Source organism: Pseudomonas kairouanensis, assembly GCF_004682055.1.
Lineage (GTDB): Bacteria > Pseudomonadota > Gammaproteobacteria > Pseudomonadales > Pseudomonadaceae > Aquipseudomonas > Aquipseudomonas kairouanensis.
Map to the genome: position 1 here is coordinate 1 of NZ_QUZU01000007.1, position 115,343 is coordinate 115,343.

Genomic DNA, 115,343 nt, shown 5'->3' on the forward strand with positions numbered 1-115,343 from the left:
GGCGGTGGGTCAGTCACCTAAGATGTCGACTGGCCCGCCGCCTTCGCGAGCAAGCCCGCTCCCACATTTGTTCTGTGTGGTGTCAGGCACCAAACACATCTTTCAGAAACCCCGGCGCGATATAGCGCTGGTAGTGGGCCTCGGACAAAATAAAAAACTCACGATCAACCGCATCACGCAAATCCGGCAAGGCCCACTCACGAAACTCCGGCAACAACACCATGCCATACGCCTCCAGATTGGAAATCACCCGCGCGCCCCGGGCAATCAACTGATACGCCCAGCAATATTCTGACTGGTGCGGCACAAAGCGAATCTTGCGCTGTTCCAACTGGCCACGCAGCATCTTGGGGTCGAAAACCTCGACTTTACCGGCCATCACCTGCACCAACAGCTGTTCAAGGCGCAGCCACACCGCACGTTTTTCTTCTTCGTTGTAGCCGTTCCACTGGATCACCTCGTGGTGGAAACGCTTGCAGCCACGGCACACGAGGTCGCCGTAGACCGTGGAGCACAGGCCTACGCAGGGGGTCTTGATGGTTTGGTTGGACATGGGCAACAGCACACAAATCAGCGAAACAATGCGCCATGTTAGCCCTTTGTCTAACCTTGATCACCCTGCAAACTTACCAAGGCAACTTACCTTTAGAAATTTTTTGCCGTAGAATCATCCGGCCTTGTAAGGCGCCAATAATCCGCTGGAAGCTGTTTTCAAAGCGTCACGAGCACAGTCGTTCCTTCAGAACGGTGTTGGCGATGGTCAATGACTCGGTAGGTCAATGCCCTCGCCAACCCTCATCAGCTCCGTTCTGCAGGCGTAAAACTTTGAAAGCAGCTTCTGTGAGGAATGCCGGCAGCGCTGGCTTTGCGGCCCAAAAAGCCCCCGAGCGCATGCGTGCCGTTCATTTCTGGATGAGCGTCCCGTGGGACCACTGATGAGGGTAATAACTGTGCTTGAAGCCTACCGCAAACATATCGAAGAGCGTGCAGCCCTGGGTATCGTTCCCCAGCCGCTTAACGCCGAACAAACCGCAGGCCTGGTCGAGCTGCTGAAGGCCCCCCCGGCTGGCGAAGAAGAATTCCTCGTTGACCTGATCACCAACCGTATTCCACCAGGCGTTGACGAAGCTGCCTACGTCAAGGCCGGTTTCCTGTCTGCCCTGGCCAAGGGCGAAGCCACTTCCCCCCTGATCGACAAGAAACGCGCTGTTGAACTGCTTGGCACCATGCAAGGCGGCTACAACATCGTGACCCTGGTCGAGCTGCTGGACGACGCCGAGCTGGCACCGGTTGCTGCCGCTCAGCTCAAGCACACCCTGCTGATGTTCGATGCGTTCCACGACGTGGCCGAAAAAGCCAAGAACGGCAACGAGCACGCCAAAGCCGTGATCCAGTCCTGGGCCGACGGCGAGTGGTTCAAGAACCGCCCGACCCTGGCCGACAAGATCAGCCTGCGCGTATTCAAGGTTACCGGCGAAACCAACACCGACGACCTCTCCCCTGCACCTGATGCCTGGTCCCGTCCCGACATCCCGCTGCACGCCCTGGCCATGCTGAAAATGGCTCGCGAAGGCATCGTGCCGGACGAGCAAGGCAAGACCGGCCCGATGAAGCAGATCGAAGAGATGCGCGGCCAAGGCTTCCCGATCGCCTACGTGGGTGACGTGGTCGGTACCGGTTCGTCCCGTAAGTCGGCGACCAACTCCGTACTGTGGTTCTTCGGCGACGACGTACCTTACGTGCCGAACAAGCGCGCTGGCGGCTTCTGCTTCGGCAGCAAGATCGCTCCAATCTTCTACAACACCATGGAAGATGCTGGCGCACTGCCAATCGAATTCGACGTCACCAACATGAACATGGGCGACGTGATCGACCTGTACCCGCATGCTGGCAAAGTCTGCAAACACGATTCCGACGAAGTCATCACCACCTTCGAAATGAAGACCCCGGTGCTGTTGGACGAAGTTCGCGCCGGCGGCCGTATCCCGCTGATCATCGGTCGCGGCCTGACCGACAAGGCCCGTGCCGAACTGGGCCTGGGCCCAACCGACCTGTTCAAGCTGCCTGAAGCACCTGTCGATACCGGCAAGGGCTACACCCTGGCACAGAAGATGGTCGGCAAGGCGTGCGGCCTGCCAGAAGGCAAAGGCGTTCGTCCTGGCACCTACTGCGAACCGAAGATGACCACCGTGGGCTCCCAGGACACCACCGGTCCAATGACCCGTGATGAACTCAAAGACCTGGCGTGCCTGGGCTTCTCGACCGACCTGGTGATGCAGTCCTTCTGCCACACCGCGGCTTACCCCAAGCCGATCGACGTGACCACCCACCACACCCTGCCTGACTTCATCATGACCCGTGGCGGTGTATCGCTGCGTCCAGGCGACGGCATCATCCACAGCTGGCTGAACCGCATGCTGCTGCCGGACACCGTGGGTACCGGTGGTGACTCCCACACCCGTTTCCCGATGGGCATCTCGTTCCCGGCCGGTTCTGGCCTGGTGGCGTTTGCCGCAGCCACTGGCGTAATGCCACTGGACATGCCGGAATCGATCCTGGTGCGCTTCAAAGGCAAGATGAAGCCTGGCATCACCCTGCGTGACCTGGTTCATGCCATTCCTTACTACGCGATCCAATCGGGTCTGCTGACTGTAGAGAAAAAAGGCAAGAAGAACGCCTTCTCCGGCCGCATCCTGGAGATCGAAGGCCTGAACGACCTGACGCTGGAACAAGCGTTCGAGCTGTCCGACGCCTCGGCCGAACGTTCGGCCGCCGGTTGCACCATCAAGCTGTCCAAAGACTCCGTCACCGAGTACCTGAACTCCAACATCACCCTGCTGCGCTGGATGATCGGTGAAGGCTACGGCGACGCACGTACCCTGGAACGTCGCGCCCAAGCGATGGAAGCCTGGGTCAAGAACCCAGAGTTGATGGAAGCCGATGCCGACGCCGAATACGCCGAAATCATCGAGATCGACCTGTCGGAAATCAACGAGCCAATCCTCTGCGCGCCAAACGACCCGGACGATGCCCGTCTGCTGTCGAGCGTTGCCGGTGAGAAGATCGACGAAGTGTTCATCGGTTCGTGCATGACCAACATCGGTCACTTCCGCGCTGCCGGTAAACTGCTGGAACAGGTCAAGGGTCAGCTGCCTACCCGTCTGTGGCTGTCGCCGCCGACCAAGATGGACGCTCACCAACTGACCGAAGAAGGCTACTACGGCATCTACGGCAAAGCTGGCGCACGCATGGAAATGCCGGGCTGCTCGCTGTGCATGGGTAACCAGGCGCGGGTAGAGCCGAATTCGACCGTTGTGTCGACTTCGACCCGTAACTTCCCGAACCGTCTGGGTGACGGCGCTAACGTCTACCTGGCCTCGGCCGAGCTGGCGGCAGTTGCCTCCACCCTGGGTCGCTTGCCGACTGTCGAAGAGTACATGGGCTACGCAGCGAAACTGGACACCATGGCCAGCGACGTCTACCGCTACCTGAACTTCGACCAGATCGCCGAGTTCCGCAAGATCGCAGCAAGCGCCAACATCCCGGTGATTCAAGCCTAAGGTGTTGATGCAATAAAAACGCCGCGTATCGCAAGATACGCGGCGTTTTTTTATGCCTGGAATACAGTATTAGCAACACAACAAAACGAATGTGGGAGGGGGCTTGCTCCCGATAGCATTGGATCAGTCAGCACTACTGTGACTGATACACCGCCATCGGGAGCAAGCCCCCTCCCACATTTAGAACCGCGCAGCCCGAACGACTGTACTACGACTCAAGGAATCAGCGAATACACCACCGCCGTAATCGCCACCAGGCCTACCGCCGTAACGAACACATTGGAAGCCTGCCCACGGTACTTGGCCATAGCCGGCACTTTGCGAATCGCGTACATCGGCATCAGGAACAGAATCGACGCAATCACCGGGCCACCCAGGGCTTCGATCATACCCAGGATGCTTGGGTTGAGCGTGGCAACGATCCAGCACACCACCAGCATGAATGCGGCGGTCATACGGTCCAGCGTCTTCGGCGCCGGACGGCGACCGGTCTTGAGCACCAGGCCCTTGAGGCCTTCGCTGGCGCCGATGTAGTGGCCCAGGAACGACTTGGCAATCGCCACGAACGCAATCAACGGCGCGGCAAAGGCGATCGTCGGGTTGTCGAAGTGGTTGGCCAGGTACGACAGGATCGACAGGTTCTGCGCCTTGGCTTCGGCCAGTTGCGCCGGCGACAGGGTCAGCACGCAGCTGAACACGAAGAACAGCACCATCACCACCATCAGCAGGTGCGCGCGGGACAGGATCTGCGAACTGCGCTCATCGGCGTTGGCACCGTACTGGCGCTTCTGGTCAACCGCAAAGGCCGAGATGATCGGTGAATGGTTGAACGAGAACACCATCACCGGAATCGCCAGCCACAGGGTGCTGAGCAACGCGGACGGCGCCGGTACTACGCTGGCGGTGCTGAGGATGCCGCCATTCCAATGGGGAATCAGGTACACGGCCAGGAACAGCAAGGCCACGATAAACGGATACACCATCAGGCTCATGGCCTTGACGATCACCTGCTCACCGCAGCGCACCACGGCCAACAGGCCGAGAATCAGCACAAATGCCAACAACGCCCGTGGCGGCGGCATGATGTGCAGTTGATGCTCCATAAAGCTGCTGACCGTGTTGGTCAGCGCCACGCTATAGATCAGCAGGATCGGGAAGATCGCGAAGAAGTACAGCAAGGTGATCAGTGCACCGGCCTTGAGGCCGAAGTGCTCTTCGACCACATCGGTAATATCCGACCCTTCACGACCGGACAGCACGAACCGGGTCAAGCCACGGTGGGCAAAGAACGTCATCGGGAACGCCAGCACCGCCAGGATCAGCAGCGGCCAGAAGCCCCCCAGGCCAGCGTTGATGGGCAAAAACAAAGTACCGGCGCCGATGGCGGTGCCAAACAGGCCCAGCATCCAGGTGGTGTCCTGGCGGCTCCAGCTTGTGAGCGTTGCAGGTGTCGTTGCATAGCGTTCGTCGACGCTATTGGCCTGATCATTCATCCGGTGGGATCTCCGCATTTACACGGCCAGGACGAGTCAGAAATACCTGACAGGCAGCGCCCTGGACATAGAAGGGGCGCGATTGTCCGGGATTCTTGTGAATAAGCAAAGACTTAGCTGAGGAACGGTGGCGTGGCGCATCGACGCGCGGAGTTTAATTTAGACACATTTGTTGACAACATAGCCCCGCGCTTAGCATGATCGGCCCATGAACTTTATTCAGCACCAACTCACCCGTACCACCACCACGACCGCTTTTGGCGGGTCGCGCGGTGGCTGTGGGTGCTTGAGCTAGACACTTCACAGATTCAACCCAAGGCCCCGCCAGCAATGGACGGGGCCTTTTTATTGCGCCGTCCGCCAGGCAACTACAAGGAGCAACACCATGGCTGACGCCCTGCTGATCATCGATATGCAAACTGGCCTCTACGACGGCCCGGAAAAGCCCTACGCCCGCGAACGCTTGCTAGACAACATCAATCAGTTGATTCAACGCGCCCGCAAGGCCAACGCCCCCATCTTCGTCGCCCAACACACCGGCCCGGCAGGCTCGCCCATTGCAGCGGGTAGCCCGCTGTGGAAGGTGTGTCACGGGCTGGAGGTCGACGAGTCTCACGATCGCCTGTTCAACAAGACTCGCCCCAGCTGTTTTCTCGGTACAGATCTTGCGCAGCAACTCAACGCCGCACAGGTCAAAGAACTGGTGATCGTGGGCATGAAAACCCAGTTCTGCATCGACACCACTTGCCGCGTGGCGGTAGAACTGGGCTTTCGCGTGGTGCTACCGGAAGACGGCCATAGTTGCATGGACACCCCGGCGCTGAAGGCCGAGGCGATTATCGAGCATCACAATGCAACGCTGGCCGGGGCGTTTGCAAAACGAGTAAAAACGTACGAAGTCGAGTTTTAAGTCTGTAGATACTGTAGGAGCGAGCTTGCTCGCGAAGAACTCACAGGCACTGCGGGTATCCAGGTTTCCCGCGTTATCGTTGACGTTTTTTCGCGAGCAAGCTCGCTCCTACGGTAAACATTCCCACATACTGCCCCCCTCCAACCCTTCAGGAAGAGCCTGCCGATGTCCACCACCGTTCTGGTCCTAGTTGAAACCATCAACGAATACCTGCAAATCATCGAAAGCAATGACTTCCACGTCATTCTGGCGCCCACGCCAACCGAACGTGCCCAGGCCATCAAGACCCACGGTGGGCAGATCAAGGCCGTACTGACCCGTGGGCCGCTGGGTTTGTACGCCGAAGAGATCGCCGCCCTGCCACTGCTTGAGATCATCTGCGTGATCGGCGCCGGCTACGAGCATGTGGACCTGCAGGCCGCCAGCAACCGTGGGATCGTGGTCACCAACGGTGCCGGGGTAAACGCACCGTCGGTGGCGGATCACGCCATGGCGTTGCTGCTGTCACTGGTGCGCGGCATTCCCCAGACCGACGCCGCCGTGCGCCGCAGCGAGTGGCCGAAAGTCATGCGCCCTTCCCTGGGTGGCAAACAACTGGGTATCCTGGGCCTTGGCGCCGTAGGTCTGGAGATCGCCAAGCGCGCGGCCCTGGGGTTTGGCATGGAGATCAGCTACCACAATCGCCAACCCCGGGATGATGTGGACTACACCTACTGCGCCACGGCCGTGGAACTGGCACGGACTTCGGACTTCCTGATCCTGGCCACCCCCGGCGGCGCCAGCACTCGCCATCTGATCGACCGCCATGCCTTGGATGCATTGGGCCCCAATGGCTACCTGGTAAATATCGGCCGTGGCAGCGTGGTGGTCACCGACGACCTGGTGGCGGCCCTTGAGCAACGGCGTATCGGTGGGGCCGCCCTGGACGTCTTCGACGATGAACCCAAGGTACCCGACGCCCTCAAGCGCCTGAGCAATACCGTGCTCACCTCCCATGTGGCCGGCCTTTCACCGGAGGCCGCCCACGACACCGTGCAGCGCGTGGCCGACAATCTGCTGGAGTACTTCGCCGGGCGTCCCGTGCTCACCCCGGTCGCCCTGCCCGCGGCCGTAAAATGACCGATCAGGCACGCTGATCATCATCCAACACGCTAACCTATTAAGCCGCCCCGACCTTGTCGCTGGGCGGCTGTGCGCATTAGATTAGGAAATAGTCCAAGGCCTTAAGAATAAGCAGAAGGGATAAGCATGGCGCTGAACGACCAATCGACCCAGATTCGCCCAGGCGAAGAACTTGATGCCAGCCTGATCGATCCCTACCTCAAGGCCCATATCCCGGGCTTGAGTGGCACGCCGACCATCAGCCAGTTCCCCGGTGGCGCGTCCAACCTGACTTACCTGCTGGAGTACCCCGGCCAGGAATTCGTCCTGCGCCGCCCGCCTTTTGGCCACAAGGCCAAGTCTGCCCATGACATGGGCCGCGAGTACCGCATTCTCAACCAGCTCAAGGACGGTTTCCCGTATTGCCCCAAGGCTTATGTGCATTGCACCGACGAGTCGGTGATTGGCGCCGAGTTCTATGTAATGGAGCGGGTCAACGGCATTATTCTGCGCTCGGACTTGCCGCCGGAACTGGGTCTGGACGCGACCAAGACCGAAGCCCTGTGCAAGAGCTTTATCGATAAGTTCGTCGAACTCCATCAGGTGGACTACACCGCCTGCGGCCTGGCCGACCTGGGCAAGCCCGAAGGCTACGTAGCGCGTCAGATCCGTGGCTGGAGCGACCGCTACGAAAAAGCCCTGACCCCCGACGCCCCACGCTGGGAGGCCGTACGTGCCTGGCTCAACGACAAGATGCCAGCCGACCACCCCACTTCCAGCATCGTGCACAACGACTACCGCTTCGATAACGTGATTCTCGACCCGCACAACCCGATGCAGATCATCGGCGTACTGGACTGGGAACTGACCACCCTGGGCGACCCACTGATGGACCTGGGCAATACCCTCGCCTATTGGATCGAAGCAGCCGACCCGGCGCCTGTGCAACTGATGCGCCGCCAGCCCAGCAACGCCCCCGGCATGCTGACCCGGCGCGAGTTTGTCGATTACTACGCCGAGCGCTCCGGCATCCAGATCGACAATTTCGACTTCTACTACACCTACGGCCTGTTCCGCCTGGCCGGCATCGTGCAGCAGATCTACTACCGTTTCTTCCACGGCCAGACCCAGGACAAACGCTTTGCGCAGTTCATCCAGATGAACAAGCTGCTGGAGCAGATGAGCCTGAATGTCATCGGCAAATCCGCGCTCTGATCGCCCATAACAAGGAACTCCCATGTCCAAGACCCATCTGTTCGACCTCGACGGCAAGATCGCTTTCGTTTCCGGCGCCAGCCGTGGCATCGGCGAGGCCATCGCCAAGTTGCTGGCCCAGCAAGGCGCCCATGTGATCGTGTCCAGCCGCAAGCTCGAAGGGTGCCAGCACGTCGCCGACGCGATCATCGCCGACGGCGGCAAGGCCACGGCCATTGCCTGCCATATCGGCGAAATGGAGCAGATCACCCAGGTGTTCGCCGGCATCCGCGAGCAGTTCGGTCGCCTGGATATCCTGGTTAACAACGCCGCCACCAACCCGCAGTTCTGCAACGTGCTGGACACCGACCTGGGTGCATTCCAGAAGACCGTGGATGTGAACATTCGCGGCTATTTCTTCATGTCGGTGGAAGCCGGCAAGCTGATGCGCGAAAACGGCGGTGGCAGCATCATCAACGTGGCGTCGATCAACGGCATTTCGCCGGGCATCTTCCAGGGCATCTACTCGGTGACCAAGGCCGCGGTGATCAACATGACCAAGGTGTTCGCCAAGGAATGTGCCGAGTTCGGCATCCGCTGCAACGCCCTGCTGCCCGGCCTCACCGACACCAAGTTCGCCTCGGCGCTGGTCAAGAACGACGCGATCCTGAAAATGGCCCTGGCGCAAATCCCCCTCAAGCGCGTTGCCGACCCGAGCGAGATGGCCGGTGCGGTGTTGTTCCTGGCCAGTGATGCGTCCAGCTACACCACGGGTGTGTCGCTGAATGTGGATGGGGGGTTCCTGTCCTGACCTGAAACTGCCGCCCCGCACAAAGGGGCGGCACGCTTTACAGGCGCACCGGCCTCATATCGACCAAAAACAGCAACAGCCGCCCCTCTGGCGTGGTCGCGCCGATCACCTTGAACAGTCGATTATCCCGCATGGCCTGCTGCACCCGCCTGCCCGCCTCGCTGCGTCCAGCCTCGGTGCGCAACGTAAAGTTGATCCAACCGTCCTCCATCTGGAAGTCCGGGTTGACCCGCGCCATGTTCACATTGGAAAAACGGCCACTGCGGGATGTTGAGACGTGCTTGACCTCCAGCAAATACACCGCGTCCGTTGGGCCCTCGAACACCAGATCAAAACCGCTCTGCCCGCCGCGGTAGTTGCCTCCTGGAATGATCCGGTAGCCCTCACTGGCCAGGAAAACCCGATACAACTGCTCATTCTTTGCCCCGCGCGTCGGATCACGCTTGTCCAGCGCCCGCCACTCATTGAGCAGCACATCCAGCTCAGGTGTGCGTGAGCGCACCGGGTAATGAAGCTGATCACTGGCCGCCACGGCATTGATGTTGAACCCACCTTCGCGCGTAGAACTCACCAGCCCCATGCCCTGAAATGCATCGAACTGGGGCAGCCCAACGTGCAGCGTCTGGGCGTTGGCCTTGGCGGCGACAGCAGCACGCAGAGTGTCGTAGGGGTAGCCATGCTGCCAGATATGCGCGTCGATCAGCCGCCCCTGCTCCAGCGCCGGTGCGCTGCTGATGGAGGGGGTATTGAAGGCAATGAGCTGACGTGCGTACTGGCGCAGGTAGCAGTAGGTGTTTCGATTACTTTCCGACATGCCCCCGACGGCCATAGAGCCACCGTCTGGGGTATAACCCAGCAGGCGCCGCGCATCACGAATGATGTCGGTGATAGCGTCGATCCGTAGTTCCGGAACCCAGGCGCCGATTCTACTGCCGGTTTCGATATAGATGTCGGGTAAGCCGGTACTCGTGTCAGCACACACCGTTCGCATGCTTCTAACCGAGTCGAAACCACTACGGCACACCGAACCGTCGAGCAGCAGGTAGCTGCGCAACATTTCGCCATGGATCTGGATCACTGCATTTTCTTCGATTTTCCCGCAGAACTTGCGGTTGCCCTGCGCATCGATTTTCTCAACATCAGATTTAGGCAACCCCGCCTGGTCAAAACAATAATCACCCGACGGGGTCGAAAAACAGCGCTTGCCGGCAATCGAAGGCGTTGCGTGCCCAGCGGGGCCGTGCACCTGGTAGTCCGCCAGCGCCCACCGGAGGTCGAGGCGCCCGGTCACCCGCACGGACGGCAACGGCACCGACGCTGTGCTGAGGGACGTGCCGGGCGCCAATCGGCTCCACGTCGAAGAACCCGGCACCGGGTGTAACACAGGACCGCTGGCGTGCAGCGCATGGGGCAGGCGCTCACGGTAATCGCCGGTGGCGGCATCGTAGACCGCGAGGATCGTCTCGTTGCTGTCCAGGTTCAGGTAAGTACGTTGATTGTACGTACGCACCCCGGTGGTCGAAGGCTCGCCCAGCGCGGCACTCTGTGGAACCAGTACCGCAACCGGAGCCGTCGGGGCAAAATCAGGCAGCTCAAGCAGGCTTGGCACCTGCGCCTGCACCAGCGCCTCGCTGCCTTCAGACCGAGGCGAGGAAGGAATGCCAACGGCTCGCGGATGCGGCACGGCAAAATCCCGAGAGGTATCCCCTGTGGGCGTACGCCGGGCAGGGGTGGATGTGTCGGCAGAAGACGACTTGGGTGGTTTGTTCATAGCGTTGCAGGCCTCATCACCAATTGTGCAGGGGTCACTACGCGTGCAGGGTCAGACTCCAGCCCCCAGCAATCGCCCAGCACGTCGTAAAAAATCACTGATTGCTCGTCACCGGCCAAGCCCAGGCCGATCACCCGCAGCGTGCGTACCATCAGCGAAAGGAACTGGCGCAAGCGTTGCAAATGCGCCCAGGCAGCGGCAACGGTGGTGCAAAAATGCAGGTTCAGTTGCGACGGGTACACGCTGGCCAAGTCCTGGCGCACTGCGTAGACATCCCCGTCGCTGGTATGGATGCTCACGCGCTCCAGCGGGATATCCGGGTCGGTGCTGTCGGGAAGGTGCAGCGTCAAGTCTCCCAAGGTCAATGTCGTCCCCTTGAGGCTGATCTGCCCGTGTTCGAGGGGCTCCGTACGCACTTGCCAGGAAGAGGCATCGGTGGTCTTGGACAAGGCCCCAGGTGTCGACAGATAGAGGGTTGCCCTGGGGCTTGTGATGACTTCATACGTCGAGGAGCGCCCCAGCAGCACGTAGTCCTGCCGGTGGGGTGGCGCAGGAATCACAACCTTTTGCGGCAGCGACTGCAAATGCACGCCTTTGCCAACCGGTGGCCGCACGAACGGATACACCCCAGCCCGAAGCAACAATGCGACGCGCCCATCCAGGGTCTTCAAGCCGGGTTCAGCGCGATCCTGCAGATAGTGTTGTGGCACTGGGTCAAGCCGATAAGACACGCCATCGCGCAGAATCAGCACAAACCGGCAATCGAGTTTCAAGCGGTTGGCCATGATGCTGGAGGCGACATTGGTACGCGTCCCAGTTCTATCGCTGGCATAGTCCTGTACGACTAGGCGGCTACCGTCGCAAAAGCCAAGGGTCAGGGCCACGCGCCCATACGTCAGTTCATCGAAATTTCCGAGCCGTCGGCACGTCACGTGATAACGCGCCTGCACATGGACCAACTCCGACGCGTCATAGTCCAGGTACAACGTACACGCCGTGACATCGCCTTTGAGCGGCACGCGCACGGTTTTCTGCGCCGGTCCGCGCAGGATGAAGCAGCGACTGGCCTGGCCGGAAGGCACCACAAACTCCCCCTCGCCCAGCAGGTTTCGCAGCTCGGGGCCGTCACGCGGGCCGTGCAAGGCGACCGTTACCGCGCTGGCATCCTGTTCAGCCAACTCAGCCGCCAGCACCGGCACCAAGGTGTAGCCGTCTGCCGTGATGAAACGCAGACGGTTGTTTCTCAACACCCGTTTGCCAGACTCACGTGTGTACACGCCCTCAATCTTGATTTCACGCTCAGCCAGCTCACCGTCTTCACCCCGTCGTGACAGGATGATCAGGGCGCAATCGCGAATACTCCAGGCGGCAATGGCAGCCGCCTCCCAACGCATTTCGACCAGGCTGTCTTCGTGCCAATCCTGCTCCTGCAAGGTGACCGTGCCGCGATTGCTGGCAATCACATAACGGTCCTTGCCCGCGCCGCCATCCACCCAGGCGTATGTACCCTGCACCAACAAAATATCGTCGCCGAGGCCGCCCTCGACCCGGTCGTTTTCGCCCTGGGCGATCAAGATATTGGCGGCGGCCGAACCCTTGACCTGGCTGGCCACGCCTGCTGGTGTCGAGACGTTTACGATGGCCTCCACAACCATCGCCTGCCCGGCATCATCCAATCTGGTCACACTGCCTTTTTCCAGGTCGATCCCATAGCCCTGGGTGTCCTCGGGATACTGGCTGGTGTTCAGCAGGTGCAGCGTATTGTTGCCCTCCCCGCCGCGCAGCGTACTGGCAGGTTTTTCACTCGACTTGGCGCTAAAGGTGCCCGCAGGAATATCAAACAGGAACTGATCGTCGCGCGTGCCGCCGGTCAATTGCTTATGGCCCTCGCCGTACGCAAAGAAATTCGGCAGGTTGCCCACGCCCTTTACATCGTCGTTTCCGCCCCCCAACCGCCAGAGAACGCCCGCATCCGCAGAAGCCTGGCCCTTCACTACACCGGGTAACTCATCAACAGTCAGCGAAGACGCATCGATAACGTCGTCCGCATCACTGACACCCAGCTGCGTGGTATCAACGTACGGCAACTCCCCCAGCGCCTCGTGCCATTGGTGCTTCCAACCCAGGGCAGGGATCAAGCGAACCACGTAGGCACCATTGACCACGGCCTGCACCGTGCCCTTGAGCGCCCCCTTCAGCCAAGCCTCGGCCTGAGACGTCAGCTGCATGGCGTAGGTCTTGTCCATCTTGGCCACGACGTAGCGGTCGTGAACGTCCTTATCCAGTGCCTTGCCGAGAAACGTGAACCACCCCGCCCGCAGTCGCTCATGCGTACTCAGTTCGATGTAATCATCTATCTCGTCCACCTGGCGCGCCGCGCCATAAATCTGCGCACCCACAATCAGCACCACGGCGGCAGCGATACCCAAGGGGCCGGTATAGCTGAACCCCGCCAGGGCAGCGATGCCCAGCACTACACCCAAGGTGGCACTGGCGATACTGAAACCGGCGCTGACGTAATGATCCAAGGCTTCTTTGCCGCTGGTTTTTATCGCTTGCTTGAGCGAAGTGACGGCATTGCTGATGTCGAACGGCAATGTCAGGGCCAAGGCAAACAACCCTGCCCCCCGACGCAACAATTGGCCCGCCGAACTGACGGTGAAGCCTCTGAGCAGCCGGGCACCGTTACCCAGCATCCGTGTGCCCAGTGACTCCAGCGCGATTTCCAGTGCGCCAGCGGTCAGTTCCGCGAGCAGTTCAGAACCGGTCTCCAGCACCTGCTCGATATCACCCTGCTGGATCGCCTCGACCAACGCATTGATCGCGCTGTAGTACCCATAGAGTTGCAGCCCATACGCCACAGTCGACAGGCCCCGACTTTTTGCGACGTCCGCCCAGGGTGGCACGCCCTCAAGGCGGGCTGTCTGGGTTAGGTTGATGCGCTGGACCGCGTTAAGCAGGCTGTCGAGCTTTCGCCAGGAGCCTTTGAGCGCCTCATTCGGCATCGACTGCATCAAGGGCGGCGCTTGCAGCGAACGCAGGCTGGCAAATTCAAACAGCAGGTTGGCGCTGCTGTCGCTGAGCGTAGGATGAAGGCCGAGAAATTGCTTGAGCGCGGCCTCGGGGAAGCGGATCGAATCGATCAGCGTCTGATCGGCTTCGCGCCCTTTGAGGTGATGGGGACTGACGGGCATGCCCTGTACGCGCGCGCCCATCTCAGCCAATGTGGTGCGATTGATCTTCAGCTCGCCTACCACCAATGGCCCCAGGTGGGCATCCAGGCTGGCGTGTGTCTGTGTTGTGGTCATGCGTGCGGTTCCCTCTGCCATGCCATTGAAGGGCACAGGGTGGTTTAGAAGGGACCGGGTGCAGCGGTAGATAAGCCTATGCCGGCGGCAAGTCGATTTTGAAGCGCACGCGTGTGCGCGTAACCTTGGTACAGACCCAAGCCCCGGAAAACCCCATGGAACTGCACATCGTTATCACCGGCCGCAAGGACCTGGCCGCCCAGCTTTATCAGCAGTTGCGCGAAGCTATCGCCTCTGGGCGCCTGGCCGCTGGCGCCCAACTGCCGCCCAGCCGCCTGCTTGCCGAGCAATTGGGCGTATCGCGCAAAACTGTATCGGACACCTACGCCACCCTGACCTACGAAGGCTTGCTGGTGGGCAAGACCGGCAGTGGCACCTTCGTCAACGCGTGGGCACCTCAGCCTGGCCGCGTGCAAACCGCCACCGACCTGGCCTGCGCCGCGAGCCTCGCGCAGTGGGCGGCGCTGCCCTCGCCCATGCGTCATCCGACCCGCGACAGCACCTTGCGTTATGAATTTATCGGCGGCGCGACGTCGCGCAATCAATTCCCCCAGGATGAATGGCGTCGTTGCACCCAGGACGCCCTGCGGCGTATCGCGCAAAACAGTGGGTTCTACAGCCAGCCCGAAGGTTTGCCGGAGTTGCGCAGTGCCATCGCCGGCCACGTCGCATTCTCCCGAGGAGTCAAATGCCGTGACAGCGATATCGTGGTCACCAACGGCGCCCAGCAAGCCCTGGACCTGATCGCCCGCGTGGTCCTGGAGCCGGGCACCGTTGTGGCCATGGAAGACCCCGGCTACAGCCCCGCACGCCAATTATTCATGGCCATGGGCGCCAGCGTCGCCAGCGTGCCAGTCGATGAATACGGCATTCAGGCCGACCAGATTCCTGACGGCACGCGGCTGATTTATGTAACGCCCTCCCACCAATTCCCCCTCGGCATGCCCATGAGCATGCCGCGCCGCGAAGCCTTGCTGGCCCGCGCATTCGAGTTGGGGGCGATCATCATCGAGGACGACTACGACAGCGAATTCCGCTACTCAGGTCGGCCCACCGACTCCCTGCAAAGCATGGACACGCGTGGCGTGGTGACCTATGTCGGTACGTTTTCCAAGACCCTGTTGCCCGAGCTGCGCCTGGGCTATGCGGTATTGCCGCCAGCCATTTATGGTGCGGTACTCAAGGCCAAGCAACTCACCGACCAGCACAGCTCCACCCTGGCGCAATGGGCGCTGGCCAAGTTCATCAGCGAAGGTTACCTGCTCAAGCACATCCGCCGCTGCCACACGGTGTACGCCGGGCGGCGCGAGCGCATCTTGAAGCGGTTGGCGGGCGACTTGTCGCCGTGGTTCGAAACCATACCGACGGTCGCCGGATTCCACATGGCTGCACTGTGCAAAGTGCCGGTCGATATCCCACTGCTGATCGCCCAGGCACGCGAGGTGGAGGTGGGGTTGTATCCGCTGGATGTGTTCTTCCATGACGCGCCGGTGCGCTCGGGCCTGATCCTTGGTTTTGGCGCTATCGAGTCCCTGGACATCGACCCGGCGCTGGACAAGGTGCGCGACATTCTCCAACAGATTGGCTAGGGCATTTTCCGCCGGATTGGACATTGGTCACCTGCTCCCACGGGCGTAGGGTGACCAGGTCTCGAACTACTCGGAAACTTCGCCATGAAACGACTGCTCGCTGCCTCCCTGATGCTTGCCTCCCTCAGCGCCTTTGCCCACGAACCGGTGTACAACCAGGAATCGATCAAGGTGCTGCAAGAGCACGCCCTGACCAATGTGCCCGGCAAGAAAACCATCATGCTGACCGTGGACTACGCGCCTGGGCAAGCCACCGTACCCCATAGCCATACCGGGACCGCCGTGGCTTACGTGCTGGAGGGCTCGATCACTTCGCGGGTCAATGATGAAAAGGCCAAGACCTACAAGGTCGGCGAGTCGTTCTACGAACCGGCCGGTTCCCGGCACTTTGAATCGAGCAATGCCAGCCAGACCAAACCAGCCAAACTGCTGGTGGTGATAGTGCTGGATGACAAGGCTGAGGTACTGACGCCCCTGCCACAATAACCCGCCACGCAACAGGGCAAATGTGGGAGCGGGCTTGCTCGCGAAAGCGGTGGTTCAGTCACAGATGTACTGACTGAATGACCGCATTCGCGAGCAAGCCCGCTCCCACAGTTTGACCTGTGTTCAAACCGAGGTTCAGGGGCGTTTGAACTGGCGCCGCAGCGCTTCAATCTGCGGCCGACACGCGCAGCCTTCCAGATGATCATTGACCATCCCCATCGCCTGCATCAGCGCATACATCGTGGTTGGCCCCACATAGGTCCAGCCACGTTTCTTGAGGGCTTTGGATAGCCGCACCGAGGCCGGTGACGTTGGATTACCGGTCCAGTAAGCCATATCCACAACGTTGGGCCGTTCGTCTTCAGTGGGCTCAAACGCCCATACCCAACGCGCCAACGAGCCGGTCTCATCCACCAACTCACACGCTCGGCGCGCATTGTTGATTGCCGACACGATTTTCGCCCGATTGCGCACAATGCCCGCATCCTGCATCAACCGCTCGATATCCGCCTCGCCGTACTGCGCGACCCGCCGAAAATCAAAGCCCTCGAACGCCACCCGGAACTGCTCACGCTTGCGCAGGATGGTGATCCACGCCATGCCCGCCTGGAAGCCTTCGAGGCAAATCTTCTCGTACAACTGGATGTCATCAGCCACCGGCACGCCCCATTCATGGTCGTGGTAGTGCGGGTATTGCGGCGCAGCCGTACGCCAGGTGCAGTATGTAAGCCCTGTTGCGTCGGTGGTCAGCCCTGGTTTGTCCATCCATCACCTCATATGCCGAGCGGCGGATGATAAGCGAAAAATTTTTGAGCCCCCAACCGCTCAAGCACCGCCCTCGCCGACCAACTGGTCATACCGGGTCTGGTCAACCACCTATTTTTTACTTGTGATTTCAAAAAAGCCCGGCGTAGACTGGCCCCGCACTGGACTTACCGGTAAGACCACAACAATTAAGCCCTGGAACCACCAGGGCACCGAATAGAGATCCCTCCCATGCTCAGATGGTGCTCGCGTTCGATTTTCCTGCAAGTCGTGATTGGCCTGATGCTCGGCGTCATCTGCGGCCTGGCCCTTCCCGAATTCTCCACACAACTCAAACCCCTGGGTGACGGCTTTATCAAGCTGATCAAGATGCTGATCGGCCTGATCGTGTTCTGCGTGGTGGTCAGCGGCATTTCCGGTGCCGGCGACCTGAAAAAGGTCGGGCGCATCGGCCTCAAGTCGGTGATCTACTTTGAGATCCTCACTACCGTCGCCCTGGTGATCGGGCTGGTGATGGCGTTCAGCACTGGCATCGGCACCGGCGCCAATATCCACCTCGAACAGCTGTCGTCGGCGGGCCTCAATGAATTGGCCGACAAGGGCCAGCACATCCGTGGCACCAGCCAGTTCCTGATGGACCTGATCCCTAACTCGGTGATCGGCGCCTTTGCCGACAACAACGTGCTGCAAGTGCTGCTGTTCTCGGTGCTGTTCGGCAGCGCGCTGAACCTGGTGGGCGAAGCCGCTTCCGGCATCTCGCGGCTGATCAACGAACTGAGTCATGTGATCTTTCGCATCATGGGCATGATCGTGCGCCTGGCGCCCATCGGCGTGTTTGGCGCAATCGCCTTCACCACCAGCACCTACGGCCTGGACTCGCTGCAACACCTGGGCAGCCTGGTGGGGTTGTTCTACCTGACCTGCTTCGCCTTCGTCGGGCTGATTCTGGGCCTGGTGATGCGCCTGTCGGGCCTGCGCATGTTGCCGTTGCTCAAGTACCTGCGCGAAGAACTGCTGATCGTGATGGGCACCGCTTCGTCCGACGCCGTGCTGCCACAGATCATGCGTAAGCTTGAACACCTGGGGATCGGCAGCTCCACCGTGGGCCTGGTGATTCCAACCGGGTATTCGTTCAACCTCGACGGTTTCTCCATCTACCTGACCCTGGCCATTGTGTTTATCGCCAATGCCACGGGTACGCCGCTGTCGATGACCGACCTGATGACCATCCTGCTGGTCTCGCTGATCACCTCCAAGGGCGCCCACGGCATTCCGGGCTCGGCGCTGGTGATTTTGGCGGCGACACTCACGGCAATCCCGGCCATCCCGGTGGTGGGCCTGGTGCTGGTGCTGGCGGTGGATTGGTTCATGGGTATTGGTCGCGCACTGACTAACCTGATCGGCAACTGCGTGGCCACCGTGGCGATTGCCCGTTGGGAAAAAGACATCGACATCCAGCGCGCCAACAAGGTGCTCGACGGCCAGCAAGGCTATGCCTTCCAGGCCAAGAAAGCGGTGTTGCCGGCGCATCAGGAGTTCTAACAGATTTCATGAGCGACGCAGGTCCAAATGTGGGAGCGGGCTTGCTTGCGAATACGGTGTGTCAGTCACAGGTAATTCATCTGAGCCACCGCTTTCGCGAGCAAGCCCGCTCCCACATTGGACCGTCGCCAATTTCACTCGTGTGTTTGCAACTTAAAGGAGGCGTAGACGTGATCAGCACCTCAACCGTCGTCAATTCAGTGGTAGAAAAACTGCGCGCCGCGTTAGCGCGGGGCCAGTGGCGCCGGGGCGAAATGCTCCCCGGCCAGCGCGAACTGGCCGAACAGATGGGCATCAGCCGCCCAAGCCTGCGTGAAGCGGTGATCGTGCTCGAAACCCTGGGCCTTGTACGCTCCATGCCCGGCAAAGGCGTGGTGGTGCTGGAAACCAGCGTAAACGAGCCACAATCGGCCGACGCCGTGGCCGACGCCAGCCTGGAAGACATCCTGCAACTGCGCTACACCCTCGAACCTTTCATCGTCGGCCTGGTGGCCCAGTCCATCAGCAGCAAGGAAGTCGGCCAACTGCGCCTGACCCTCATGGACATGCGCGAAGCCCTCGACGCCGAAGACGCCGAGGCGGGCATGAATGCCTATATCGACTTCCACGAAGAACTGTTCGCCCTCACCTCCAACCCGATCTTTCAGAACGTGGTGCAACAGACCAGCAACGCCCTCAAGCAGAGCGCCCAAGTGCTGCGCAACTCGCCGGAACACCTGGCCGAACGCCTGCGGGAAAACGAGGCGGTGGTGCGCGCCATCCGCAACAAGAACAGCGCCCTGGCCAGTGCCGAAATGCGCCGGCACATCCTTCAGGAAGGCCTGCGCATGGGCATTCGCTTGAACATCCCGGACGACCATCTGGGCAGCTGATTAATTGGAGACTGGCCATGACCGCTTACGCGTTGCAACGCGACCCTATCTTCCCTGCCCTGCGCTTGATTGCCGGCAAAAAACCGTCGGTGGATGACATCTACCCGCGCCTGTTCGATGCCATCCTCGAACAACGTATCGCCCCGGCCAGTCGTTTTACCGAAGAGAGCCTGGGGGAAACCTTCGGTGTCAGCCGCAGCGTGATCCGTCGGGTACTGGCCAAACTGTCCCATCAGCAAGTGGTGATCCTGCGCCCCAACCAACGCGCCCAAGTGGCGGCGCCGGACGCTCAACAAACCCGGCAGATCCTCGAAGCCCGGCGCCTCACCGAAATTACCGTGGTGCAACTGGCCTGCGTACATGCCACGCCCACACAAGTACGCCAGCTGCGTGAGCTGATTGCCCGCGAACGTGAATGCATTGAAAAGGATCAACGTGGACCGGCGATTCGCCTTTCCGGCGAGTTCCACCTGCAATTGGCGGCCATGGCGCGTAACGCCCCCCTGGCGCAATTCCTGAACAGCCTGGTCCCCCTGACCTCACTGATCATTGCCCAATTTGAGACGAAAGCCTGCACCTACTGCGCGTGGCATGAGCATGTGGCGATTGTGGATGCGGTGGAGCAACGGGATGCCACCACCGCCGTAGCGCTGATGACCCAACACCTGGATCACCTGGAATCCAAATTACTCAAACACCACTGATCTCCAGATAGACGCAGAACCAAATGTGGGAGGGGGCTTGCTCCCGATAGCGGTGAATCAGTCAGCATCTGCTTGACTGACCCACCGCTATCGGGCGCAAGCCCCCTCCCACAATGGTTTACCGCAGAATCAAACCGGTTACAGCACCGACTGACCACTCAACGCCAGGTCCAGCAACTCACGGTTAGCCACCGCGTACATGGCGTAGTCCGTACCGACCGCTGCACGGATTTCCACCATCATCGCCACCCAACGATCGGCCATGTCCTTGTGCTGCTCAAGCCACAGGGCCACGCGGGCTTCCATGTCTTGTGGCGCGTCGGCCATTTGCAGAACCGAAATGGTGATCGCCCGTTGCTGCCAGTCCACATCGTCGCGGAACGCTTCGCGGGCCTGGGCTTGCCAGTTGTTGGCCACCGGCAGATCGCTGATCTGCTGCAGGTACCACGGCAAGTCCAGGGCGCTGCCCACGGCGAAGTAGGCCTTGGCCACTTCGGCGGCGTCGTGCCCGGTGACGTCAGCGGCTTCGATGATCGGCAGCAAGGTGTACAGGTGAGTCGTACCGGCAACCATGCGCGCCAACAGCTCCGGCACACCGGCTTCGGTGTATTTGCCGTAGCGGTTCTGCCAGCCTTCGCGGGTCGGGCCTTCCAGCAGTTCGTCGAGCTTGAGGCCCAACGCGGCCAGGTGCGGACCGAAGTGCGCGGTGTCGCGGCCAGCGTCCTGCTCGTTGCGACGGCTACGCAAGAACCAGCGCGTAGCACGGCGGCCCAGGCGCATCAGCTCGTCCATCAGCTCCAGTTGCACGTCAGCCGAAACCTGGTGGTCCAGGGCTTCGATCTGGCGGAACCAGTGCGGGAGGTGGAAGATGTCACGCACGATCACATAGGCACCCGCCACGTTCGCCGGGCTCATGCCGGTGGACTCCTTGAGCCTTTGAACGAAGGTGATGCCCATGTGGTTGACCAGGTCGTTGGCGATCTGGGTGCTGACGATCTCGCGCTTCAAGCGGTGGCGACGCATAGCCTCGCCAAACTTGGCCACCAGGCTCGGCGGGAACGCGGTCTCCATGTCACGGGTGAGGTAGTCGTCATCCGGCACCAGGGACTTGAGCAACGCTTCCTTGAGGTCGATCTTGCTGTAGGAGATCAGCACCGACAGTTCCGCACGGGTCAGGCCCTTGCCATTCGCGGCGCGCTCGGTGAGCTGCTCCTCGGTCGGCAGGTACTCGATGGCGCGGTCCAGCTTGCCACGGCCTTCCAGGTCGCTCATCAGGCGCTTGTACTCGGCGGCACGCTCGTAGGCACGGCGCGCAGCCAGGGACAGGGCCTGGGTTTGCTTGTAGTTGTTGCCCAATACCAGGTTGCCGACTTCGTCGGTCATGCTCGCCAGCAACTGGTTGCGTTGCTTGTCGGTCATGTCACCGGCCTGCACCACTTCGTTGAGCAGGATCTTGATGTTCACTTCGTGGTCGGAGCAGTCCACACCACCGGCGTTGTCGATAAAGTCGGTGTTGGAGCCGCCGCCATTGAGGCCGAATTCCACACGCCCCAGTTGGGTCATGCCCAGGTTACCGCCCTCGCCCACCACCTTGCAGCGCAGCTCGTTGCCGTTGACGCGCAGTGCGTCGTTGGCCTTGTCGCCCACATCGGCATGGCTTTCGGTACTGGCCTTGACGTAGGTACCGATACCGCCGTTCCACAACAGGTCCACCGGCGCCTTGAGCAAGGCGTTCAGCAGTTCGGTCGGGGTCAGCTTGTCGGCCGAGATGTCGAAGCGTTCTTTCATCTGTGGCGAGATGGCGATGCTTTTCGCGCTGCGCGAGAAGATACCGCCGCCTTCGGACATGATGCTGGTGTCGTAGTCGGTCCAGGCCGAACGCGGCAGCTCGAACATGCGCTGGCGCTCGACGAAGCTGGTGGCCGGGTTCGGGTTCGGGTCGATAAAGATATGCAGGTGGTTGAAGGCCGCGACCAGTTGCAGCTTGTCGGACATCAACAGGCCGTTACCGAACACGTCACCGGCCATGTCGCCGACGCCCACCACGGTGATGCTGTCTTCCTGCACATTGATGCCGCGCTCACGGAAGTGACGCTGCACACCCACCCACGCGCCCTTGGCGGTGATGCCCATTTTCTTGTGGTCATAACCGGCCGAGCCGCCGGAGGCGAACGCATCACCGAGCCAGAAGCCGTAGTCGATGGCAATGCCGTTGGCGATATCGGAGAAGGTCGCAGTGCCCTTGTCCGCTGCCACCACCAGGTACGGGTCATCGTCGTCATGGCGCACGACGTTGGCCGGTGGCACCAGGGCGCCGTCTTTCAGGTTGTCGGTGATGTCCAACAGGCCGGAAATGAAGATGCGATAGCAGGCGATGCCCTCGGCCGCGATCTCGTCACGGGTGCCGCCCAATGGCAGGCGACGCGGCAGGAAGCCGCCCTTGGCGCCCACCGGCACGATCACCGAGTTCTTAACTTGCTGGGCTTTTACCAGGCCGAGCACTTCGGTACGGAAGTCTTCTTCACGGTCGGACCAGCGCAGGCCGCCGCGAGCGACGTTGCCGAAGCGCAGGTGCACGCCTTCAACCCGTGGCGAGTACACAAAGATTTCAAACTTCGGCACCGGCTTGGGCAGCTCAGGGATCGCACGCGGGTCGAACTTGAAGCTGAAGTACGACTTGTTCTGGCCGTTGGCGTCGGTCTGGTAGAAGTTGGTGCGCAAGGTGGCCTTGATCAGATCCAGGTAGCGACGCAGGATGCGGTCTTCGTTGAGCACCTGAACATCGTCCAGGGCCGTGAGGATCGCTTGTTCCAGGCGTTGCTGCTTGTCTTCCAGGTCGTCCGCGGTGAGCTTGCGCGCCAAGTAGAAGCGGGTCTTGAACAACCGGGTCAACTCGCGGGCGATGTCGGTGTGGTTGTTCAGGGTGCTGGCGATGTAACCCAGGTCGAAGCCCAGGCGGATCTGCTTGAGGTAACGGGCGTACGCACGCAGCAGGGCCACGTCGCGCCACGGCAGGCCGGCAGTCAGCACCAGGCGGTTGAACGCATCGTTCTCGGCATCGCCGTGCACGATATGTACGAACGCATCCTGCAGGGTGTCGTTGAGCTGCTGGATATCCAGGTTCACGCCTTCGGCGGCGATGAACGCAAAGTCATGGATCCAGAACTCGCGGCCATTGGCGTGACGCAGGCGGTACGGGAACTCCCCCAGCACGCGCAGGCCCAGGTTTTCCAGGATCGGCAGCACGTCCGACAGCGCCAGCGGAGTGTCGGCGTGGTAGAGCTTGCAATGCAGCTCGCGCTGACCGGACACCTGGCCCAGCGGCTGGTAGAAACTCATCACCAGCGGGTTGGCTTCAGTGAGGCTGAGCAGGTGCTGCATATCGACCACGGCCGAATGCGCGGCGAAACGCTCGCGATAACCTGCCGGGAAACCCTTGGGGAAGTCCGCCAGCACGTTGGTGCCCTGGGCTTCGCCGAAGCTTTCCACCACCAGGCTGGAGTAGTCGTCCTGCCAGCTGCGGCAGGCCTGCACCACTTCTTTTTCCAGTTGCAGCGGGTCGATGTCGAGGCGGTTCTTCGGGTCAACCCGCAAAATCAGTTGAACACGGGCCAGCACGGATTCGGAGAAGAAGGTCCAGAACTCGCAGTCCGAAGCTTTCAGGCGATCCATCAATACTTGCTGGATTTTCTGGCGCACTTCGGTGGAATAGATATCACGCGGCACGTAGGCCAGGCAGTAGCAGAAACGACCGTACGGGTCTTTGCGCAGGAACACGCGGATCTTGTTGCGCTCCTGGATCTGCACGATGGACATCACGGTGCTGAACAGCTCGTCCACCGGGGTCTGGAACAGGTCGTCGCGTGGCAGCACTTCAACAACCTGGGCAAGCTCCTTGCCCAGGTGAGCCTTGGGCTGGAAGCCCGAGCGCCGTTCGATTTCCGCAACCTTGCGGCGGATGTAAGGGATGACGCGCACGCTTTCGCCGTACACCGAGGAGGTGTAGAGCCCCATGAAGCGGTGCTCCTTGATGACCTTGCCGTCGGCGCTGATCTCACGGATCGACACATAGTCCGGGTAGGCTGGGCGGTGCACGCGGCTTGGGTGCGCGGCCTTGGCGAACGACAACACGGTCGGTTCACGCAGGTAGGCGACGGCATAGTCCTCGATGCGCAGGTCGTCGGCGGTGAGGCCGGCGCGCAGCAGCTTGGTCAGACCGAGGAAGGAACTGGCGTCATATTCAATATGACCGCCATCTGCCTCGTCACGTACCACGAACTCTTCGTAGCCGAGGAAGGTGAAGTGGTTGCCCACCAGCCATTCCAGGAAGTTCTTGATCTCGGCTTTTTCTTCGCCGTCGATGGCGAACTGGCTGGCATCGATACCGGCCAGCAGGTCCTGGACCTTGGCTTTCATCGGCTCAAAGTCAGCCACGGCCACGCGCACTTCGCCCAATACCTGCTCAAGCTCTTTGCTCAGCACGTTCAGTTCGGCGGCGTTGGCGCAACGGTCGATTTCCAGGTACATCAGCGATTCTTGCTGGATGCCTTCGCCCTGGGTGCCTTTTGGCAGGATTTCCAGCAACTCGCCCTTGGCGCCACGGCGTACGCTGAGCACGGTGGTTTGCAGGGTGTGGATGCTGTAGCCGCGACGGTTCAGCTCGGTACGCACCGAGTCCACCAGGAACGGCAGGTCATGGTGCAACACTTCGACCGCGGTGTGGGTCGATTGCCAGCCATGACGTTCGTAATCGGGGTTGTACACCCGTACTTGCGGTTGGGTGTGGTCAAAGCGCTCAAGCAGGCGCCACGCAGAGAGGGTGCAACCGGCCAGGTCGGAAAGGCGACGCTGGGTCAGTTCGTCCAGGGAAATGATGCCGAAGAATTGTTCAGCGAACAGCGCCACTTGTGGCAGTGCCTGTTCACTGATGTGCTGCGCCAGTGCCGCTTGCAGTTGATGCTGGAAGTCGGCCTTGCTGGCTGCGGTGAAGAACGCCATCTGTGGTACTCCGCTTGGGCTTGTTATTGATGAAAGCGTCGCGTGTTATCCCCTTGCGGGGAGACCGTCTGCTCTGTTCGCACGTTAACCATAGCGAATCAAAGCGACAGGTGGGTGAAGCTGCACAAGACAACGGGGTCACATACAACTTCCACCGGATGCGCACCTGGCCAGATGACGGTACGACGGGCAGGTCAGGCGCCTGGCCCATGCACATCCGTTGCGCAGCTTAACGAGTGTGGGAAGACAGCTGCTTGCGGTGCTGCGACATATTCGGTCATCGGTACGCAGGGGTGGGGTTGCGACTTGGGCAACCTGTTAGTCACAACAGAAAACACGACCAAAACCTCGCAAAAATGTTCCAGGAGTGACTGATCCATTCAAAAACGTCACGACGTGATGTATTGGGGCTCCTAGCATCGAATACGATGACCTTATAAAACCTAGCCGCACCAAGAAAATTCGGAAGCGGCCTGGTGACAGAAAGAATCAGCTTGTATAGCTCAAGAACACTAAAGCAAACATTTTGATTCCGTTTTTACTCTTCGTCTTACCCACCATAACCCCATAAACAAATCATTGGCACCTTAAACGAAATATATACATCCAGATAGGATATTTCCTACTAAACCATCGGAAGCAAAATACCGGCAAACAATTGAAATGAGAAAAACACGGTGCTACTACTTTACTCACTCGCGAAATTCATCGCGGGTGGATCGCCGATTAAAATAGTAAGGCGTTCCCAATCCCAAAACGAGGTGTTCGAAATGGGCAGAAAACGCTCTGAAATCACAGTACCTACATTCGAAGGTCTGACCCAAGCCATGAGTGGAACAGAAGGATTTCTGGCAACAGAAATAAACTTCTTTGCCTCACTCACTCAGTAAACACACCTGCTCGACAAGAGCACTTTATAAAATGTCGAAAGTTCTTCTTTCGACATTTTAAAGAAGGCATCCCCATGTCCGAACGCGAACTCCCTACAGATGCAGCCATAAGAAGAATAAGGTCCATCATTCACTCATTGGATCTTAAAGTCATCACTCAACTGGAACCCCGTACAAAATTCGTTGCCACCGCATCACTTCTTGACAAGAACGGAAACTTGGTGGAGTTCGGCTCTGGAAAAGGTCCAGACGCACTGGTCGGCGCTTTAGCTGAAAGCATTGAACACTACTGTACTTTTCACGAAACCTCACATAGCAAGACAATAAGACAACGAGGCAACTTCATTGCCGCTCAGGGCGCCGCGCAAAATGATGGGTTATTATCAAGCCTGACTGATGACACAAACGAATTTGACTGCTTCAAATTGACAACACTTGACAAAAAAGAAGATCTTTTTGTTCCTAGAAAAATACTTCACCCACATAGTGGAGCACTTTGCTCGGTACCTCAAACCACTCCCTCTCACTTTCTGGACCGTTACTCGTCCAACTCAGGTATTGCCTTTGGCTGCACAGAAGCAGAAGCTTTACTACATGGCACGCTCGAAGTTATCGAAAGACACATTCTTTCGCGCTTATTCATGAGCCTATGCTCTATCGGTGACGCTTTCTCTATGCACACCGCATCAGAACCACTCATTGAAGACGCACTACTCCACGACCCCGCTTTAATACAGGCAGCAAAAAAATTAAAAATCATAATTATCAATGATTTTTTCAATGTATTTTTCGCGATGGCATTTCCAACGATAGGCCCTGGTGATATGCATCTTTCCGCGATCGGCTCAGGGTGCTCTTTAGATATAAAGATCGCGGTACAGCGTGCGATTTCTGAGCAACTGCAAGCTGAATTTCTCTACGGACCCGATGAGGAAATAAGCGATAAAAAAGCACTAGAACTCATATCAAGCCTGGGGAATTTACGACCCCTCATTGATTTTCACACTATAAAAACCCTGCATTCACCCGTCCCTAACGTCCCAGTCACAGAGGGCCTACTCACCGTACAACAACAACTCAAAATCCTGCACCACAGCATGACCAACGCGAATATGAAAATATATAACAGGGTCATCTCTCGCTTTGGAGAGTCCGCTGTGACACAGATTTATATTCCTGGACTTGAAAGATTTAATATGATTCGAAACGGCTGCTGGGTAGTACCTCAACACATACTACTCAACAAATATAAATCAACTCTTCCAACTTCACGACTATGCTAACACTCATAAAAAAAGCGTTTACAAACCACGCTAAACTATTAATCGCCACCGTCGTGACAACGATTGCGCTTAAACTGCTAGTGCTCGCACCGCCGTTACTTCTAGGCAGATTGGTCGACACCCTGAGTTCAAACGCAAGTTTTTCCAAAACAACACTGTTAAGTCTTGTCGCCGCGTTCATTCTAGCGGGATGCGTTCAAACCATCGCCAACCCACTACAGACTTACCTGTTATCCCGATTAGTACAACGCATCTTAATGGAAGCGTCTATTGGCTGGATTGGTCAACTGCTGAGAAAAGAATTTGATATCTTCAATTCGTGGCGCATCGGACATTTCATAAAATCAGTCGAACGCGGGCTAACCGCTCATGAAAAGCTGTTAACTTTCTTTATCACTACCGCGCTGCCCCTCTGCTTGGAATTCCTGGTCACCGCAGGTGCATTCCTTATGATGGGTGGCGTAGAAATCTTTCTGATCTTGAATGGTCTAGCCGTCTCATATGCCTTAGTGACCTACCACATCATTCGCTGGCGCAGAAAGCATCTGGATGCTGTCAACGCACAAGAAGACGAGCTGAGCGGGATTCTCTTTAATACATTGAATGCAGGGAAAACCATAAAACTGGAAAACGCCGAGCATTCAGCATGCCATCCATTAAATCTCGCTTTCAAACACTATGCAGACACAGCAATCACCGTCGCCAGATCAGGTGGCTACTTGAGTGGTGCAAAGATTTTTTTCCTCAGCCTTTCGACCGGCGCCCTGCTCGGCTGGGGCGTATTCGATCAATTGTCGGTGACCCCAAGTATTAGTGTTGGGCAACTGGTCGCGATTTTCTCCATTGCCAGTAGTTATTTAATCAATATTACAACGCTGATCGATGGCTATCGCGCATTGGACCAGTTCCTGGCCGACCAGCGTAGGCTCAAATATTTACTGCAGTCACCAAACTTTAATGCGAAGGAACGAAACGCAACGCTACCGACTCGATCAAATTTCACGTTGACACTGGGCCCTTGCTCACTCATGGATAATGATGCGCACCGAATCACTGTTGGCAAAACGCTGGCATTCACTCAACACCAATCTGTGGCGATCACGGGGCCAAGTGGCTCCGGGAAATCAACATTATTAGAGCTTCTCGCGGGCCTCAATCAGCAGCTGAGAAGTCAGCTGTACATCAACGACCTTGCAGTATCAGCTCTAGACGCTCGTATTCATTTAAATTGCCTAAGATACTGCCCTCAATCCCCACAATTTCTAGAAGGCATCTTCGATCACTCAGTGTTATTCGGGACCGACAGGTCAGAAGATTTACAACTGGCAATAAGAACCTTGAATCTGGAAACGCTGATTGCTAGCCGCAGTCTGAGCGAAAAAGCTGGCAACGTTTCAGGAGGCGAAGCTAAGCGACTGTCATTGCTCCGACTGATTAACAGACCGGGGAACTTTAATTTATTCGATGAACCCAGCGCTTCCATTGAACAAACCCTGGCAGGCCCGGTCTGGGACCTGTTGTTTAAAATATTCGCTAACCGAGGTTTGATCTGCGTGACCCATGACTTACGCAACCTAGAACGCTTTGATCGCGTCATCGTGATGCAAGAAGGCAAGATTGTTGATGATGGTCCGTGGCATGTGCTTGTTGGAAAACCGGCAATCAAAGCACTGTTAGAAGTGCTTCAACCTAAAGAGTAACACCAGCACAAAATTCGCCGTAATGGCACAATCCCCCGCACTACGCCCTACCCCAGACAGGATTGCCCCATGCTGCAACTGAAAACCGACGCCCTGATGGCAACCCCGTGCGACGACGAAGAAGACAACATGGCGATGCTCTGCTGCCACGGCAAGAACGGCGAGATGTTCATGCTCACCCGTTACCCGGATGAAGACGAAGTGGAGCTGACCTGGGATTACGAGCCGTCGACCCTGGACGGGCTCAAAGTCACCTTGAGCACTACCACGTTGCTGGTTGAGCTCGCTGCCGGGGATGCCGACGCGCTGGGCGGCAAGGACCAGCTGGAAATCAGCCACACCACTGCTGCATCAGATTTGGCCGAAGTGGAAGAAACCCTGCAAAACATTCTCAAGGGCACCGGCACCTTCACCCGGATCTAAAGGCACCGCTGACCCCATGTGGGAGGGGGCTTGCCCCCGATGTCGGCGGGTCAGTCACAGATGAATTGACTGTACCACCGCCATCGGGAGCAAGCCCCCTCCCACATTGCCGGTGCTCGCAACAGCAAGTCCTGCTGCAAGCATTCCTGCACTCCACACAAAAACCCTACAAGTTTCGCCAAAAATACCCGTTACGCCGTTAGTCGCCACCCCCCTCGATGCATTAAAGTAGACGCCCCAGCCCGGCGCCTGACCCAAACCGCCCGCGCTCATCTTTCCAGGAACCGTCATCGATGGAACATCGTGAAGCGCTGCTTGCGCTGCGAACCTTTCTTTCTACGCAGATTCTCGGCCAGGAAAAACTCATCGATCGCCTGCTGATCGCCCTGCTCGCCGACGGCCATATGTTGGTAGAAGGCGCGCCGGGCCTGGCCAAGACCAAGGCCATCAAAGAGCTGGCCGAAGGCATCGAAGCGCAGTTCCATCGCATCCAGTTCACCCCCGACCTGCTGCCCGCCGACATCACCGGCACCGAGATCTATCGCCCTGAAACCGGCAGCTTCGTGTTCCAGCAGGGCCCGATCTTCCACAACCTGGTACTGGCGGACGAAATCAACCGTGCCCCGGCCAAGGTGCAATCGGCGCTGCTCGAAGCCATGGCCGAGCGCCAGGTCAGCGTCGGGCGCAGCACCTACGAGCTGTCGCCGCTGTTTTTGGTGATGGCCACGCAAAATCCCATCGAGCAGGAAGGCACCTACCCGCTGCCCGAAGCCCAACTCGACCGCTTCCTGATGCATGTAAAAATCGGTTTCCCGGACGCCGCCGTCGAGCGGCGCATCCTGCAACAGGCCCGTGGCGAAGCCCTTAACGGCGAAACCAAGCCCGAACGCCGGGTCAGCCAGCAAGCCATCTTCGCCGCCCGCAAGGAAATCCTCGGCCTGTACATGGCTGACGCGGTGGAGGAATACCTGGTGCAGCTGGTGATGGCCACCCGCACGCCGGCCAAGTTCGACCCGGAAATGGCCGAGTGGATCGCCTACGGCGCCAGCCCACGCGGCTCCATTGCCCTGGACCGCTGCGCCCGCGCCCATGCCTGGCTGGCCGGGCGCGACTTCGTCAGCCCGGAGGATATCCAGGCGGTGCTGTTCGACGTGCTGCGCCATCGCATCATCCTGTCGTTCGAGGCCGAAGCCGCCGGCATCGACCAGGACCGCGTGGTGCAACGCATTCTCGACGTCGTTGCCGTCGCTTGAAACCCATGAACGCAGGCGATGGCATCCGCGTCACCCTCAGCGAATTGATCGAGATGCGCCATCGCGTGCGTGAAGTGCAGCTATTTTCCACGCCGAGCCAGCGCAGCCCGCTGATCGGCCTGCACCACTCCAAACTGCGCGGGCGCGGCGTGGACTTTGACCAGGTGCGCGTGTACCAGGCCGGTGACGATGTGCGCACCATCGACTGGCGGGTGACGGCCCGTACCCAGGAACCCCACACCAAACTCTTCCATGAAGAACGGGAACGGCCGATCTTCATCATGGTGGAACAAAGCTGTCGCTTGTTTTTCGGCTCGGGGCAAATGTTCAAGTCGGTGCTGGCCGCCCAAGCCGCCAGCCTGATCGGTTGGGCGGCCCTGGGGCATAACGACCGCGTTGGCGGCCTGGTGTTCGGCGACAACGAGCACTACGAAATCAAACCCCGGCGCAGCAAGCAAAGCCTGCTGCAATTGCTCAACCGCCTGGTGCGCGTCAACCAGAGCCTGAACACCGAAAGCCGCCCCGAAGCCGATGCCTTGGGCATGGCCCTGCGCCGTGGCCGTGAAGTGCTGCGCCCCGGCAGCCTGGTGATTGTGATCTGCGACGAGCGTGCGCTGAGCGAAGGCGCCGAGCAACAGTTGAGCCTGCTGTCACGCCACTGCGACCTGCTGCTGCTTCCGATCTCCGACCCCCTTGACCACGCCCTGCCCGCCGCCGGGCTGCTGCGTTTCACCGAACGCGGGGCGCAGTTGGAACTCGACACGCTCAACTACGATTTGCGTCAGGCCTACAAGGCCCAGGCCGAAGCCCGCATCGCCCGCTGGGAACTGCTGGCGCAAAAGCTCCGTGTGTTGCTGATGCCCCTGAGCACCCAGAGCGAAATGGTCGAGCAACTGCGCGAATACCTCAACCCGCAACGCCCGGTCAAAAAGCAATGAGCAGCCTCGACCAACTGCAACCGCTGATCGCCCCGCCGGCCATCGGCTTCTGGCCCCCCGCGCCAGGTTGGTGGCTGCTGTTGGTGCTGATCCCGCTGTTGGGCTGGGGCTTGTGGTCGCTGCGTCGATTCTTGCCCGCTCGCCGCCCGGTGGCGCGCGCCGAACTCCCGCTGGACCCGTTGCGCATCGCCGCCCTGGCGGAACTGGCGTTGATGCCCAAGCCCTATGACGGCGCGCCCGCCGGTGCCTGGCTGCAACAACTCAACGGCCTGCTCAAGCGCCTGTGCCGCAACGACTACCCCTACAGCCAGAGCCACACCCTCAACGGTCGCAAATGGCTGGCGTTTCTCGACAACCGCTGCCCGGCGGCCGGTCTCACCCGCTGGATGGTGCTGGTAGAGGGCGCCTACAAACCCGAATGCAAACTCGACGACAAGGCCATTGCCGGGCTGACGCAAGCGGTCGACACCTGGATTCGCAAACATGTTTGAGTTCGCCTGGCCGTGGATCTTCGCCCTGCTGCCCCTGCCCTGGCTGATGCGCCTGGTACTGCCGGTGGCCGACAGCGGCGAGCCAGCGCTTAAAGTCAGCTACCTCAGTGACCTTGAAGGCCTGGCCCGCCGCCGCGCCCGCGTCAACCTGCCGGGCTGGCGCCAGCAAGCCCCGTTCGTGGTGCTGTGGCTGTTGCTGCTGACCGCCGCCGCCCGCCCGGAATGGCTCGGTGAACCCTTGCCGATTGCCGCCAGTGGCCGCGATTTGCTGGTGGCGGTGGACGTGTCCGGCTCCATGGACTTTCCCGATATGCATTGGCAGGACGATGACGTCAGCCGCCTGAGCCTGGTGCAACACCTGCTCGGCAACTTCCTCGAAAGCCGCGAAGGTGACCGTGTGGGCCTGATCCTGTTCGGCAGCCAGGCCTACCTGCAAGCACCACTGACCTTTGACCGTCGCACCGTCCGCGCCTGGCTGGACGAAGCGCACATCGGCATCGCCGGCAAGAACACCGCCATCGGCGATGCCATCGGCCTGGCCCTCAAGCGCCTGCGCCAACGTCCCGCACAAAGCCGCGTGCTGATCGTGGTCACCGACGGCGCCAACAACGCCGGGCAGATCGATCCACTGACCGCCGCACGCCTGGCCGCCGAAGAAGGCGTGAAGATCTACCCCATCGGCATCGGCGCCGACCCTGAGCAAACCGGCTCCCTGGGCATCCTCGGCGTCAACCCGAGCCTGGACCTGGACGAGCCGGCACTCAAGGCAATTGCCGAAGCCACCGGCGGCCAATATTTCCGTGCCCGCGACGGCGAAGAGCTGCAAACCATCAAGGACACCCTCGACAAACTGGAGCCCGTGGAGCAGCAACCCACCCAGGCACGCCCGGCCCAGGCGCTGTACAGCGCGCCGCTGGCCTTGGCATTGGTGCTGAGCATGCTGCTGGTGATCCAGGAGCGCTGGCCCAATAACGCCCTGCAACGGCTGTTCAACAAACTCACAAGCAAGGGGATCTTCCTGCAACAGCATCCGGAATGGCGTGAGCGCCTCAAGCGCCTGCGTTTGCGGAGGCGTCGATGATCGACCTGTGGCCGCACTGGTTCCGCCCCTGGTGGCTGTTGCTGCTGCCCCTGCTCGGCTGGTTGTTGTGGCAGCTGTGGCATCGACAAAAGCGCGCCGGGCGTTGGCAGGTGATCTTGCCGCCGGCCTTCCATGCCGTATTGCTCAGTGGCGGCAACGGCCGCGAAAGCAAATCGCCGTGGGTGGTACTGGGCCTCGCCTGGCTGTTGGCGGTGCTGGCGCTGCTGGGGCCGAGTTGGCAGCGGGTTGAGCAGTCCAGTCAAAAGCCATCCGACCCGTTGGTGGTGCTGCTGGAGTTGACCCCGGAAATGCTCGCCACCGACAGCCCGCCCAATCGCCTGGAGCAGGCGCGACGCAAGCTGTATGACTTGCTGCAGGCGCGTAGCGACGCGCAAACCGCCATTGTCGTGTACGCCGGCAGCGCCCACACGCTGGTGCCGCTTTCCGACGACCTGGCCACCAGCCGCAACCTGCTGGAAGCCCTGCGCCCGTCCCTGATGCCCGAGCCCGGCCATCGCGCTGACCTGGCAGTGGAAAAGGCGCTGTACCTGCTCAAACAAGGCGGCCTGGGCCAAGGCCGCCTGCTGCTGATCGGCTCGTCGCTGTCCAAGCAGGAACGCCAAGGCATTCGCCTGCTGCTGCAAAGTGCGCAGGCGCCGACCCTGTCGATCCTTGGCATCGGCAGCCGCGAAGGCACGCCGGTGACGCAGGAAAGCGGCGAGTTCCTCAAGGACGAACAAGGCGCGATCCTGGTACCGCGCCTGGACAGCCCCACACTCAAGGCCTTCGCCAGCGAAATGGGCGGCCGCTACCGTGCCGCGCGCCTGGACGACAAGGACCTGCGCCAACTCGGGGTGATGGACACGCCCCAAGCGCTGCGCAACGACGGGCAACTGCTGCACCTCGACACCTGGGCCGACCAGGGGTACTGGCTGCTGCTGCCCCTGTTGCTGCTGGCGGCCTGCGCCGGACGACGCGGCTGGTTGTTCTGCCTGCCCTTGTTGTTTCTGGTCGCACCCCAACCCAGCTACGCCTTCAGCATGCAAGACCTGTGGCTGCGCCCGGACCAACAGGGCCAGTACCTGCTCAAGAAAAAACGCCCAGCCGAAGCCGCCGAACACTTCCAGGACCCGCAGTGGCAAGGCGTGGCGCTGTATGAAGCCGGCAACTACGCCGAGGCCATCAAGCGTTTTGCCGAGAGTGACAGCGCCTACGCCCACTACAATCGGGGCAATGCATTGGCCAAATCCGGTGAGCTGGAAGCCGCCATCGACGCCTACGAGCAGGCCCTTGAAGCTCAGCCCGATCTGCAACCGGCCTTGAAAAACAAAGCGCTGGTAGAAGCCTTGCTGCAGGAGCAGGCCGAACCCGACACCCAAACGCCTGCAAAAAACGAAGATGACGAAACCGCCCAACCCGGCCAAACTGCGCAACCGGGCGCCAGCGGGCAAACCGGCACGGGCGGTGAACAATCATCCCAGGGCCAGGGTGAGGCGGGTAACGGCGACACCCAGACCGGCGCCACACCACACGCCGGCGGCAACGAAGTACCGGGCAGCGAGCTGGGGGACGAGCAAACCACCACCCCACCGTTGCGCCCCAGCGACGCCAGCCTCGACGGTGAACACCGCCAGGCCCTGGAACAGTGGCTGCGGGAGATCCCGGACAACCCCGGTGAACTGCTGCGCCGCAAATTCTGGTACGAACAGCAACAACATCAGGACAAGACTCGATGAGCCGCCGCACCTCCCTATTGCTTCTGCTCGCGTTGTCGGCAAGCCATGCCCAGGCGGCCAACCTGGTGGCCAGCGTCGACCGCAGCCGCCTCAATTCCGGAGAAACGGTGGAACTGACGGTGGAGTCCAGCGACGTCACCCAGTTCGGCAAGCCCGATCTGTCACCCCTGGATGCGCAGTTCGAAGTCAGTGGCACCCGCCAGCTCAACCAGCTCACGACCCTGGGCGGTGACAACCACGCCACCACCCGCTGGATCATTACCCTGCTGCCCAAGCAAAACGGCACCGTGATCATCCCGCCCCTGCAAGTGGGCGACTACAAGACCCAACCCATCAGCCTGACCGTGGTGGAAACCTCAAGCCAAGACACCAATGCCGAACTCGCGCCGGTGTTTGTCGAAGCCACCCTCGACCAGACCAGCGTCTACGTACAGGCCCAGGCGTTGTTGACCGTGCGTGTCTACCACTCGGTCTCGCTGTATGACGACAGCAGCCTCACCCCGCTGCAGATTGCCGATGCGCGGGTCGAACAACTGGGCGAATCGCGCACCTACGAGAAGGTCATCAACAGCATCCGCCATGGCGTGATCGAAACCCGCTACGCAATCTACCCACAACACAGCGGCACCCTGGACATTCCCGCGCAAACCTTCAGCGCCACGCTGGTGGAGTCGCGACCGCCCCAGGAAAACACGCTGCAAGGCACCAAGCCGGGCAAGTTGATCCATGTGAGTTCGGCGCAGTTGCCGTTGACGGTCAAGCCAAAACCGGTGCTGTACCCCGCCGAAGCCCCCTGGTTACCGGCGCGCAGCCTGACCCTCACGGAAAGCTGGAACCCGGAGCCTGAGCATGTGCAGGTCGGCGACTCGCTGACCCGCAGCCTCACGGTCAAGGCCGAGGGCCTCTCCAGCGCCCAGCTGCCCGCCCTGCCCAGTGTCGAAATCAACGGCTTGCGGCGCTACCCGGACCAGCCCGTGCTGGGCAACCAGACCAACGACCGCGGCCTGATCGGCAGCCGTGAAGACCGCGAAGCCCTGGTACCCACCCGTGCCGGTGACGTGGAACTGCCCGTCATCGAAGTGGTGTGGTGGAACACCCACGAAGACCATCTGGAGCGCACCACCCTGCCCGCGCGTACCCTGCAAGTGGCAACCAACCCCAGCCTGGTGGTGGACACCCCCGCCACGCCGACCGTGATCACCGCCCCCGATGACAACCACCTGTGGCTGTGGCAACTGAGCACCCTGCTTCTCGCCTGCACCACACTGTTGGGCTTTGGCCTCTGGTGGCGTGCACGCTGGCAACCGGCCGTTTCCCGCGCCGCACAAACCGGCCCGAGCCCGCGCACCCTGCTGGACGACCTCAAGCGCGCGACCCAGGCCAACGACCCCCAGGCCACCCGCCAAGCCCTCGACGCCTGGGCGCGACAACAGCCGGAAACCCTGGCGGACATGGCGGCTCGGTACATTCCCTTGTCCGATGCACTGGATGGCTTGAACGGCGCGCTCTACAGCGAAAGCGGCCAATACTGGCTCGGTGAAGATCTGTGGCGTGCGGTCAAATCCATTCCGATGGCCGAACGCGAGCTGGACCCTGCGACCGATACCACCAGCTTGCCGCCGCTGTATCCCAAGTAATCCGATTTCTGCGAACACCACAAAACCCTGTGGGAGAGGGCTTGCTCCCGATCGCGGTGGGTCAGTTATAAATTTACTTGCTGACACACCGCTATCGGGAGCACGCCCCCTCCCACACTTGATCGGTGTCGCCTGGGGCTATGTGTGTCCATTCCGGGTAAACTCCCCTCCTTTTCCTATTCTCCACGGAGTTCGCCTTGCGTCTGTTTCACACCTCCGACTGGCACCTTGGGCAAAACCTGCACGGCCAGGAGCGCGACTACGAACACGCCTGCTTCCTTCACTGGCTGCTGGGCCAGTTAAAGGCCCACGCCCCGGATGCGTTGCTCATCGCCGGCGATATCTTCGACACGGTCAACCCGCCACTCAAGGCCCAGGAGCGGCTGTATGACTTCATCATCAGCGCCCACGAACAAAACCCCAAACTGACCATCGTGATGATCGCCGGTAACCACGACTCCGGCTCGCGCATCGAACTGCCTGCGCCGTTGATGCGCCGTCTGCAAACCCATGCCCTGGGTCGGGTGCTGTGGCTGGATGACGGCCAGCTGGACGCCGAGCGCCTGCTGATCCCGCTGCCGGATGCCAAGGGCAAGGTCGCCGGCTGGTGCCTGGCGCTGCCTTTCTTGCGCCCGGCAGAAGTCACCGGTGCGCAGTTGGGCGACGACTACCTGCGGGGCATCGGCCAGGTGCATGAACAACTGATCGCCGCCGCCAATGCCAAGCGCAAAAAAGGCCAGGCGCTGATCGCCATCAGCCACGCCCATATGGCCGGGGGTTCGGTGTCGCAAGACTCCGAGCGCAGCCTGATCATCGGCAATGCCGAGGCGCTCCCCGCCAGCCTGTTCGACAGAACGGTCGCCTATGTTGCCCTCGGCCATTTGCACAAGCCGCAAAAGGTCAATGGCGAGGAGCGCATTCGCTACAGCGGCTCGCCGATTCCGCTGTCGTTTTCCGAGATCGGCTACAAGCATCAGGTGCTGGACGTGACGTTCCAGGGCGAAAGGCTGGTGGGTATCGAACCGCTGCTGATTCCGCGCTCGGTCGACCTGCAACGCCTGGAAGCCGCCCCCCTGGCGGAGATCCTCAAGGCCCTGGCCGAGTTGCCGGATGTCGACCTGCTGGCCGAAACCCAACGCCACCCCTGGCTGGAAGTACGTGTACGCCTGGACGAACCCCAGCCCGACCTGCGCCAGCAGATCGAAGCCGCCCTGCAAGGCAAGGCCGTGCGGCTGGTGCGTATCGCGGCCGAATACGCAGGCGTTGGCCGTCGTGAAGACGACAGCGACGACCCTCTGATCGAACTCGACCAGCTCACCCCGCAAGAGTTGTTCAGCCGCGCCTGGCAGGACAGCTACGGCAGTGAAGTGGATGAACAGACCTTGAAGGACTTCGCCGTACTACTCCAGGAAGTGCAACAGGAGGACGAACAGCCATGAAGATCCTCGCCATCCGTTTGAAAAACCTGGCCTCACTGGCCGGCCCGTTCGAGATCGACTTCACCGCCGAGCCCCTGGCCAGTGCTGGGCTGTTCGCCATCACCGGCCCGACCGGCGCAGGTAAAAGCACCTTGCTCGACGCCCTGTGCCTGGCGCTGTTTGGCGCCGTGCCGCGCCTGGGCGATACCGGCCAGGCCAAGATGCCCGATGCCGACAGCGACATTTCCATTGGCGACCCACGCACCTTGCTGCGCCGTGGCACCGGCGGCGGTTATGCCGAAGTGGATTTTGTGGGTGTCAGCGGCCGTCGCTACCGTGCGCGCTGGGAAGCCAACCGCGCTCGCGACAAGGCCAGCGGCAAGTTGCAAAACAGCCGCCAGAGCCTGATTGACCTGGACAGCGAGCAACTGCTCGCCAGCCAGAAAACCGAATACAAGACCCAGCTGGAGCTGGCCCTGGGCCTGAACTTCGAGCAATTCACCCGTGCCGTTCTGCTGGCCCAAAGTGAGTTCAGCGCCTTCCTCAAGGCCAACGACAACGAGCGCAGCGAACTGCTGGAAAAGCTCACCGACACCGCGCTTTACACCCAACTGGGCCGTCGTGCTTTCGACAAGGCCAAGGACGCCAAGGACGCCCACAAACAGCTGCAAGACCAAGCCACCGGCGTCGTGCCCCTGGCGCCCGAAGCCCGTGCTGAACTGGATGAACAGTTCAACCAGGCCCAGCAGCAACTCAAGACCCAACAGGCCCAACTCAAGCAACTGGAATTGCAGCACACCTGGCTCAAAGAGTTGCGCGAATGGCAGGCGCTTCAACTCAGCGCCACCGAACAGCTCCAGCGCGCCCAGGCCGATTGGGCCAGCCAAGAGGCGCAGCGCCAGGACTTGAACCGCCTGGACCAGTTGGCGCCGCAACGTCATCTGTTCGCCCGCCAGGCAGAACTCGGCCAGCTGTTGTCGCCGTTGGCCACACAGATTCAACATCACATCGAACAGCAAGCGGCGTTGAACACCCGCCAGGAACAGGCGCAACACCAGCAGGCCACGGCACACGCGGCCCTCGCAGACGCCCTGAAAAACCAGGGCGACGCCGTGCCTTTGCTGCGCCAGGCCTTCGAAGCGCAAAGCACCCTCGCCCACTTGACCAAGGACCTGGCCAAGCGCGTTGAAGAACAGCAGCAACACCAAAGCGCCTGCACCGAAGGCCAGGCGCTGCTCAACGGCTTGCTGGACAAGCAATCCCAGGTTGCCGAACGCCTGCAACGCCTGGCGGCCGGCCTTGAGCGCAGCGCCGCCCTCGCCCCCTTGAGCGATGCCTGGACGGTTTACCGAGAGCGCCTGCAACAGCTGATGTTGATCGGCAACCGCCTGAACAAAGGCCAGGCCGAACTGCCGCAGTTGGAGCAACGCGCCACCACCGCCGCCGAACGCTTCAGCCAACAGCGCGAAGCCCTGGACCTGCTGTACCAGGAAGCAGGCGCCGAACCCCATGCGGTCGCCGAACAGATCCAACTGCTGGCCAGCCTGCTGCAAGACAATCGCAAGCAGCAACGCGCCTTTGAAGACCTGACGCGCCTATGGGACAACCAGCAGCAATTGGATCAACAGGCGACGGCGCTCACGCAAAAACTCGCCGACGCCCAGTTGCAACGCGAACAACTGAACAAAACCGGCCTGCAAACCAAGGCCGAGCTGACTGTTGCCGAGCAAACGTTAGCTGTGACCAAACAGTTGCTCGAACGCCAACGCCTGGCCCGCAGCGCCAGCGTCGAAGAGTTGCGCGAACAGCTGCAAGACGACCAGCCGTGCCCGGTGTGTGGCAGCCACGAGCATCCGTACCACCAGCCCGAAGCCCTGCTGCAAAGTCTCGGCCGTCATGACGACAACGAAGAGGCTGCGGCGCAAAAAGCCGTCGATACCCTCAAGGAAAAACTCACCGAACTGCGTGAAGCAGTCGGCGGGTTGATTGCCAAGCAGAAAGGGTATCTGGAACAGCAGGACCACCTGGCAACCCAGCAGCAAGCCCTGGCCCCCAGCCTGGACGCGCACCCGTTGTCGGCCTCGTTGTTCAACCAGGAGGCAGCCAAGCGCAGCGACTGGCTGGCGCAACAGTTGGGCCAGTTGACCCAAAGCATCACCCAGGATGAACAACGCCAGGGCGCCCTGCTCAACCTGCAACAAAACGCCGGGCGTTTGCAGCAACAACTGCAAGCCGCCCAGGACGCCAGCCAGCAAGCGCGACAATTGCTGGTAGACCAGCAGCGCGAGCTGTCCAGCGACCGCGAGCGCCTGGACGAAGAGCTCAACGCCTTTGCCAGCCTATTGCCTGCCGACACCCTGGATGGCTTGCGCAGCGAACCCGCCGCAACCTTCATGCACCTTGACCAACAGGTCAGCGAGCGTCTTGAGCAGCTGGGCCACCAACGCGATGAACTGGCCGAACAACAGGAACGCCAGCAAGCCATCGAGAAACAGCAGACCCACCAGCAACATCGTCAGCAGCAACTGGATGCCTTGCTCGTGCAGGTCAGCGAACTGGCAGGCCAGCAACAGGCGGCCCAGGCAACACTCAATGCACTGCTGGGCGCGCACACCAGCGCCGAACACTGGCAACAGCAATTGGAACTGGCCGTTGTGCAGTCTCGCCAGAGCGAGACCGATGCCAACCAGCAACTGCAAGACACCCGCAATGCGCTGGTCCAACTGGCCGCCGACCTCAAGGCCCAGCACGAACGCCAACACGCGCTGCACGCCGAACAACACAACCTCGACACCCGCATCAACGAGTGGCGCGCCCTGCATCCGGAATTGGACGACGGCGGCCTCACCCGCTTGCTGGCGTTCGATGACGCACAGGTCAATGCACTGCGCCTGCTGTTGCAGCACAGCGAGAAAGCCGTCGAACAAGCCAAGGTTTTGCTGCAAGAACGCGAGCAGCGCCTCGCCGAGCACCAGGCCCTGCACAACGGCAACCTGGCCGCCGAAGAACTGGACAGCACCCTGGCCGCCCTCAACCAGCAACTGGCCGAGGGCGAGAAACAGGTTGCTGAACTGCGCGCGCGCCAGTCCGAGGACCAGCGCCGCCAGGACGCCAACCACTCCCTGGCCCTCACCACCGCCAAAGCCTATGAAGAATGGCAACGCTGGGCCCGCCTTGAAGCCTTGATCGGCTCGGCCAGCGGCGACAAATTCCGCAAGATCGCCCAGGCCTACAACCTCGACCTGCTGGTGCACCACGCCAACGTGCAACTGCGCCAACTGGTGCGCCGCTACCGCCTCAAGCGCGGCGGCAGCATGCTGGGCCTATTGGTGCTCGATACGGAAATGGGCGATGATCTGCGCTCGGTGCATTCGCTGTCCGGCGGCGAGACGTTTTTGGTGTCGCTGGCACTGGCCTTGGGGTTGGCGTCGATGGCGTCCAGCACCTTGAAGATCGAGTCGCTGTTTATCGACGAAGGTTTTGGCAGCCTAGACCCCGAATCCCTGCAACTGGCCATGGATGCCCTGGACGGTTTGCAGGCCCAAGGCCGCAAGGTAGCGGTGATTTCCCACGTACAGGAAATGCATGAACGCATCCCGGTGCAGATCCAGGTCAAGCGCCAGGGCAATGGCTTGAGCACCCTGGAGGTTCAGTGAGCGCGGCGCTGCTGTATTCGTTCCGCCGCTGCCCGTATGCGATGCGGGCACGGCTTGCGCTGCGTTACTCAGGGGTCTGCGTGCAGATCGTCGAGGTCAGCCTCAAGGCTAAGCCGGCCGAGATGCTGGCGCTGTCGCCCAAGGGCACGGTGCCGGTATTGAGCGTCGATGGGCAGGTGATCGAGGAAAGCCTGCAGATCATGCAATGGGCCTTGGCGCAGCACGATCCTGACAACTGGTTGCTACAGGGTGATCCGCAGGTCTTGGCGTTGATCACCGAGAACGATCAGGACTTCAAACATCACTTGAATCGATACAAGTACGCCGAGCGCTACCCGGAACAGCCGATGGAGCACTATCGGGCCCAAGGCGAGGTGTTCTTGCAGAAGTTGGAGGGGTTGTTGGCCGAGCGGGATTACCTGCTGGCAAACCACCTGACCCTGGCGGATGCTGCACTGGCGCCATTTGTGCGCCAGTTTGCCCATGTGGATCGAGTGTGGTTTGCCGGTACGTCGTATAAACGGTTGCAGGCTTGGTTGCAGCGTTTTCTGGAGTCACCGCTGTTTGTGGCGGTAATGGCAAAGCCCTGAACTCATTGAGTTCAAGATCAGTGTTGGACCTTGTGATCCAACGCCGCATAGAAGTTGGCACTCTGTTGCAGGTATTTTTGGGTGTAGGCACTGGTGCTGGATTTTTTACCGGCAACGTCCACGCTCGCAGCAGCAGGCAGGGCCACAGTGGCGGATACAGCGGAAGCGGCGATGATGGAGAAGAGATTCAAATTCATGTCGGTAACCCTTGTGTTCGTTTGGTTGAGTGGCCGGGGAAGGCCTTGGAACCAAACTTACGCCCGCGGGCTAAACCTTAGAAATGCTTTGAAACAGTAGCCGCTATTAACAGAATTAATAGAAAGGGTCAGGCCCCGCCGTGCGGGGCCTGTGGCTTATTGACGCACCAGGAACTTGAGGTCGCTGGGGGCATCGATGGCCAGTTTCTGCACGGTTTTGCCGAGCAAACCGGTCTTGGGGTCACGTTCGACCACCACGATTTCGTTGCTTTTCTGGTTGGCAATCAGCAAAAACCTGCCGCTCGGGTCCAGGCTGAACTCACGCGGGTGGTCACCCTCGACGCTACGACGCTGCAGTTCCTTGAGGTGCGCGGTAGCCGGGTCGATGCTGAACACCACCATCTGGTTGGCGGAGCCACGGTTGCTCACGTACAGGAATTTGCCATCGCTGGAGGCATGCAGCGCCGCGCCAGCCTTGTCGGACACCGGCTGGCCGGCAGCGAAGTCCACCAGTTGGGTCTGGCTGAGCGTGCCGTCGTTGTAGTCATACACTGCCACCTGGGCACTCATCTCGGTGGTCAGCCAGGCATGCTTGCCATCTTTGCTGAACAACAGGTGCCGTGGGCCGCTGCCAGGAGGCAGCTGCACCGACGCCGGGTTGGCCGCCGTCAAGGGCAGTTCGTGATTGGCCTTGGGGTCGTAGCGATAGGCAAACACCTTGTCCGCCCCCAGGTCCTGTACGAACACGTACTTGCCATCGGGCGATGGCACCACCGAGTGCACATGGTTGGACGCCTGGCGCTCCGGGTTAACGCGACTGGCCGGGTGTGCACTCAATTGCACCGGTGGCGACAGTTTGCCCGTTGGGTCTACCGGCAAAACTGCCAGGCTGCCGCCCGGATCTTCCAACACCGAATAGTTGGCGACGAACAGGTAACGTCCGTCAGCGGCCAGGCTGGAATGGGTCGGCTCGTTGCCCAGGCTCTGTACCTGGTTGATCAGGGTGAGTTGGTGATTCTGCGGGTCGATGCTGTAGCTGCTGACACGGCCAACGGCATCTTTCTGACCGGGGCCATTCTCATTGACCACAAACAGGTGCTTCTGGTCCTTGGAAACGGTCAGCCACGACGGGTTGGCCGCCTTGGCTGCCAGCACAGGCTGGCCCTGGAACTGGCCGGTACGGCTATCGAATTGCAGGCGGTAGATCCCTTCGCTGGTGCCGGCGGTGTAGCTGCCCACCAACAGTTCATAGGTGTCTACCGGGGCGGCCTGTACCGACATGGCGCCGACACTGCCGGCCATGAGCAGGGGCCAGAATTTACGCATCATCATCCGCTTCGTCCTCATCGTTGTTGTTGTCGCCTTTGATGGCGCTGAGGCAAACCAGGCGGTGTTCACCGTCTTCGTTACTCAGCAGCCAGCTCTGCAAGCTGTCATCAAAGGTGGCGGCATTGAGTTGTTCTGGACTGAACTTCCAACGCTTGAGTTCCCGACCGTCCATGCTTTCGATCAGCAGTTGCTGGTCAAAAGTGAAGTCGAAGGCGTGCAGCCCGTTGATGATCAGCATGTCGCTGTCGTTAAGGGCGGTGCTCAGGTTGGGTGATGCATCGGTCATGATGTGAAGTCACTGCGGGGGAAAAGACACATGATAGGTCAATTCCCCCGCCGTGCCTTGCGGCAATGGTCTAATCGATCAATGGGCGAACAGTGAGTTGCCCTTCTGCCCGGCCAGTTTTTCAGGCTTGATCAAGAACCGCGCCAGCGCCGGCAGCAGCCACAGCGCGCCGAACATGTTCCACAGCAGCATGAAGGTCAACATCAGCCCCATGTCAGCCTGGAACTTGATGGCCGAGAAGATCCAGGTGCACACGCCAATGGCCAGGCACAAACCGGTGAACAGCACGGCTTTACCGGTGGACTTGAGGGTCTGGTAATACGCCTCTTGCAGCGGCAAGCCGGCGCGCAGGAAGCTTTCCAGGCGGCTGTAGATGTAGATGCCGTAGTCCACGCCAATGCCCACGCCCAACGCCACCACCGGCAAGGTCGCAACCTTCACGCCAATGCCCATGAACGCCATCAGCGCGTTGCCCAGCACCGAAGTCAGCACCAGCGGCAGCACGATGCACAGGGTCGCCGCCCAGGAACGGAAGGTGATCATGCACATGGTCGCCACGCACAGGTACACCAGGATCAGGATGGTCAGTTCCGATTCCTTGATCACCTCGTTGGTGGCCGCCTCGATCCCGGCGTTGCCGGCCGCGAGGATGAACTCCAGGCCATCGCTGTTGTTTTCCTTGGCGAAGTCCTGCACCGCATGCACCGCGCGGTCGAGGGTTTCGGCCTTGTGGTCATTGAGGAACACCAGCACCGGCGCCAGCGAGCAGTTGTTGTTATACAAGCCATCGGCACGGGCGATGGAGTTGTTGAGCACATCCGGGTTACGCGACAGGGTTTCCCATTTCAGGTTGCCCTCGTTCATGCCCTTGATCATCTGCTTGGACACAGTCACCAACGAGATCGCCGACTGCACGCCCTCGGTGTTCTGCATCTTCCACATCAACTGGTCGATGGGCGCCATGGCTTCATAGCGCGAGCAGCCTTCGGCCTTGGTCTTGACCATCACCACCAGCACATCGGAACTGGTGGAGTAGTTGCTGATGATGAAGTTGTTGTCCTTGTTGTAGCGCGAGTCCGGACGCAGTTCCGGCGCGCCCTGGTCGAGGTCGCCGATCTTGAGGTTCTGGCTGTACCAGAGGCCGCCACCGAAGGCCACCAGGGCCAGGGCAATGGAAATCGGTGCGACTTTCGGGCTGGCAAAATTCGACAGCAGGCGCCAGAACGAATGTTCGCGGTTCGCGTCTTTCTTGCTCTTTTCGATGGCGCGCTTGCTGATGCCCACATAGGAGATTGCTACCGGCAGCAGGATCAGGTTGGTGAACACGATCACCGCCACCCCGATGGAGGCGCCGATGGCCAGTTCGCGGATCACGCCGATGTCGATGATCAACAGGGTGATGAACCCCACCGCATCCGCCAGGATCGCGATCATGCCGGGCAGGAACAGTTGGCGGAACGTGCGGCGCGCCGCTGTCAGCGCGTTATCGGCCTCGCTGGATTGCAGCGCGATACCGTTGATTTTCTGCACACCGTGGGAAATACCAATGGCAAAAATCAGGAACGGTACCAGCATCGAATACGGGTCCAGGCCGAAGCCGAAGAAGTGCATCAGCCCCAATTGCCAGATCACCGCTACCAGCGTGGTGCTCAACACCGCAACGGTACTGCGCAGGCAGTGGGTGAACCACAGCAGCAGGATCAGGGTAATGACGAACGCGATGCCAAAGAACATCACCACCATTACCAGGCCATCGATCAGATCGCCGACCTTCTTGGCGAAACCGACAATGTGAATCTTGACGTTGGGGTTCTGCGCTTCGAACTTGTCGCGGATCTTGTCTTCCAGCTCATGGGAAAACTTGCGGTAGTCCAGGGCCAGCAACTTGCCCTGGTCTTGCGGGTCCGGGTAGGACTCCAACAGTGGGATATCAACGATGCTGGACTTGAAGTCGTTGGACACCAAACGCCCGACCTGCCCGGACTTGAGCACGTTGTTGCGCAACAGGTCGAGGCTTTGTGCCGAGCCGTTGTAGCTTTGCGGGATCACTTCGCCGCCGGCAAAGCCTTCTTCGGTCACTTCGGTCCAGCGTACGCTGGGGCTCCACAGGGACTTGAGGCCCGAGCGATCAACGCCGGAGATGTAGAACACCTCGTCGTTGATCTGGCGCAGGGTCTCCATGTATTCCTTGGTGAAGATGTCACCGTCCTTGGCCTCCACCGAGATGCGCACGGTGTTGCCCAGGTTGGCCAGGTCATTGCGGTGCTCCATCATCTTTTCGATGAAGGGGTGCTTGAGGGGAATCATCTTTTCAAAGCTGGTGGACGGGCGAATCAAGGTCGCCTGCCAGAACAGGAAAATACTCACCAGCAGGCAGATCACGATGACTGCCGGGCGGTTGTTGAAGATCAGGCGCTCAAGAAAGGTCGCTTTATCGTTGTGATGACTGCTCATTCTTTGCCCGCCTTCTTATTGTTTTGTCGGTTCGGCGCCGGCTGGGGTGGCAACCCGCACGCCACCCTGCCCGGCCAGGATCAAGTTGCCGTTGCCCGCCGCCGTCACGGACGAAAGCGAAATACGATCCGGGCGGTTGAACACGCTGAACGTCACGCCGTCGTCATGGCTGACCACCACACTGCCGCCATTGCCCACCACGACGATGGAGCCGTCATCCAGCAAACTGGCGCCGGACAAACCAAACTCCAGCGCTCCCCGCGCGGCGTTCAGTTCGACCTGCTCCCAGGTACTGCCAAAGTCCGTGGAACGGTACAGGTTGCCCCGCAAGCCATAGGCCAACAGGGTTTGCGGCTGCGCGGTGCCGATCACGCCAAACAGCGAGCCCTCGTAGGGGCCTTCGAGTTTTTCCCAGGTCTGGCCGTCGTCGCTGGAGCGGAACATGCTGCCCTGCTCGCCAACAATAAACAGGCCGGCGTCCTTGATATGCGCGATGGCGTTGAGGTGGTACTGGTCTTCGTTGTCGAGGCGATCGCTGACGTCGTTCCAGGTGTTGCCGCCGTCGGTGGTTTCGATCAGCGCACCGTAGGCGCCGACGGCCAGGCCATGGTTGGCGTCGTTGAACCAGATATCGAGCAACGGGGCTTCGCGCTTGAGGTCCTGGAACTGTTGGGTCCAGGTCGCGCCGCCGTCGGCGCTGGCGAGGATCTGTGCGTCATGGCCCACCGCCCAGCCGTGTTTGTCATCGACGAAATACACCGCCGTGAGCAGTTGCCGGGTGGGTACTTTGGCCTGGACCCAGGTCGCGCCCTGGTCATCGGAATAGAGGACATGCCCGCGATCACCAACCGCCACCAGGCGTTTGCCGGCGTGGACCACATCGATCATCAGGCCTTTGGCGGCCTTGGGGGATTCAATTGCAAACGGGGTATCGCTGGCGGCCTGGACAGTTGTCGGCAACGCGACAGCCCCAAACAGCGAGAGCGCTGCGGCCAGCATCGCAACCTTGCGTGCGGCGCGTGGGGGGCAAACAACCCGCCCCATGACAGGCTCACTCATAGACCTTTCTCCTATTTATTATTGTTAGGGCCCTGAAACCTGCAATCTAGAGCGCCTGGAGACATCAGCGGCCATCCTACGGGGCTTTCGAATCGTCTGACAATCGGCGCTACGTTATCTTTTGTTAACTGAGGCCTTTTCCTTCGGGCATGAATATAGCTGCATTCGTCTGGGTGATCGCCGACGCATCAATGAATTTTTATTCCATCTATTGAATTATGGGAATTTTTATTCCATTAATAGCGCCTCTCACAACAATAATGCAAAGGACCACGGCTATGCGTGAACTTGGAATCGGCTTAATCGGCACAGGCTTCATGGGCCGCGCCCATGCCTTGGCGTTCAACAACGCCCGTGCGGTATTTGAACTGCCGGTACACCTCAAGCTGGCCGCCCTGGCCGACGCCGACACCGAGCGCGCCCAGCGCTGCGCCAGGGATTGGGGTTTTGCCCAGGCCCATGGCGACTGGCAGGCGCTGATCAACGACCCCAACGTGGACGTGGTCGCTATTACCACCCCCAACCATTTGCACTTTCCCATGGCCATGGCGGCGATCGCCGCAGGCAAGGCGGTGTACTGCGAAAAACCCCTGGCGGTCAGCCTCGAACAAGCCGACGCCATGCGCCGCGCCGCCAGCGCCGCCGGGGTGGTGACCCGCGTTGGCTACAACTACCAGCACAACCCGATGATCGTGCTGGCCAAGCAGATGATCGCTAGCGGCGAGCTGGGCGAGATCATCAGCTTCCAGGGCGAGTTCAGCGAAGACTTCATGGCTGACCCGGCGTCGCCGTGGTCATGGCGCTGCGAGGTGGAACACGCCGGCGGCGCCCTGGCCGACCTGGGCAGCCACTTGCTGTCGATGGCCCGTTACCTGGTGGGGGATGTGGTCAGCGTGTGTGCCGACACCCAGACCGTCCACGCCCAACGCCCGGCAGTCAAAGGCAGCAGCGAGCGTAAAGTCATCGCGGTGGATGACCAGGTGCATGCCCTGCTGCGCTTCGCCAACGGCGCGCGTGGCACCGTGAGCAGCAGCTGGCTCAAGCATGGCTACAAGAATCACCTGAGTTTTGAAATCAGCGGGACTAAAGGCACCTTGGCGTTTGATCAGGAGCGCTTGAATGAATTGCAACTGTGCCGCATTGGCCAGGATGGATTCCAGCGCGTGCTCGCCGGCCCCGCCCTGCCCGGCTATGCGGCGTTCAGCCCGGCGGCGGGGCATCAGTTGGGGTACAACGAGTTGAAGACGTTGGAGGTGCAGGAGTTGATTTTAGCGCTGGCGGGCCAGGGTGAGGATGGCACTGACTTTGAGGCCGCGTGGGCGGTGGAGCAGTTGGCGACCGCGATTCGCGTGGCGGCCAAGGAAGAGCGTTGGGTCACCGTTGAAGACGTCTGAAGCCAAACACTGAACCCATAACCTGCTAATACAGTCACGCCAGCTTCCACAATTGATTGCATTCCAAGTCTGTCTAGTCCTGAAATAGGTTTACACCTGTTTCACCCAACGCCCGATGCATCGCATCGGGCGTTTTGTATTTCAAAGACTGATGCGGACGCTCGCTGTTGTAGATCGATATCGACTCACTCACCATCTTCTTCGCCTGCGTTAAGTCGTGTGGTCGCTCAAGCAGAAGCTCTGTCTACAAGATCCCATTGACCCGCTCTGCCAAAGCATTTTGGTAGCAGTCATAGCCGTCCGTTATCGAACATCGGATGCCGTGTTTCGCGTGCAGTTCCTGGCACATTCCCGAGCAATACTGGCTGCCTTTGTCCGAGTGATGAACCAGTGGCTGCGCGGTTTGACGCTGACTCACGGCTCGACGCAAGGCCTGCACTACCGAGTCGGCATGCAGACTCTCATGGACGTGGTAACCCACTATCTTTCGCGAAAAAGCATCCGTCACAAGGCTCCGATAGGCCACACCTTCCTGAGTGGGCAGATAGGTGATGTCAGCTACCCAGACTTGTTCGGGGCCGGTTTGAACAACCTGATCAGGACCCGGTTTGAGTAGGTTCGAATGGCGCCGAAAGCGATGATGGCTGTCAGTCGTCTTGTGATACGCCCACTTACGGGCCACCAGTAAACGCCTTTCGCGCAGGATCGAAAACAGCCGATCTCGCCCGACTTGCAGCTCAAGTTGAGGCTGGCAATGCACTAAGTGGTGCAGCTTTCGGGTACCCAGACACGGCTGACGCTGACGTTTTTGCTGAACGAAGTCGGCCACTTTCTGATCCAGAACCAGACGAGTTGCATCGACGCGATTGCGTTTGTAGTAAGCCTGTCGGCTTATCCCAATGAACTGACAAGCCCTGCTGATACTCAGGTTCTGGATTCGTTTTTGAGCGAGGACTTGCCGGAACGCTTTTTTACGACAGAGAAACCATAGTCATTTTTCAAGACATCCACGACCGCCTCGAAAAACTGCGCTTTCTGATTGGACAGCGCCAACTGTTCTTCAAGTTCTTTGATGCGTTGCTCTGGCGCTAGTGGTCGATTTTTCTCGGGCATAGACCCCATCCTCGGCGATCCAATGTACGTGCCAGGGCTCCAATCTTGCCGACCATGCTTGCGTAACCACGTCAGAACGGTCGTCTTGCCTTGGATACCGTAGCGCTCCTGAGCCTCCTTATAACTCAGCTCGCCTTTTTCGACCTGATCGACGACCGACAATTTAAAAGTCAGCGTGTAGTCTCGCTGACTATGCCTTTTTCCTGATTCTATTACGTCCTCCTGAAAAACAGATCAGAGGGTGTAAACCTTATTCAGGACGGGACAGTCGAGAATAAAAAAGGCGATTTTTCAAGGATCGCCTTTTTTCATTGCGCTGTTTCGCTCAGCGTCGGCGGCATGCCTTCACGCCATTACCTCTAAACGCCTGTAAAGCCGGAATCCATTAGTCAGTGTTGGTACTCAGCGGTAGTTGACGGTATGACTGGAGATCGGAGAACTCGGCAGCTTCATTTATTATGCGCGAGAAGCATTAAGGCAGATAACTTTCTTACAGAAAACTCCGAACCTATTGCTTAGATATGTAGATTTGTAACATTGATACAATATGAAACAAAGACTTGATGGTTTCACCACCTTACAAACTATAAAAAAGCTCAGCATTCTCCTACGCGAAAATGAGTTTCACCTAATAATTGTCAACTACTAAGCAAGGATCTAGAACATGGAGTTCGACGTAATCGTGGTAGGTGCGGGAGCTATTGGCGGCTCTATTGCGTATGAACTTAGTTCACGGGGTTTAAATGTCTGTAGGGTCGGTGAGACTGACCGTATCAACGCAGCATCCAAGGCAGCTGGTGCAATGAACGGCTGTTTTGGTGAGATCACCAGCGGACTACTGGCTAGCGACTATGGCCGACTCAAGTTAGAAATGGATCGACAAGCGCGGGAGCTTTGGCCCGACTGGGCCGAGCGCTTGGCCGATGCATCGGGCATTCGCACCTCACTGTTCACCGCTGTCGGTACGCATGTCGTTCTCAACAGTGCTGGAATGGATGAGGTCGATACTGTCAACTACGAAACCATCGAGCGCAGTCTTCAAGAGTATGGGGAACCGTTCGAGACGATGGATCCAAGAACGATAGAATGGCTGGCTCCAAACCACTTGGTACGCCCACTGCGGGGTATGTTCATCCCCAACGAACATTCCGTGAGCTCCCATTTGCTGCTGGAAAAACTTGACGCCGCCCTACTCGCTACAAGTGGCACCTTAATAAATGAAAATGCCAGTCGGGTATTGTCCGAGGGCGGAGTCGCAACCGGGGTCGAACTGCACAGCGGCGAACGGCTCTGGGGGAAAAGAATTGTCGTGGCGGCCGGCGTTCAATCGCTGGAGCTACTCAGTGAATTCGACAGCGTAGTAAAGAAAATTCCTCCTCTTTTCAGCGGGTATGGCGTCTCTATTCTGGTAAAACTGCCAGATGGAATGGCGTTACCCAAGTCGGTGATCCGCACACCTAATCGTGCGTTTGCCTGCGGCCTGCATTGCGTGCCGCGCGGTGACGGTGTGCTGTATCTGGGCGCAACCAATATCCTTTCGGAACGGCCTAAAAATCACGCGTTGATCTCAGATGTACAGTTTCTGCTCGACTGCGCCGTCGACCAGTTGAACATTGATCTACACAGTGCCGAAATTATCTCGATTCAGGTGGGCAACCGTCCGATTTCGGCTGACGGATTTCCACTGATCGGGGAATGTGGCATGCAGGAACTGTGGTTAGCAACCGGTACCTACCGTGATGGCTTGCACCAATCACCTTTGCTGGCGGCCTATATCGCTGATTGTTTGACAGACGGTAAGAGTACCGACCTGGACTTGAGGGCATTCAATCCAGTGCGCGCTCCGCTTATTGGGTTAGCGCGTGAGCTGACGGTCGGCGAAACCGTCAAGCAAATGTTTGCTACCGGCTATGAATATCGCTGGGACGTAAAACCTTATTGGTTGCCCATTCTCGATAAAGGACTATCAACTAATTACCAACAACTGATCAATGAGCTGCACCCCTCGTTTACTCCCCCTCCGGAACTAATCGCCTTTTCTTATCTGTACGAATCCATGCGAGTGAAACTGACGCAGTATTATAAGGAGTGGTCATGACGCTGGGTAAATATGAACTAGAAGCTATCGCCATAGCCCGCGCCTCGCTAAAAGCGGCAGGTGTCTGGGATCCGGACGGAGACCTGAGTAGCCTAGTCGACAGGTTTATCGCACGCGCAGACAAACAACGCGCGCTAGATGAATTCAAACTAGCAGTGAGCGAACGCTGCAATCGTATTCCACTAGGATATATCCTTGGCACCGTAGAGTTTGATGAGTTGCCGCTGGTAATTGGTAGCGGTGTGTTTATCCCTCGCCCTCACAGTACTGTTATTCATAAATGGTTGGACGGCATCGAACTGGCAAAAGGAACACATGTTTTAGACCTTTGCGCTGGCAGCGGCGCGATCGGGCTGGCAATTGCTAGACGCAGACCAGACCTCAAAGTCACCTGTGTTGAATTTGAAGAAGTCGCTGTCAACTACCTCAAGCGCAATATAGCCCGGTTGTTAACTAAAAACGTACATATAAAAGCGCTACAGGCGGATATTCGCGACAGCGAAGCATTTGTCCGCTTCGGCCACCAAGTGGGTCTGATTGTCGCCAACCCGCCTTACGTTCCCCGACAAACTCAGTTGCAGCCCGAATGGGGCGACCATCATCCCACCACGGCCGTCTACTCGGGGGCCGACGGCCTAGACCTTACACGCCAGATCACAGCCTTGGCGATCACATTGCTGACACCTGATGGATGGCTAGTTATCGAACATGGCGAAGATCAGGCACACGCCATTCGTGCGTTGTTCGAGCGACACCAACTGACTGACGTCCGGACTGTCATCGACCGCCAGGCATCCGATACCACCGGTATCTCAGTAATGACCGTTGGCCGCTTATCGAATAATGTTCAAACATAGGAGTTTTGCGCAATGGATGCACCAACCAAACAAGACTGGATGACAATCCGACGTGACAATACCACCAGCGCGTTAGAGATCGCCTATGAGGAGGGTCTCACCGGTTTTACCGTCGTAAACCGTGAAGACAAACGTATCACCTTGAAGGAAGGGGGCACGTTCACCGAGTTCGTATCCTGTTCGTATATGGGCCTGGAGACCCATCCCGCATTAATCGAGGCCGCGCACCAGGCCCTAAAAACCAAGGGCCTGCACCTGTCCTCGTCACGCAGTGCTATGCACCCAGTTTATTTGCCGCAACTCGAATCTCTGCTCAGCGAGATTTACAGAGGATGCGGGGTGAGTGTTTTCACCTCGACCAGCAGCGTGCACCTTGGAGTGCTGCCGCTGCTGGGAAGCAATTCGCTCAAGGGCTACCCAATCAGAAAGCGTGCGCACTGGTTGATGGACAAAACTGCTCACGCATCGATGCAGGTACTGCGAGGCATTTTGCAGCAGTTCGGCGAAATATCCCGTGTTCAATCGACCGATCCGGAGTCGATGAGCGCCGCATTGAAAAACTGCGCTGAACGTCAGGAGACACCGATTCTGCTGATCGACGGTATCGGCTCAATGAGCGGCTTGGTTCCTATCGCGCAGCTCTCTCACCAACTGGAAAAAGCCGGAGGATACCTCTATGTGGATGATGCTCATGGCATATCTATCACTGGGCATCATGGCGCAGGTTACGCCCTTGCGGCTGTAGACAGCCAACTGCCGCACCACATGCTTCTGGCCGGCTCTCTCTCCAAAGCATTCGGCGGAGCTGGCGGGTTTGTGGTTGTGAGCGACCCGCGAGATATCCCGTCAATACAGACGCTGGCCAACCCGCAGGTTTTCGGCCATTCCATCATGGTGCCGATGCTTGCGGCTAACGTTGCAGCAGCGAAGATTCATCTGAGCGACGAGATTGATAGCCTACAAAAACGCCTTTGGGACAACGTACGCCTGTTTGATTCCCTGACGCACAATCGCCTGCTCAACGCTGGCATTCAATCGCCAGTTAGGGGTGTACTTTTCGACACAGAAGAAGACGGTTTGCAAGCATGCCGGATTCTACGGGCCAACGGCATCCTGATGTTCCCTGTTTTTTATCCGATCATCGCTAAAGGGAAAGCCATGCTGCGTTTTGCATTCTCGGCTGCCCATACCGAACTAGACATCAAGCAATTAGCGGACTCCCTGAACGTAGTCACCCGTACAGGCTTATGGAAATCGCACACGGCCATTACCTGACGCTTCTGGCATCGGCAACCATGGCACACGGCACACTAATCAAAGGAGTGAACATGACACAAAGCAAGCAGAGTTCTCGGACGGCTCCATCTACCATCTTGCAACCTATGCGTGAACACCTGGATCAGATCAACAATCATCTGGTCGACCTGCTTTGCGAACGTATGAACGTGTGCATGGATATCGCTGAACTCAAGGCGGTACATGATATACCGATGATGCAGCCACAACGCATTGTTCAAGTATTTGATCAACTCAAGAATAAGTCGGTGAGCGTTGGTTTGAGGTCCGAGTACGTCGAGTCGATTTTCAGGCTAATCATTGAAGAAACCTGCGTCCAGGAAGATCATTTGATACAGCAACGCCGGACTCAGGAGAAGAACTCATGAAAATACTGTTAATTGATAACTTCGATTCTTTTACTCAGAACATTGCGCAGTATCTGTACGAGGTCACGGGTGTATGCGTTGACATCGTCACTAATACTTTAGCCTACGAGGACCTGCAGATTGAACAATACGATGCCGTTGTCCTTTCACCAGGCCCAGGTCATCCGGGTGAATATCTGGACTTCGGCGTATGCGGAAAAGTTGTTCTCCAATCCCCCGTCCCCTTGCTTGGTATTTGCCTAGGACATCAGGGCATTGCCCAATTTCTTGGCGGAACAATTGGGCACGCACCAGAGCCGGTACACGGGTACCGCAGCAGGATTACGAATTCTGGCAACGGCTTGTTTCGTGACCTGCCAGAACAGTTTGAAGTGGTTCGCTACCACTCACTGATGTGTACACATCTTCCTCAGGAACTACGCTGCACCGCGTGGACGGAGGAAGGCGTAGTCATGGCAATCGAACACAGTAGTCGTCCTATTTGGGGTGTCCAATTTCATCCTGAGTCCATTGACTCCGAGTATGGACATGCCCTGCTGAGCAATTTCATCCGCATGGCACTCGAACACAATGGCAGCCATTGCTCGCGGGCGCTGGAGAACCCTGTCGGTTTTCCAGTGGTGAAAGAGCACTATGTAGCCGTAGGCGGTACACTCAATATGCAATTGGCATATCGTATCCATCCTCCATGCGATCCATTGGCTTTATTCACACAACTCTACGCCAATGATCACCATAGTTTCTGGCTCGACAGCGAAAAATCGGAAAGACCCAACGCCCGCTACTCGATAATGGGTAGTGGTCAGGCACAAGGCTCTATCCGCCTAGCGTATGACGTCAACAGTGAAAGCCTCACACTTGAGGGTCCCGAAGGCAACAGGACTCTGACGGGTGACTTCTTCTCTCTGCTCGGTCAAATCATGGAATCGGTACACGTGGCGGTACCGCAGTATCTGCCTTTTGAATTCAAGGGCGGTTTCGTCGGTTATATGGGTTATGAACTTAAGGCCCTGACAGGTGGGCAAAAGGTCTATCGCTCCGATCATCCAGACGCCGCTTTTATATTCGCTCCGCATTTCTTCGTCTTCGACCACCATGACCATATTGTTTATGAATGCCTGATAAGCGCGGCTGGCCAAGCTCCGCAGTGGCCGTGCTTGTCGGCCTCGGTACCGGTGACGCAAAAAGCCAAAGCTGAACTTCGTTTCGTTCCGGGCGCAGTGGATGGACTCAAACTGTCACTCGAGGACACACCCGAGAATTACATCCTCAAGGTCAAGCAGTCACTGCAATACATCACCGATGGTGAATCTTACGAAATATGCCTGACCAACCGAGCGCGGATGAGCTATAGCGGTGCGCCACTTGCGGCCTATCGAAGAATGCGCGAAGCGAGCCCTGTGCCTTATGGCGCATTCCTTTGTTTCGATAGTTTTTCTGTACTGAGCGCCTCACCCGAGACCTTTCTGAGGATTGACGAAGGAGGTCTGATCGAGTCTCGACCGATTAAGGGCACTCGTGCACGTAGCAAGGACGCATCGGAAGATCAGCGCTTACATGACGAATTGGAAGCGTCAACCAAGGACCGCGCTGAGAACCTGATGATTGTCGATCTGGTACGTCACGACTTGAACCGTGTTTGCCGTGCAGGCAGCGTATATGTGCCACATATTTTCGCGGTAGAAAGCTTTACCTCGGTGCACCAACTGGTCTCTACGATACGTGGACATTTACGCAGCGACATCTCGACTATCGAAGCGATCAGGGCTTGCTTCCCTGGAGGGTCAATGACCGGCGCCCCCAAAAAACGCACGATGGAAATTATCGACGGACTGGAGACCTGCGCACGCGGTGTTTATTCAGGAGCGCTTGGGTGGATCTCGTTCAGCGGCAGTGCGGAATTAAGCATCGTCATCCGTACGGCCGTGTTGCACAAACAGCAGGCTGTGTTCGGCATCGGTGGTGCGATCGTCGCGCACTCCGATCCACAAGAAGAGCTTGAAGAGACCCTAATCAAAGCCAGCGTGCCCTATTACAGTTTTTGCACTGAGGGCGAAAAATGAATAACAACACAGTAGTCGTGCTGGGCGGTGCCGGCCTCATCGGCTCGCTGATCAGCCGTATTCTCAAACAATACGGATATTGCGTACGCGTCGTGGATCGCCACCCTGCGGAGTTTGAGTGCGAATATCACGAAATTGATGTGACACAGCCCTTCAGCAACACCGGTGCTGTGTTCCGCGATGCTATGGCAGTAGTTTTCGCCTTACCTGAAAATGTCGCGGTCTGTGCAGTTCCCTGGGTCACTGCTTATCTTTCCACAGGAGTGGTATTCATACCTACCTGCTCGGTACAGGGACCTATCTACAAGGCGATAAGGGCAGTAGCGCCGGATCAAAAAATTGTCGGCGTCAACCCAATGTTTTCACCCAAGTTGTCCGTTCAGGGGCGCACGGTGGCGGTCTGTGTGGAAAATATGGAGGCAGCACAATCCTTCATCGAACGACACTTGCTGGACGCAGGGATGAAGATCCGTCGAATGACGCCAACAGCCCATGACGAATTAATGGCGCTGTGCCAGACATTGCCTCATGCAGCCATTCTCGGTTTCGGCATGGCCCTGGCCAAATCCTCCATAGACCTAGACCTAGTGGCGGAAGTCATGCCGCCTCCGATGCGAACCATGATGGCCCTGCTTTCGCGAATACTGGTCAACGCACCTGAAGTTTATTGGGACATTCAGCTGGAAAATGATCACGCCAGCTCTCAACGCGAAGCGCTAGTTAAAGGTCTGGAGCAACTCCAGGAAAACGTCACCAAACAGGATTACGAGCGTTTTAAAGACGACTTACAGACCGTTTCAAAGACTTTAGGCAAACAGTTGAATACTGGTGCTGTGGACTGCCAGCATCTGTTTTCCCTATTGAATTGAGAATAGACCTTGTCAGCGGATGATTACGGCAGTCCATCGCACAACCACCGATTCACACCCCATGAAATTTCTTGATAAGGAGTCGGTGATGTCACCAACGGCTGGCTATTTAAAACAGCAACCATACACCAAGCGGTGGTTGGCTCTAGCGATATTGATGCTACCTGTTCTGTTAGTTACCGTGGACAATACGGTATTGGGTTTTGCCCTGCCAAAAATCGCTGAGGCCCTGCATCCCAGCGCCAGCCAGCAATTGTGGATGATAGACGCCTATTCGTTGGCGCTGGCCGGATTGCTTATCTCCATGGGTAGCCTGGGTGATCGAAAAGGTCATCGAAAACTACTGCTAATCGGCTCATTGGGGTTTACCGTTGTATCCTTCATGACGGCCTACTCCAGCAGTGCCACACAGCTGATCGCCGGACGCGCCTTCATGGGCGTTTTCGGGGCCATGCTGATGCCTTCAACTTTGGCGTTGATCCGATCGATCTTCGAAGACAGGGAAGAGCGGCGTCTAGCCGTAGCTATTTGGGCGACAACGTTGACAGTCGGTTCAGCACTTGGACCGTTGTTCGGCGGCATACTGCTGGAGTTCTTCAGATGGGGATCGATCTTTCTGCTGGCAGTTCCCGTGCTGATACCGTTATTGATCCTCGGACCAATGCTGTTACCCGAGTCTGAGCCAGATACGTCGGGGCCAATGGATGCCATCAGTATTTTTCAATCCGTGGTGGCACTCGGTGCTCTGGTTTATAGCATCAAGCACGTCGCCAGTGACGGTCCAGATGCCTTGGTACTGGCAGGCTTAAGCATTGCTTTCGTTATCGGTAGCCAATTCGTACGCCGTCAACTGCGCCTGCCGACGCCGCTGATGGACCTGAGCCTGTTTCGCAACAAGACATTCAGCGGGGCGGTGGCCATCAACCTGATGAGCTTGGCCTTTCTGATTGGCTTTGTATTTTTTTCCACTCAATTCCTACAAATTGTCCTACGCATATCCCCTCTTAAAGCCAGCCTGGCGTTGATACCGGGTCAGATCATGGCGATTGCTATCGGCATCCTGATAGTGCCCGTCGCCCAGCGAGTTTCGATTAATATCCTGATTCCGGTACTGCTAGTCTTTACTGCTGCGGCCTTTTTGCTGGTCGCAAGCCTCGGCAGCAGCCTGATAGTGTTGGTAGTGGCGTTTGCGTTGCTGAACATCGGAGTAGGCGCCATCGCCACGGTATCTAACGACGTGATTCTGTCCGCAGCCCCTCCCGCTAAATCCGGAGCGGCATCCGCCATCAGCGAGACCGCCTATGAAGTGGGCGTCGTGTGTGGAACCACCGTACTCGGCGGCCTTGTCACTGCGTACTACCGCGGCTTGCTGCAGTTACCGGACTTCCTGACATCGCTGCAAATGCACCTAGCCAGCGAAACATTGGCAGGTGCCTACGCAGTATCAGCAACAATGGCAGGAGATCAGGCTAATGAGGTGATGCGCAGCGCTACGCTAGCATTTGAGGGAGGAACCAATTTAATGGCTTGGGTAACCTTCATCTTGGCTATACTGGCAATTTTCATCGCTAGACGCACGTTGACTCCTCAAGCGCCGCCCCTTTAGTTCAAGGTTCGATATTCAATGCCTATCTGACAAATGTGTACAAGCGGGCTTACTCGCGAATGCGATGGTTCAGCCAGCTTATCTGTAGCTGACACACCGCTTTCGCGAGCAAGCCCGCTCCCACATTTGGATCACCGATGACTAAAGATCAGCGCAAGGCCCGGCGCAGGACTTTACCCACCGTGGTCTTGGGCAACTCCTCAGTCCGAAACTCTACATACCTGGGCACCTTGTACCCCGTCAGATATTCCCGGCAATGCGCCAGAATCTGCTCCTGGGTCAGGTTCGGGTCTTTGCGTACCACGATGATCTTGACCTTCTCGCCCGTTACCCCGTCCTCCACACCAATGGCCGCCACTTCTCCAACCCCAGAATGCATCGCCACCACGTCTTCGATCTCATTGGGGTACACGTTGAAACCCGACACCAGAATCATGTCCTTCTTGCGATCCACCAGGCGGATATACCCGCGTTCATCCATCACCCCGATGTCCCCGGTGGACAGCCATCCCTCGGCATCCAGCACCTCGGCCGTCGCGTCAGGACGTTTCCAGTAACCCTGCATCACTTGTGGGCCGCGCACTTGCAGTTCGCCCTGCTCGCCAATTTCGGCCAGCTCGCCGTCTTCACGCACAAAGCGCACCCAGGTGGACGGCAAGGGCACGCCGATGCTGCCGGTGAATTCCATCTCGCGCATGCGCGCAATGTTGATCGGGCTGATGCTCACCACCGGCGAACACTCGGTCAGGCCATAGCCTTCGATGATCGGCAGCCCGGTGACTTCCTGCCAGCGCTTGGCCACCGCCGTGTGCGTCGCCATGCCGCCAGCGATCACCATGCGCAGGTCGGAGAAGTCCCGCGCGCAGAACTCCTTGTTTTCCAACAAGCCATTGAACAGCGTATTGACCCCGGCAATCCCGTTGAAGCGCTCTTTACGCAGGATCATCTGCACCCGCTTCACGTCCCGTGGGTTGGCAATCAGTATGTTGCGCCCGCCCAGGCACATGAACATCAGGCAGTTCACCGTCAGGGAAAAGATGTGGTACAGCGGCAGCAGGGTGACGTTGGTTTCCTGCTTGTCCTGGTCCAGTTGGTCACCCACCCAGGCCTTGGCTTGCAGCAGGTTGGCGATGATATTGCGATGGCTGAGCATCACGCCCTTGGCGTCGCCTGTGGTGCCGCCGGTGTATTGCAAAAAGGCCAGGTCATCCAGGTGCATGTCCACCGGAAAGTGGTTGAGCCCGCGCCCCTCTTTCAGCGTCTGGTTGAACCTGACCGAGCCGCGCAGGTTGAAGCTGGGTACCTGCTTTTGCACACGGCGCAGGATGAAGTTCATCGCTGCGCCCTTGAAGGTGCCGAGCAAGTCGCCGATGGCCGCCACCACCACGCGCTTGACGCTGCTGCCGGTGATGACTTTTTCCAGGGTGTGAGCGAAGTTTTCGAAGATCACCACGGTCTCGGCACCGCTGTCTTTGAGCAAGTGCTTGAGCTCGTGGGCGGTGTACAACGGGTTGACATTGACCACCACCGCGCCCGCCAGGATCGTGCCCAACAGGCAGATCGGGTACTGCAAGCAGTTGGGCATCATCAGTGCCACCCGGTCGCCCTTCTTCACGCCCTGCCCTTGCAGCCAGGCGGCGAAGGCATAGCCCTGCACCTGCCAGTCGGCATAGGTCATTTCGGTGCCGATGCTGACGTAGGCCACCCGCTCGTGGAATTTTTCCAGGTGCTCCAGGAACACTTCACGCAGCGACGGGTAGTCTTCGATACCGGCATCGATGTCCGCCGGCACGCCAGGCAGGTAAGCGTTCAACCAGATCCGTTCGGTTTGTTCCAGGCTTACAGCGTTCATGGCAGTCTCCTTGTTGTTGTTTTTGATAGAGCTACTTTTCGACGATGGCGGTAATACCCAGCCCGCCTGCCGCGCAGATCGAGATCAGGCCACGCCCGCCGCCGTTCTCATGGATGATCTTGGCCAATGCCGCCAATTGCCGGCCACCCGTGGCGGCGAACGGGTGACCGCAGCCCAGCGAGCCGCCGTTGACGTTCATCTTGGCACGGTCGATGGGTCCCAATGGCGCATCCAGGCCCAGCCGCTCGCGGCAGTAATCGGCGTCTTCCCAAGCCTTGAGGGTGCACAGCACCTGGGCGGCAAAGGCTTCGTGAATTTCGAAAAAATCAAAGTCCTCAAAACTCAGGCCTTCGCGCTGGAGCATGCGCGGCACGGCGTAGGCCGGGGCCATCAGCAGGCCCTCGGTGCCATCGACAAAATTCACCGCAGCGGTTTCGCCGGTTCGCAAATAAGCCAGCACTGGCCAACCGTTGGCGGCGGCCCATTCTTCACTGGCCAACAGCACCACCGAGGCGCCATCGGTCAGGGGGGTGGAGTTGCCCGCCGTAAGGGTGCCGTTCTGGCGGTCGTAGGCCGGGGACAAGCTGGCGAGTTTTTCCAGGCTGGCGTCGGCACGCAGGTTATTGTCACGGGCCAGGCCGCGATGGGGGCTGATCAGGTCGTCGAAGAAGCCGCGTTTGTAGGCAGCATCCAGCCGCTTATGACTGGTAAGGGTCAACTCGTCCTGGGCCAGGCGTTTGATCTGCCAGCGCTTGGCCATTTCTTCACAATGCTCGCCCATGGACAGGCCGGTACGCGGCTCGCCATTGCGCGGCAACAACGGCTTGAAGAACATCTGTGGACGTACCTTGAGCAGAGTCTTGAGCTTGTCGCCCAGGCCCTTGGCGCGGTTGGCCGCCAGCAAGGTGTGACGCAAGGTTTCGTTGATGCCGATGGGGGCGTCCGAGGTGGTATCGGCACCGCCGGCAATGCCCACCTCGATCTGGCCCAGGGCAATCTTGTTGGCCACCAGCAACGCCGCTTCCAGCCCGGTGCCACAGGCCTGCTGCACATCGTAGGCCGGTGTGTCCGGGGACAAGGTGGTCGACAACAACGACTCTCGCGCCAGGTTGAAGTCCCGCGAGTGCTTGATCACCGCACCGGCGGCAAACTCCCCCAGGCGTTGACCGTGCAGGTTGTAGCGGTCCACCAGGCCTTGCAGCGCGGCCACCAGCAAATCCTGGTTACTGTCGTGGGCGTACACCGTGTTGGAGCGGGCAAACGGGATGCGGTTGCCGCCGATAATCGCCACGCGGCGTACCGGGGCTGGGTTGAAGCTGTAGTCACTCATCGGCCGTTCTCATTCCAGATAAAAAGCCCGCGCATATGGGGTTTGTCGCCGGCAAAATTGCGCACTTCGAACTCGCGGCGCGGGCCGCTGGCGGGGTGGTTCCACAGGGCGACCTGGCCGGGCAGGAAGACCGGCAGCTTGAAGTCGCAATGGGCCTCGGCCTGCTCCAACCCACCGGGCGGTTGCTGGGCGGCGAGCGCACGGCCGAGGGTCCACATGCCGTGGGCGATGGCGCGGCGAAAGCCAAAGATCTTCGCGCCAATCACCGAGGTATGGATCGGGTTGAAATCCCCCGACACCTTGGCAAAACGGCGGCCCAGGTCGGCGGGCAACACCCAGCGCTGGGTACGCAGCAGGCCGTCTTCCTGCAACGGCAAGGCGCTGCCCCACGGCTCGCCGACCGGGTCTTTGACGTCGCGGCGCAGGTACAGGCTGTCGCTCTCCCACACCAGGGTGTCGGCGCCATAGGCACGGGTGGCGATGCTCAGCGCCTGGCCCTTGGGGTGCGCCACCCAGCACTCGCAATACACCTCCAGGCGCAGGGCCTGACCTTCGTGCAACCGCTGATGCTGACGAATGCGATTGGCCAAATGCACCATGCCGCTGGCCGGGTACGGAAAACTCGGGCGCGTCAGCAACATCAGGTGCAGCGGGAATGCCAGCACATGGGGGTAGGACAACGGCACGCCCTGTTCGCGACGAAAACCGCAGGCGCGGCCGTAGGCGGCGATCCCAGCGGCGGACAGTTCTGCCGCCGAGCGCACCAGCCGCTCCTTGGGCAGCACTGGCGGCCCTTCCAACTTGGGCTTGCGCAAGGCGCGCACACCGTCCAGCAACAGCTGCCCCCGCGAGGGCGGCGGGTCGATAATCTGCGTCACGTAGTCCATGACTCAAGCTCCCAGCAGGCTTTGCCCGCACACACGTACGGTTTGGCCATTCACCCCGCCGGACGCGGGGTGCGCCAGCCAGGCAATGGTCTCGGCCACGTCGATCGGTTGCCCGCCCTGGGACAGGGAGTTCATGCGCCGCCCCGCTTCGCGAATCATCAGCGGGATTTTCGCGGTCATCTGGGTCTCGATAAACCCTGGCGCCACCGCGTTGACCGTCACCTGCTGCTCTGCCGCACGCGGTGCCAGGCCTTGCACCAGGCCAATCACCCCAGCCTTGGAGGTGGCGTAGTTGCTTTGCCCCAGGTTGCCGGCGATGCCGGAAATCGATGACACACACACGATGCGCCCACCGGGGTTCAGGCCCTGGCTTTCCAGCAAGGCGTTGCTCAGTTGCCACGGTGCTTCCAGGTTGACTGCCAGCACACTGCGCCAGGCGGCCTCGGTCATCTTGGCGATGGTCTTGTCACGGGTGATCCCGGCGTTGTGCACCACCACATCGAAGGCGCCGTACTGGCTGACGTGGGCTTGCAGCTGCGCGGCGGCATCCGCTGCGGTGATGTCCAGGGGCAGGGCCGAACCGCCGACACTGGCGGCGGCCTGTTCAAGACTTTGCTGGGCCTGAGGCACGTCTACGCACACCACATGGGCACCGTCGCGCGCCAGCACCTGGGCAATTGCCAGGCCGATGCCACGGGAGGCGCCGGTGACCAGCGCGCGGCGCCCAGTGAACGGTTTGTCCCAGTTGACGGCGACATGGCCATCCACCGGTTTTTCCAGGCGCACCACCTGCCCGGACACATAGGCCGAACGGCGCGACAGGAAGAAACGCAAGCTGCTGTCCAGCGCGTCTTCGGCCCCCGGTGCAACGTAGATCAATTGCACGGTGATCGCCCGGCGCAGTTCCTTGGCCAGCGAACGCACCAAACCTTCGAGGGCGCGCTGGGCGATGGCCTGGGGCAGGTCCTGGCAATGTTCCGGCGCAATACCGAGCACCACCACGCGGCCATGTTGGCCGAGGCGCTTGGCGTTGGCGTGGAAGAACACATACAGCTCATCCAGCTGTTGCAGATCGGCCACGCCAGTGGCGTCAAACACCGCGCCCTGCACCTTGACCGTGGATGGTGCCTTGAGGCTCGCCGGGGTGGCGATGACGGTGTCAGTCGCTTGGAATACCTGCTGCACCTGCGCAACCAGGCGCCCTGCCCCGGCCAGGATTACCGGGTTGGCCAGGCTTTGCTGGCCACTGCGATGGCGTTGCAACGGCAAAGGTTGGGGCAAGCCGATGGCCTGGGCCAGGCGGCGGCCCCAGGGGGAATTGACAAAAGATAGGTAGCTGTCACTCATAGAAGCACTCACAACACTGTATTGACCTGTAAACCCAATCCCGGTGGGAGCGGGCTTGCTCGCGAATGCGGTGGGTCAGCGATGAATCAGTTGCCTGACACACCGCTTTCGCGAGCAAACCCGCTCCCACATTGACCGTGTGTTGTCTAGTTAACCGAGGCGTTCTCGTTTTGGCCGTTACGGCGTTTTGCCGCTGGCTCCAACGCCTGCTTGCGCTGCTGCAACGCCTCCAGCAAGCCAAAGTCCTGCGGGAAGTCGTCCACCTGGATGCCGTGGTCGGCGTATTCCACATATCGGCCCAGCAAGGCGTCTTCGTCTTCGCTGATCAGGTCCAGCGCGCGCGCCTTGACGCGCCATGGGGTAAAGGCGGCGGAAGAAATAGGCATGGGTTCGATCAGGCCTTGCTTGACGGCCGGCTTGAGCCGCGCCTCAATCAACTCCACTTGCGGCAGCAAACGGAAGCCGAGTTCGCCATAGGCCAGCTTGTCGATTTCAGGGCGTGGGATGTAGGAATTGCCCAACAGGCGGTCGCGGGTTTCGCCGGGGATTTGCACCACATCGGCCACTTGGGCCAGCAAGCGATCCGATGGCTTGTGCTGCGGGATGCCGAACGGAAACGTCAGGCCACGCACCACCGCCGCTGCTGCTTTCGAAGGGTAGTTATCGAGCACTTCGGCCAGGGCTTCATGGGCCCGCAGCAAGGCGTCCTGGGCGGCCCAGTGCACCAGCGGCAGGTCGCCCTGGGGCCGGCCGTCATCCTCGAAGCGCTTGAGCACGCAGGACAGAATGTAAAGCTGCGACAGAATATCCCCCAGGCGCCCGGTGATACTTTCCTTGCGCTTGAGGGCACCGCCCAACACGCCCATGGAAATATCCGAGATCAACGCCAAGACCACCGACAGACGATTGGCCTGGCGGTAGTAGGACGCCAGCGCCGGGTCGGTTTTGCCGGGTACGGAAATCAGCCGCCCACCGGTCAGCGCATGCACTGCGGCCCGTACGGTGTTGGCCAGCACAAAGCTGATATGGCCGAACATCGCACTGTCGAAGGCCTCCAGCGCCTTGCGCCGGTCCGGGTTGTGCGCCGCTTCCATTTCACGGAATACGTAAGGATGGCAACGGATCAGGCCCTGGCCAAAGATGATCAGGCAGCGGGTCATGATGTTGGCGCCCTCCACCGTAATGGCGATGGGGCTTTGCTGGTAGGCGCGGGCCAGGAAGTTGTTGGGGCCCATGCAAATGCCCTTGCCGGCGACGATGTCCATGCCGTCGTTAACGATGATCCGCGCACGCTCGGTGACGTGGTATTTGGCAATGGCCGAAATCACCGAGGGTTTCTCACCGGCATCCAGGGACGCCACCGAGACCTTGCGCACTGCATCGCAGGCATACAAGTGCCCAGCCATGCGTGCCAGGGGCGCCTGCACCCCTTCGAACTTGCCGATGGGCAGGCCGAACTGCTTGCGCATCGCCGCATAGGCGGTGGTACCGCGCACCGCCACCTTAGCCAGACCGACGTTGGACGATGGCAGGGAAATCGCCCGCCCTGCCGCCAGGCATTCCATCAGCATGCGCCAGCCGTTACCGACTTGTTCGCGGCCGCCGATCACCCACTCCAGCGGGATAAACACGTCTTTACCGGTCGTAGGACCGTTCTGGAACACCGCGTTGAGTGGCCAGTGACGACGGCCACTGTTCACCCCTGGATGGGAGGTGGGAATCAATGCGCAGGTAATCCCCAAGGAACCCGCCGGGCCGAGCAAACCTTCGGGGTCTTCGGCTCGAAACGCCAGGCCGAGCACCGTGGCAATCGGCCCAAGGGTGATATAGCGCTTGTCCCAGGTTACGCGAAAGCCCAGCACTTCCTGGCCTTCGTGGGTGCCTTTGCTGACGATGCCCAGGTCCGGAATGGCCCCGGCATCGGAGCCGGCATACGGGCTGGTCAGGGCAAAACACGGGATGTCTTCACCCCGCGCCAGACGCGGCAGGTAGTAGTTGCGCTGGGCATCGGTGCCGTAATGCAGCAGCAGTTCGGCCGGGCCCAGGGAGTTGGGCACCATCACCGAAATCGCCGCCGCCGAGCAGCGCGTCGACAGCTTCATCACCACCTGGGAATGCGCGTAGTGGGAGAAGCCTTTGCCGCCGTACTGCTTGGGAATGATCATGCCGAGGAAACCGGCCTCCTTGGTGTACTGCCAACCTTCGGGGGACATGTCCTGCCAGACCTGGGTGGTTTCCCAGTCGTTGGCGATGTCGCAGAGGGTTTCCACTTCGTTGTCCAGGAAGGCTTGTTCCTCGGCGCTGAGGCTGGCCGGTGCCGCTTGCAGCAGGCGTTGCCAGTCGGGCTTGCCGCTGAACAGCTCGGCGTCCCACCACACGGTGCCAGACTCGATGGCTGCCCGCTCGGTGTCGGACATCGCCGGCATGATCGTGCGAAACAGGCCCAAAGCCTTGCCCGTCAACAGTGCGCGGCGCAGGGGTTTGATTGTCATGAGCAACGCTGGCGCGATCACCAGCACGGCTGCAACGGTGATGCCGAAGGCGGCGACCACGCTAAACAGGTAACCCGCCGCCAGCCACACCAGGCCAACGCCCAGCCACAGGCTGGCAGCGGCTTGTCGATACGCCAGGGCAATCGCTGCTGCGAAACCCGCCAATAACCAGATAACCATGGGGATACCTCTACTCGATTCAGGGTACGGCTTGGGTGCGGCAGGCCCATGGGGCCTGCGGCGTAAAGCCACACTACAAACTTGGGAAGCTAAATTCAAATTTTGTTTTGAAATTTTTATTTAATGCTTTGGCGAAAAAATAGCGGCTGACCACGTCAGCCTTTCCAGTCCCTGTGCACACACAGTTGAGCCGTGCCATGAGGATGAACCGCAGGTTCAGGGTAACAAGATGCGCTTGATGCCCCGCTCCATCATCCCCGGCTGATCGTCAGAAGGCGTAGGTGGCCGACAGGCTCACTACATCGCCTGAAGACTCTGCCTTGCCATTGAGGGATGCCCCCCCAAGACGATCGACGTTTTGGGTTTTCAGTTTGACCTCCTGCACGAACTGGTGGGAGTAAGCCGCGTCCAGACTCAAGCCCTTGATGGCCTTGACCTCATACCCGGCGCCAAAGGACAGGAACGTGCGGTCACCGTCCGGGATCCGTGGGTCACGGGTGGAGTTGCGCGTGGGCGTCTGGTCCAGTGCCACACCGGCGCGCAGGGTCAGTTCATCGGTGACGCGATAGTCGCCGCCGAGGGAGTACATCCAGGTGTTCTTGTAGTTGTAGGGAATGGAGACGACGGTCATGTCGCCAGACTTGAGCGTCAGGTCCTTGAAGGATGACCACTCGGTCCACGTCACGCTCGCACCCAGGGTGAAGCGATCGTTGAACTGGTGCACCCAGTCGAGCCCGGCGGTTGCTGGGATGTCCAGGTTGACACTGGCGTGGGCGCCGTTTGGATACAGCTCGAGTCCCGGATAGGCGGTATTCACCAATGTACCGCTACCCCCAAATGGGCTCGGCGTCGTCATCAGTGCATAGGAAAACTGATCCGAATACATGTTGTATTTGCCAGTCATCTTGTTCTTGATCTTGGCGTGGTAGTTCAAACCCAGCGTGTCTTGATCCGTGGGTTTCCAAACGACCCCGGTAAACCAGCCTGCCGATATATTGTCGACCTTGACTCGTATCAGATTACTACCTACACCGGACGGAAAAGTGATGCCCCCAAGGATGGAATCGGATACGGCTGCCGCTGACAACAAGTCAACGTTCTGACTGACGAAACCTTTACTGTGCTGAACGATTACGCCACCACCGATGGAGAACTGATCGTTGACTTTGAACGACAAAGAGCCGGTCAACCCGACGGTTTCGATTTTGGTATCCACTGCAAAGTCGCGCAGCTTGGAGTCTTGATCCCATGTCGAGCGCATGCCTTGGGGCACGACCTGGCTCAGGCCAAAGGCAAATCGGTCGCCCAGCGGCATCACCATAAAGCCCGTGGGTAGCCAAGCCGTGAAACCGCCTTGACCGCCATCATTGTTATTTACGGTTGTTGCCGAAAGGTCAGGAAAACCATCGGCGCCAATAGGCGTGTTAGAAACGGGATTGCCTTGATAGTCATAGGCATCCCCCTTGTACTTGATCTTGATGCGCGCGTAATCGACCGTGAATTGCGCGACGTTATGCTCAACGAACGCCATGGCCGCCGGGTTGTTGTATGCAGAACTTGGGTCGTTCTTAAATAGCGACCCGCCCGCGAATGCCCTGCCCCAGCCGGGTGCGCCATACGTGGGTGTAGAAAACCCACCGGCTTGTGCAGGGGCCGCCACCATCATCCCCCCCATCAATGCCAGCCCCAGAAGAACCTGTGCCTGTTGTTTCTTATTATTCATACCGCACTCCTTAGTATTGACTTACTGAGCCGGCACCCGCCGGATCGTCTTACGGCTCTCGGAACTAACATTACCCGGTAGAACAACACTTAGTTCTACCGCCCAACCGGTGAACGTCACGTTTCCAACGCCCGTCTTCATGGAACGATAATTAAAGGAAACGCTGTAAAGTTAAGTGAAACCACAGTGCAATTACCGGCAAGCCATTGATTGGAAGCCGTCGCATTAAAACCACCGGCGCCGTTGGACATGTGGACATTAATGGAACTTGGACCGCAATTTGTCGCCGGAAAAAGTATCGACCCCGACACGCGATAGTCCACACGGGTCAACACTGCTGTTGTTGCACTTGTGGGTGTCAACACCCAAGGCAGACTGCCCATTTGGGCCTGGCTGCATAAAGCACTCGTGCCTGAGAGGTTCACCGAGTTTATGTCTAGCGCAGAACCATCAGGACGTCCCGTTGCAAACAGCTGAATGCCGCACGTTACTTCTGCCCCCCATGAAGCGGGAGACTTCATGGTGATTGTCGCGTTTGCTGACGAACTGAACCCCAGCCCAACAGGTGAAAAGGTCGCCGCATTGACCTGTGATACCGTCCCACAACACAACATGATTAAAACTGTGGATACGAGGGCATTTGAAATTTTCATTGTCTGCCTCTCTCTTTATCGCAACGCTTAATTGACTGCCATGGGTATAACGGTGTTCGCAACACTTCAAACAAGCGCCTCACGTGAGGCGCTTGCCTTGCCGTCGGTGATCAGCCGGTGCGCAATAACACGATCAAGGAATGATCGTCACACCCGGAACCGTGACCGTCAGGCTTTGGATGGTGCAGTTCTGGTTGCCACTGCCCGTGGTGTGACCGGTCAGCGGTTGGTTGGTGATGGTGAGTTTGTTGGTGGCGTTGTCATAGGTGCCGGTGAGCGTGTCCGGGCCGCAGTCGGTGGCCGGGAACAACAGGCTACGGGCGATGGTGTAGCCCACGTTGGTCACTGAACCGGTGGTCAGGCTGGTGGCACTCAGTACCCAGCCTGGGCTAGGAATGTTTTTCAACGTAGGCAGCGCACACAGGCCGCCGCCGGTCAGTGAAGCGCTGGTGATCGTTGCAACGCCGCCAGCGATGGTGCCGGAGAAGTTGATCCCGCACGTCACGGCAGCGCCGAAAGAGGATGGCGACAACACCGTAATGCTGCCACCGGTGGTGGTGAACGAACCATTTGGCGAAATACTGACAGCACTTGCCATCGAAGCAGCACCCATGCAAACAACCAAAGCAGATAACGACACGAGGGTTTTTAAGCTTTTCATTGTTGTTCCTCACATGTTATGGCGAATTCATTTCGCCGGGGGTAATGGCCATGAACGAGAGGTCACGGTGAAACAAGCGGAACTTCCCTTTCCAGCCAAATTTCAATTCGACTGCCGCACTTACAAATGACGTTTATTCAACAACTTTGAAGTTTGGCGGCATCTTGATCGACACCGTCTTGATCTTGCAGTCTTCGCCAATGGGTACATTGGCCGCTTCCAACTTACCGGTGGCGTTATCCCACGTACCGTCGGCCGTAGAAGGCCCGCACTTGCCCCCCAGGCCGAAGGCATGCACGTCCACGCTGATCTTCGACATGGAGCCGCTCTTGGTGTCCTTGGCCACCAGGACCCACGGCAAATTGATCGCTTCCACCCGGCTGCACTTGAGGCCGCCATCGAATTCGACTTTGTCGACATTCACCGACGACCCATCAGCCGCCACCTTGCCGGCGACCTTGATGGTGCAATCGGCGCTGATCAGCGCGCCCTTGGAAAAGCTGATGGGGCCTTGGGCCGTAAAGGCACTGCCAGCCGGTTCGATGCGCGCGGCCTGGGCCTGGTGATAGGCAATCAGGCCCAGTGCGGCCAGTACGACATGGGTGGTGAACTTGGCAGGTGTTTGCATGGTGTACGTCCTTCCCTTGAAATTATTTTTGTTCGGGTCAAACAACTTTCTTGCAACTTTTCGGGCAAAGCAGGGGCGACAGCAACCTGCGCGATACACAGATCCCGAGCGCCTTACTGACTGCTTAGTGGGTGTTAGAACGGCTTGGCACTGTTGCTGTACTTCTCCAGGTACTTCAAACGCTGTGACGGTTGAAGATTGGTCAAGGTGATATCACCGGCATAGTGATTCAGCACGCGATGGTCCATTCGGCGTCGCCACAAGTACGGTACATACGCCCAGACAATCATGCTCGCGTAACCGTAGGGCAGTTGCGGTGATTCATCGAAGTGGCGCAGCGACTGATAACTGCGGGTGGGGTTGGCATGGTGGTCGGAGTGCCGTTGCAATTGGAACAGGAAGATATTGGTCACAATCCGGTTACTGTTCCACGAATGCCGTGGCGAACAACGTTCATATCGACCGTTGGGCAACTTCTGGCGTTTAAGGCCGTAGTGTTCGACATAGTTCACCACTTCCAGCAGCGAGAAGCCGTAGATGCCCTGGATGATCAGGAACGGGATCACCGCCGCTCCCAACCAGGCGATCATCGCCCCCCACAGCACCACGCTGTACATCCAGGCGCTGAGTACACCGTTGTGCCAATGCCAAGCCGGCAGGCCCAGCTTGCGCAGACGTTCGCGCTCCAGGTTCCACGCCGAGCGGGCACTGAACCACACCGAGCGTGGCAGGAAGGCCCAGAAGCTTTCACCCAGGCGCGAACTGGCCGGGTCTTCCGGCGTGGCGACCCGTACGTGATGGCCACGGTTGTGTTCGGTGTAGAAGTGCCCGTAGAAGGTCGGTGCCAGGGTGACCTTGGCCAAAAACACTTCAAGCGGGTTGGGTTTGTGGCCCAGTTCATGGGCGGTATTGATAGCAATGCCCGTGGCCGCGCCGGTGGACATGGCCATGCCCAGGTAGGTGAACCAGCTCGGCTCGCCGTGCACTTGAGTGCGGGCAGTGACATAGCTGGCCGCATGGGACAGCCAACTGGACGGATCTAGATGGGTTGCCGCTTGCAACAAGCCACCCTGGATAATCCATTCGATGCCGCCGGCGGCGAGCCAACCGGTGATGACCACCGAGGCGATCACGAACAGCACGCCGGTGTAGACGATCCACCGATAGTAGCGCTGGGATTCGAGGTGGCTGACGGCGGATTCAGGTGGGTTGCTGACATCCTCACCCAGCAGGCCGTCGATCAGTGGGATCAGGCCGAAGATCACCAGCACGCCCACCCACCATAACTGCTGGATGCCGGTGACGATGGCGAGGGAGCCAGACAACAGAGGCGTGGCCAACGGCAGGATGCCCAGCCACCACAGATGACGCTTGCCGTCGGTCCAAACGCTCGGCGCTGCCAGGGTCTGGTTCATGGCAGCCTCCGATCGAGGCACGTTGGCAGGGGTGCGGCAAACAGGTTCGAGGAGCGTTGAGTGCTCCAGGAAATCAACCATGCGATAAAAGACGTTTTTTTCATTTTTATTCGCTCTTAGGCATTTCAAAAATCATTTCAAAATAAACATTGAAATATTTTTTTAAAGAAATAACGCGGAATCGATAGGTCGTCAACTACTTTTTTGAACCCTTTTAAACATGACCAGGCAGTCGTTTTTCTGCACTTTGGGTCAGCTGTCTAGGGCAGGCATTTGCGACGATCCGAGCCGCACTCAACAGCACGATTATTTATTCGCCAGGGCCAAGGGTGCCTGCGAGTTCGTCGCGTCTTGCGGGGCGCGTGTGCGCTTGGCCAACTGCAGCACCGCCTCCACCACCCGCGCTGTGGCGGTGATGGGTAACATATGGCCACGCCCCTCCACCAACTGCAGCTTGAGGCCCGGCACCTTGTCGGCAAGGGCCTGGCCGTGTCGACGGAAGTCCAGCACCTTGTCCTTTGCGCCGTAGATAAGGGCGATGGGCACGGTCAATTGCGAGTAGCGCTTGACCATGCCCGGCAGCTCGTCGTTGACCAACGCAATCTCGCTGGACGCCGCATAGAAATTATCGGGGCGCATGCCCAGCATTCCGCCGCCACGGGTCGCGAAATCGTCGGGGGCCTGGTCTGGGGCAAATACGCCTTTGACCACCGCGCCACTGGTGAGCATGCCGATGGGGATGGTCAGGGTGTGGGCCACCCATCGCCGCAGCCAGGCCGGGCGTACGGCCAACGACCAGAACACCAATGGCAACGTGGGTTGGGGATGGGTCAAGGGCGCGACCAGGATCAATCCGGAAACCGCCTCGGGATGGTCCAACGCCAATGCCAGGGAAATCGCGCCGCCAAGGGAATGCCCCAGCACCAGGGGTTTGTCCAGGTCGAGGGTTTTGATCAACGCCAGGATTTGCCGGGCCTGGGCCGGCAAGTCGGCCGGCGTGCCTTTATGGCGAGTGGAATAACCCGAGCCCGGCCGATCAAGGGTGATCACCCGAAAATGCTCGGCCAACTGCCCGGACAAGGCATAGGTCAGGTTGCGGCTGCTGCCCATCAGCCCGTGGATCATCACCAGCGGTGGGCCCTTTCCCTCTTCTACATAGTGGAAGCGCTCGCCGTTGACTTCAACGAAGCGCCCCTTGATCGGTACCGCCGCTTCAATACGCCGAGTCATCCGCGCACTGAACCCCCACAGCAACGCACTTACGCCTACCAATGTGGCGCCAGCGGCAATCCATTCGACAGCCATAGTTCGGTCCTCTGCTTCCCTGCTGCTGACAGCCCGACCGGTATTGGTACAAGCCTCAGCTACCGTTAACGCTCTGATCCTTAACTGCGTGCGCAAGGTGCTGTCCGTCGGACAAATCGCACATGAGGAGCCAGTGACTAGCGTAGGCGATATTTTCAGGTAGATTATTTAAAATCTTTTTTAAAATAATTAATTCATTTTTCCTTTGCAATGGTGTTCTATCTAAAAGACAAAACAAAAACAGGAGCACGGGAATCCGCCTATGAATGCCCACAGTGATCTAATCGACATCGCCATCATCGGCTCAGGCTTTGCGGGCCTGTGCATGGCCATCAAGCTCAAGGAGGCCGGGCTCACCGACTTCTTTATCGCCGAACAGGCCGACAGCCTCGGCGGCACATGGCGAGACAACCACTACCCCGGCTGCGCCTGCGATGTGCAGTCCCATGTGTACTCGTTCTCCTTTGCGCCCAACCCCGACTGGACCCGCCAATTCGCGCAGCAAGGAGAAATCCGCGCCTACCTGGAGCGGTGCGCCGAGCGCTTCAAGCTGGCGCCCTACCTGCGTTTCGGTATGGGCCTGGTGCGGGCGGTGTTCGATGAGGTGCAGCAACGCTGGCAACTGACGTTCAGCAATGGCCGCCAGGTCAGCGCACGGGTGTTGGTCTCGGGGATGGGCGGTTTGTCGCGTCCGGCATTACCGGATATTCCTGGCCTCGACAGCTTCAAGGGTGAGCGCTTCCACTCTCAACAGTGGAATCACAGCTATTCCCTCAAGGGTAAACGGGTGGCGGTGATCGGTACCGGCGCCAGTGCCATTCAGTTCGTGCCGCAGATCGCCCCGCAGGTGGCCCATTTGGACCTGTTCCAACGCACGCCACCGTGGATCATGCCCAAGCCCGACCGGGCGATTTCGCCGGCCGAGCGCTGGTTGTTCAAGCATCTGCCCTTCACGCAGCGCCTGGTGCGTGCGGCGTTTTATTGGGCATTGGAAGGCCGCGTGGTGGGCTTTGCCCTGCACCCGCGGCTGATGAAAATGGTGCAGAAAATCGCCCAGCGCCACCTGCATAAACAAGTGGCGCGCCCTTCCCTGCGCAAGACCCTGACGCCCAACTACACCATCGGCTGCAAGCGCGTGTTGATCTCCAATGACTACTATCCAGCGCTGGCCCGCAGCAATGTCGAGGTGGTCACCAACCCCGTGCTGCGTGTCGAAGCCGATGGCGTGGTCACCGCCGACGGCATCAAGCACCCCGCCGACTGCCTGATCTTCGGCACCGGTTTCCAGGCTACCGACCCCCTGCCCCGTGATTGCATCATCGGCCGTGGCGGTGCGGACCTGATGGACACCTGGCACGACGGCGCCCACGCCTATAAAGGCACCACCGTGCCCGGTTATCCCAACCTGTTCCTGATCGTCGGGCCCAACACAGGCCTGGGGCACAACTCGATGATCCTGATGATCGAAGCCCAGGTCACTTACATCCTTGACGCGCTCAAGCAAATGCAGCGCCATGGCATCGCGACCGTTGACGTCAAGCCGGCCGTGGAAAGCGCCTACAACCAGCACCTGCAAGCCAGGCTCAAGCGCACCATCTGGAACACCGGCGGCTGCCAGAGCTGGTACCTGGACCCCCGCACTGGCAAGAACACCACCCTGTGGCCCGGCTCCACCTGGCGCTTCAAACAGGTCACCCGGCAGTTTGCGCTCAAGGATTACGTGAGCCACCTGTTGCCGCTCAATGCGCCTGCCCAGCCAATCACGACGCCCCTCTCCCCTGCAGAAGGCAGCCTGTCATGAAGTCATTCAACGGCCGCGTGGCGGCAATCACCGGCGCGGCATCCGGTATGGGGCGCGCCTTGGCCCTGGCCTTGGCGCGGGAGGGTTGCCACCTGGCGCTGGCGGACACCAACAGCCAAGGCCTGGACGAGACCCTGGCGCTGATCAAGACCTCCACTCTGTCACCGGTGAAGGTCACCACCCAGGTGCTGGATGTTGCCGACCGCCAGGCCATGGACGACTGGGCTGAACGCTGCCTGGTCGACCATGGCCAGATCAACCTGGTGTTCAACAATGCCGGGGTGGCGTTGTCGAGCACGGTGGAGGGCGTGAACTATGCCGACCTGGAATGGATTGTCGGGATCAATTTCTGGGGGGTGGTCCATGGCACCAAGGCCTTCCTGCCCTACCTGAAAGCCTGCGGCGAGGGCCATGTGATCAACACCTCCAGCGTGTTCGGCCTGTTCGCCCAACCGGGCATGAGTGGCTACAACGCCACCAAGTTTGCCGTACGCGGGTTTACCGAGTCCTTGCGCCAGGAACTGGATATGCAGCGCTGCGGCGTGTCGGCGACCTGTGTGCACCCCGGCGGCATCCGTACCGATATCTGCCGCAGCAGCCGTATTGACGCGAACATGACCGGCTTCCTGATTCACAGCGAGCAGCAGGCCCGCGCCGACTTCGAAAAGCTGTTTATCACCGGTGCCGACCAGGCGGCCAAAGTCATCTTGCAGGGCGTGCGCAAAAACAAACGCCGCGTGCTGATCGGCCGCGACGCGTATTTCCTCGACCTGCTTGCCCGGTGCCTGCCGGCCGCCTATCAAGCGCTTGTGGTGTTCGCCAGCAAACGCATGGCGCCCAAGCCACGCAGGCCGGTGTTTGAACCCAACGACGAGCCCCGTCTCTGAACAGGAGCACGCACTATGCTGCCTATCCGTCGCGATATCCGTTTTGCCCTGCCCGCCGAGCGCATCACCAACTGGCATGAACAGGGCCCGTTCATCACGCACTTTTTCAACGCGTTGTCGCTGCTGTTTCCCCAGGGCGAATTGTTTTTCATGGACAGCGTGCGGCACTACCGCCAGCACATCGACGACCCCGAGTTGAAAAAGCAAATCCAGGGTTTTATCGGCCAGGAGGCCATGCACAGCCGCGAACATGTGGCCTACAACGATCTGTTGCAAGCCGCCGGGCTGCCGGCGCACACCCTGGATCGGCGGCTCAAGTTCATTCTCGACCTGCAAAAAAAACACTTCGCGCCGTCGTTCAACCTGGCGATTACCATCGCCCTGGAGCACTACACGGCGATGCTGGCAGAGATCCTGCTGAGCGACCCGTCGCGCTTTGGCGACTCACTCAAGGGCTACCAACAGATGTGGTACTGGCACGCCCTGGAAGAAACCGAACACAAGGCCGTCGCCTTTGATGTGTGGAACACGGTGATCAAGCCGGGGCCCAAGCGCTATCTGCTGCGCACCGGGACCATGCTGACCACCACGGTGTTCTTCTGGCTGGTGGTGCTGGACTTTCACCTGCGCCTGCTGATCGCAGACCGCAAGGCGGTGGGCTTCTGGAAAGGCTGGTGGCGCATGCTCAAGTTTCTGTATGGGCCCAAGGGGGTGTTCCCACGGATGCTGCGGCCATGGCTGCACTACTTCAAACCGGGTTTTCACCCGTGGGACCACGACAATCGCGCACGCCTGGCGCGCATCGACACCTTGGTGGACGAGATCGAACAGACGCGGCGTGGTTATGATCCTGCCTAGGATTCAGCCAACGCGGCGCGCTCGCGCACAAAGCCTTGCAACTGATCGCCCGGCAGCGCCTTGCTGAAATACCAGCCCTGGATAATCAACTCGGCCCCCGTATTCAGAAAAGCCAACTGCTCGGCGGTTTCCACGCCCTCCACCACGACACCGAGGTTAAGCGCCTCGCAAAATCGCAGCATGCCGGTGAGCACCTGGGCGCCCTTGGGGTCGTGCTGGGCCACCACGAAACTGCGGTCGATCTTGATGAAATCCACCGGGAACTGGTGCAGGTAACTCAAGGCCGAAAACCCGGTGCCAAAATCATCGATATAGACCTTGGCGCCAATGGCCTGCAGCTTCTGGATAGTCTGGCGCGTGGCCTGGATATCGCTGACCAGGGCGTCCTCGGTAATTTCCACCGACACCTGCCCATGGGCCTGGGCCAGGATCTGCACCAGGCGTTCGCCCAAGGCCGCATCAGTGAGGGTTGCACTGGAAATATTGATGGTCATCGGCAGCACAAAGCCGAGTTTTTGCCATTTCTGGTACTGGCGAACCGCCTGGGAGGCAACCCACACATCCACATCGGGCATCAATCGCGCTTGGGCCAGCCACTGCAGGAACTCCCATGGCGAATGCACCGTGCCCTGGGCATCGCGGGCGCGCATCAGCGCTTCGCAACCGGTGCACAGGCCGGTGCGGGTCGAGACCTGGGGCTGGAATTCGAGGTAGAACTCGTAGTCGCTGATCTGCTGGATCCGGCTTAATTCACTGGCCTGGCGTGCCAGCGCTTTATGGGAGGTGAGCACAGGGTCCAGTTCCCGCAACCGGCCCTTTTCTTCCAGGCCACGAAAGGTCATGTCCAGGGACTTGAGGTACACCGTACCGCCCTCGGCGGTCTGGCGATGGATCGCACGCACATAGGGCGCGTACACCAGGGTGCCCAGGCCCAACAGCACAACCTGCAGCACCACCGCGGCCATGTCGCCATGGGTGCTCAGGTAGGCATTGAGCAGCACCGGCGCGGTGAACGGCACACTGGCCACTGCCGGCGACACCCAGCCCAGCAGCACCACGGTGAGCGCGAGCATGGTATTGATCGCTGGCACCAGCAAAAACGGTATGAACAGGCGTGGGTTAAGGATGATCGGCAAGCCGAACAGCAACACCTCACTGACATTGAACAGCGACAGCGGCAGGCTCGCGATCGCCAACAGGCGCATGGATTGGCTCTTGGAAAACAGCAGGATCGCTATCAACAGGCACAACGCACCGCCCGAACCGCCGATGAACGCAAAGCTGCCCAAAAGGCCGCTGTTCAACACATATTTGATCGGCTCACCGGCCGCCAGCGCCGCGCTGTTCAACACCACCGCCTGATCCAGCACATTAAACAACGGCTGCATGGCATACACACCGTGGATGCCAAAAAACCACAGCAATGAGTTCATCAGGGTTACAAACAGGCCACTGCCATAGGGCGACTCCAGCGCATCGAGCACCTGCGGCCCCTGCAGTTGTGCCACATAGGGCACCTGCAGCAGCAATGACAACACCATCACCAACGCCAGGGCCGTAATGGCCCCCGGCACCACCATATTGATGGTTCCCCGCAGGTTGTGCCCTACCAGTTCCTCGTTGACCAGCCGCGTCCAACGATAACGGTGCAGCCAGGCAATGGCCGGCACGTTGAGCAGCGGAGAAGCGATGGCGATGAACAGAACGAAGGTGGCTGAAGCCCTGGGGTATTCACGCAGGATAAACGTGGCCACCACCACATGGGCCAGGCACAGGAACGCTACCGGCAATTGAGGTAAGCGATGCTGGATCGCCAGCATGTAACCGATGGACGCGGCGACCAACAGCGGGATGACCGAACTGATCTGGTTATGCAGCCCGGCGAGGAACGCCACCACTTGCGGATCGAAACCCAGCACCCGGGCGCACTCGGACAGAATCAGGAAACCCGCCGACACCAGCAGGCATGGCAGGATCCATAGCAACCCTTCGCGGATCGCACGCAACGATTCGGTACTGGCCAGGGCGGCCAGCCGTTGGGTAAAGAAAAGCTTGAACAGCGTTTGCGCCATGACCCATCCCTCTGCCCACGCCTGCCCCCTGGAAGACAGGGTCGCAAACACCGGAGCTAACGCTACACGGCATGGCACCGTGAGCGAAAGCCTTTTGCCAGCCTTGCGGGTGTTTTTTCCGTAATGGCAGCCGGGCATTCGCTTCAATGGGTACTATCACTGCCGGCCCTCACTCACTTGATCAGGAGCACCCCCTTGTCCTCACCTGGCGAAAACCACCAACGCGCGCTGGATAGATTCCTCGCCGAGCACCCTGAAGTGGCCACACAACTGGCGAACTTGAACCCGCTGGCCGCGCAGGCCAAGGGCGAAACCCTAGAGCAGTACCGTGCCGAACGCCTGCACGAGGCCTTCGAAGCGCAAGCCGAGCGCCTGGGCCTGTTTGCCTGGGAACTGACCCTCAAGCTGACCACCGACACCGTCGAAGCCTATGAAACCCAGCGCCTTGAAGTACACAAGGAGGTTGCGCAGATGGCTGGCCTCAGTTGGGCTGACTACTGCCAACTGCATGACTTGCCGGGCTGAGCTCGCATCACACAAACCAATGTCGGCGCCGGTTCGCCAGGGCCTCGCGCAACCCGTCAACACCGACACTGCGGTGCTCAGGGTCCATGGCCAGGGCTGCACGCAGCGCCGACCAGCACTGGCGAGGCAACTGCCGGGGCCGGGCCAACAGTTGATCGCACAGCCGCAGGCTCAGGCGTTTTCCCTGGGCCAATTCGTACACAACACAGGCGGCGCCGTACAGATCGGTGCGCGTAGACAGGCAACCACTCGCCAACAATTCCGGCGCGGCGTACGCCGGTGTCCAGGCGTTGAGCCGGCTACGGCTCAAGCCCGGAAGCCCGTCCGCCCACTGGGCTTGAGCGTGGCCCAGGCCAAAATCGAACAGGCGCACCCCCTGCTCGCCCAACATCACATTCGCGGGTTTCACATCCCCATGCAGTACGCCTTGCCGATGGCTGCAGGCCAGTGCATCCAGCAGTTGCAGGGCAATGGGCTGCAACTCTGGCCAAGGCAGGCCATTTGGGCACTCCACCAGCAGCCGGTCCAGGGTCAGGCCCTGCATCAGTTCCATGGTGAAAAACGCCAGCTGATGCGCGGTATCCACCTCAAACGAAAACGCCCGCACCACATGGGCGTGCAGAACGCTGCGGGTCAGGGCGAATTCGCTGTAGAGCAACACATGGGCGTCGGGCGACCCGCAAAACGCCTCGCCCAACAGCTTCACCGCCACATGGGAATTGGGCTCACCGAAGGCCTCATGCAACAGGTCACGGGCGCGATACACCACGCCCATGCCGCCGGAGCCCAGTAACCGTTCAAGCTGATAGCGCCCGCCCAGCAGGTTCGGCGCACCGGATGCCTCGCTCATGGCTGCACCACGACGGCCGTACAATCATCTTGTGCGCCACCCCGCATTACGTTGTTAAACAGCCGGTCCAGTACCTGTCGAGGCGCCCCTCCAGCCATGGCGCGCCCCAGCTCGCCGTGGCTCAGGCCTTGGTAAAGGCCGTCGCTGCACAACAAAAACACGTCACCCGGATGGGTACGCAGCTCAAGCACCTCAAGGTTAAGCGGCTGGCGGGCACCGATAGCACGGGTCAAGGCGCGAGCGTCTGGATGGGCCTGGGCCTGCTCCGGGCTCAACCGTTGCGTGTCCATCAATTGCTGTTGCAGGGAGTGATCCCGTGACAGCTGGTACAGGCGCTGGCCTCGCCACAGGTAACAACGGCTGTCGCCGGCCCACAGACACGCCGCGCGGCCATGCTCAAGCAATAACGTGGCCACCGTGCTGCCCATCACCCCCGACAGGCTATCGACGTGCCCCAACCGACTGTCGAGCGCGCGCAGGCAGTGGCGTACCGCCTCGATGCGCTGGTCGAGGCTGCCCTGGCCCGACAACGACGCCAGGCTGCTGACCACCCATTGACTGGCCACATCGCCAGCCCGGTGCCCACCCATGCCGTCAGCCACCGCCCAACAGCCGCGCAGGGGGCAATCCAGAAACGCGTCCTCATTGCGTGAACGTCGCTTGCCCCGCACGGTACGCCCGGCACTGCGCCATGCAACGGGGGTCACAATTGCTCCGGCAGGCGGAACGTACGCCAGCGGGTCATCTGGAACGGACTGGGACTGCGCTGACTGGTCAACAGGTAGTTGGCGCGCAGCCCGGCGAGGTCAGCCTTGAGTATCTGCGCCGCCCTACCATTGGCGGGCTCACTTTGCATCAGGTCCAACAAACGAAACCACGACCAGGCCCCGCTGTTTTTCTCCAGCCCCAAAGGCCTTGCCGCGCCGCGCTCCAGCACCAGGCTGCTGCGGCCATTGTCCGCCTCCATGGGCCATTGGAATGTCATGGGCACGATAGGCCCGTGACGGTATTCCAACTGCTGGTCGCCAATGCGCAGGATCGCCCGGTTGACCGCCTGATCCAGGCTATAGGGTGCCAGGGTGAAGCGCACTGCCCACTTCCCCTGGTCCTCGCTGAAAAAGCCTTGGCGAATCGTATGGGCCCTGCCCAACTGGTCCAGCAGCGAGCGCGACAACGGCAGGCTGCGCCCATCCAGCCCGCGCAATCGATAACGACCACCGTCATCGCCTACGAACGGGCGCAGATAGCCGTCATAGAACCGGGCCAGTATGCCCCGGCCTTTGAAAAACGCCTGAAAATCCCCAAGGGCAACGTCACCACTGGCGTGAGCATTGAACGGGTAGCGCCGCGCAATCGCCTTGGCGTAAAACCCATGGACTTCGCTTTGGTAACGCTGATTCACGTAGCCATAGGCCTCATCCAGCAGCAGTCGCCAACTGTCGTCGGCAATGCCTTCGACCCAGTCCTTGAGCGGCATCGGCAACCGCGCCGCAGCGTCACGCACATGACCCAGCAGCGGCTGCTGCCCTTCCATGCGCAGCTTGGCCAACTTGAACGCGGCCTGATCCGCCGCACTTTCGCGATTCACCGACGCCAATTGCAGTTGCAGCTCATCGAGCAGGCGCAAGGCTTGCGTCAACTGGGCACTGGGGTTGTGCTGTTCATCGAGCAATTGGTGCAAAGGCTCGAAGCGGCGTTGCAATGCACGTCGGGCAGAATCGGTGGACGCCTTCCCGGCCCCTTGGTCCAACAGCAGAGCGGATGTGGCCTGGCCCAACTCACGGGTCTGATGGCTCGCCGCTTCAAGTCGCTCCTGGGTGGACAGCAACCGGGTATTTTCACGTACCTGCTGCAACACCTGAACCAGCGCGGACTGGGCAGAGGTCAGGCTCGCCAGTTGTTCGGCCGCCTGGCTGAGGCTGTCGCTTTCCACCAAGCGGACCTGGCTGACGGCTTGGCTCCAGGCCTCGGCATATTCACTGAAATAACGCTGTTCCAACTCCAGCAAAAGGCGGCGCAAATCCATGGCACTCAGGTCGGTAGCGGCGCCAAGCACCCAGTTGTCCTGGGCAATCCCATTGACCAACCGAGCCCCTTGTCTCTCAAAGTACTGCACATACCTTTTGGTGTAGAAGCCTGCAATGGCCGTCTCGCCTACCGTAAATGAGCGCCCTTGCGCCAGGTGCAAGGGTTCCAGGCCCTGGGCTTGCTCACGCAGCGCGCGATAAACCACATCCGCCAACGACTCACCACGCAATTGCAGACGGGCCTGGGCCACCAGTTCATCGTTAAGCGAGGCCACGAAGGGTTGTTCAAGCAGTCGTGCGAGGTGTTCATTCAGGCGTTGTTGCACCGAGGTATCCCCTGGATAACGGGCCGACCAATAGCTGGCCACATGTTCCGCCAGCCAGGCGTTGTCACGCCGCTCACGCAAGTTGAGCATCAGGTACGCACGCAGGCTTTGCACAAGCCGCTCACGGTCACCCAAATTGGCACGTACCTGCTCCTCAAGCAGGCTCGTCACTTGCGAAAGCAATGGCCGGCGCAAGGCATCTGCATAGGCCTCGGTCAACAGTGGACGGCTGGCCTCGCCCTGATATAAACCTGCACGCTCCACCCACCGGGTGTGCGCCAACGATGGAAATACCCGCGTCGCGGCCAGATGCCTGTCCAGCAGCGGCAACATCATCAAGGTTGGGTCCGAGCCGCCCTGCGCCGCCCCATCGGGCCTGCCCAGTTCGACCAGTTCTTCCAAGCGTTGATGGTTGACCCAATAGCTGTGCCACCACAGTGCAATCGCCCCGCCGATGACCAATGCCAGCGCCAGCAGCGATAACCGTTGGCGCCGCTGAATGCGCTGGCGCTCCGGCGTGTGCAGGCCGGCAAGGTCGGCTTCGGCGAAGATCACCCGATGAAACAGGCCGTGGGCAAAAAGCGCACGCGGCGCGCTTGGGCTTGTACCTGTCAGGTAGAAGCCGCGCAAACCGTTGATACGCTGAAATCGATGCGCTGAGAACGCGGTGCCGACAAACAGGCACAGGCGCTCACCGAGGTGCGCGACCTGCCGTGGAAAATCCAGCATCTGGCCACGCCGTTCGGCGTTTCGCTCCTGGTGCAGGCGCTGGATCAGCTGCGCGCCCAAACGCTGCAACAGTGCCTCGAACGCCTGGCGCACCTGGGTAATTTCAGTTGTCGTTCCGGTGGTGACCAGGCGCTCCCCCAGCAGCGCATCTGCGCTGTCGCCCTGGACCTCATCGAAGAATTCGGCGAACCCCGTCAATTGATCAGCCTGAGTCAATACCAGGTAGACCGGTACGTCCGCGTGCAAGGTTTGTTGAATATCCTGCAACCGGTTTTGCACATGACGCGCGTGCAAATCCAGGTCATGTTCGTTGCTGCTCAGCAACGCATCCAGCGACAGCGTGACCACCACACCGTTCAACGGACGCGTTCGGCGACGCGATTTGAGCAAGCCCAGCAATGTCGACCAGCCCGCCGCATCGACTGCGTTATCGGGTTGTTCCAGATAGCGACCGGCCGATTCGAGCACAACCGCCTCGTCAGCGAAATACCAATCACAATGCCCGGTGGTGCCCGACGGTATTGTGTCGCTTCGGTCTAGCGCAAACGGAAGCCCGGCGGCCGTCAGCAAGTGGGTTTTGCCACTGCCCTGCTGGCCGATCACCAGGTACCAGGGCAACTCGTTGCGCCAGCGTTCGCTGCGCTCACCGTAACGGTGGGTATTCTTCAGCGCCTGCAGCGCTTCCTTGAAGCGCCCCCGAACCTGCTTGCGCTCATCCTCGACCAACCCCAGCCGTTGCTCGCTCGCCTGGTGCTCCGGCGGGTCCAACCGCGCGGCCCTGCGCCCATTCACCCTCACCATCGCCAGCCCCCACAGCAGGAACAGGCCGCTGATGGTCAGCAAGCGCAGGGTCGGATCTCGCCAAAACCGATAGTCATCCACCGCCAGCAATGGCCCGAAAAACCATACGAACAGCGCCCCAGCCACCACCAGCAACAGGCTCCAGAGCCAAACTTTGCGCAGCAGCCTGCCCGCGCTCTTGAAGAATGCGTTCATTGATTGCTCCCAGCGTTACATGAGCGGCCGAGTCTGATCCGGCGCCAAGGGTTGAAAAGGTTGCAGCGCACTCATGCGCTCGTTGCTCAATACCCAGGCAAACCCTGCGTAAACCACCAGCAAACAGGCCAGCGCGAGCGCACCAGCCCAGCCTGCGGACACCAGACGCAGCCTGGGCTGAGCGGCTGCACCTGCGCACGGCGGCGCAGCCAGTGACGGCCGCTCCCCGCGCACGAGCCTGATCTGCCGGTACAGGGCATCACGCACGGTTTCAAGCTGCGCCACGCCCCGCTCCATGACCCGGTATTTACCCTCGAACCCCACCGACAGGCACAGGTACAGCAGTTCCAGCATCGCCACATGTTTCACCGGATCGCGGGACAAACGCTCCAACAGTTGGAAGAATTTCTCGCCGCCAAAGGTCTCGCTGTGAAAGCGGCTTAACAGGCTGGTCTTCGACCACTCGCTGCGGCTGCCCCAACTGGTGGTGGTCACGGCCTCGTCAACGACGCTGCACAGCACGTAGCGCGCGGTCATCACCTGGCCGTGGTCCGCCCCCAGGTGCAAGGCATGGGTTTCAAACGCGGTCACCGCCAGTGACAACCGGTCGTTGAGGGCTTGCAGGGCTTCCCGGCCGGAACTGGTCTTGAGTTGCACCACCTGCAACAACAGCTCCCAGGCAGCCTCTACCAATACGTTGGGCGCCATGTTGAAGCTCAAGGCGCCCTGCAAGCGCGCGCTGTAGATCATGCGGTCTTCCAGTTGCTCGAAGCGCGGCGGCGCGGCAAAGTCCGTGACTGCCGCCTGTGCCGGAGCCTGCCCTTGATGGTCGAGCAGCACGGTTTTTTCGTCCTGTGGGTATTCACTGTCGATGGTCATGAAGGTCAGTTCCTGATGGCCCAGAAGTGGAGCTCCAGCTCGGCAAACGCACCGCTGGCGTGGAAAGCAAAACCTCCCGACTGCTCCAGCTGGCTAATGTCACGGGCACTGAGTTCGAGCATGAAATAGGTCTTGCCGGCATGGAATGGGATCTGTCGCGGCGCCACCGGCAACGGCCTGACCTTGATACCGGCCAGTTGCAGGTTGACCAGTTCGCGGATGCGCTCCACCGGACCGATCTTGAGGTGCGCCGGCAAGCGATGACGCAATTCTTCCGAGTCGCATTGGGCGGTAGCCGCCAGGATGAACGTCGCACTGCCCAGCAGCTTGAGATCAGTCAGCGGACAGACCAGCACCCCGTACTGGCGCGGCTGCAGGGCCAGTTCGATGGCGTGTTGCTCCAGCACCAGCGACAGCACGGCACGAATACCCTCCATCAAGCCGCGAAAGCTCGCGCCCTGGTCGCCGTGCCGGTAACGCACTTCCAACTGCGCTCGCTTGCTGTCGACGCCGAATGCGGACAATTCACCCAAGATCCCGAGCAACGCCCTGAACACAGCCTCTGGACGGACCTGGGGCTGGTCCAGGTAATGACGCAAAATCAATTCCGTCCGATTGATCAGTTGCAGCATCAGGAAATCGCCCACCTGTGCCCCAGCGGACGCACCACCGCCTTCGATACGCCCGGCAATCGCGTCCCCCCGGGTGGACAGCAGGCTGATCACCTCCTTGATGCACGACGACACGTAGCCTGAGCCCTGCAGGTAAATGAAAGTGGGCACATAGTCTGTGTCCAGTTTCACCCCGCCCTCGCTGGTGGACTCCACAAGTTGGGCGATCTGCAACTTCACAAAAAGCGCATCGTTGCTGTGCTCGCCCAGCAACAGGCGTAGATCCGGTCGTGCGCAGTTGATCGGGCAGCGCGCGTCGGCGCCTGCGTTGGAGTCGCCGACTTCGGTTTCACAACTGACATACCGGGCCAGCACCTCGGTTTGCTCATGCCTGCGGGTTTCGACCTGATGATCGGTGGCCAATGGCAAGGCCAGGTACAACGCCTGCCTGCCCGTGTTGGCAGGCACCTGCAACACCAGGGGTTCCATCGCACCGCTCCACTCGAACAGCGTACCGTCCGGCAATACACCACTGGCCTGGTTGACCACCACCTTGCCCAGGTTGAGGTACTGCATATCCATGTCCAGGCTCAGGAACCCCCAGGCGTCAGCGCCCATCAACCGGGTGCGGTTGAGTTGGTGCCGGTAGTAACGGTCGCTGTGCTGCAAATGCTGGGGCCTGAGCAGCATGCCTTCCTGCCAGATGACGTTATGGATGGGCATCGGCGTCCTCCAGCGCGAGGGCGTTCGGGCGATCGCCCCGGATTCCGGTGTGGTCAAGGACCAGTTCGGTCCTCGTCAATTGCCGAGGGGCCATCGGCAACACCGTGCGCCATTGCACATGGGGCAAGTCCCGGTAGGCCGCCAGCACCCCCACATACCGACTGTGGGGGTCGACACTGAGCTTGAGCACCTTCTGTTCCCCAGGGCGCAGCTCCAACTCTTCGCCGGCTACCCAATCTTTGGACAAAGTTTGCTCGGCCCGGCCATACAGGCTGAAGAAATCAGCGTTTTCAAAGGCCACGGGGTGCCGCAACGCCAGCAACTGCACCACCACGGGGGACGGGCGACCGTGCTGGTCGGGGTTGACCTCGTCACTGGCGGTCAGCGTCAGGTCCAGCTTGGTCAAGGTCGAGAAGGGAGAAAAGCTGCTGCAGCCAGCCAACAGGCCCAGCGATACCAGCATTGATGCAACGGTAATTCGGTACATGAAGATCATCCTGGGTAGGTCGTGTGCAGGGTGCAGACCAGCCGCAGCTGCTGGGAATAGGCAGCGCAGAAATCCTGGCGAAGGAGCTGCCCGACCAGATGGTCGTTGTCGACCTGGCGTTGGTAATGACGCTGATAGGCCCGCCAGTGGGTGCCATCGGTAACGAGCCTGGGCGTTTTGCCTTCGCGCTCGAAGCACAGCAGCAAATGGCCCGGAGCAAATGCCGCCAATGCACCGCGTACCGCCGTGCGGCAGGCCGTGACCAACGCCAATTGATGGACCTGTATGGCTCGGCATGCGTCCGCCACCGCCGCCTCGGCAGGTAGCGCGCCTGGCTCGGCGTCGCCCAGCAGTGCCGCCACCGTTGCATGGCTGTCCGTGCCGTGCGTAATGGGGTTACGGTTGCGGGGCACCGGACTTGCCCAACCGGGGTTCAACTCATCGTTCAACTCATCGCGTGTACGCAGGGTTTGCCGCAAGCCTTCGGTGGTTTGCCTGAACAAGCCCGCAACCTTGATCGCCAGTTCCTCGCGCCCATGGAGATCGAGCGCATCCAAGGGCATGCCCAATGCCGCGCTGAACCGCCCCCAGAACTCGTCTTGGGTTACCGGTATCGCCTTGGCCACCGGCTCCGGGCCAGGCTCGGCCCACTGTGGCAGGACCAGGTGATCCGCCTCGACAGAACCGTGTCCTATGGATTGATCGGGTGCCAGCGTTGCAACGGCCAGCGCATCCAGTTCGGCTGACGCCTCACTGCGCTGATGTTCAAGGTCCAGCGTGCACAGGGGGTCCAGCCCCAGGAAGGCATCATCGGGAATCATTGCGTCAGGTTGGGTCCCTGGGTAGGCCTGTCTTTTCAGGCGAGCACGAATTTCTACCGACCCCAACTGGTAGACGTCACCCTCGCAGATCAAGCGCGCCTGTCCCCTGTGCAAGCGTTCAGCACCGCCCGACACGCCGATCCCATTGCTGCTGATATCAGTGAGGAAATACTGACCGTTGCGGTAAGTAACCAAGCCGTGATGACTGGATACCAAACGAAGCGGGTCGGCAATGATCCAGTCGCAGGTCGCACCTCGACCGATGACTCCGCCCGTACCGTCGAACGTCTTGAAGCTCGCCGGATCACCCCTGCTGCCCGCGCACATCTCAAACACTAATTGCATGACAATGCTCCCCAGTTCAGTGGCCGCGACGGGCCGCCTGGGGATCACCCAACGGACGGTAGTCGGCATCATCGAAGACGTAATTGGCGCTACAGCCGCTCAGCAAACACAACGCAAGCAGCACGGCTTGCCAGAGATGAAAAGGCATCGGTTATCTCCCAAAAAAGTAAGGTTTGCACACGCAGATCATTCAGCACTCCTCGCGCACGTTTGCATCCGGGATCTTCAAGCGCGCCAGCCGGTACAACAGCGTGCGGCGCGCGACCCCCAGTTCGCGCGCGGTACGGGTGCGATTGCCGCGATTCTTATGCAGGCAGTCGATCAGGAAGGCCCGTTCCACCCGCTCCATGCGTTGGCGCAGCGTGGTATCCACGCTCGCCGCGGTGGATGCCACAGGCAAGGACAGGTGCGCGGGCAGGATCACCGCGTCGTCGCAGAGCAGTACGGCACGCTCTACCCTGCATTTGAGTTCGCGCACATTGCCTGGAAAGCCATGGCTCGCCAGCTGGTCAAGGGCGTCGTTCGACCACTCCACCGGCGCACGCCCAAGGGCGATGCAGGCCTTGTGGGCAAAGTCCCTGGCCAGCAGCCATATGTCGCCTTCGCGCTCACGCAAGGGGGGCAGATCGATCGGGAACTGCGCCAGCCGATAAAACAGATCTTCGCGAAACGTACCCTGGGCGACCATGGCACTCAGGTCGCGGTGAGTCGCGGCAATGATGCGCACGTCGACTTTATGGGCCGCGCTGGCCCCCAGTGGACGCACCTCGCCTTCTTGAAGCACACGCAGCAGCTTGGCCTGGAGCGACAGCGGCATGTCGCCGACCTCATCCAGCAGCAGCGTGCCGCCGTGGGCTGCGTCGAATAGCCCGGCGTGGTGACGTTCGGCGCCGGTGAACGCGCCTTTGCGGTAGCCGAACAGTTCGCTTTCCAACAGGCCTTCGGGAAAGGCCGCGCAGTTCTGCACCACAAACGGTTTGCCTCGGCGCGGCCCGGCAGCATGGAGCGCCCGCGCCACCACCTCCTTGCCGGTGCCGGTTTCGCCGCGCAACAGCACGGTATACGGCGTGTTCAGTACCTTGTCGATCAGCCGGCAGGTTTCCCCCATGGCCGTGCTGTTGCCGATCAGGCCGAACCTCCCAGGAGGCGCAGGTTCACTGCGCGCAGCCAAGGACCTAGGGCGCATGCGCTGCCTCAACGCCAGTTGGTTCAAGGCAAAGCTGCCCAGTTGGCCCAGGGTGAAAACGTAGTCCTGCAAGGGTCTGGACCGGTGGCTGGCACACAGCAACAGACCGGCGATGGCGTTATGCCGATCGAGCAGTGGCACGCAGGTCAAAGAACGCCATGGCGTATCCGTCGCGGGTAGAAATCCGCTCTCGTAGGGGCTGCCGGTCACATTGTCCAGGCTCAGGGCACGGCTCTGCTTGAGCACAAAGTGCAGCAACTGCTCGTGTCGGAAATCGGCGGTTGAACGCGGTGCCCCAGGCAAATGCTGGGCGATCAGCGCAAGCCGGCCGGTCGTCTCGTCGCACCGGTACACCTGACTGAGTTCGCACTGGCTCAATTGGGCGGCGGCGGCTGCGCACAGGTCGGCCAAGGTGGCCTCCTCGCCTTCGATACCCAGGCGGGCAAACCAATCCAGCAAGGCATTGGCGTACACCAACGGCTCGGGCAAGTGGGTCAACCGAAGGTCCGTCATTGGCTGTACTCGCAGACCGGCTGCCCGTGGTCATCCAGTTGGGCATGCACACGCGCCAAGGTCTCGCCAACGGCCAGGGCGTGCAGCACGCGGTCGACGATCTGGGGCAGCAGGCAAGCGTCGATCCATCGATCGATATACCGCGCGCCGCTGTCGCCATGGGCGCAACGCTCGGCCATGTGTGTGACCAGTTGCGGCGAGTAGCTGAACACCATGTGACGCAACTGCAATCGCTGGCCAAGGCGCTCAAGCTTGAGCTTGACCAGTTCACGCAGCACTTCAGCGCTGATCGGGTAGTACGGCACCACGCGCATCCGCGCCAACAACGCCGGCTTGAAGTGTTCGCGTAACAACGGACCTATCGCTGCCTCCAACGCCTGGGGCTCCGGGCGCTGGCCATCAATGCACAGATCAGCGATGCATTGGCTGCCCAGGTTGGAGGTCATCAGGATCAACGTGTTGCGAAAATCAATTTCCCGGCCCTCACCGTCATTGGCCAAGCCCTTGTCGAAGATTTGGTAGAACAGGTTCAACACCTCCGGGTCAGCCTTCTCCACCTCGTCGAGCAACACCACCGAATACGGACGTTGGCGCACAGCTTGCGTAAGCACCCCGCCCTCGCCATAACCGACATAGCCTGGCGGCGCGCCGATCAACCGCGACAGCGAATGCTTTTCCTGGAACTCGGACATGTTGAGGGTGGTGACAAAACGCTCTCCCCCGTAAAGCAAATCGCCCAGGGCCAACGCGGTTTCGGTCTTGCCCACGCCGCTAGGCCCCACCAACAGGAACACCCCCATGGGCGCGTCAACCTTGTTCAACCCAGCTGCGACCGCACGCTGGTTACGATCCAGGGCGCGTACGGCGTGCTCCTGACCGAGGATGCGAGCCCGTAATGCGTCGGCAAAACCCAGCACACGCTCACTGTGTTCATGGGCCAGTTGCCTGACGGGGATACCGGTCCACGCGCTGATCACTTCGGCGATCAGGCGCGGGCACACGTCAAGGCTGACCAGTGGCTGTTCACGCTGATGAACGAGGAGTTCTTCCCGTTGCACAGCCAAGGCGTGTTCAAGGTCATCGACGCCCTGCCCCGCACGCCGGGCTAGCTCCAGTTGCCCACGCAAGGCGAGTACGTTTTCGGCCAGCGCTTGCTGCAAATGCCAGGCGTTTTCCAGAAGCTGACGCTCGCCTTCGACCACGTCCAGGCGCCTATCCAGATCACCCAAGGCCTGTTCATCCACGGGTAGCCCGGCGTCCCTGTCGCGCATCAATGCCTGACGCCGTTGCACGCCTTCGGCCTGTTCCGCGCACAGGCTCTGCAATGCGGCCGGTGCGGTCACCTGGCTGATGCGAACACGGGCACACGCGGTATCCAGCACATCCACGGCCTTGTCGGGCAACTGACGCCCCGCCAGGTACCGCGCGCTCATCTGCGCCGCCGCAACTACGGCATCGTCGCGCACATACACCCCATGGCTGGCTTCGTACAGCGGCACCAGGCCACGCAGGATCACCACCGCTTGCTCGACGCAAGGTTCTGCAACCTGCACAGGCTGGAAACGCCGTGCGAGTGCCGGGTCTTTTTCGAAGTAGCGCTTGTATTCCGACCAAGTGGTGGCGGCGATGGTGCGCAGTTCACCACGGGCGAGTACCGGCTTGAGCAGGTTGGCGGCGTCGGACCCGCCCGCCTGCGCGCCCGCCCCCACCAGGGTATGGGCTTCGTCAATAAACAGGATCACCGGCGTGGGCGAAGCACCCACTTCTTCGATCACGCCCTTGAGCCTGCGCTCGAACTCGCCCTTGATACTGGCACCGGCTTGCAGCAGGCCCATGTCCAGGCTTAACAACCGTACGCCCTTGAGCGGTTCCGGCACCTGGGAGCCGGCAATCCGCAAGGCAAGGCCTTCGACCACGGCGGTCTTACCCACCCCGGCTTCACCCACCAGAATCGGGTTGTTCTTGCGCCGACGCACAAGGATGTCGATCATTTGGCGAATCTCGGTATCACGACACGCTACCGGGTCGATACTGCCCTCATGGGCCTGTCGTGTCAGGTCGCGGGTAAAGCGTTCCAGCAACGACTCTTCATTGGGTGCAACAACGCCAGCGGGTTGGCCTACCAGGAAATCACGCACACGTTGCGCACTCAATCGACTCAGTAACGCCTGATAGCCCATGCCGGCGTGCAGCTGGGGGTGAGCGAGCAGCGCCAGCAACAACGCCCCATGGTCCACTTCGGTTTGGCCAAGTTCCAGGCGAGCCACCATCAGCGCCTGTTGCAACCAGTGCACCAGGGCCTGGGCGAACACCGGATTGCGCGACGCGCTCGTTTCGCTGCGGGGTTGAAGCACGGCGTGTAGCTCACTGGCCTCTATCCCGGCATCGGCCAGCGCCCTCGCCAGAATGCCATCCTGATGCTCCAGCAAAGCCAGCAGCAGGTCTTCCACCAATACCTCCCGGCCGCCACGCAGCACACAGCGTTCGGCCGAGCGCTCAAGGTCTCTGCGGGCCTGGGGGGTCAATGTCTGGAGCAGTTGTTGCAAGTTAACATTCATCCTATTCATCCCTATTGAGCGTTGCTGGCCACGATGACCACTCCGTCGGCGCGCTCATGCGCCAACCAACTTGTCCACCCCAGGCGGCAGGGGTTGTACTCGCCAAGGTGCAGCGCCCGAATCTCCTCCTTGGCCAGCACCAGGTGCAGGTCATAGTCCAGCGGGTCACGGGTGGTCAGCCGCACCAGTGAGCACAGCGTTGGGAAGTCCGGCCCTGTGGGCAGAAAATCGTGAAAGCGTTGCCAACCGAGGTCCTGGATATGCACCCTGAACTTGCCACTGCGGTCGGCGACGCGTTGGCCCAACACCTGGTCATGACCCAGCCGGCTATTGCCCTTGCCCAGTTGGTTGCGCTGCGCATGGGTGATAACCACCGTGCGTTCAACCCATTGCTCTATAAACAAGCGGGTGTAGTTGAAGTAGTGGCGCAGCACCGTTTCGATCAACGCGGCCGAGTGCACCCGCAAGCTCAACAAACCCAGGTAGGGCAACAGCCGTTTGCAATCCAGCTGCGCCGTGTTGCGCAGGTGCTGGCTGCCCAGCCCCATCAAGGCAAACATCTGCGCGGAAAAAGCATCGCCGGCGCCAGCCTGGAAACACGCCCGATAACGGTATTTGCGCCATATCGGCAACATCAGCCGTTGCAGGCGATGGTGAAACAGATCCAGAAAATCGCGGGTTGGATTCCCGCCCGGACCGTCGGCAAGCGCCTGCTCGCCATAAAATGCCGGCAAAGGCGAGCCTGCCCCACACAGGCCCAACACGTTGATGCGCAGGCGCGCGCGCAGTAGCTCGTGCTCAATGAAAAACTCCACCCGGTCGATATCGTGTCCGGGAAAACCAAGGCCCGGGTTGGCCTGGAATTCCAACAGGTCGTACAGCGCGCGCTCATCCAGCAGAGGGTGGGCATCACGCAAGCGCTCGATCACCTGCAACATCGCCTGGAACAGCGAGTATTCGCGGATGACACGGGATAAATCAGTCAAAGCAGGGGCTGCTGGCCCATCCGGGGTGGCCATAGGTACACGTCTCCTTGTGTGCTGATGACTCGTAGTTCGTGGTAGGCATTGAGGCTGGCATACAGCGCAAAAAACTCGTTGAGCACCGACGTGAACACAAACACCTCGCCCTGGCCGAGAAAGCCTTGGCAATCAACGCTCAGGTCGATGCGCACGCCGCGATACGGCAACCCACGGTGCAAACGGTCGACCGCCACATGACGGATGGAGCGCAATGCATCCAGGCGCAACCGGCTGACCTTCTGTGCCTGACGGTCGTGAAAGCGTGGCAGGTCATAGGTTTCCAGAATCACTTTCAAGGCATTGATGTCGCTCAGCGACAGGTAGTTGAGCGACAGGTTACTGATCAGTCGCCAGAGAAAATCCTGGTCCAGTGGCGGAGTGAAACTCGGCGTCGGTACGCTGATATTGCGAAACGACAACCCTTGCGGTGTCTGCTCGCAGGGCTGGTTGATCGCCCCGGCCGGCAACTGCCTGGGCAGGTTTTGGTTGGTGCAGGTCAGCTCGATGGACAGCGTTTCCGGGGCTCGCCCCGGCCCGCCGCCGAAGCACAGCCAGGTTTCAAGTTCATCCTGCCCCGACAAGCGTTGGCGAAGGCTATAGCTGGGGGCTGCTGCCAATACGTCGCCATCATGATCAAAGGACTCGAACGGGACATACGTGCGATAACCCAGCCCGCCAGGACGCCAGCCCGTAACGCTGTCCACGGAAAAGACACTGGCATGCCCACGCGCATATTCGCCGGGTATCAACAGGTATTCATCCTGCTTGCCGTCCAGGCGAATGGGCACTGCATCGTGCTTGAACAGGTTGACGATGGGTGTGCAATACAGCTTCACGTTATCCAGGCCAACCTGCGCGGGCTCATGCCCCTGGGTGCGCAACTCGAAACGCAAGGTCACGCCAAACACCTGCTTGAGCAGTTCGGCGGGCAACTGCTGGACGACACCCAGGCCACCCACGTCGACAAACAGGTATTTTTCAGGAAAGGCGAAGTACTCCTGCAAATGCCGATAACCCCGAAAGGTATTCGGTGGGTAGGGAATCAGCGCCTGATCCTCGTCAAACCCCACCGGCTGTACGGCGTCGGCCCCCACTCGCATCGACAGCGGCTGGCCATCAGCGCCCCTCACCGGCAGGCCATTCTGGTCGTGTGGCACCACCTCGATGCACTCAAGGTGGCGCAGCAGGCTCAGGTAAAGGCCCTGGCTGATGTAAGGCTCGCCCGCCAGATGCAACCGCAGCCGGTCAAACCCGCAGCCGCTGAAATTGCCCTCGACGCTCAGCTCAAGCCGCAGGCTCATTGAAGTGCGCGGTCCTTGGATACGGTACTCCACGGCACTCAGTTGCAGCGGCAAGACCTGGGTGGCGTAGCACGTCCGAAAACGGTATCGCTCACCCTGGACGGCTGCACTTTCGACCGGTGTATCCCGCGCCACCCTCACACCAGCGCCTGCATGCTTGAGCGGGTCGAACTGCAACATACTGAACGACGGCAGCGGCCGCATGTAGTTGGGCCAAAGCAGATGCATCAGCGAATGGGTCAGCTCCGGCAATTCGTCATCCAGTTTCTGGCGCAAACGGCCGGTGAGGAACGCGAAGCCTTCCAGCAACCGCTCTACATCGGGGTCCTGGCCGGGTTCGGCCAGAAACGGCGCCAGCGCTGGATTGCGTTCGGCAAAGCGCCGGCCCAATTGCCGTAAAGCGCTGAGTTCACTTTGGTAAAACCGGTTAAACGACATCAGGCATAACCTCGATGCGCCCCGCATCACACAGCCGCGCCGTGAACGCTACAAATTGCTCAACGCCGTCGACCTTCAATGTGCCCTCAATGGCAAACGCCAGGGCCAATGGGTCAGCCCCCTGTGGCAACACCTGCACGCGAACATGCTTCAAGCGCGGCTCATAAGCCCGGATAAAGCGCTCGATCAACAGCCGCGACTGGCTCAATGAGTCATGCCGGCTCAGGCTCATGTCATTGAGATCAGGCAAACCGTAGTCCGCCAACGTCTGCACGCTGCCTGCGCGAATGCTGAGCATCTTGCCCAGATGCACAGCAACCGATGCCACGCGACAGGCTGGGCGCGCTGACGGGCGCTCCAGACGCTCAAAGAGGCTCGATTGGTGGGGCGTCCCCTGGCCTTTGCTCATTCTTTGTCGAGCTTGCCAACCAGGGACAGGGTGAAGTCTGCCCCCATGTATTTGAAATGCGGGCGCACACTCAGGTTCACGCGGTACCAGCCGGGCTCGCCCTCCACGTCACTGACCACGATACGAGCCGCCCGCAAGGGGCGCCGACCGCGCACCTCGGCACTGGGGTTCTCCTGGTCGGCGACGTACTGGCGAATCCATTTGTTGAGCTCAAGTTCCAGATCAGTACGTTCCTTCCACGAACCCAACTGTTCGCGCTGCAGCACCTTGAGATAATGCGCCAGACGATTGACCACCATCATGTACGGCAACTGGGTGCCCAGGCGGTAATTGAGCTCCGCGTCCTTGCCCTCGACGCTGATGCCGAAATGCTTGGGCTTTTGTACGGAGCTGGCCGAGAAGAATGCCGCGTTGTCACTGCCCTTGCGCATGGTCAGGGCGATAAAGCCTTCTTGTGCCAGCTCGTATTCGCGACGGTCCGACACCAACACTTCGGTGGGAATCTTGGTTTCGATTTCGCCCATGCTGTGGAAGTGATGCAACGGCAAGTCTTCCACGGCGCCCCCGCTTTGCGGGCCGATGATGTTCGGGCACCAGCGAAACCGCGCAAAACTGTCGGTCAAGCGCGTAGCGAAGGCGTAGGCGGTATTGCCCCACAGGTAGTGCTCGTGGCTGTTCACCATGTTTTCCTGATAGGCAAAGGTTTTCACCGGGCACTCAAGGGGATCGTAGGGTGTGCGCAGCAGAAAGCGCGGTACGGTCAGCCCGATGTAGCGCGCGTCTTCGCTCTGGCGAAAGCTTTGCCACTTGGCAAACTGCGGCCCTTCGAAGTGATCCTTGAGGTCTTTGAGGTCTGGCAGGCCGGTAAAGCTTTCCAGCCCGAAAAACCCCGGCCCTGCGGCGGCGATAAAAGGCGCGTGAGCCATGCACGCCACACTGGAGGCATACTGCATCAGCTTGATATCGGGCGCGCTGGGAGAGAGGAAATAGTTGGCGATGATCGCGCCCACAGGCTGCCCACCGAACTGGCCGTACTCGGCGCTGTAGATGTGCTTGTACAGCCCGGACTGGGTCACTTCCGGTGAATCTTCGAAGTCATCCAGCAGGTCTTGCCGGGAGACGTTCAGCAGTTCGATCTTGATGTTTTCCCTAAAGTTGGTGCGCTCGACCAACAGTTGCAAGCCCTTCCACGCGGCCTCCAAGGCCTGGAAATCCGGGTGATGCAGGATCTCATCCATCTGTTGGCTGAGCTTGGTGTCGATCTCGGCGATCATCCGGTCCACCAGGCGCTTCTTGACCGGCTCAGCGCTGTTCTGCGGTTTGATCAACTCCGCGATAAACGCCGAAACGCCGCGCTTGGCGATGCCATAGGCCTCATCGTCCGCACTCAGCAGGGTCTGGGCGACAATGCTGTCGAGAATGCTGTGTTCACTGGGCGCTTGCGCCGCGGTCGGGTGTGATTGGGTGCTCATGGAGTCAGTGTCCTTTTACTGAAAAAATTCAGGCCGGTTGGCCGCCAAGGCCCAGTTCCGCCAATACGCGGGCGCGGGATTCGTCATCGGCCAAGGCGTGCTCGATAGCCTTGCGAAAGCTCGGGGTGTTGCCCAATGGCCCTTTGAGCGCCACCAATGCCTCGCGCAATGCCATCAGCTTGTGTAATTCGGGAATCTGCTCGACCAAGCTGGCCGGATTGAAATCCTTCATCGAATGAATCCGCACCTGAACCGCCAACTCATCGACCTCAGCGTCCTCTTGAAGGCGGTTGGGCACGTTCACCGTCAAGTTCAAGGCCTGCTTGGCCAGCACCTCATCGAAGGTGTTCTGGTTGATGCTGATGGGCTTGCGATCTTCGAGCTTGCGCCCGTCCTCACGCTGGGTGAAATCCCCCAGCACCAGCAGTTTCAACGGCAGTTCAACCTCCTCTTGCGCACCGCCGATGGCGGGCTTGAAGGTGATATTCACGCGTTCCTTGGGGGCTACCGAACCTTCTTTGGCCATGGTGTTTCTCCTGCTCCGGGTGGCTGAAAAGCCTATTCAAGTACCGCTTCAAGATCGAAGAGGCACAACCTGCGATGGGTGTCTTCCTTGCGCTCGCGCACGGCGTGGTTCTGGGGCAGCAGGTCGCAGCAGCGGTGCAGCAGGTGCGTCACCTGCAGTGCCAGCTCGGGCTCCCAGCGCTCCAGCCCCGCGCGTTGCAATTCGCTATCGAGGTGTTCGAGCTGGATTTTCGCCAGCTCATGCTTGCCTGCCTGGACACACAGGCGTGCCAGGGCCAGTCGCCAGTGAAAACGCGCGCGGTCGCCATGCGCCGCATGCAGGCCTTGCTTGAGTTCACGTACGGCGGCCTTGAGTCCGTCCTTGTGCAACCGCGGCGCGACGTCCATCAGGGCGGTTTCCCAAGGCGCGGCATTGGCGTCGTTGGCCACGGGAGGCACCTTGGATACATGCAAATGACGGTTGACCTGCAGCGCGATCCAGTCGCTGGTGGCGGGGTCGGCAAATGCAGTACCGTCGTGGAAGCGAAATGTCGGCAGGTCCGGCAAACGTTGCAGCAACAGGGCGAAGGTTATTTCCAGCTCGACAATGGCGTGTTCGGCCTGCAAGGTGTGCAGGCACTGCCAGAGCAAACGCAGCCCGTCAAACCAGAACATCGCGCCGGCAAGGCTGGTTTCGAGTTCGAGTATCAGGTCTGCGTGATGACCCTGGGCATAGCGCTCCTGATAGCGCTTGAGCTTGTCGGGTGCCGGGCCACGCAAAGCGGTGATCCGCTCAGCGTCCGCATCCGGGTAGTTGACCAGGGCAAGCCAGGCCAAAGTACGGTTCAGGCGCAAGGCACGCGTGTCGGTGCCGTTCTGACGCAACCACCAGCCACACAGGGGACGCGCTTGTTCCTGCAAGGCGCGCAGCAACTTGTGCGCGTCCTTCTCGTTATTCACCACCGCCTGCGGCTGCACTATCTGGGCCGTCGCTTGCTTGACCTGGGCCACTACACCGCTCAAGCCGCCAGCTAAAGGCTCGCTCTGCGCCGTTGACTCCAATCGTTGCGCCAGTTGCCGGTGCACCGGTAGCAACATGGGCGCCTCATCGCCAAAGTGCTCGCCCCACAGGGCGTCGAGACGCACCAGGTGCTCAAGCAAGGATTCAAACAAGGCTCGCTGGTTCTGAAGCGGCAGGTTCTGCGCGAACAGCGGTTCCAGGCGCAGCACCAACCAACCGAATGCGGCCACACGGGTGCGGTTTTTTTTGGGGAAAACCGCCGGCCACTGATGCGTACAGAGTTGGCATAGCAACCCGAGCCCCGCCAGCAGACCGGGGTAGGATTCGCGCTGATGCAATGCCCAGGTCAGCCACACCGCCACCCGCAGATCCTTGGAGTGCTGGCGCAGCAGCCGCTCGCTGTTTTCCAGAATCTTGAGCCAATCAGGTTGAGCACTGCCATGGATGGACTGCGCTTTGGCAAGCTCGGTTTCCAATGCTTCATATTCACTCGAAAAACGCATATCGCTGCCGGCAAACTCGGTTTGCGAACAGGGCTGGCATGCAAGTTCAAGGTAATAAGCGTATAGCTTGTCTGAATAAACCATTGTTGACCGCGCACGACGACTCAAGGCAGGACAGGCCAACTAAGCACCTTGAAAGCGTGCATTAGAATGACAGTTATACTTCGTCACGTTTTGCGCGAAGCCTGCAAACCTTAGCCACGCAAAAAACATCCAGCAAGCATCAGGTCAGCACTTAAGGAATTTCCTACAACCCTTTAAAATCAAGGCCTGTGCAAATTAATGCGCATTCTAAAAAGCACTTCAACCTCACTTTATCGCGCCAATATAAAACTCCCTTTAGCTCTTAACTGTGCGCAACTTACTGCACACCCATGCGCAACAAAGCAACGCAACAGTGATCCCTTTAAAGTCATGAACAGATAAAAACTCAGGCACAACAACCTCGCCCCCCTTGCCCTGACTGGACTGCGTTGTTTCAGGCACGCTTTTTGTTATGGGCTTTGGCCCACCCGGCGCTGTTGTCGGGTGGAACTACCTCTTCATTCAGGCAAGGAAACCCGTCATGCCAACACCCGCTTATCTCTCTGTCACCGGCGTCAAACAGGGTTTGATTACGGCAGGCACGTTTACCCAGGATTCGGTAGGCAACATTTACCAGGAGGGCCATGAGGACCAGATTCTGGTCCAGGCCTTTTCCCATCAGGTGATCATTCCCCGCGACCCGCAGTCCGGCCAACCCACCGGGCAGCGGGTGCACAAACCGCTGATGATCAGCAAGGTGTTCGATAAGTCGTCCCCGCTGCTGTTCAGCGCATTGACCAGCGGTGAAGAAGTCAGCTGTCGGCTGGAGTGGTTCCGCACATCGTCGGCCGGCACCCAGGAACACTACTTCACCATTGAACTGGAGGGCGCGACCATCGTGGACATCCAGTCACGCATGCCCAACTGCCAGGACCCGAACAATGCGCACTTCACCCACTTGGAAGACGTGCACTTCACCTATCGCAAGATCGTATGGACCCACGAAGTGTCCGGTACATCCGGCTCGGACGATTGGCGCAGCCCGGTGGCGGGTTAAACCCGGCTAACGATAAACGGCACCCAGGACGGTGCCGTTTCTGACAGTGAACTACACCATCGCCAATGGATGCTTGCGCTGGGGAGCACCGAACACACGGTCGATGGCATCCAGATCGTGCTCATCAAGCACCAATTTGGCGGCAGCGGCGTTAAGCCGCACATGTTCTGGGGTGACGGCCTTGGGAATCGCGATCACCCCCTCCTGACGCAGCACCCAGGCCAGGGAAACCTGGGCGGGGGTGGCCTCATGGCGAGCGGCGATCTGCTTGAGGGTCGGGCTGGACAGCAACGCCCCCCCTTGGGCGATTGGGCAGTAAGCCATCAACGGCAAATGGTGCTGTTGCCACCAGGGCAGCAAGTCAAATTCGATACCACGCTCTTCGATGTTGTAGAGCACCTGGTTGGTGGCACAGGCCGGGGATGCAAGTTCCTGCAGGTCGGCCACATCGAAATTGGAGACGCCCCAACGACCGATCTTGCCGGCTTCGCGCAATCGTTCAAAGGCTTCAACGGTTTCTTCGAGCGGGTATTGGCCACGCCAGTGCAACAGGTACAGGTCGATGCAGTCCGTGCCCAGCCGCTGCAGGCTGGCTTCACAGGCGCGGGGTACGCCTTTGCGACTGGCGTTGTGCGGGTAGACCTTGCTCACCAGGAACACCTGATCGCGACGGCCACGAATGGCTTCGCCCACCACCGTTTCGGCACCGCCCTCGCCGTACATTTCGGCGGTATCGATCAGGGTCATGCCCTCGTCGATCCCCAATTGCAACGCCGCGACCTCGGCACGGTGCCGGTCCGGGTCTTCGCCCATGCGCCAGGTGCCCTGGCCGATAACAGGGACGGGAACACCCGCCAGATCAATGGTACGCATGACAACCTCCTGATGAGTGTGCGGTATAGACGTGTGGCATTTACTGGACAGCAGGGTTCAATCGAAGGATGGTTGCTTCCTGCCAATTTGCCAGGAAGTCTCTGCAATGCTGTTTGTCGTCATGCTCGGGGGCAAGCACCCTCGGGCAAAAATTGAAGTACACGATGTGGTGTTCGCCGCCGCCGATACCTTGCAGGCCACCTACCCGCAATTGCGCGATGGCTGGTTTGGTAGCCCCAAGGGGGTGCATATCGATTCGTGGATGGCGGTCGATGGCGTTGATGGCTGGAAAGTCGAACTCAGCCACCTGGCGCCGCAGGCCGATGCGCATCACCTGTACTTCATCAACCTGGGGGGTTATGACGCCAACAGTTTTGGCGAGGCCCACCATTACTTGCTAGTGGTTGCGCGCAACAAACAGCAAGCCAAGAACAAGGGTCAGCAGCAGATGTTGCGCCAGTGGTCCCAGGCCCATACCGACGCGGTGATGGATGTGGACGACTGCCTGCCCATCGACCTGGTGGACGGTCGCTACATTCACCTGGTGCAAGGGCCGCATCGGCCGATCATCCAGCACAACGACTATATTGTGCTGCCCTGAGGGCTGAAGCGGTGCAGTGACCCGCGACCGCTCAAGCAGGCCATGGGAACTTTGCCAGGAAAATATCGCCTGAATCCGGTAGGCTCACCCTTTTTTACTCAAGGAGTTAATCCCCATGGCCAAAGCCACCGCCCGTCACATCCTCGTTTCCACTGAAGACAAGTGCAACGAACTGAAGGCCCAAATCGAAGGCGGCGCTGATTTCGCAGAAATCGCCAAAGCCAACTCCAGCTGCCCATCCAGCCGCGACGGCGGCAACCTGGGTTCGTTCGGCCCAGGCCAGATGGTCAAGGAATTCGACACCGTCGTCTTCAGTGCCCCGGTCAACACCGTGCAAGGCCCGGTAAAAACCCAGTTCGGCTACCACCTGCTGGAAGTCACCAGCCGCCAGGACTGATCCAGTCTGCGCTGATGCCATAAACAACGGCCCGCCTTTTGGTGGGCCGTTGTGCATGTGATGACTGGCGAGGCAGATGCCGTTAGCGTACAAATCCCTATTCTTTTACACGCGGCGTTCAAGGCTGATAATGCGACTGGCTTTTTCTACCCTGTTTGGCTCCACCCTGGCCCTGCTGCTGGCCAGCACCGCCGTGATCGCGGCGCCCCAGCCCTACCTCACGGTGTACGGCGAACCGGCCAAGTACCCTGCCGGTTTCACCCATTTCGACTATGCCAACCCCAATGCGCCCAAGGGCGGCATCCTCAAGCGCTCGGCCATAGAGATCGGGCGTTTCGACCATGTGCTGCCGTATATCGACAAAGGCATCGGTGTGTCCCAGGTCGACGGCTGGCTCTACGCCCCCCTGGCCCAGCGCTCCCTGGATGAGCCCTACACTGTCTACGGCCTGGTCGCCGAGAAGATGGAGCGCGCCGACGACGGCCTGTCGCTGCGCTTCTACCTCAACCCCAAGGCCCGCTTCGCCGATGGCAAGCCCATCACCGCTGAAGACGTGCGCTACAGTTTTGACCTGTTGATGACCCAGGGCAGCCTGCGGTTTCGCACCCTGTTCGCCGACGTCAAGCACGTCGAGGTGGAAGGCGAGCGGCAGGTGCGCTTCGACTTTTCCAGCAACGAGAACCGCACCCTGCCCCTGGACATCGCCACCCTGCCCGTCTTCCCCGAGCACTGGTGGAAAACCCGCGATTTCGCCAACGGCGGCGGTTACGAGGCGCCCTTGGGCAGCGGCCCGTACACGATCAGCAAGATCGACTCCGGCAGCACCATCACCTTCACCCGCGACCCCGACTGGTGGGGCAAGGACCTGCCCGTCAGCCGCGGCCTTTACAACTTCAACCACCTGAGCCTGGAATATTTCGGCGACACCGAAGTGGCGCGCCAGGTGCTGCGCGGCGGTGCCTACGACTTCAACCGGGAGTTTTCCGCCACCGGTTATTCCATCGGTTATAACGGCCCGGCCCTGGACGACGGCCGCCTGCAACGTGCTCATTTGGCCAAGGAGATGCCGCAACCGGCCCAGGGCTATGTATTCAATGTGCAAAAGCCGATGTTCAAGGACCGCCGCGTGCGCCAGGCCCTGGCAATGCTGTGGGACTTCGAATGGGCCAACCGGCAAATGATGCGCAATATGTACATTCGCCAGCAGAGTTTCTTCTCCAATAGCCCGCTGGCCGCGACACAACTGCCCACCCCGGATGAACTTGAAATCCTCGAACCCCTGCGCGGGCAAATTCCCGACGAGGTGTTCACCCAGGTCTTCAAGGCTCCGGTTACCGATGGCAGCGGCATGATCCGCGACAAGCAACTGCAAGCCCTGGGCCTGCTGGAAGAAGCCGGCTGGATGCCCAAGGGCGACAAACTGGTCAACGCCGAGGGCGAGCCGCTGGAGTTCACCTTCCTCAATGCCCAGGCCGGTATGGAACGCCTGTTGCTGCCGTATAAACGTAACCTGGCGCAGATCGGCATCACCCTGAATATCCGTCGCATCGACCCTTCGCAATACGTGAACCGGATCATGGCGCGGGACTACGACATGATCGTCATTGGCTTTCCCGTCACCACCTCGCCGGGCATGGAGTTGTACAACTACTTCGGCTCGGCCGCCGCGTTCGACCCCGGCGCCAACAACTACATGGTGCTCAAGGACCCGGCGGTGGACAGCCTGATCAAGGGCCTGGTCAAGGCCGACAGCCAGGCACAGATGCTCACCTACGCCCACGCTCTGGACCGGGTGCTGCAATGGAATTACCTGTGGATTCCCAACTACTACCCGCCCGGCACCTCCGCCGCATGGTGGAACCGCTTCGGTCGCCCAGCCATCGAGGCCAAGAACGATGAAGCCCTGGAAACCTGGTGGGAAATCAGCCCCACCCCGCTGACCAACGAGCAGATGAAACAACGCGCAGGGAGCCACTGATGTTTGCGTATATAGTGCGGCGCCTGCTGCTGATCATCCCCACGCTGGTGATCATCCTGCTGGTCAATTTCGTGATTGTGCAGGCGGCCCCCGGCGGGCCGGTGGAGCAAGCTATCGCCCATCTACAGGGCATCGGCGGCGGCGGTGTTGGCGGCTCGTCCGGCGAAGGCGTCAGCAGCGGCTCCCGCGCCAGCCGTGGCCTGGACCCGAAGCTGATCAAGGACATCAAAAAACAGTACGGCTTCGACAAGCCCGCCCCAGAACGCCTGTGGCTGATGCTCAAGAGCTACGCCCAGCTGGATTTCGGCAACAGCTTCTTTCGCGGCAAGACCGTGATCGACCTGATCCTGGAAAAAATGCCGGTGACCATTTCCCTCGGGCTATGGGCAACGCTGATCACCTACCTGGTGTCGATCCCCCTGGGCATTCGCAAGGCCGTGCGCCACGGCAGCAGCTTTGACGTGTGGAGCAGCACGGCCATCGTGATCGGCTACGCCATGCCGGCGTTCCTGTTTGCGATGTTCCTGATCGTGGTATTTGCCGGTGGCACCTCGCTGAACTGGTTCCCGGTGCGCGGGCTGGTGTCGGAAAACTTCGAAGAACTGAGCACCGTGGGCAAGATCGCCGACTACTTCTGGCACCTGGTGTTACCGGTGACCTCGCTGGTGATCGGCGGGTTTGCCACCCTGACCATCCTCACCAAAAACTCGTTTCTCAATGAAATCACCCGCCAGTATGTGGTCACTGCCCGCGCCAAAGGCTTGAGCGAGAGACGGGTGCTGTATGGCCATGTGTTCCGCAATGCCATGTTGCTGGTGATTTCCGGCATTCCCCAGGCGTTTATCGCGGTGTTCTTTGCCGGCTCCTTGCTGATCGAGGTGATCTTCTCCCTCGACGGCCTGGGCCGCATGAGCTACGAAGCGGCCGTGTCCAGGGATTACCCCGTGGTGTTCGGCTCTCTGTTTATCTTCACGTTGTTCGGCCTTTTGATAAAACTCATCGGTGACCTCTGCTACACCCTGGTGGACCCGCGTATCGACTTCGCCGCGAGGAATGCCTGATGCTCAATCTGTCTCCCGTGGCCCGTCGGCGTTTTGAGCGCTTCAAGAAAAACCGGCGCGGCTGGTGGTCGCTGTGGTTGTTTATCGGCCTGTTCATCCTGACCCTGGGTGGCGAGTTGATCGCCAATGACAAACCCCTGGTGCTGAGTTTCAAGAACGAGCTGTATTTTCCGGTGTTCAAGCGCTACACCGAGCAGCAGTTCGGCGGCCAGTTACCGTTCCAAGCCGATTACCGCAGTGACTACGTGCAAAAGCTGATCAAGCAGGACGGCGGCTGGATGCTGTTCCCGCCCATCCCGTTCAGCGACGACACCCCCAACTACGAACTGACCCGCCCTGCCCCCAGCCCGCCCTCGGCGGTGAATTGGCTGGGCACCGATGACCAGTCGCGGGACGTATTGGCGCGGGTGATCTTCGGCGCACGGGTGTCGATCCTGTTTGCCTTGGCGCTCACGGCGATCAGCGCTGCCATCGGCATAGCGGCCGGTGCGCTACAGGGCTATTACGGCGGCTGGGTGGACCTGATCGGCCAGCGCGTGCTGGAGGTGTGGTCCGGGCTGCCGGTGTTGTACCTGCTGATCATCCTGTCCGGGTTTGTCGAGCCCAATTTCTGGTGGCTGCTGGGGATCATGGCGCTGTTTTCCTGGCTGGCCCTGGTGGACGTGGTGCGCGCCGAGTTCCTGCGCGGGCGCAACCTGGAATACGTCAAGGCTGCACGGGCGTTGGGGCTGGGTGACGGCAAGATCATCCGGCGGCATATCCTGCCCAATGCCATGACCGCCACCTTGAGTTACCTGCCGTTCATCTTGACCGGCGCGATCTCCACCTTAAGCGCCCTGGACTTCCTCGGCTTCGGCATGCCGGCGGGCAGCGCGTCCCTGGGCGAATTGATCGCCCAGGGCAAGCAGAACCTGCAGGCGCCGTGGCTGGGGCTGACGGCGTTCTTCACCTTGGCGCTGATCCTGTCGCTGCTGGTCTTTATCGGCGAGGCATTACGTGATGCCTTCGACCCACGTTCATGAGTGACTGCATATGAACCTGATCGAAATCCGCGACCTGAGCGTCGCCTTCAGCGGCCAGACCGTGGTACGCAACCTGAGCCTGGACGTACGCCCCGGCGAGTGCCTGGCCCTGGTGGGCGAGTCGGGCTCGGGCAAGTCGGTGACGGCCCATTCGATCCTGCAATTGCTGCCCGAGGCTGGCACACAGACCACAGGGTCCATTCGTTACCGTGGCCAGGAGTTGGTGGGCGCTTCGGCGTCCACCTTGCAAAAGCTGCGCGGCGACCGCATCGCGATGATCTTCCAGGAGCCCATGACCTCCTTGAACCCATTGCACAGCATCGAAAAGCAGATCGGCGAAACCCTGCTGCTGCACAAGGGCCTGGGGGGCAAGGCGGCCCAGGCGCGGATCCTGGAGTTGCTGGAACTGGTGGGCATCCAGAAGCCCCAGGAACGCCTCAAGGCCTACCCCCATCAGCTTTCCGGCGGGCAACGCCAACGGGTGATGATCGCCATGGCCCTGGCCTGCGAGCCAGAGTTGCTGATTGCCGATGAACCCACCACTGCGCTGGATGTGACAGTGCAGCGCAAGATCCTGCTGCTGCTCAAGTCCCTGCAACAACGCCTGGGCATGTCGTTGCTGCTGATCAGCCATGACCTGAACCTGGTGCGCAGCATCGCCCAGCGCGTGTGCGTGATGCGCGCCGGCGAAATTGTCGAGCAGGCCGACTGCCAGACGCTGTTCAATGCCCCGCAGCACCCGTACAGCCGCCTGTTGCTGGATGCGGAACCGGCGGGCGCTGCACTGTGCAGCGACGCGCGTGAAACCGTGTTGCAGGTGGACGACCTGAGCGTGCAGTTCCCCCTCGGCGGTGGCGTGTTCCGGCGCAAAACCTATTTGCGCGCCGTGGATGGCATCAGCCTCAGCGTTCAGCGTGGCAAGACCTTGGGCATTGTTGGCGAGTCCGGCTCAGGCAAGTCCACCCTGGGCCAGGCCATCCTGCGTCTGCTGGATTCCTCCGGCAGTATCCGCTTCCAGGGTGAGGCCCTGGACCCGCTCAATCATCAACAGATGCGCCCATGGCGCAAGCAGATGCAGGTGGTGTTCCAAGACCCCTACGGCAGCCTCAGCCCGCGCATGACCGTGGAGCAGATCATCAGCGAGGGCCTGGAAGTGCATGCGCCGTGCAGCCTGGCCGACCGCGATGCGCAGGTGATCCAGGTGCTCAAGGACGTGGGCCTTGACCCCGACAGCCGCCACCGCTACCCCCATGAGTTTTCCGGCGGCCAGCGCCAACGCATCGCCATCGCCCGCGCCCTGGTGCTCAAGCCTGCGCTGATGCTATTGGACGAGCCCACTTCGGCCCTGGACCGCACCGTGCAGAAACAGGTGGTGACGCTGCTGCGCGAGCTGCAAGAGAAGTACGGGTTGACCTACCTGTTTATCAGCCACGACCTGACGGTGGTGCGGGCCATGGCCCACGACATGATCGTGATCAAGGACGGCAAGGTGGTGGAGGCTGGCGCGAGCCATCAGGTGTTTGATGCGCCGCAGCACCCCTATACCCAGGAGCTGCTTGCCGCCGCGAATGTCCCCGTGTAAACGCGCCCCCCCTGGGGGAGCGCGCCCGACCCCCAATTTGCGTTGACGGCATCCCTATGAACACCAGCGAAAGCCTCAAGGATTATCAACAGGTTCGCGGCCTGGCCATCCAGTCACTGTTCGAGATCATCGAGCAGTCCAGCGAGGGCACGGTGATTGTCGACCGCGACGCCAATATCGTGTGGATGAACGAACGCTACGCCAGGCGCTTTGGCCTCAAGAGCGCCGACGAAGCCATCGGCCAGCCCTGTGAGCAGGTAATCTCCAACAGCCTGCTGCGCCAGGTGGTGCGCAACGACCAGCCGATCTTGCTGGACATCCAGGACACGCCCAAGGGCCCGTTGGTGGTGATGCGCCTGCCGATCCACAACGATGCCGGTGCGGTGATCGGCGCCATCGGCTTTGCGCTGTTTGATGAGTTGCGCAACCTCTCGCCCCTGATCGAGCGCTACTTGAGCATGCAGCAAGAACTGGCCTCGACCCGCTCGTTATTGCGCTCACGCCAGAGCAAATACAACTTCGCGCACTTTATCGGCACCAGCGCCGCCAGCCTCGAAGTGAAACGCCGGGCGCGCCGCAGTGCCAGCGCCGAGTCGCCGGTATTGCTGCTGGGAGAAACCGGCACCGGCAAGGAGTTGCTGGCCCAGGCGATTCACGGCGCTTCACCACGGGCGAGCAAAGCGTTTGTCAGCATCAACAGCGCGGCGATTCCCGCGGACCTGCTGGAAGCCGAGTTCTTCGGCACCGCGCCAGGTGCGTTTACCGGTGCCGACCGCAAGGGTCGTCCCGGCAAGTTCCAGATTGCCCAGGGCGGCACGCTGTTCCTGGACGAAATCGGCGACATGCCCCTGGCGCTGCAGAGCAAATTGCTGCGGGTGTTGCAGGAAAAGGAATACGAGCCGGTGGGCTCCAACGAGATGCTGCACAGCGATGTACGGGTGATCGCGGCCACGTCCATGGACCTGGAGGCGGCGATCAAGCGCGGGGAGTTCCGTGCCGACCTGTATTACCGCCTGAACGTGCTGCCAATCCAGGTGCCGCCCCTGCGTGAGCGGCTGGAAGACATTCCGGCGTTGAGCGAGGCGATTCTAGAGGAGTTGCGCAGCCAGCATGAACTGGACCGTGAAGCCCTGGCATTGCTGGCCCAGCATGCCTGGCCGGGGAATATCCGTGAGTTGCGCAATGTGCTGGAGCGGGCGGCGTTGCTCAGTGATGACCTGGTGTTGGATGCCCGGGAAATTCGTGCGGCGATTGGCACCTTTACTCCCGTCGAGCGCAATGCTGTGGCGGCGATAGAGGGTGAGAGCTTCAGTGCGGCGCGGGAGCGGTTTGATCGGCAGGTGATTGGCGCAGCGTTGAAGGCGTGTGAGGGGAATGTGGTGGAGGCGGCCAAGCGGTTGGGGCTGGGGCGGTCGACGCTGTACAAGAAGATGGTCGCCCTAAGCATCGCCTAGTCTCCATATCGAGATATAAGTCTCAAATTCAAGAGCATCCAATGTGGGAGGGGGCTTGCTCCCGATGGCAGTGTGTCATCTAGCAGATTTTGCAACTGACACTCCCTCATCGGGGGCAAGCCCCCTCCCACATTTGATCCTCATTTTTCTCAAGATAGAGACAGCATTCGACCCCACTTATAAATTATCCATATTTATCAATCACTTAACTGTTTGGCACATATTTAGCTATAGCCCTTCCCCACAGCAACACCCCCACAAAAATAACAATCCGATGGAGACACACCATGAGTGTGATCATTGCCCTGGCAGCCCTGGCGCTGCTGATGCTGGCTGCTTACCGTGGCTATAGCGTTATCCTGTTCGCCCCCATCGCCGCCCTCGGCGCTGTCCTGCTCACCGACCCGTCCGCCGTGGCGCCTGCGTTTACCGGGGTGTTCATGGAGAAGATGGTCGGCTTTATCAAACTGTATTTCCCGGTGTTCCTGCTGGGCGCGGTGTTCGGCAAGCTGATCGAGCTGTCGGGCTTTTCCCGTTCGATTGTGGCCGCTGCGATCCGTTTGCTCGGTACCCGCCAGGCGATGCTGGTGATCGTGCTGGTCTGCGCCCTGCTCACCTACGGCGGCGTGTCGCTGTTTGTGGTGGTGTTTGCGGTGTACCCATTTGCGGCGGAGATGTTCCGCCAGAGCAATATCCCCAAGCGCCTGATCCCGGCCACCATCGCCCTGGGTGCGTTCTCGTTCACCATGGACGCCCTGCCCGGCACGCCGCAGATCCAGAACATCATCCCCAGCACCTTCTTCAACACCACCGCCTGGGCCGCGCCGTGGCTGGGCCTGATCGGTACGATCTTCGTGTTCTGCACCGGCATGCTGTACCTGGCGCGCCAGCGCAACAAGGCCCAGCGCGCTGGCGAAGGGTATGGCACGCAGCTTCGCAACGAGCCGGAAACCGCCGACAACCTGGCGTTGCCCAACCCTTGGATCGCCTTGTCGCCCTTGATCTTGGTGGGCGTGATGAACCTGCTGTTCACCCACTGGATTCCACAGTGGTACGGCAAGACCCACAGCCTCGCCCTGCCGGGCATGAGTGCACCGGTGACCACCGAAATCGCCAAGCTCACCGCGATCTGGGCGGTGCAGGCGGCCTTGCTGGTGGGCATCGTCATGGTGCTGGTGTTTGGTTGGTCGGCCATCAAGAGCAAGCTCGCCGAGGGCAGTAAAAGTGCGGTGAGCGGCGCATTGCTAGCGGCGATGAACACTGCCTCCGAATACGGCTTTGGCGCCGTGATCGCTTCGCTCCCGGGCTTTCTGGTGCTGGCGGACTGGCTCAAGGGCATCCCCAACCCGCTGGTCAACGAAGCCATTACCGTGACCCTGCTGGCCGGTATCACCGGTTCTGCGTCGGGCGGCATGAGCATTGCCCTGGCGGCCATGTCCGAGAGCTTTATTTCGGCGGCCCATGCGGCCAATATCCCCCTTGAAGTGCTGCACCGGGTCGCGGCCATGGCCAGCGGCGGCATGGACACCCTGCCCCACAACGGCGCGGTGATCACCCTGCTGGCGGTTACCGGCCTGACCCATCGCGAAGCCTACAAGGATATTTTCGGCATCACGATCATCAAGACCCTCGCGGTGTTCGTGGTGATCGGTACTTTCTACGCCACCGGCATTGTGTGAGGTTTGTATGACGACATTGAACGGCAAGACCGCCCTGGTTACCGGCTCTACCAGCGGCATCGGTTTGGGGATCGCCCTGAGCCTGGCCAAGGCCGGCGCCAATTTGATCCTCAACGGCTTCGGCGACGCCAGCACGGTGATCGCCCAGGTGCAGGCGTTTGGCGGCAAGGTGGGGCACCATCCGGCGGACGTCAGCGACCCGGCGCAGATCGCCGACATGATCGCCTACGCGGAGCGCGAGTTCGGCGGCGTGGACATTCTGGTGAACAACGCAGGTATCCAGCATGTGGCGGCGGTGGAAGACTTCCCTGCCGAGCGCTGGGACTCGATCATCGCCATCAACCTGTCCTCGGTGTTCCACAGCACGCGCTTGAGCTTGCCGGGCATGAAGGCCAAGGGCTGGGGGCGTATTGTCAACATTGCCTCGGTGCATGGCCAAGTGGGGTCGGTGGGCAAGGCGGCGTATGTGGCGGCCAAGCATGGGGTGATCGGCTTGACCAAGGTGGTGGGCCTGGAAACGGCCACCAGCAATGTGACCTGCAATGCGATCTGCCCAGGTTGGGTATTGACGCCACTGGTGCAAAAGCAGATTGATGATCGGGCGGCCAAGGGCGTGAGCCCGCAGCAGGCGCAGCATGATTTGTTGGCAGAGAAGCAGCCGTCGCTGGAGTTTGTGACACCGCCGCAGTTGGGTGAGCTCGTACTCTTCTTGTGCAGCGAGGCCGGCAGTCAAGTGCGCGGAGCCGCCTGGAACATCGATGGCGGGTGGTTGGCCCAATAAACACAAACCTCAGCAACAATGAAGATCCCAATGTGGGAGCAGGCTTGCTCGCGAATGCAGTGGGTCAGTCACTGAATTTATCTCTGACCCACCGCATTCGCGAGCAAGCCCGCTCCCACATTGGGTCGGTGTTGTTCCGTAGACTCAAACAAGAACAAGAGATCTCGCAATGTCCGACATCCTCTGGCAACCCTCCCCGGAACGCATCGCCGCCACGCGCATGGACCAGTTCCGCCGCTACATCAACGAACGCTACAACCTTCAGCTCAACGACTACCCCGCACTGCATCAGTGGAGCATCGAGCAGCGCCCGGACTTCTGGCAGGCCATCGTCGCGTTTTTCAACGTGCAATTTCACAGCCCGCCCAGCGCCGTGCTGATCGAAGGCGACCAAATGCCCAGCGCCCAGTGGTTCCCCGGCGCCACCCTGAACTTCGCCGAGCACCTGCTGCGCCGCCGCGACGATCACCCCGCCGTGGTGGCCATCAGCGAAGACGGCCAGCGTGAACAATTGACCTACGCCGAACTGGCCCGGCATGTCGCCGGCCTGCAACGCAGCTTACGGGCCGCTGGCGTGACCCAGGGCGACCGGGTGGCCGCCTGCATGCCCAACACCTGGCAAACCCTGGTCGGCATGCTGGCCACCACCAGCCTGGGGGCGATCTGGTCATGTTCGTCGCCCGATTTCGGCACCCAAGGCGTGATTGACCGTTTCGGCCAGATCGAACCCAAGGTGCTGATCACCTGCGCCGGTTACCGGTACGCCGGCAAGGCCATCGACCAGACCGCCAAGCTCAATGAAATCCTCGAACGGCTACCCTCCCTTGAGCACCTGATCATCGTGCCGTACGCCCGGCCTCAGGCGCGGGTCGAGGATTATCAGAGCGCTGCCAGCGTCCAGCTGTGGCATGACTTCTACACACCCGGCGGCGAACCGCAATTTGTCGCGGTGCCCTTCGATCACCCGCTGTACATCCTCTATTCCAGCGGCACCACCGGCGTGCCCAAATGCATCATCCACGGCACCGGTGGCGTGTTGCTCACCCACCTCAAGGAGCACGGCCTGCATGCCGACCTGTCCCGCGACGATTGCCTGTTCTACTACACCACCTGCGGCTGGATGATGTGGAACTGGCTGGTCTCGGTGCTGGCCATCGGCGCCACGGCGGTGCTGTATGACGGCTCGCCGTTTCATCCGGGGTCGGAGCGCTTGATCGACCTGATCGATGCCGAAAAAATCAGCGTATTCGGCACCAGCCCCAAGTTCCTGGCCCCCCTGGAAAAGGCCGGGTTGCAACCGCGCCTGAGCCATGACCTAAGTAGCCTCAAGGGACTGATTTCCACCGGTTCGCCGTTGTCGCCCCAGAGTTATGACTACGTGTACCGCCAGATCAAGGCCGAGCTGTGCCTGTCATCCATGTCGGGCGGCACCGATATCGTCTCCTGTTTCGTGATCGGCAACCCGGTCCTACCGGTACGCCGTGGTGAGATGCAGTGCAAAAGCCTGGCGATGGCCATCGAGGTGTGGAACGACCAGGGCCAGCCGTTGGTCGGCGACAAAGGCGAGCTGGTGTGCACCCGTCACTTTCCCGCCATGCCCATCGGCCTGTGGAACGACCCCGAGCAGAAAAAACTGCGTGCTTCGTATTTCAGCCAATTCCCCGGCGTATGGGCCCAGGGCGACTACGCCGAACAACGCCCCAATGGCAGCCTGTTGATTCACGGCCGCTCCGACGCCGTGCTCAACCCTGGCGGCGTGCGCATTGGCACGGCAGAGATCTATCGCCAGGTGGAAAAGGTGCCTCAGGTGCTGGAAAGCCTGGCCATTGGTCAACGTTGGCAGGATGACGTGCGGGTGGTGCTGTTTGTGCGCCTCAATGACGGGGTTGAACTGGATGACGCCCTCGAACAGCAGATCCGCCAGGTGATCCGCGCCAACACTACCCCGCGCCACGTGCCGGCCAAGATCCTTGCCGTCGGCGATATCCCCCGCACTATCAGCGGCAAGATCGTCGAATTGGCGGTGCGCAACGTGGTGCACGGTGAGCCGGTGAAAAACACCGATGCATTGGCCAACCCCCAGGCGCTGGAGGAGTTTCGCAACCGCCCGGAACTGGCGTGAAGATGAAAGGTTTCAGCCCTGCGGCACTCATTTGAAGACAAAACCCCAATGCATGCTATTTTTCGAGGGGTAGTCAGCCGTTCCCCAGTCGCGGGATAATCGGCGTTTGTCATATTTCAAAGCGTTACGCGCAGGGCTTTTTCATGAATGGAACATCCACCGTCAGCCACGCCGGCGCCTTGATTGCGCAGCTGGATTGGGCGCAAAGCCCGCTCGGTGAGGCCAACGAATGGCCGCAAAGCCTGCGCACCGCAGTGGACATCGTTATCCACTCACCGATGCCGATGCTGCTGCTGTGGGGCAGCCAACTCACCCAACTGTATAACGACGGCTTTGCCGCACTGGCGGGCAACAAGCACCCCGAAGCCCTGGGCCAGCCGGCGCACGTGACCTGGCCGGAACTGCACAGCTTTACCGCGCCGATCTACGACGCGGTGCTCGACGGCCAGGTACGCACCTTCAGCGAGCAGCGCTTCATCCTGCAACGCAACAACCGCGACACCGAGATCTGGCTGGACCTGACCTACAGCCCGATCCGCGATGAAAGCGACAGCGTGGCCGGCATCCTGGTCACCGCCATCGAAACCAACGAACGCCGAAAGGCCCGCCACAACACCGAGCAACGCCTGCAACTGGCACTGGCGGCGACCGACGCGGTGGGCACCTGGGACTGGGATATCGGCGAAGACCGCTTTATCGCCGATGCCCACTTCGCCTACCTGCACGGAGTCGACCCACACGAAGCCAGCCAGCTGCCCATCAGCGACTATCTGCACGGCGTGCACCCCGAAGACCGGGGCATGGTGGCGCGCAGCATCAAGCATTGCATCACCTTCGGCACCGAGTACGCCGAGGAATACCGCCTGCAACAGGCCGATGGCACCGTGCGCTGGGTGTTTGCCCGTGGCCGTTGCTACAAGGACCATCAAGGCCGCCCGGCACGCTTCCTGGGGGCTGCGCTGGACCTTACCGAGCGCAAACACACTGAGCAGGCGTTGCGCCAAAGCCAGACCGAGCTGCAACTGATCATCAACGCCATGCCGGTGCTGATCGGCTATGTGGACCACGAGCAACGCTTTCGGCTGAACAACAGCGCGTACCTGGAGTGGTACGGCATGACGCCCCAGGAGCTGTACGGCAAGACCATCCGCGAAGTGCTCGGCGATGAGGTGTATGCCGGGCGCGA

86 protein-coding genes and 1 pseudogene (1 of these 87 running past the window's edge) are annotated in these 115,343 nt (G+C 60.0%); 46 read left to right on the plus strand and 41 right to left on the minus strand.

The features are described 5' to 3' along the window. Window positions 1–82: 82 nt before the first annotated feature. The gene (locus DYL59_RS07960) at window positions 83–553 is read right to left on the minus strand and encodes a DUF1289 domain-containing protein (RefSeq protein WP_135288679.1); all 471 of its coding nucleotides are present in this window, start codon (window positions 551–553) and stop codon (window positions 83–85) included. Window positions 554–950: 397 nt separating this feature from the next. Between DYL59_RS07960 and acnB the strand changes: the two genes are divergently transcribed. After that, window positions 951–3,560 (plus strand): bifunctional aconitate hydratase 2/2-methylisocitrate dehydratase, encoded by a 2,610-nt coding sequence (gene acnB, locus DYL59_RS07965; RefSeq protein ID WP_135288823.1) that lies wholly within the window; start codon window positions 951–953, stop codon window positions 3,558–3,560. A 215-nt stretch (window positions 3,561–3,775) separates the two neighbouring features. Here the strand turns inward: acnB and DYL59_RS07970 are convergent, their stop codons facing one another. Then, on the minus strand, window positions 3,776–5,053 hold the full coding sequence (locus DYL59_RS07970) for a serine/threonine transporter (protein ID WP_135288680.1): 1,278 nt from the start codon (window positions 5,051–5,053) through the stop codon (window positions 3,776–3,778). Window positions 5,054–5,438: 385 nt separating this feature from the next. Here DYL59_RS07970 and DYL59_RS07975 point away from each other — a divergent pair, with 385 nt between their 5' ends. From DYL59_RS07975 to DYL59_RS07990, 4 genes are all read left to right on the plus strand, one after another. Beyond that, window positions 5,439–5,963, plus strand: coding sequence for a cysteine hydrolase family protein (locus DYL59_RS07975; protein WP_135288681.1), 525 nt, complete (start codon window positions 5,439–5,441; stop codon window positions 5,961–5,963). A gap of 165 nt (window positions 5,964–6,128) precedes the next feature. Further along, window positions 6,129–7,082, plus strand: a complete 954-nt coding sequence (locus DYL59_RS07980; RefSeq protein ID WP_135288682.1) for a 2-hydroxyacid dehydrogenase — start codon at window positions 6,129–6,131, stop codon at window positions 7,080–7,082. 129 nt (window positions 7,083–7,211) lie between these two features. Beyond that, the gene (locus DYL59_RS07985) at window positions 7,212–8,279 is read left to right on the plus strand and encodes a phosphotransferase family protein (RefSeq protein ID WP_135288683.1); all 1,068 of its coding nucleotides are present in this window, start codon (window positions 7,212–7,214) and stop codon (window positions 8,277–8,279) included. Between the two features lie 22 nt (window positions 8,280–8,301). Continuing rightward, window positions 8,302–9,069, plus strand: coding sequence for an SDR family oxidoreductase (locus DYL59_RS07990; protein WP_135288684.1), 768 nt, complete (start codon window positions 8,302–8,304; stop codon window positions 9,067–9,069). A 37-nt stretch (window positions 9,070–9,106) separates the two neighbouring features. On the opposite strand, the gene DYL59_RS07995 is transcribed toward DYL59_RS07990, so the two are convergent. Together DYL59_RS07995 and DYL59_RS08000 are read right to left on the minus strand one after the other, a co-directional pair. Continuing rightward, complete coding sequence (locus DYL59_RS07995) at window positions 9,107–10,840, minus strand: hypothetical protein (protein WP_135288685.1); 1,734 nt, start codon at window positions 10,838–10,840, stop codon at window positions 9,107–9,109. Beyond that, the gene (locus tag DYL59_RS08000) at window positions 10,837–14,148 is read right to left on the minus strand and encodes a calcium-binding protein (RefSeq protein WP_238340644.1); all 3,312 of its coding nucleotides are present in this window, start codon (window positions 14,146–14,148) and stop codon (window positions 10,837–10,839) included. The genes DYL59_RS07995 and DYL59_RS08000 overlap by 4 nt, the downstream gene beginning before the upstream one ends. 155 nt (window positions 14,149–14,303) lie before the next feature. On the opposite strand from DYL59_RS08000, the gene pdxR reads away from it, so the two are divergent. Both pdxR and DYL59_RS08010 read left to right on the plus strand, forming a co-directional pair. Then, complete coding sequence (gene pdxR / locus DYL59_RS08005) at window positions 14,304–15,737, plus strand: MocR-like pyridoxine biosynthesis transcription factor PdxR (RefSeq protein WP_135288824.1); 1,434 nt, start codon at window positions 14,304–14,306, stop codon at window positions 15,735–15,737. 84 nt (window positions 15,738–15,821) lie between these two features. Next, a complete protein-coding gene (locus DYL59_RS08010; RefSeq protein WP_135288687.1) occupies window positions 15,822–16,223 on the plus strand; it encodes a cupin domain-containing protein in 402 nt (133 codons plus the stop codon). 135 nt (window positions 16,224–16,358) lie between these two features. Here DYL59_RS08010 and DYL59_RS08015 read toward each other — a convergent pair whose 3' ends face one another. Further along, on the minus strand, window positions 16,359–16,988 hold the full coding sequence (locus DYL59_RS08015) for a DNA-3-methyladenine glycosylase I (RefSeq protein WP_135288688.1): 630 nt from the start codon (window positions 16,986–16,988) through the stop codon (window positions 16,359–16,361). A 216-nt stretch (window positions 16,989–17,204) separates the two neighbouring features. Here DYL59_RS08015 and DYL59_RS08020 point away from each other — a divergent pair, with 216 nt between their 5' ends. The 3 genes from DYL59_RS08020 (at window position 17,205) to DYL59_RS08030 (ending at window position 20,106) form a co-directional block, all read left to right on the plus strand. Beyond that, window positions 17,205–18,530, plus strand: coding sequence for a C4-dicarboxylate transporter DctA (locus tag DYL59_RS08020; protein WP_193557541.1), 1,326 nt, complete (start codon window positions 17,205–17,207; stop codon window positions 18,528–18,530). Between the two features lie 170 nt (window positions 18,531–18,700). Continuing rightward, complete coding sequence (locus tag DYL59_RS08025) at window positions 18,701–19,402, plus strand: FadR/GntR family transcriptional regulator (RefSeq protein WP_135288690.1); 702 nt, start codon at window positions 18,701–18,703, stop codon at window positions 19,400–19,402. 17 nt (window positions 19,403–19,419) lie between these two features. Then, window positions 19,420–20,106, plus strand: a complete 687-nt coding sequence (locus DYL59_RS08030) for a GntR family transcriptional regulator (RefSeq protein WP_135288691.1) — start codon at window positions 19,420–19,422, stop codon at window positions 20,104–20,106. A gap of 138 nt (window positions 20,107–20,244) precedes the next feature. On the opposite strand, the gene DYL59_RS08035 is transcribed toward DYL59_RS08030, so the two are convergent. After that, the gene (locus DYL59_RS08035) at window positions 20,245–25,104 is read right to left on the minus strand and encodes an NAD-glutamate dehydrogenase (RefSeq protein ID WP_135288692.1); all 4,860 of its coding nucleotides are present in this window, start codon (window positions 25,102–25,104) and stop codon (window positions 20,245–20,247) included. Between the two features lie 964 nt (window positions 25,105–26,068). Between DYL59_RS08035 and DYL59_RS08040 the strand changes: the two genes are divergently transcribed. From DYL59_RS08040 to DYL59_RS08095, 12 genes are all read left to right on the plus strand, one after another. Continuing rightward, window positions 26,069–27,277: a YcaO-like family protein gene (locus tag DYL59_RS08040; protein WP_135288693.1), complete on the plus strand. Its 1,209-nt coding sequence runs from the start codon at window positions 26,069–26,071 to the stop codon at window positions 27,275–27,277. Then, a complete protein-coding gene (locus tag DYL59_RS08045) occupies window positions 27,271–28,977 on the plus strand; it encodes an ATP-binding cassette domain-containing protein (protein WP_135288694.1) in 1,707 nt (568 codons plus the stop codon). The genes DYL59_RS08040 and DYL59_RS08045 overlap by 7 nt, the downstream gene beginning before the upstream one ends. A 69-nt stretch (window positions 28,978–29,046) precedes the next feature. Beyond that, window positions 29,047–29,400 carry a hypothetical protein gene (locus tag DYL59_RS08050; protein ID WP_135288695.1) on the plus strand — a complete coding sequence of 118 codons (354 nt, stop codon included), beginning with the start codon at window positions 29,047–29,049 and terminating at the stop codon, window positions 29,398–29,400. A gap of 293 nt (window positions 29,401–29,693) precedes the next feature. Next, window positions 29,694–30,653, plus strand: coding sequence for an AAA family ATPase (locus DYL59_RS08055; protein ID WP_017739127.1), 960 nt, complete (start codon window positions 29,694–29,696; stop codon window positions 30,651–30,653). A gap of 5 nt (window positions 30,654–30,658) precedes the next feature. Then, a complete protein-coding gene (locus tag DYL59_RS08060) occupies window positions 30,659–31,591 on the plus strand; it encodes a DUF58 domain-containing protein (protein WP_135288696.1) in 933 nt (310 codons plus the stop codon). Beyond that, complete coding sequence (locus DYL59_RS08065) at window positions 31,588–32,082, plus strand: DUF4381 domain-containing protein (protein WP_135288697.1); 495 nt, start codon at window positions 31,588–31,590, stop codon at window positions 32,080–32,082. Before DYL59_RS08060 ends, DYL59_RS08065 begins: the two co-directional genes overlap by 4 nt. After that, window positions 32,075–33,163, plus strand: coding sequence for a vWA domain-containing protein (locus tag DYL59_RS08070; protein ID WP_135288698.1), 1,089 nt, complete (start codon window positions 32,075–32,077; stop codon window positions 33,161–33,163). The genes DYL59_RS08065 and DYL59_RS08070 overlap by 8 nt, the downstream gene beginning before the upstream one ends. Continuing rightward, the gene (locus DYL59_RS08075; protein WP_135288699.1) at window positions 33,160–34,899 is read left to right on the plus strand and encodes a tetratricopeptide repeat protein; all 1,740 of its coding nucleotides are present in this window, start codon (window positions 33,160–33,162) and stop codon (window positions 34,897–34,899) included. The genes DYL59_RS08070 and DYL59_RS08075 overlap by 4 nt, the downstream gene beginning before the upstream one ends. Continuing rightward, complete coding sequence (locus tag DYL59_RS08080) at window positions 34,896–36,536, plus strand: BatD family protein (RefSeq protein WP_135288700.1); 1,641 nt, start codon at window positions 34,896–34,898, stop codon at window positions 36,534–36,536. Before DYL59_RS08075 ends, DYL59_RS08080 begins: the two co-directional genes overlap by 4 nt. Before the next feature lie 197 nt (window positions 36,537–36,733). Then, the gene (locus DYL59_RS08085) at window positions 36,734–37,975 is read left to right on the plus strand and encodes an exonuclease SbcCD subunit D C-terminal domain-containing protein (protein ID WP_135288701.1); all 1,242 of its coding nucleotides are present in this window, start codon (window positions 36,734–36,736) and stop codon (window positions 37,973–37,975) included. After that, window positions 37,972–41,610 (plus strand): AAA family ATPase, encoded by a 3,639-nt coding sequence (locus DYL59_RS08090; protein WP_135288702.1) that lies wholly within the window; start codon window positions 37,972–37,974, stop codon window positions 41,608–41,610. Before DYL59_RS08085 ends, DYL59_RS08090 begins: the two co-directional genes overlap by 4 nt. Further along, on the plus strand, window positions 41,607–42,200 hold the full coding sequence (locus DYL59_RS08095) for a glutathione S-transferase (RefSeq protein WP_135288703.1): 594 nt from the start codon (window positions 41,607–41,609) through the stop codon (window positions 42,198–42,200). The genes DYL59_RS08090 and DYL59_RS08095 overlap by 4 nt, the downstream gene beginning before the upstream one ends. A gap of 17 nt (window positions 42,201–42,217) precedes the next feature. Here the strand turns inward: DYL59_RS08095 and DYL59_RS08100 are convergent, their stop codons facing one another. The 5 genes from DYL59_RS08100 to DYL59_RS08120 all read right to left on the minus strand — a co-directional run bounded on the left by DYL59_RS08100 (window position 42,218) and on the right by DYL59_RS08120 (window position 47,510). Further along, window positions 42,218–42,397 (minus strand): hypothetical protein, encoded by a 180-nt coding sequence (locus tag DYL59_RS08100; protein WP_105698897.1) that lies wholly within the window; start codon window positions 42,395–42,397, stop codon window positions 42,218–42,220. 156 nt (window positions 42,398–42,553) lie between these two features. Further along, complete coding sequence (locus DYL59_RS08105) at window positions 42,554–43,729, minus strand: lactonase family protein (RefSeq protein ID WP_135288704.1); 1,176 nt, start codon at window positions 43,727–43,729, stop codon at window positions 42,554–42,556. Further along, entirely contained in the window at window positions 43,716–44,012 is a 297-nt protein-coding gene (locus DYL59_RS08110; protein ID WP_135288705.1) for a DUF5629 family protein, read from the minus strand. Before DYL59_RS08110 ends, DYL59_RS08105 begins: the two co-directional genes overlap by 14 nt. 78 nt (window positions 44,013–44,090) lie before the next feature. Then, window positions 44,091–46,466 (minus strand): efflux RND transporter permease subunit, encoded by a 2,376-nt coding sequence (locus DYL59_RS08115; RefSeq protein WP_135288706.1) that lies wholly within the window; start codon window positions 46,464–46,466, stop codon window positions 44,091–44,093. Window positions 46,467–46,481: 15 nt separating this feature from the next. Beyond that, window positions 46,482–47,510, minus strand: coding sequence for a WD40/YVTN/BNR-like repeat-containing protein (locus DYL59_RS08120; RefSeq protein WP_193557542.1), 1,029 nt, complete (start codon window positions 47,508–47,510; stop codon window positions 46,482–46,484). A 293-nt stretch (window positions 47,511–47,803) separates the two neighbouring features. Here DYL59_RS08120 and DYL59_RS08125 point away from each other — a divergent pair, with 293 nt between their 5' ends. Then, window positions 47,804–48,919: a Gfo/Idh/MocA family protein gene (locus DYL59_RS08125; RefSeq protein ID WP_135288708.1), complete on the plus strand. Its 1,116-nt coding sequence runs from the start codon at window positions 47,804–47,806 to the stop codon at window positions 48,917–48,919. Between the two features lie 73 nt (window positions 48,920–48,992). On the opposite strand, the pseudogene DYL59_RS08130 reads toward DYL59_RS08125, so the two are convergent. Further along, a pseudogene (locus tag DYL59_RS08130) lies at window positions 48,993–50,245 on the minus strand (IS3 family transposase). A 451-nt stretch (window positions 50,246–50,696) separates the two neighbouring features. Between DYL59_RS08130 and DYL59_RS08135 the strand changes: the two are divergent. The 7 genes from DYL59_RS08135 to DYL59_RS08165 all read left to right on the plus strand — a co-directional run bounded on the left by DYL59_RS08135 (window position 50,697) and on the right by DYL59_RS08165 (window position 59,189). Further along, entirely contained in the window at window positions 50,697–52,130 is a 1,434-nt protein-coding gene (locus tag DYL59_RS08135; protein WP_135288709.1) for an NAD(P)/FAD-dependent oxidoreductase, read from the plus strand. Next, entirely contained in the window at window positions 52,127–52,987 is an 861-nt protein-coding gene (locus DYL59_RS08140; RefSeq protein WP_135288710.1) for a HemK/PrmC family methyltransferase, read from the plus strand. The genes DYL59_RS08135 and DYL59_RS08140 overlap by 4 nt, the downstream gene beginning before the upstream one ends. Before the next feature lie 12 nt (window positions 52,988–52,999). Next, window positions 53,000–54,262, plus strand: coding sequence for an aminotransferase class I/II-fold pyridoxal phosphate-dependent enzyme (locus DYL59_RS08145; protein WP_135288711.1), 1,263 nt, complete (start codon window positions 53,000–53,002; stop codon window positions 54,260–54,262). Beyond that, window positions 54,235–54,651: a chorismate mutase gene (locus DYL59_RS08150; protein WP_238340646.1), complete on the plus strand. Its 417-nt coding sequence runs from the start codon at window positions 54,235–54,237 to the stop codon at window positions 54,649–54,651. The genes DYL59_RS08145 and DYL59_RS08150 overlap by 28 nt, the downstream gene beginning before the upstream one ends. After that, complete coding sequence (pabB, locus tag DYL59_RS08155) at window positions 54,648–56,714, plus strand: aminodeoxychorismate synthase component I (RefSeq protein ID WP_135288712.1); 2,067 nt, start codon at window positions 54,648–54,650, stop codon at window positions 56,712–56,714. Before DYL59_RS08150 ends, pabB begins: the two co-directional genes overlap by 4 nt. Next, window positions 56,711–57,583 (plus strand): prephenate dehydrogenase dimerization domain-containing protein, encoded by an 873-nt coding sequence (locus DYL59_RS08160; protein WP_135288713.1) that lies wholly within the window; start codon window positions 56,711–56,713, stop codon window positions 57,581–57,583. The genes pabB and DYL59_RS08160 overlap by 4 nt, the downstream gene beginning before the upstream one ends. Window positions 57,584–57,644: 61 nt before the next feature. Then, window positions 57,645–59,189 carry an MFS transporter gene (locus DYL59_RS08165; RefSeq protein WP_135288714.1) on the plus strand — a complete coding sequence of 515 codons (1,545 nt, stop codon included), beginning with the start codon at window positions 57,645–57,647 and terminating at the stop codon, window positions 59,187–59,189. Window positions 59,190–59,337: 148 nt separating this feature from the next. Here DYL59_RS08165 and DYL59_RS08170 read toward each other — a convergent pair whose 3' ends face one another. The 11 genes from DYL59_RS08170 to DYL59_RS08215 all read right to left on the minus strand — a co-directional run bounded on the left by DYL59_RS08170 (window position 59,338) and on the right by DYL59_RS08215 (window position 73,662). Beyond that, window positions 59,338–61,041: an AMP-binding protein gene (locus DYL59_RS08170; RefSeq protein ID WP_135288715.1), complete on the minus strand. Its 1,704-nt coding sequence runs from the start codon at window positions 61,039–61,041 to the stop codon at window positions 59,338–59,340. A 31-nt stretch (window positions 61,042–61,072) separates the two neighbouring features. Continuing rightward, complete coding sequence (locus DYL59_RS08175; protein ID WP_135288716.1) at window positions 61,073–62,371, minus strand: acetyl-CoA C-acetyltransferase; 1,299 nt, start codon at window positions 62,369–62,371, stop codon at window positions 61,073–61,075. Beyond that, window positions 62,368–63,258 carry a MaoC/PaaZ C-terminal domain-containing protein gene (locus DYL59_RS08180; RefSeq protein ID WP_135288717.1) on the minus strand — a complete coding sequence of 297 codons (891 nt, stop codon included), beginning with the start codon at window positions 63,256–63,258 and terminating at the stop codon, window positions 62,368–62,370. The genes DYL59_RS08175 and DYL59_RS08180 overlap by 4 nt, the downstream gene beginning before the upstream one ends. Before the next feature lie 3 nt (window positions 63,259–63,261). Then, window positions 63,262–64,605, minus strand: a complete 1,344-nt coding sequence (locus DYL59_RS08185) for a 3-oxoacyl-ACP reductase (protein WP_135288718.1) — start codon at window positions 64,603–64,605, stop codon at window positions 63,262–63,264. A gap of 146 nt (window positions 64,606–64,751) precedes the next feature. Beyond that, window positions 64,752–67,277 (minus strand): acyl-CoA dehydrogenase, encoded by a 2,526-nt coding sequence (locus DYL59_RS08190; protein ID WP_135288719.1) that lies wholly within the window; start codon window positions 67,275–67,277, stop codon window positions 64,752–64,754. 268 nt (window positions 67,278–67,545) lie between these two features. After that, window positions 67,546–69,000, minus strand: coding sequence for an outer membrane protein transport protein (locus DYL59_RS08195; protein WP_135288720.1), 1,455 nt, complete (start codon window positions 68,998–69,000; stop codon window positions 67,546–67,548). Window positions 69,001–69,137: 137 nt separating this feature from the next. Next, window positions 69,138–69,653, minus strand: coding sequence for an alkane oxidation protein activator PraB (praB, locus tag DYL59_RS32010; protein ID WP_420359275.1), 516 nt, complete (start codon window positions 69,651–69,653; stop codon window positions 69,138–69,140). Between the two features lie 133 nt (window positions 69,654–69,786). Continuing rightward, window positions 69,787–70,314 (minus strand): alkane oxidation protein activator PraB, encoded by a 528-nt coding sequence (gene praB / locus DYL59_RS08200; RefSeq protein ID WP_135288721.1) that lies wholly within the window; start codon window positions 70,312–70,314, stop codon window positions 69,787–69,789. Window positions 70,315–70,447: 133 nt separating this feature from the next. Further along, the gene (praA, locus tag DYL59_RS08205; protein WP_135288722.1) at window positions 70,448–70,942 is read right to left on the minus strand and encodes an alkane oxidation protein activator PraA; all 495 of its coding nucleotides are present in this window, start codon (window positions 70,940–70,942) and stop codon (window positions 70,448–70,450) included. Between the two features lie 134 nt (window positions 70,943–71,076). After that, on the minus strand, window positions 71,077–72,357 hold the full coding sequence (locus tag DYL59_RS08210; RefSeq protein ID WP_135288723.1) for an alkane 1-monooxygenase: 1,281 nt from the start codon (window positions 72,355–72,357) through the stop codon (window positions 71,077–71,079). Window positions 72,358–72,663: 306 nt separating this feature from the next. After that, window positions 72,664–73,662 carry an alpha/beta fold hydrolase gene (locus DYL59_RS08215; protein WP_135288724.1) on the minus strand — a complete coding sequence of 333 codons (999 nt, stop codon included), beginning with the start codon at window positions 73,660–73,662 and terminating at the stop codon, window positions 72,664–72,666. Between the two features lie 262 nt (window positions 73,663–73,924). On the opposite strand from DYL59_RS08215, the gene DYL59_RS08220 reads away from it, so the two are divergent. Genes DYL59_RS08220 through DYL59_RS08230 form a run of 3 tightly spaced genes read left to right on the plus strand, consistent with a single transcriptional unit; the run spans window position 73,925 to window position 77,208 of the window. Beyond that, window positions 73,925–75,463 carry a flavin-containing monooxygenase gene (locus DYL59_RS08220; protein WP_135288725.1) on the plus strand — a complete coding sequence of 513 codons (1,539 nt, stop codon included), beginning with the start codon at window positions 73,925–73,927 and terminating at the stop codon, window positions 75,461–75,463. Beyond that, a complete protein-coding gene (locus tag DYL59_RS08225; RefSeq protein ID WP_135288726.1) occupies window positions 75,460–76,350 on the plus strand; it encodes an SDR family NAD(P)-dependent oxidoreductase in 891 nt (296 codons plus the stop codon). The genes DYL59_RS08220 and DYL59_RS08225 overlap by 4 nt, the downstream gene beginning before the upstream one ends. A gap of 15 nt (window positions 76,351–76,365) precedes the next feature. Next, window positions 76,366–77,208, plus strand: a complete 843-nt coding sequence (locus DYL59_RS08230; protein WP_135288727.1) for a metal-dependent hydrolase — start codon at window positions 76,366–76,368, stop codon at window positions 77,206–77,208. On the opposite strand, the gene DYL59_RS08235 is transcribed toward DYL59_RS08230, so the two are convergent. Continuing rightward, window positions 77,205–79,280, minus strand: coding sequence for an EAL domain-containing protein (locus DYL59_RS08235; protein ID WP_135288728.1), 2,076 nt, complete (start codon window positions 79,278–79,280; stop codon window positions 77,205–77,207). The two genes, DYL59_RS08230 and DYL59_RS08235, sit on opposite strands and share 4 nt — an antisense overlap. A 195-nt stretch (window positions 79,281–79,475) precedes the next feature. Between DYL59_RS08235 and DYL59_RS08240 the strand changes: the two genes are divergently transcribed. Then, window positions 79,476–79,805, plus strand: coding sequence for a DUF6388 family protein (locus DYL59_RS08240; protein ID WP_135288729.1), 330 nt, complete (start codon window positions 79,476–79,478; stop codon window positions 79,803–79,805). A 7-nt stretch (window positions 79,806–79,812) separates the two neighbouring features. Here the strand turns inward: DYL59_RS08240 and DYL59_RS08245 are convergent, their stop codons facing one another. From DYL59_RS08245 to tssA, 16 genes are read right to left on the minus strand one after another with little or no spacing between them, the layout of a single operon-like run. Continuing rightward, window positions 79,813–80,655 (minus strand): serine/threonine-protein kinase, encoded by an 843-nt coding sequence (locus DYL59_RS08245; RefSeq protein WP_135288730.1) that lies wholly within the window; start codon window positions 80,653–80,655, stop codon window positions 79,813–79,815. After that, the gene (locus DYL59_RS08250; RefSeq protein ID WP_135288731.1) at window positions 80,652–81,362 is read right to left on the minus strand and encodes a PP2C family protein-serine/threonine phosphatase; all 711 of its coding nucleotides are present in this window, start codon (window positions 81,360–81,362) and stop codon (window positions 80,652–80,654) included. The genes DYL59_RS08245 and DYL59_RS08250 overlap by 4 nt, the downstream gene beginning before the upstream one ends. Then, window positions 81,359–84,733 carry a type VI secretion system membrane subunit TssM gene (tssM, locus tag DYL59_RS08255; RefSeq protein ID WP_135288732.1) on the minus strand — a complete coding sequence of 1,125 codons (3,375 nt, stop codon included), beginning with the start codon at window positions 84,731–84,733 and terminating at the stop codon, window positions 81,359–81,361. Before tssM ends, DYL59_RS08250 begins: the two co-directional genes overlap by 4 nt. A gap of 15 nt (window positions 84,734–84,748) precedes the next feature. Continuing rightward, window positions 84,749–85,612 (minus strand): type IVB secretion system protein IcmH/DotU, encoded by an 864-nt coding sequence (gene icmH / locus DYL59_RS08260; protein ID WP_135288733.1) that lies wholly within the window; start codon window positions 85,610–85,612, stop codon window positions 84,749–84,751. Window positions 85,613–85,617: 5 nt separating this feature from the next. Further along, complete coding sequence (tssK, locus tag DYL59_RS08265; RefSeq protein WP_135288734.1) at window positions 85,618–86,946, minus strand: type VI secretion system baseplate subunit TssK; 1,329 nt, start codon at window positions 86,944–86,946, stop codon at window positions 85,618–85,620. Next, window positions 86,933–87,433: a type VI secretion system lipoprotein TssJ gene (tssJ, locus tag DYL59_RS08270; RefSeq protein WP_135288735.1), complete on the minus strand. Its 501-nt coding sequence runs from the start codon at window positions 87,431–87,433 to the stop codon at window positions 86,933–86,935. The genes tssK and tssJ overlap by 14 nt, the downstream gene beginning before the upstream one ends. Window positions 87,434–87,438: 5 nt before the next feature. Continuing rightward, entirely contained in the window at window positions 87,439–88,599 is a 1,161-nt protein-coding gene (tagH, locus tag DYL59_RS08275; protein ID WP_135288736.1) for a type VI secretion system-associated FHA domain protein TagH, read from the minus strand. A 16-nt stretch (window positions 88,600–88,615) separates the two neighbouring features. Continuing rightward, complete coding sequence (locus DYL59_RS08280) at window positions 88,616–88,747, minus strand: type VI secretion protein (protein ID WP_135288737.1); 132 nt, start codon at window positions 88,745–88,747, stop codon at window positions 88,616–88,618. A gap of 42 nt (window positions 88,748–88,789) precedes the next feature. Beyond that, entirely contained in the window at window positions 88,790–90,298 is a 1,509-nt protein-coding gene (locus DYL59_RS08285; RefSeq protein ID WP_135288738.1) for a sigma-54 interaction domain-containing protein, read from the minus strand. Further along, the gene (gene tssH / locus DYL59_RS08290) at window positions 90,295–92,865 is read right to left on the minus strand and encodes a type VI secretion system ATPase TssH (RefSeq protein WP_135288739.1); all 2,571 of its coding nucleotides are present in this window, start codon (window positions 92,863–92,865) and stop codon (window positions 90,295–90,297) included. The genes DYL59_RS08285 and tssH overlap by 4 nt, the downstream gene beginning before the upstream one ends. A gap of 2 nt (window positions 92,866–92,867) precedes the next feature. Next, entirely contained in the window at window positions 92,868–93,875 is a 1,008-nt protein-coding gene (gene tssG / locus DYL59_RS08295; RefSeq protein WP_135288740.1) for a type VI secretion system baseplate subunit TssG, read from the minus strand. Continuing rightward, a complete protein-coding gene (tssF, locus tag DYL59_RS08300) occupies window positions 93,839–95,617 on the minus strand; it encodes a type VI secretion system baseplate subunit TssF (RefSeq protein WP_135288741.1) in 1,779 nt (592 codons plus the stop codon). Before tssF ends, tssG begins: the two co-directional genes overlap by 37 nt. Beyond that, window positions 95,607–96,026, minus strand: coding sequence for a type VI secretion system baseplate subunit TssE (gene tssE, locus DYL59_RS08305; RefSeq protein WP_135288742.1), 420 nt, complete (start codon window positions 96,024–96,026; stop codon window positions 95,607–95,609). Before tssE ends, tssF begins: the two co-directional genes overlap by 11 nt. After that, complete coding sequence (tssC, locus tag DYL59_RS08310; RefSeq protein ID WP_135288743.1) at window positions 96,023–97,498, minus strand: type VI secretion system contractile sheath large subunit; 1,476 nt, start codon at window positions 97,496–97,498, stop codon at window positions 96,023–96,025. Before tssC ends, tssE begins: the two co-directional genes overlap by 4 nt. Before the next feature lie 28 nt (window positions 97,499–97,526). Beyond that, a complete protein-coding gene (gene tssB / locus DYL59_RS08315) occupies window positions 97,527–98,024 on the minus strand; it encodes a type VI secretion system contractile sheath small subunit (RefSeq protein ID WP_135288744.1) in 498 nt (165 codons plus the stop codon). Window positions 98,025–98,056: 32 nt separating this feature from the next. Then, window positions 98,057–99,610: a type VI secretion system protein TssA gene (gene tssA, locus DYL59_RS08320; protein ID WP_135288745.1), complete on the minus strand. Its 1,554-nt coding sequence runs from the start codon at window positions 99,608–99,610 to the stop codon at window positions 98,057–98,059. Between the two features lie 481 nt (window positions 99,611–100,091). Between tssA and DYL59_RS08325 the strand changes: the two genes are divergently transcribed. Continuing rightward, window positions 100,092–100,607, plus strand: a complete 516-nt coding sequence (locus DYL59_RS08325) for an Hcp family type VI secretion system effector (RefSeq protein WP_135288746.1) — start codon at window positions 100,092–100,094, stop codon at window positions 100,605–100,607. A 51-nt stretch (window positions 100,608–100,658) separates the two neighbouring features. Here the strand turns inward: DYL59_RS08325 and DYL59_RS08330 are convergent, their stop codons facing one another. Continuing rightward, window positions 100,659–101,480, minus strand: coding sequence for an aldo/keto reductase (locus DYL59_RS08330; RefSeq protein ID WP_135288747.1), 822 nt, complete (start codon window positions 101,478–101,480; stop codon window positions 100,659–100,661). 106 nt (window positions 101,481–101,586) lie between these two features. On the opposite strand from DYL59_RS08330, the gene DYL59_RS08335 reads away from it, so the two are divergent. From DYL59_RS08335 to DYL59_RS08385, 11 genes are all read left to right on the plus strand, one after another. Next, on the plus strand, window positions 101,587–102,081 hold the full coding sequence (locus tag DYL59_RS08335; protein ID WP_135288748.1) for a DUF1543 domain-containing protein: 495 nt from the start codon (window positions 101,587–101,589) through the stop codon (window positions 102,079–102,081). 115 nt (window positions 102,082–102,196) lie between these two features. Continuing rightward, window positions 102,197–102,478 carry a peptidylprolyl isomerase gene (locus tag DYL59_RS08340; protein WP_010210937.1) on the plus strand — a complete coding sequence of 94 codons (282 nt, stop codon included), beginning with the start codon at window positions 102,197–102,199 and terminating at the stop codon, window positions 102,476–102,478. A 130-nt stretch (window positions 102,479–102,608) separates the two neighbouring features. Beyond that, window positions 102,609–104,456, plus strand: a complete 1,848-nt coding sequence (locus DYL59_RS08345) for an extracellular solute-binding protein (RefSeq protein ID WP_135288749.1) — start codon at window positions 102,609–102,611, stop codon at window positions 104,454–104,456. Beyond that, on the plus strand, window positions 104,456–105,517 hold the full coding sequence (locus DYL59_RS08350; RefSeq protein WP_135288750.1) for a microcin C ABC transporter permease YejB: 1,062 nt from the start codon (window positions 104,456–104,458) through the stop codon (window positions 105,515–105,517). Before DYL59_RS08345 ends, DYL59_RS08350 begins: the two co-directional genes overlap by 1 nt. Further along, window positions 105,517–106,539, plus strand: a complete 1,023-nt coding sequence (locus DYL59_RS08355; RefSeq protein WP_034104518.1) for an ABC transporter permease — start codon at window positions 105,517–105,519, stop codon at window positions 106,537–106,539. The genes DYL59_RS08350 and DYL59_RS08355 overlap by 1 nt, the downstream gene beginning before the upstream one ends. Before the next feature lie 10 nt (window positions 106,540–106,549). Then, window positions 106,550–108,121, plus strand: coding sequence for an ABC transporter ATP-binding protein (locus DYL59_RS08360; RefSeq protein ID WP_135288751.1), 1,572 nt, complete (start codon window positions 106,550–106,552; stop codon window positions 108,119–108,121). A 56-nt stretch (window positions 108,122–108,177) separates the two neighbouring features. After that, the gene (locus DYL59_RS08365; RefSeq protein ID WP_135288752.1) at window positions 108,178–109,575 is read left to right on the plus strand and encodes a sigma-54 interaction domain-containing protein; all 1,398 of its coding nucleotides are present in this window, start codon (window positions 108,178–108,180) and stop codon (window positions 109,573–109,575) included. A 287-nt stretch (window positions 109,576–109,862) separates the two neighbouring features. Beyond that, window positions 109,863–111,254 (plus strand): GntP family permease, encoded by a 1,392-nt coding sequence (locus tag DYL59_RS08370; protein ID WP_135288753.1) that lies wholly within the window; start codon window positions 109,863–109,865, stop codon window positions 111,252–111,254. A gap of 7 nt (window positions 111,255–111,261) precedes the next feature. Continuing rightward, on the plus strand, window positions 111,262–112,035 hold the full coding sequence (locus DYL59_RS08375; RefSeq protein ID WP_135288754.1) for a 3-hydroxybutyrate dehydrogenase: 774 nt from the start codon (window positions 111,262–111,264) through the stop codon (window positions 112,033–112,035). A 169-nt stretch (window positions 112,036–112,204) separates the two neighbouring features. Continuing rightward, a complete protein-coding gene (locus tag DYL59_RS08380) occupies window positions 112,205–114,157 on the plus strand; it encodes an acetoacetate--CoA ligase (RefSeq protein WP_135288755.1) in 1,953 nt (650 codons plus the stop codon). A 143-nt stretch (window positions 114,158–114,300) separates the two neighbouring features. Then, window positions 114,301–115,343 carry the 5' portion of a hybrid sensor histidine kinase/response regulator gene (locus DYL59_RS08385; RefSeq protein ID WP_135288756.1) on the plus strand. Its footprint extends 1,453 nt past the window's final position, so only the first 1,043 of its 2,496 coding nucleotides appear in the window; the start codon lies at window positions 114,301–114,303; its stop codon lies beyond the right edge, outside the window.

Excerpts from the sequence above, each read along its gene's own strand:
- DYL59_RS07960 (WP_135288679.1), bottom strand. The coding sequence starts at position 553 with ATGTCCAACCAAACCATCAAGACCCCCTGCGTAGGCCTGTGCTCCACG.
- DYL59_RS07970 (WP_135288680.1), bottom strand. The coding sequence starts at position 5,053 with ATGAATGATCAGGCCAATAGCGTCGACGAACGCTATGCAACGACACCT.
- DYL59_RS07975 (WP_135288681.1), top strand. The coding sequence starts at position 5,439 with ATGGCTGACGCCCTGCTGATCATCGATATGCAAACTGGCCTCTACGAC.
- DYL59_RS07980 (WP_135288682.1), top strand. The coding sequence starts at position 6,129 with ATGTCCACCACCGTTCTGGTCCTAGTTGAAACCATCAACGAATACCTG.
- DYL59_RS07985 (WP_135288683.1), top strand. The coding sequence starts at position 7,212 with ATGGCGCTGAACGACCAATCGACCCAGATTCGCCCAGGCGAAGAACTT.
- DYL59_RS07990 (WP_135288684.1), top strand. The coding sequence starts at position 8,302 with ATGTCCAAGACCCATCTGTTCGACCTCGACGGCAAGATCGCTTTCGTT.
- DYL59_RS07995 (WP_135288685.1), bottom strand. The coding sequence starts at position 10,840 with ATGAACAAACCACCCAAGTCGTCTTCTGCCGACACATCCACCCCTGCC.
- DYL59_RS08000 (WP_238340644.1), bottom strand. The coding sequence starts at position 14,148 with ATGACCACAACACAGACACACGCCAGCCTGGATGCCCACCTGGGGCCA.
- pdxR (WP_135288824.1), top strand. The coding sequence starts at position 14,304 with ATGGAACTGCACATCGTTATCACCGGCCGCAAGGACCTGGCCGCCCAG.
- DYL59_RS08010 (WP_135288687.1), top strand. The coding sequence starts at position 15,822 with ATGAAACGACTGCTCGCTGCCTCCCTGATGCTTGCCTCCCTCAGCGCC.
- DYL59_RS08015 (WP_135288688.1), bottom strand. The coding sequence starts at position 16,988 with ATGGACAAACCAGGGCTGACCACCGACGCAACAGGGCTTACATACTGC.
- DYL59_RS08030 (WP_135288691.1), top strand. The coding sequence starts at position 19,420 with ATGACCGCTTACGCGTTGCAACGCGACCCTATCTTCCCTGCCCTGCGC.
- DYL59_RS08035 (WP_135288692.1), bottom strand. The coding sequence starts at position 25,104 with ATGGCGTTCTTCACCGCAGCCAGCAAGGCCGACTTCCAGCATCAACTG.
- DYL59_RS08040 (WP_135288693.1), top strand. The coding sequence starts at position 26,069 with ATGTCCGAACGCGAACTCCCTACAGATGCAGCCATAAGAAGAATAAGG.
- DYL59_RS08045 (WP_135288694.1), top strand. The coding sequence starts at position 27,271 with ATGCTAACACTCATAAAAAAAGCGTTTACAAACCACGCTAAACTATTA.
- DYL59_RS08050 (WP_135288695.1), top strand. The coding sequence starts at position 29,047 with ATGCTGCAACTGAAAACCGACGCCCTGATGGCAACCCCGTGCGACGAC.
- DYL59_RS08055 (WP_017739127.1), top strand. The coding sequence starts at position 29,694 with ATGGAACATCGTGAAGCGCTGCTTGCGCTGCGAACCTTTCTTTCTACG.
- DYL59_RS08060 (WP_135288696.1), top strand. The coding sequence starts at position 30,659 with ATGAACGCAGGCGATGGCATCCGCGTCACCCTCAGCGAATTGATCGAG.
- DYL59_RS08065 (WP_135288697.1), top strand. The coding sequence starts at position 31,588 with ATGAGCAGCCTCGACCAACTGCAACCGCTGATCGCCCCGCCGGCCATC.
- DYL59_RS08070 (WP_135288698.1), top strand. The coding sequence starts at position 32,075 with ATGTTTGAGTTCGCCTGGCCGTGGATCTTCGCCCTGCTGCCCCTGCCC.
- DYL59_RS08075 (WP_135288699.1), top strand. The coding sequence starts at position 33,160 with ATGATCGACCTGTGGCCGCACTGGTTCCGCCCCTGGTGGCTGTTGCTG.
- DYL59_RS08080 (WP_135288700.1), top strand. The coding sequence starts at position 34,896 with ATGAGCCGCCGCACCTCCCTATTGCTTCTGCTCGCGTTGTCGGCAAGC.
- DYL59_RS08090 (WP_135288702.1), top strand. The coding sequence starts at position 37,972 with ATGAAGATCCTCGCCATCCGTTTGAAAAACCTGGCCTCACTGGCCGGC.
- DYL59_RS08100 (WP_105698897.1), bottom strand. The coding sequence starts at position 42,397 with ATGAATTTGAATCTCTTCTCCATCATCGCCGCTTCCGCTGTATCCGCC.
- DYL59_RS08105 (WP_135288704.1), bottom strand. The coding sequence starts at position 43,729 with ATGATGATGCGTAAATTCTGGCCCCTGCTCATGGCCGGCAGTGTCGGC.
- DYL59_RS08110 (WP_135288705.1), bottom strand. The coding sequence starts at position 44,012 with ATGACCGATGCATCACCCAACCTGAGCACCGCCCTTAACGACAGCGAC.
- DYL59_RS08115 (WP_135288706.1), bottom strand. The coding sequence starts at position 46,466 with ATGAGCAGTCATCACAACGATAAAGCGACCTTTCTTGAGCGCCTGATC.
- DYL59_RS08120 (WP_193557542.1), bottom strand. The coding sequence starts at position 47,510 with ATGGGGCGGGTTGTTTGCCCCCCACGCGCCGCACGCAAGGTTGCGATG.
- DYL59_RS08125 (WP_135288708.1), top strand. The coding sequence starts at position 47,804 with ATGCGTGAACTTGGAATCGGCTTAATCGGCACAGGCTTCATGGGCCGC.
- DYL59_RS08135 (WP_135288709.1), top strand. The coding sequence starts at position 50,697 with ATGGAGTTCGACGTAATCGTGGTAGGTGCGGGAGCTATTGGCGGCTCT.
- DYL59_RS08140 (WP_135288710.1), top strand. The coding sequence starts at position 52,127 with ATGACGCTGGGTAAATATGAACTAGAAGCTATCGCCATAGCCCGCGCC.
- DYL59_RS08145 (WP_135288711.1), top strand. The coding sequence starts at position 53,000 with ATGGATGCACCAACCAAACAAGACTGGATGACAATCCGACGTGACAAT.
- DYL59_RS08150 (WP_238340646.1), top strand. The coding sequence starts at position 54,235 with ATGGAAATCGCACACGGCCATTACCTGACGCTTCTGGCATCGGCAACC.
- pabB (WP_135288712.1), top strand. The coding sequence starts at position 54,648 with ATGAAAATACTGTTAATTGATAACTTCGATTCTTTTACTCAGAACATT.
- DYL59_RS08160 (WP_135288713.1), top strand. The coding sequence starts at position 56,711 with ATGAATAACAACACAGTAGTCGTGCTGGGCGGTGCCGGCCTCATCGGC.
- DYL59_RS08165 (WP_135288714.1), top strand. The coding sequence starts at position 57,645 with ATGAAATTTCTTGATAAGGAGTCGGTGATGTCACCAACGGCTGGCTAT.
- DYL59_RS08170 (WP_135288715.1), bottom strand. The coding sequence starts at position 61,041 with ATGAACGCTGTAAGCCTGGAACAAACCGAACGGATCTGGTTGAACGCT.
- DYL59_RS08175 (WP_135288716.1), bottom strand. The coding sequence starts at position 62,371 with ATGAGTGACTACAGCTTCAACCCAGCCCCGGTACGCCGCGTGGCGATT.
- DYL59_RS08180 (WP_135288717.1), bottom strand. The coding sequence starts at position 63,258 with ATGGACTACGTGACGCAGATTATCGACCCGCCGCCCTCGCGGGGGCAG.
- DYL59_RS08185 (WP_135288718.1), bottom strand. The coding sequence starts at position 64,605 with ATGAGTGACAGCTACCTATCTTTTGTCAATTCCCCCTGGGGCCGCCGC.
- DYL59_RS08190 (WP_135288719.1), bottom strand. The coding sequence starts at position 67,277 with ATGGTTATCTGGTTATTGGCGGGTTTCGCAGCAGCGATTGCCCTGGCG.
- DYL59_RS08195 (WP_135288720.1), bottom strand. The coding sequence starts at position 69,000 with ATGAATAATAAGAAACAACAGGCACAGGTTCTTCTGGGGCTGGCATTG.
- praB (WP_420359275.1), bottom strand. The coding sequence starts at position 69,653 with ATGAAAATTTCAAATGCCCTCGTATCCACAGTTTTAATCATGTTGTGT.
- praB (WP_135288721.1), bottom strand. The coding sequence starts at position 70,314 with ATGAAAAGCTTAAAAACCCTCGTGTCGTTATCTGCTTTGGTTGTTTGC.
- praA (WP_135288722.1), bottom strand. The coding sequence starts at position 70,942 with ATGCAAACACCTGCCAAGTTCACCACCCATGTCGTACTGGCCGCACTG.
- DYL59_RS08210 (WP_135288723.1), bottom strand. The coding sequence starts at position 72,357 with ATGAACCAGACCCTGGCAGCGCCGAGCGTTTGGACCGACGGCAAGCGT.
- DYL59_RS08215 (WP_135288724.1), bottom strand. The coding sequence starts at position 73,662 with ATGGCTGTCGAATGGATTGCCGCTGGCGCCACATTGGTAGGCGTAAGT.
- DYL59_RS08220 (WP_135288725.1), top strand. The coding sequence starts at position 73,925 with ATGAATGCCCACAGTGATCTAATCGACATCGCCATCATCGGCTCAGGC.
- DYL59_RS08225 (WP_135288726.1), top strand. The coding sequence starts at position 75,460 with ATGAAGTCATTCAACGGCCGCGTGGCGGCAATCACCGGCGCGGCATCC.
- DYL59_RS08230 (WP_135288727.1), top strand. The coding sequence starts at position 76,366 with ATGCTGCCTATCCGTCGCGATATCCGTTTTGCCCTGCCCGCCGAGCGC.
- DYL59_RS08235 (WP_135288728.1), bottom strand. The coding sequence starts at position 79,280 with ATGGCGCAAACGCTGTTCAAGCTTTTCTTTACCCAACGGCTGGCCGCC.
- DYL59_RS08245 (WP_135288730.1), bottom strand. The coding sequence starts at position 80,655 with ATGAGCGAGGCATCCGGTGCGCCGAACCTGCTGGGCGGGCGCTATCAG.
- tssM (WP_135288732.1), bottom strand. The coding sequence starts at position 84,733 with ATGAACGCATTCTTCAAGAGCGCGGGCAGGCTGCTGCGCAAAGTTTGG.
- icmH (WP_135288733.1), bottom strand. The coding sequence starts at position 85,612 with ATGACCATCGACAGTGAATACCCACAGGACGAAAAAACCGTGCTGCTC.
- tssK (WP_135288734.1), bottom strand. The coding sequence starts at position 86,946 with ATGCCCATCCATAACGTCATCTGGCAGGAAGGCATGCTGCTCAGGCCC.
- tssJ (WP_135288735.1), bottom strand. The coding sequence starts at position 87,433 with ATGTACCGAATTACCGTTGCATCAATGCTGGTATCGCTGGGCCTGTTG.
- tagH (WP_135288736.1), bottom strand. The coding sequence starts at position 88,599 with ATGCAATTAGTGTTTGAGATGTGCGCGGGCAGCAGGGGTGATCCGGCG.
- DYL59_RS08280 (WP_135288737.1), bottom strand. The coding sequence starts at position 88,747 with ATGCCTTTTCATCTCTGGCAAGCCGTGCTGCTTGCGTTGTGTTTGCTG.
- DYL59_RS08285 (WP_135288738.1), bottom strand. The coding sequence starts at position 90,298 with ATGACGGACCTTCGGTTGACCCACTTGCCCGAGCCGTTGGTGTACGCC.
- tssH (WP_135288739.1), bottom strand. The coding sequence starts at position 92,865 with ATGAATAGGATGAATGTTAACTTGCAACAACTGCTCCAGACATTGACC.
- tssG (WP_135288740.1), bottom strand. The coding sequence starts at position 93,875 with ATGGCCACCCCGGATGGGCCAGCAGCCCCTGCTTTGACTGATTTATCC.
- tssF (WP_135288741.1), bottom strand. The coding sequence starts at position 95,617 with ATGTCGTTTAACCGGTTTTACCAAAGTGAACTCAGCGCTTTACGGCAA.
- tssE (WP_135288742.1), bottom strand. The coding sequence starts at position 96,026 with ATGAGCAAAGGCCAGGGGACGCCCCACCAATCGAGCCTCTTTGAGCGT.
- tssC (WP_135288743.1), bottom strand. The coding sequence starts at position 97,498 with ATGAGCACCCAATCACACCCGACCGCGGCGCAAGCGCCCAGTGAACAC.
- tssB (WP_135288744.1), bottom strand. The coding sequence starts at position 98,024 with ATGGCCAAAGAAGGTTCGGTAGCCCCCAAGGAACGCGTGAATATCACC.
- tssA (WP_135288745.1), bottom strand. The coding sequence starts at position 99,610 with ATGGTTTATTCAGACAAGCTATACGCTTATTACCTTGAACTTGCATGC.
- DYL59_RS08325 (WP_135288746.1), top strand. The coding sequence starts at position 100,092 with ATGCCAACACCCGCTTATCTCTCTGTCACCGGCGTCAAACAGGGTTTG.
- DYL59_RS08330 (WP_135288747.1), bottom strand. The coding sequence starts at position 101,480 with ATGCGTACCATTGATCTGGCGGGTGTTCCCGTCCCTGTTATCGGCCAG.
- DYL59_RS08335 (WP_135288748.1), top strand. The coding sequence starts at position 101,587 with ATGCTGTTTGTCGTCATGCTCGGGGGCAAGCACCCTCGGGCAAAAATT.
- DYL59_RS08340 (WP_010210937.1), top strand. The coding sequence starts at position 102,197 with ATGGCCAAAGCCACCGCCCGTCACATCCTCGTTTCCACTGAAGACAAG.
- DYL59_RS08345 (WP_135288749.1), top strand. The coding sequence starts at position 102,609 with ATGCGACTGGCTTTTTCTACCCTGTTTGGCTCCACCCTGGCCCTGCTG.
- DYL59_RS08350 (WP_135288750.1), top strand. The coding sequence starts at position 104,456 with ATGTTTGCGTATATAGTGCGGCGCCTGCTGCTGATCATCCCCACGCTG.
- DYL59_RS08355 (WP_034104518.1), top strand. The coding sequence starts at position 105,517 with ATGCTCAATCTGTCTCCCGTGGCCCGTCGGCGTTTTGAGCGCTTCAAG.
- DYL59_RS08360 (WP_135288751.1), top strand. The coding sequence starts at position 106,550 with ATGAACCTGATCGAAATCCGCGACCTGAGCGTCGCCTTCAGCGGCCAG.
- DYL59_RS08365 (WP_135288752.1), top strand. The coding sequence starts at position 108,178 with ATGAACACCAGCGAAAGCCTCAAGGATTATCAACAGGTTCGCGGCCTG.
- DYL59_RS08370 (WP_135288753.1), top strand. The coding sequence starts at position 109,863 with ATGAGTGTGATCATTGCCCTGGCAGCCCTGGCGCTGCTGATGCTGGCT.
- DYL59_RS08375 (WP_135288754.1), top strand. The coding sequence starts at position 111,262 with ATGACGACATTGAACGGCAAGACCGCCCTGGTTACCGGCTCTACCAGC.
- DYL59_RS08380 (WP_135288755.1), top strand. The coding sequence starts at position 112,205 with ATGTCCGACATCCTCTGGCAACCCTCCCCGGAACGCATCGCCGCCACG.